The 113,665-nt window shown below is 71.3% G+C and carries 95 protein-coding genes and 1 pseudogene (1 of these 96 cut by a window edge); 49 read left to right on the top strand and 47 right to left on the bottom strand.

Translation table 11 applies throughout. From position 1 onward, the window contains the following. The 3 genes from ACIRL2_RS38775 to ACIRL2_RS38765 all read right to left on the bottom strand — a co-directional run. On the bottom strand, nucleotides 1–386 hold the 5' portion of the coding sequence (locus tag ACIRL2_RS38775; protein WP_402238675.1) for a DUF4365 domain-containing protein. It extends 157 nt beyond the left edge of the window; only the first 386 of its 543 coding nucleotides appear in the window; the start codon lies at nucleotides 384–386; its stop codon lies off the left edge, out of view. A 31-nt stretch (nucleotides 387–417) separates the two neighbouring features. Then, a complete protein-coding gene (locus ACIRL2_RS38770; protein WP_402238673.1) occupies nucleotides 418–741 on the bottom strand; it encodes a hypothetical protein in 324 nt (107 codons plus the stop codon). A 1,394-nt stretch (nucleotides 742–2,135) separates the two neighbouring features. Continuing rightward, a complete protein-coding gene (locus ACIRL2_RS38765) occupies nucleotides 2,136–2,558 on the bottom strand; it encodes a hypothetical protein (RefSeq protein WP_402238671.1) in 423 nt (140 codons plus the stop codon). On the opposite strand from ACIRL2_RS38765, the gene ACIRL2_RS38760 reads away from it, so the two are divergent. The 3 genes from ACIRL2_RS38760 to ACIRL2_RS38750 all read left to right on the top strand — a co-directional run bounded on the left by ACIRL2_RS38760 (nucleotide 2,558) and on the right by ACIRL2_RS38750 (nucleotide 6,000). Beyond that, nucleotides 2,558–3,001 (top strand): hypothetical protein, encoded by a 444-nt coding sequence (locus ACIRL2_RS38760; protein ID WP_395859577.1) that lies wholly within the window; start codon nucleotides 2,558–2,560, stop codon nucleotides 2,999–3,001. The genes ACIRL2_RS38765 and ACIRL2_RS38760 overlap by 1 nt on opposite strands. Before the next feature lie 1,172 nt (nucleotides 3,002–4,173). Further along, the gene (locus ACIRL2_RS38755; protein ID WP_402238668.1) at nucleotides 4,174–4,878 is read left to right on the top strand and encodes a hypothetical protein; all 705 of its coding nucleotides are present in this window, start codon (nucleotides 4,174–4,176) and stop codon (nucleotides 4,876–4,878) included. Between the two features lie 507 nt (nucleotides 4,879–5,385). After that, nucleotides 5,386–6,000, top strand: coding sequence for a zinc ribbon domain-containing protein (locus ACIRL2_RS38750; protein ID WP_402238665.1), 615 nt, complete (start codon nucleotides 5,386–5,388; stop codon nucleotides 5,998–6,000). Nucleotides 6,001–6,100: 100 nt separating this feature from the next. Here the strand turns inward: ACIRL2_RS38750 and ACIRL2_RS38745 are convergent, their stop codons facing one another. After that, nucleotides 6,101–6,970 carry an acyl-CoA thioesterase gene (locus tag ACIRL2_RS38745; protein ID WP_402238663.1) on the bottom strand — a complete coding sequence of 290 codons (870 nt, stop codon included), beginning with the start codon at nucleotides 6,968–6,970 and terminating at the stop codon, nucleotides 6,101–6,103. A 1,211-nt stretch (nucleotides 6,971–8,181) separates the two neighbouring features. Here ACIRL2_RS38745 and ACIRL2_RS38740 point away from each other — a divergent pair. From ACIRL2_RS38740 to ACIRL2_RS38730, 3 genes are all read left to right on the top strand, one after another. Beyond that, nucleotides 8,182–8,847, top strand: coding sequence for a hemerythrin domain-containing protein (locus ACIRL2_RS38740; protein ID WP_402238661.1), 666 nt, complete (start codon nucleotides 8,182–8,184; stop codon nucleotides 8,845–8,847). A gap of 595 nt (nucleotides 8,848–9,442) precedes the next feature. Beyond that, on the top strand, nucleotides 9,443–10,399 hold the full coding sequence (locus ACIRL2_RS38735) for a RimK family alpha-L-glutamate ligase (protein ID WP_402238658.1): 957 nt from the start codon (nucleotides 9,443–9,445) through the stop codon (nucleotides 10,397–10,399). 16 nt (nucleotides 10,400–10,415) lie between these two features. After that, nucleotides 10,416–11,282, top strand: a complete 867-nt coding sequence (locus tag ACIRL2_RS38730; RefSeq protein WP_395859570.1) for a RimK family alpha-L-glutamate ligase — start codon at nucleotides 10,416–10,418, stop codon at nucleotides 11,280–11,282. Nucleotides 11,283–11,513: 231 nt separating this feature from the next. Here ACIRL2_RS38730 and ACIRL2_RS38725 read toward each other — a convergent pair whose 3' ends face one another. Next, the gene (locus tag ACIRL2_RS38725; protein ID WP_402238692.1) at nucleotides 11,514–14,648 is read right to left on the bottom strand and encodes a BTAD domain-containing putative transcriptional regulator; all 3,135 of its coding nucleotides are present in this window, start codon (nucleotides 14,646–14,648) and stop codon (nucleotides 11,514–11,516) included. A gap of 343 nt (nucleotides 14,649–14,991) precedes the next feature. Here ACIRL2_RS38725 and ACIRL2_RS38720 point away from each other — a divergent pair, with 343 nt between their 5' ends. Both ACIRL2_RS38720 and ACIRL2_RS38715 read left to right on the top strand, forming a co-directional pair. Beyond that, nucleotides 14,992–16,215: a hypothetical protein gene (locus tag ACIRL2_RS38720; RefSeq protein WP_395859568.1), complete on the top strand. Its 1,224-nt coding sequence runs from the start codon at nucleotides 14,992–14,994 to the stop codon at nucleotides 16,213–16,215. Then, nucleotides 16,212–16,604: a hypothetical protein gene (locus ACIRL2_RS38715; protein WP_402238655.1), complete on the top strand. Its 393-nt coding sequence runs from the start codon at nucleotides 16,212–16,214 to the stop codon at nucleotides 16,602–16,604. Before ACIRL2_RS38720 ends, ACIRL2_RS38715 begins: the two co-directional genes overlap by 4 nt. Before the next feature lie 8 nt (nucleotides 16,605–16,612). Here the strand turns inward: ACIRL2_RS38715 and ACIRL2_RS38710 are convergent, their stop codons facing one another. From ACIRL2_RS38710 to ACIRL2_RS38690, 5 genes are all read right to left on the bottom strand, one after another. Then, nucleotides 16,613–18,829 carry an ATP-binding protein gene (locus tag ACIRL2_RS38710; protein ID WP_402238653.1) on the bottom strand — a complete coding sequence of 739 codons (2,217 nt, stop codon included), beginning with the start codon at nucleotides 18,827–18,829 and terminating at the stop codon, nucleotides 16,613–16,615. Between the two features lie 142 nt (nucleotides 18,830–18,971). After that, nucleotides 18,972–19,925 (bottom strand): ABC transporter substrate-binding protein, encoded by a 954-nt coding sequence (locus ACIRL2_RS38705; RefSeq protein ID WP_402238651.1) that lies wholly within the window; start codon nucleotides 19,923–19,925, stop codon nucleotides 18,972–18,974. A 108-nt stretch (nucleotides 19,926–20,033) separates the two neighbouring features. After that, a complete protein-coding gene (locus ACIRL2_RS38700; RefSeq protein ID WP_395859563.1) occupies nucleotides 20,034–20,831 on the bottom strand; it encodes an ABC transporter ATP-binding protein in 798 nt (265 codons plus the stop codon). Next, nucleotides 20,828–21,865 carry a FecCD family ABC transporter permease gene (locus ACIRL2_RS38695; RefSeq protein WP_395859562.1) on the bottom strand — a complete coding sequence of 346 codons (1,038 nt, stop codon included), beginning with the start codon at nucleotides 21,863–21,865 and terminating at the stop codon, nucleotides 20,828–20,830. The genes ACIRL2_RS38700 and ACIRL2_RS38695 overlap by 4 nt, the downstream gene beginning before the upstream one ends. After that, the gene (locus tag ACIRL2_RS38690; RefSeq protein WP_395859561.1) at nucleotides 21,862–22,884 is read right to left on the bottom strand and encodes a FecCD family ABC transporter permease; all 1,023 of its coding nucleotides are present in this window, start codon (nucleotides 22,882–22,884) and stop codon (nucleotides 21,862–21,864) included. Before ACIRL2_RS38690 ends, ACIRL2_RS38695 begins: the two co-directional genes overlap by 4 nt. Nucleotides 22,885–23,224: 340 nt before the next feature. Here ACIRL2_RS38690 and ACIRL2_RS38685 point away from each other — a divergent pair, with 340 nt between their 5' ends. Further along, the gene (locus ACIRL2_RS38685) at nucleotides 23,225–24,811 is read left to right on the top strand and encodes an amidohydrolase (RefSeq protein WP_402238648.1); all 1,587 of its coding nucleotides are present in this window, start codon (nucleotides 23,225–23,227) and stop codon (nucleotides 24,809–24,811) included. A 324-nt stretch (nucleotides 24,812–25,135) separates the two neighbouring features. On the opposite strand, the gene ACIRL2_RS38680 is transcribed toward ACIRL2_RS38685, so the two are convergent. After that, a complete protein-coding gene (locus tag ACIRL2_RS38680; protein ID WP_402238645.1) occupies nucleotides 25,136–25,642 on the bottom strand; it encodes a hypothetical protein in 507 nt (168 codons plus the stop codon). A 251-nt stretch (nucleotides 25,643–25,893) separates the two neighbouring features. Between ACIRL2_RS38680 and ACIRL2_RS38675 the strand changes: the two genes are divergently transcribed. Then, nucleotides 25,894–26,655, top strand: a complete 762-nt coding sequence (locus tag ACIRL2_RS38675) for a hypothetical protein (RefSeq protein WP_395859557.1) — start codon at nucleotides 25,894–25,896, stop codon at nucleotides 26,653–26,655. A 150-nt stretch (nucleotides 26,656–26,805) separates the two neighbouring features. Here the strand turns inward: ACIRL2_RS38675 and ACIRL2_RS38670 are convergent, their stop codons facing one another. The 6 genes from ACIRL2_RS38670 to ACIRL2_RS38645 form a co-directional block, all read right to left on the bottom strand. Further along, nucleotides 26,806–27,552, bottom strand: coding sequence for an ABC transporter permease subunit (locus tag ACIRL2_RS38670; protein ID WP_402238643.1), 747 nt, complete (start codon nucleotides 27,550–27,552; stop codon nucleotides 26,806–26,808). Continuing rightward, nucleotides 27,549–28,451 carry an ABC transporter ATP-binding protein gene (locus ACIRL2_RS38665; RefSeq protein ID WP_402238640.1) on the bottom strand — a complete coding sequence of 301 codons (903 nt, stop codon included), beginning with the start codon at nucleotides 28,449–28,451 and terminating at the stop codon, nucleotides 27,549–27,551. The genes ACIRL2_RS38670 and ACIRL2_RS38665 overlap by 4 nt, the downstream gene beginning before the upstream one ends. A gap of 121 nt (nucleotides 28,452–28,572) precedes the next feature. Further along, nucleotides 28,573–29,241, bottom strand: a complete 669-nt coding sequence (locus ACIRL2_RS38660) for a response regulator (protein ID WP_395859554.1) — start codon at nucleotides 29,239–29,241, stop codon at nucleotides 28,573–28,575. After that, entirely contained in the window at nucleotides 29,238–30,461 is a 1,224-nt protein-coding gene (locus ACIRL2_RS38655; protein ID WP_402238637.1) for a sensor histidine kinase, read from the bottom strand. The genes ACIRL2_RS38660 and ACIRL2_RS38655 overlap by 4 nt, the downstream gene beginning before the upstream one ends. Nucleotides 30,462–30,598: 137 nt before the next feature. Further along, on the bottom strand, nucleotides 30,599–31,129 hold the full coding sequence (locus tag ACIRL2_RS38650; RefSeq protein WP_395859551.1) for a hypothetical protein: 531 nt from the start codon (nucleotides 31,127–31,129) through the stop codon (nucleotides 30,599–30,601). Nucleotides 31,130–31,301: 172 nt separating this feature from the next. Continuing rightward, nucleotides 31,302–32,216 carry a winged helix-turn-helix transcriptional regulator gene (locus ACIRL2_RS38645; protein WP_402238634.1) on the bottom strand — a complete coding sequence of 305 codons (915 nt, stop codon included), beginning with the start codon at nucleotides 32,214–32,216 and terminating at the stop codon, nucleotides 31,302–31,304. A 166-nt stretch (nucleotides 32,217–32,382) separates the two neighbouring features. Between ACIRL2_RS38645 and ACIRL2_RS38640 the strand changes: the two genes are divergently transcribed. Genes ACIRL2_RS38640 through ACIRL2_RS38625 form a run of 4 tightly spaced genes read left to right on the top strand, consistent with a single transcriptional unit; the run spans nucleotide 32,383 to nucleotide 39,045 of the window. Next, on the top strand, nucleotides 32,383–33,840 hold the full coding sequence (locus ACIRL2_RS38640) for a carotenoid oxygenase family protein (RefSeq protein WP_402238631.1): 1,458 nt from the start codon (nucleotides 32,383–32,385) through the stop codon (nucleotides 33,838–33,840). After that, nucleotides 33,837–36,857 (top strand): acetyl-CoA acetyltransferase, encoded by a 3,021-nt coding sequence (locus tag ACIRL2_RS38635; RefSeq protein ID WP_402238629.1) that lies wholly within the window; start codon nucleotides 33,837–33,839, stop codon nucleotides 36,855–36,857. The genes ACIRL2_RS38640 and ACIRL2_RS38635 overlap by 4 nt, the downstream gene beginning before the upstream one ends. Continuing rightward, on the top strand, nucleotides 36,854–38,050 hold the full coding sequence (locus tag ACIRL2_RS38630) for an acetyl-CoA C-acyltransferase (protein ID WP_402238627.1): 1,197 nt from the start codon (nucleotides 36,854–36,856) through the stop codon (nucleotides 38,048–38,050). The genes ACIRL2_RS38635 and ACIRL2_RS38630 overlap by 4 nt, the downstream gene beginning before the upstream one ends. Then, entirely contained in the window at nucleotides 38,047–39,045 is a 999-nt protein-coding gene (locus ACIRL2_RS38625; protein WP_402238625.1) for an LLM class F420-dependent oxidoreductase, read from the top strand. Before ACIRL2_RS38630 ends, ACIRL2_RS38625 begins: the two co-directional genes overlap by 4 nt. 396 nt (nucleotides 39,046–39,441) lie before the next feature. Here ACIRL2_RS38625 and ACIRL2_RS38620 read toward each other — a convergent pair whose 3' ends face one another. The 4 genes from ACIRL2_RS38620 to ACIRL2_RS38605 all read right to left on the bottom strand — a co-directional run bounded on the left by ACIRL2_RS38620 (nucleotide 39,442) and on the right by ACIRL2_RS38605 (nucleotide 42,987). Beyond that, a complete protein-coding gene (locus ACIRL2_RS38620; RefSeq protein ID WP_402238622.1) occupies nucleotides 39,442–39,945 on the bottom strand; it encodes a tetratricopeptide repeat protein in 504 nt (167 codons plus the stop codon). Nucleotides 39,946–39,959: 14 nt separating this feature from the next. Beyond that, entirely contained in the window at nucleotides 39,960–41,447 is a 1,488-nt protein-coding gene (locus ACIRL2_RS38615) for an MFS transporter (protein ID WP_395859544.1), read from the bottom strand. Next, nucleotides 41,444–41,929 carry a nuclear transport factor 2 family protein gene (locus tag ACIRL2_RS38610; protein ID WP_395859543.1) on the bottom strand — a complete coding sequence of 162 codons (486 nt, stop codon included), beginning with the start codon at nucleotides 41,927–41,929 and terminating at the stop codon, nucleotides 41,444–41,446. The genes ACIRL2_RS38615 and ACIRL2_RS38610 overlap by 4 nt, the downstream gene beginning before the upstream one ends. A 218-nt stretch (nucleotides 41,930–42,147) precedes the next feature. Next, nucleotides 42,148–42,987 carry a spermidine synthase gene (locus ACIRL2_RS38605; RefSeq protein ID WP_402238619.1) on the bottom strand — a complete coding sequence of 280 codons (840 nt, stop codon included), beginning with the start codon at nucleotides 42,985–42,987 and terminating at the stop codon, nucleotides 42,148–42,150. A gap of 459 nt (nucleotides 42,988–43,446) precedes the next feature. Here ACIRL2_RS38605 and ACIRL2_RS38600 point away from each other — a divergent pair, with 459 nt between their 5' ends. From ACIRL2_RS38600 to ACIRL2_RS38575, 6 genes are all read left to right on the top strand, one after another. After that, nucleotides 43,447–45,003, top strand: a complete 1,557-nt coding sequence (locus ACIRL2_RS38600; RefSeq protein WP_395859541.1) for an ABC transporter substrate-binding protein — start codon at nucleotides 43,447–43,449, stop codon at nucleotides 45,001–45,003. A 251-nt stretch (nucleotides 45,004–45,254) separates the two neighbouring features. Then, nucleotides 45,255–47,483 carry an ABC transporter permease subunit gene (locus tag ACIRL2_RS38595; RefSeq protein ID WP_395859540.1) on the top strand — a complete coding sequence of 743 codons (2,229 nt, stop codon included), beginning with the start codon at nucleotides 45,255–45,257 and terminating at the stop codon, nucleotides 47,481–47,483. Continuing rightward, the gene (locus tag ACIRL2_RS38590) at nucleotides 47,473–48,234 is read left to right on the top strand and encodes an ABC transporter ATP-binding protein (RefSeq protein ID WP_395859539.1); all 762 of its coding nucleotides are present in this window, start codon (nucleotides 47,473–47,475) and stop codon (nucleotides 48,232–48,234) included. The genes ACIRL2_RS38595 and ACIRL2_RS38590 overlap by 11 nt, the downstream gene beginning before the upstream one ends. Further along, on the top strand, nucleotides 48,231–48,974 hold the full coding sequence (locus tag ACIRL2_RS38585) for an ABC transporter ATP-binding protein (protein WP_402238615.1): 744 nt from the start codon (nucleotides 48,231–48,233) through the stop codon (nucleotides 48,972–48,974). The genes ACIRL2_RS38590 and ACIRL2_RS38585 overlap by 4 nt, the downstream gene beginning before the upstream one ends. Nucleotides 48,975–49,032: 58 nt before the next feature. Beyond that, entirely contained in the window at nucleotides 49,033–49,557 is a 525-nt protein-coding gene (locus ACIRL2_RS38580; protein ID WP_395859537.1) for a hypothetical protein, read from the top strand. Nucleotides 49,558–49,653: 96 nt separating this feature from the next. Continuing rightward, on the top strand, nucleotides 49,654–49,797 hold the full coding sequence (locus tag ACIRL2_RS38575; protein ID WP_395859536.1) for a hypothetical protein: 144 nt from the start codon (nucleotides 49,654–49,656) through the stop codon (nucleotides 49,795–49,797). Between the two features lie 85 nt (nucleotides 49,798–49,882). Here the strand turns inward: ACIRL2_RS38575 and ACIRL2_RS38570 are convergent, their stop codons facing one another. Continuing rightward, complete coding sequence (locus tag ACIRL2_RS38570) at nucleotides 49,883–51,028, bottom strand: acyl-CoA dehydrogenase family protein (protein WP_402238612.1); 1,146 nt, start codon at nucleotides 51,026–51,028, stop codon at nucleotides 49,883–49,885. Then, nucleotides 51,025–52,266, bottom strand: a complete 1,242-nt coding sequence (locus ACIRL2_RS38565; RefSeq protein WP_395859534.1) for an acyl-CoA dehydrogenase family protein — start codon at nucleotides 52,264–52,266, stop codon at nucleotides 51,025–51,027. The genes ACIRL2_RS38570 and ACIRL2_RS38565 overlap by 4 nt, the downstream gene beginning before the upstream one ends. Nucleotides 52,267–52,518: 252 nt before the next feature. Here ACIRL2_RS38565 and ACIRL2_RS38560 point away from each other — a divergent pair, with 252 nt between their 5' ends. Beyond that, nucleotides 52,519–54,354 (top strand): AMP-binding protein, encoded by a 1,836-nt coding sequence (locus ACIRL2_RS38560; RefSeq protein ID WP_395859533.1) that lies wholly within the window; start codon nucleotides 52,519–52,521, stop codon nucleotides 54,352–54,354. 118 nt (nucleotides 54,355–54,472) lie between these two features. Further along, nucleotides 54,473–55,219, top strand: coding sequence for an HdeD family acid-resistance protein (locus ACIRL2_RS38555; RefSeq protein ID WP_395859532.1), 747 nt, complete (start codon nucleotides 54,473–54,475; stop codon nucleotides 55,217–55,219). Nucleotides 55,220–55,329: 110 nt separating this feature from the next. On the opposite strand, the gene ACIRL2_RS38550 is transcribed toward ACIRL2_RS38555, so the two are convergent. The 3 genes from ACIRL2_RS38550 to ACIRL2_RS38540 all read right to left on the bottom strand — a co-directional run bounded on the left by ACIRL2_RS38550 (nucleotide 55,330) and on the right by ACIRL2_RS38540 (nucleotide 58,930). Beyond that, nucleotides 55,330–56,841, bottom strand: a complete 1,512-nt coding sequence (locus ACIRL2_RS38550; RefSeq protein ID WP_402238609.1) for a DHA2 family efflux MFS transporter permease subunit — start codon at nucleotides 56,839–56,841, stop codon at nucleotides 55,330–55,332. A 52-nt stretch (nucleotides 56,842–56,893) separates the two neighbouring features. Beyond that, the gene (locus ACIRL2_RS38545) at nucleotides 56,894–57,499 is read right to left on the bottom strand and encodes an NADPH-dependent FMN reductase (protein WP_395859530.1); all 606 of its coding nucleotides are present in this window, start codon (nucleotides 57,497–57,499) and stop codon (nucleotides 56,894–56,896) included. 189 nt (nucleotides 57,500–57,688) lie between these two features. After that, complete coding sequence (locus tag ACIRL2_RS38540) at nucleotides 57,689–58,930, bottom strand: MFS transporter (protein ID WP_402238606.1); 1,242 nt, start codon at nucleotides 58,928–58,930, stop codon at nucleotides 57,689–57,691. Between the two features lie 338 nt (nucleotides 58,931–59,268). On the opposite strand from ACIRL2_RS38540, the gene lon reads away from it, so the two are divergent. The 3 genes from lon to ACIRL2_RS38525 all read left to right on the top strand — a co-directional run bounded on the left by lon (nucleotide 59,269) and on the right by ACIRL2_RS38525 (nucleotide 62,919). After that, on the top strand, nucleotides 59,269–61,686 hold the full coding sequence (lon, locus tag ACIRL2_RS38535; RefSeq protein ID WP_395859528.1) for an endopeptidase La: 2,418 nt from the start codon (nucleotides 59,269–59,271) through the stop codon (nucleotides 61,684–61,686). An 88-nt stretch (nucleotides 61,687–61,774) separates the two neighbouring features. After that, complete coding sequence (locus tag ACIRL2_RS38530; RefSeq protein ID WP_402238603.1) at nucleotides 61,775–62,512, top strand: hypothetical protein; 738 nt, start codon at nucleotides 61,775–61,777, stop codon at nucleotides 62,510–62,512. Between the two features lie 116 nt (nucleotides 62,513–62,628). Beyond that, nucleotides 62,629–62,919 (top strand): YiaA/YiaB family inner membrane protein, encoded by a 291-nt coding sequence (locus ACIRL2_RS38525; protein WP_395859526.1) that lies wholly within the window; start codon nucleotides 62,629–62,631, stop codon nucleotides 62,917–62,919. Nucleotides 62,920–62,955: 36 nt separating this feature from the next. On the opposite strand, the gene hrpA is transcribed toward ACIRL2_RS38525, so the two are convergent. Further along, on the bottom strand, nucleotides 62,956–66,912 hold the full coding sequence (hrpA, locus tag ACIRL2_RS38520) for an ATP-dependent RNA helicase HrpA (RefSeq protein WP_402238600.1): 3,957 nt from the start codon (nucleotides 66,910–66,912) through the stop codon (nucleotides 62,956–62,958). 126 nt (nucleotides 66,913–67,038) lie between these two features. Between hrpA and ACIRL2_RS38515 the strand changes: the two genes are divergently transcribed. After that, entirely contained in the window at nucleotides 67,039–67,827 is a 789-nt protein-coding gene (locus ACIRL2_RS38515) for a dioxygenase (protein WP_402238598.1), read from the top strand. A 108-nt stretch (nucleotides 67,828–67,935) separates the two neighbouring features. Beyond that, entirely contained in the window at nucleotides 67,936–68,445 is a 510-nt protein-coding gene (locus ACIRL2_RS38510) for a hypothetical protein (protein WP_395859523.1), read from the top strand. A gap of 86 nt (nucleotides 68,446–68,531) precedes the next feature. Here the strand turns inward: ACIRL2_RS38510 and ACIRL2_RS38505 are convergent, their stop codons facing one another. From ACIRL2_RS38505 to ACIRL2_RS38485, 5 genes are all read right to left on the bottom strand, one after another. Further along, complete coding sequence (locus ACIRL2_RS38505; RefSeq protein WP_395859522.1) at nucleotides 68,532–68,840, bottom strand: antibiotic biosynthesis monooxygenase family protein; 309 nt, start codon at nucleotides 68,838–68,840, stop codon at nucleotides 68,532–68,534. Nucleotides 68,841–69,012: 172 nt separating this feature from the next. After that, nucleotides 69,013–69,813 (bottom strand): peptidase, encoded by an 801-nt coding sequence (locus tag ACIRL2_RS38500; protein WP_395859521.1) that lies wholly within the window; start codon nucleotides 69,811–69,813, stop codon nucleotides 69,013–69,015. Further along, nucleotides 69,810–71,084: a VWA domain-containing protein gene (locus ACIRL2_RS38495; protein WP_395859520.1), complete on the bottom strand. Its 1,275-nt coding sequence runs from the start codon at nucleotides 71,082–71,084 to the stop codon at nucleotides 69,810–69,812. Before ACIRL2_RS38495 ends, ACIRL2_RS38500 begins: the two co-directional genes overlap by 4 nt. Nucleotides 71,085–71,151: 67 nt before the next feature. Continuing rightward, nucleotides 71,152–73,407, bottom strand: a complete 2,256-nt coding sequence (locus ACIRL2_RS38490; protein ID WP_402238593.1) for an ArnT family glycosyltransferase — start codon at nucleotides 73,405–73,407, stop codon at nucleotides 71,152–71,154. Next, a complete protein-coding gene (locus ACIRL2_RS38485; RefSeq protein ID WP_402238590.1) occupies nucleotides 73,404–74,888 on the bottom strand; it encodes a glycosyltransferase in 1,485 nt (494 codons plus the stop codon). The genes ACIRL2_RS38490 and ACIRL2_RS38485 overlap by 4 nt, the downstream gene beginning before the upstream one ends. 218 nt (nucleotides 74,889–75,106) lie before the next feature. Between ACIRL2_RS38485 and ACIRL2_RS38480 the strand changes: the two genes are divergently transcribed. The 3 genes and pseudogenes from ACIRL2_RS38480 to ACIRL2_RS38470 form a co-directional block, all read left to right on the top strand. Further along, a complete protein-coding gene (locus ACIRL2_RS38480; RefSeq protein ID WP_402238588.1) occupies nucleotides 75,107–76,006 on the top strand; it encodes an alpha/beta fold hydrolase in 900 nt (299 codons plus the stop codon). A gap of 66 nt (nucleotides 76,007–76,072) precedes the next feature. Then, the gene (locus ACIRL2_RS38475) at nucleotides 76,073–76,249 is read left to right on the top strand and encodes a hypothetical protein (protein WP_402238586.1); all 177 of its coding nucleotides are present in this window, start codon (nucleotides 76,073–76,075) and stop codon (nucleotides 76,247–76,249) included. 23 nt (nucleotides 76,250–76,272) lie between these two features. Further along, nucleotides 76,273–76,428: pseudogene (locus ACIRL2_RS38470) on the top strand (hotdog domain-containing protein); the annotation flags it as partial. 170 nt (nucleotides 76,429–76,598) lie between these two features. Here ACIRL2_RS38470 and ACIRL2_RS38465 read toward each other — a convergent pair. Together ACIRL2_RS38465 and ACIRL2_RS38460 are read right to left on the bottom strand one after the other, a co-directional pair. Next, nucleotides 76,599–77,993, bottom strand: a complete 1,395-nt coding sequence (locus ACIRL2_RS38465; protein ID WP_402238583.1) for a sensor histidine kinase — start codon at nucleotides 77,991–77,993, stop codon at nucleotides 76,599–76,601. Then, the gene (locus ACIRL2_RS38460) at nucleotides 77,993–78,718 is read right to left on the bottom strand and encodes a response regulator transcription factor (RefSeq protein ID WP_395859515.1); all 726 of its coding nucleotides are present in this window, start codon (nucleotides 78,716–78,718) and stop codon (nucleotides 77,993–77,995) included. The genes ACIRL2_RS38465 and ACIRL2_RS38460 overlap by 1 nt, the downstream gene beginning before the upstream one ends. A gap of 342 nt (nucleotides 78,719–79,060) precedes the next feature. On the opposite strand from ACIRL2_RS38460, the gene ACIRL2_RS38455 reads away from it, so the two are divergent. The 3 genes from ACIRL2_RS38455 (at nucleotide 79,061) to ACIRL2_RS38445 (ending at nucleotide 81,312) form a co-directional block, all read left to right on the top strand. After that, on the top strand, nucleotides 79,061–79,885 hold the full coding sequence (locus tag ACIRL2_RS38455) for an enoyl-CoA hydratase family protein (protein ID WP_395859514.1): 825 nt from the start codon (nucleotides 79,061–79,063) through the stop codon (nucleotides 79,883–79,885). A gap of 19 nt (nucleotides 79,886–79,904) precedes the next feature. After that, nucleotides 79,905–80,561: an alpha-ketoglutarate-dependent dioxygenase AlkB family protein gene (locus tag ACIRL2_RS38450; protein ID WP_395859513.1), complete on the top strand. Its 657-nt coding sequence runs from the start codon at nucleotides 79,905–79,907 to the stop codon at nucleotides 80,559–80,561. Between the two features lie 241 nt (nucleotides 80,562–80,802). Then, on the top strand, nucleotides 80,803–81,312 hold the full coding sequence (locus tag ACIRL2_RS38445) for a hypothetical protein (RefSeq protein WP_402238580.1): 510 nt from the start codon (nucleotides 80,803–80,805) through the stop codon (nucleotides 81,310–81,312). A gap of 104 nt (nucleotides 81,313–81,416) precedes the next feature. Here ACIRL2_RS38445 and ACIRL2_RS38440 read toward each other — a convergent pair whose 3' ends face one another. Continuing rightward, entirely contained in the window at nucleotides 81,417–81,977 is a 561-nt protein-coding gene (locus tag ACIRL2_RS38440) for a TetR/AcrR family transcriptional regulator (protein ID WP_395859511.1), read from the bottom strand. Between the two features lie 77 nt (nucleotides 81,978–82,054). Here ACIRL2_RS38440 and ACIRL2_RS38435 point away from each other — a divergent pair, with 77 nt between their 5' ends. From ACIRL2_RS38435 to ACIRL2_RS38420, 4 genes are all read left to right on the top strand, one after another. Then, nucleotides 82,055–83,659, top strand: a complete 1,605-nt coding sequence (locus ACIRL2_RS38435; protein ID WP_402238577.1) for a carboxyl transferase domain-containing protein — start codon at nucleotides 82,055–82,057, stop codon at nucleotides 83,657–83,659. Nucleotides 83,660–83,670: 11 nt separating this feature from the next. Beyond that, nucleotides 83,671–85,746 carry an acetyl/propionyl/methylcrotonyl-CoA carboxylase subunit alpha gene (locus ACIRL2_RS38430; RefSeq protein ID WP_402238576.1) on the top strand — a complete coding sequence of 692 codons (2,076 nt, stop codon included), beginning with the start codon at nucleotides 83,671–83,673 and terminating at the stop codon, nucleotides 85,744–85,746. Further along, a complete protein-coding gene (locus ACIRL2_RS38425) occupies nucleotides 85,746–86,738 on the top strand; it encodes a hydroxymethylglutaryl-CoA lyase (protein WP_395859508.1) in 993 nt (330 codons plus the stop codon). The genes ACIRL2_RS38430 and ACIRL2_RS38425 overlap by 1 nt, the downstream gene beginning before the upstream one ends. 142 nt (nucleotides 86,739–86,880) lie before the next feature. Next, complete coding sequence (locus ACIRL2_RS38420) at nucleotides 86,881–88,041, top strand: acyl-CoA dehydrogenase family protein (protein WP_395859903.1); 1,161 nt, start codon at nucleotides 86,881–86,883, stop codon at nucleotides 88,039–88,041. An 84-nt stretch (nucleotides 88,042–88,125) separates the two neighbouring features. Here ACIRL2_RS38420 and ACIRL2_RS38415 read toward each other — a convergent pair whose 3' ends face one another. Together ACIRL2_RS38415 and ACIRL2_RS38410 are read right to left on the bottom strand one after the other, a co-directional pair. After that, complete coding sequence (locus ACIRL2_RS38415; RefSeq protein WP_395859507.1) at nucleotides 88,126–88,374, bottom strand: hypothetical protein; 249 nt, start codon at nucleotides 88,372–88,374, stop codon at nucleotides 88,126–88,128. Continuing rightward, on the bottom strand, nucleotides 88,371–88,643 hold the full coding sequence (locus ACIRL2_RS38410; protein WP_395859506.1) for a hypothetical protein: 273 nt from the start codon (nucleotides 88,641–88,643) through the stop codon (nucleotides 88,371–88,373). The genes ACIRL2_RS38415 and ACIRL2_RS38410 overlap by 4 nt, the downstream gene beginning before the upstream one ends. A 294-nt stretch (nucleotides 88,644–88,937) precedes the next feature. On the opposite strand from ACIRL2_RS38410, the gene ACIRL2_RS38405 reads away from it, so the two are divergent. Then, complete coding sequence (locus ACIRL2_RS38405; protein WP_395859505.1) at nucleotides 88,938–89,729, top strand: SDR family NAD(P)-dependent oxidoreductase; 792 nt, start codon at nucleotides 88,938–88,940, stop codon at nucleotides 89,727–89,729. 96 nt (nucleotides 89,730–89,825) lie between these two features. Here the strand turns inward: ACIRL2_RS38405 and ACIRL2_RS38400 are convergent, their stop codons facing one another. Then, the gene (locus tag ACIRL2_RS38400; protein ID WP_402238572.1) at nucleotides 89,826–91,415 is read right to left on the bottom strand and encodes a PucR family transcriptional regulator; all 1,590 of its coding nucleotides are present in this window, start codon (nucleotides 91,413–91,415) and stop codon (nucleotides 89,826–89,828) included. A 259-nt stretch (nucleotides 91,416–91,674) separates the two neighbouring features. On the opposite strand from ACIRL2_RS38400, the gene pruA reads away from it, so the two are divergent. The 5 genes from pruA (at nucleotide 91,675) to ACIRL2_RS38375 (ending at nucleotide 95,760) form a co-directional block, all read left to right on the top strand. After that, on the top strand, nucleotides 91,675–93,303 hold the full coding sequence (gene pruA / locus ACIRL2_RS38395; protein ID WP_402238569.1) for an L-glutamate gamma-semialdehyde dehydrogenase: 1,629 nt from the start codon (nucleotides 91,675–91,677) through the stop codon (nucleotides 93,301–93,303). Between the two features lie 34 nt (nucleotides 93,304–93,337). Then, the gene (locus ACIRL2_RS38390) at nucleotides 93,338–94,267 is read left to right on the top strand and encodes a proline dehydrogenase family protein (protein WP_402238566.1); all 930 of its coding nucleotides are present in this window, start codon (nucleotides 93,338–93,340) and stop codon (nucleotides 94,265–94,267) included. 311 nt (nucleotides 94,268–94,578) lie between these two features. Continuing rightward, a complete protein-coding gene (locus ACIRL2_RS38385) occupies nucleotides 94,579–94,845 on the top strand; it encodes a DUF6247 family protein (RefSeq protein ID WP_395859501.1) in 267 nt (88 codons plus the stop codon). Then, entirely contained in the window at nucleotides 94,842–94,985 is a 144-nt protein-coding gene (locus tag ACIRL2_RS38380) for a hypothetical protein (protein ID WP_395859500.1), read from the top strand. The genes ACIRL2_RS38385 and ACIRL2_RS38380 overlap by 4 nt, the downstream gene beginning before the upstream one ends. Nucleotides 94,986–95,232: 247 nt before the next feature. Further along, entirely contained in the window at nucleotides 95,233–95,760 is a 528-nt protein-coding gene (locus ACIRL2_RS38375; protein WP_402238564.1) for a flavoprotein, read from the top strand. 164 nt (nucleotides 95,761–95,924) lie between these two features. On the opposite strand, the gene ACIRL2_RS38370 is transcribed toward ACIRL2_RS38375, so the two are convergent. Further along, a complete protein-coding gene (locus ACIRL2_RS38370; RefSeq protein ID WP_402238561.1) occupies nucleotides 95,925–96,296 on the bottom strand; it encodes a hypothetical protein in 372 nt (123 codons plus the stop codon). Between the two features lie 432 nt (nucleotides 96,297–96,728). Here ACIRL2_RS38370 and ACIRL2_RS38365 point away from each other — a divergent pair, with 432 nt between their 5' ends. Further along, nucleotides 96,729–96,932, top strand: a complete 204-nt coding sequence (locus tag ACIRL2_RS38365; RefSeq protein ID WP_395859497.1) for a type II toxin-antitoxin system HicA family toxin — start codon at nucleotides 96,729–96,731, stop codon at nucleotides 96,930–96,932. Continuing rightward, on the top strand, nucleotides 96,929–97,546 hold the full coding sequence (locus ACIRL2_RS38360) for a hypothetical protein (protein WP_402238558.1): 618 nt from the start codon (nucleotides 96,929–96,931) through the stop codon (nucleotides 97,544–97,546). The genes ACIRL2_RS38365 and ACIRL2_RS38360 overlap by 4 nt, the downstream gene beginning before the upstream one ends. A gap of 209 nt (nucleotides 97,547–97,755) precedes the next feature. On the opposite strand, the gene ACIRL2_RS38355 is transcribed toward ACIRL2_RS38360, so the two are convergent. The 3 genes from ACIRL2_RS38355 to ACIRL2_RS38345 form a co-directional block, all read right to left on the bottom strand. Beyond that, the gene (locus tag ACIRL2_RS38355; RefSeq protein WP_402238556.1) at nucleotides 97,756–97,962 is read right to left on the bottom strand and encodes a hypothetical protein; all 207 of its coding nucleotides are present in this window, start codon (nucleotides 97,960–97,962) and stop codon (nucleotides 97,756–97,758) included. Nucleotides 97,963–98,471: 509 nt separating this feature from the next. Next, the gene (locus ACIRL2_RS38350) at nucleotides 98,472–98,642 is read right to left on the bottom strand and encodes a hypothetical protein (RefSeq protein ID WP_395859493.1); all 171 of its coding nucleotides are present in this window, start codon (nucleotides 98,640–98,642) and stop codon (nucleotides 98,472–98,474) included. A gap of 99 nt (nucleotides 98,643–98,741) precedes the next feature. Further along, nucleotides 98,742–99,962, bottom strand: a complete 1,221-nt coding sequence (locus tag ACIRL2_RS38345; RefSeq protein ID WP_395859492.1) for a helix-turn-helix domain-containing protein — start codon at nucleotides 99,960–99,962, stop codon at nucleotides 98,742–98,744. Between the two features lie 370 nt (nucleotides 99,963–100,332). On the opposite strand from ACIRL2_RS38345, the gene ACIRL2_RS38340 reads away from it, so the two are divergent. Beyond that, nucleotides 100,333–100,596 (top strand): hypothetical protein, encoded by a 264-nt coding sequence (locus ACIRL2_RS38340; RefSeq protein WP_395859491.1) that lies wholly within the window; start codon nucleotides 100,333–100,335, stop codon nucleotides 100,594–100,596. 8 nt (nucleotides 100,597–100,604) lie between these two features. Next, nucleotides 100,605–100,838 carry a hypothetical protein gene (locus ACIRL2_RS38335; protein ID WP_395859490.1) on the top strand — a complete coding sequence of 78 codons (234 nt, stop codon included), beginning with the start codon at nucleotides 100,605–100,607 and terminating at the stop codon, nucleotides 100,836–100,838. Nucleotides 100,839–100,964: 126 nt separating this feature from the next. Here the strand turns inward: ACIRL2_RS38335 and ACIRL2_RS38330 are convergent, their stop codons facing one another. Further along, nucleotides 100,965–101,414 carry a hypothetical protein gene (locus ACIRL2_RS38330; protein WP_395859489.1) on the bottom strand — a complete coding sequence of 150 codons (450 nt, stop codon included), beginning with the start codon at nucleotides 101,412–101,414 and terminating at the stop codon, nucleotides 100,965–100,967. A gap of 73 nt (nucleotides 101,415–101,487) precedes the next feature. Continuing rightward, a complete protein-coding gene (locus ACIRL2_RS38325; RefSeq protein WP_402238552.1) occupies nucleotides 101,488–106,443 on the bottom strand; it encodes a tetratricopeptide repeat protein in 4,956 nt (1,651 codons plus the stop codon). 215 nt (nucleotides 106,444–106,658) lie between these two features. On the opposite strand from ACIRL2_RS38325, the gene ACIRL2_RS38320 reads away from it, so the two are divergent. Together ACIRL2_RS38320 and ACIRL2_RS38315 are read left to right on the top strand one after the other, a co-directional pair. Further along, the gene (locus ACIRL2_RS38320; RefSeq protein ID WP_395859487.1) at nucleotides 106,659–107,222 is read left to right on the top strand and encodes a hypothetical protein; all 564 of its coding nucleotides are present in this window, start codon (nucleotides 106,659–106,661) and stop codon (nucleotides 107,220–107,222) included. A gap of 332 nt (nucleotides 107,223–107,554) precedes the next feature. Beyond that, nucleotides 107,555–108,646: an alpha/beta hydrolase family protein gene (locus tag ACIRL2_RS38315; protein WP_402238549.1), complete on the top strand. Its 1,092-nt coding sequence runs from the start codon at nucleotides 107,555–107,557 to the stop codon at nucleotides 108,644–108,646. A 9-nt stretch (nucleotides 108,647–108,655) separates the two neighbouring features. Here ACIRL2_RS38315 and ACIRL2_RS38310 read toward each other — a convergent pair whose 3' ends face one another. From ACIRL2_RS38310 to ACIRL2_RS38300, 3 genes are all read right to left on the bottom strand, one after another. Beyond that, on the bottom strand, nucleotides 108,656–109,303 hold the full coding sequence (locus ACIRL2_RS38310) for a response regulator (protein ID WP_395859485.1): 648 nt from the start codon (nucleotides 109,301–109,303) through the stop codon (nucleotides 108,656–108,658). After that, nucleotides 109,300–110,535 (bottom strand): sensor histidine kinase, encoded by a 1,236-nt coding sequence (locus ACIRL2_RS38305; RefSeq protein ID WP_402238547.1) that lies wholly within the window; start codon nucleotides 110,533–110,535, stop codon nucleotides 109,300–109,302. Before ACIRL2_RS38305 ends, ACIRL2_RS38310 begins: the two co-directional genes overlap by 4 nt. A gap of 113 nt (nucleotides 110,536–110,648) precedes the next feature. Further along, nucleotides 110,649–113,174 (bottom strand): FtsX-like permease family protein, encoded by a 2,526-nt coding sequence (locus ACIRL2_RS38300; protein ID WP_395859483.1) that lies wholly within the window; start codon nucleotides 113,172–113,174, stop codon nucleotides 110,649–110,651. Nucleotides 113,175–113,665: the final 491 nt, after the last annotated feature.

The following is a 113,665-nucleotide window of genomic DNA, read 5'->3' as shown; positions in this document are numbered from 1 at the left end:
CAGGTCCAGTAAGCAGCTCGGTGCAGGGCCAGCCGCTCGTCCGACGCATCCATCCACGCGGCGGCGTCATCGGGCACCAAGACCACCACCAGGAAGGTGGGAAGCGCGAACTCGGATGCTGGCTTGGCAAGCTCGTTGTAGTACTTGGCCTTCAAGCCGTGGCTGACCGTCGAGGAGGTCATGCGTGCCTTGCGGCTGCACTTCACCTGCACACCGATCATTGGATTCTTCACCCGGCCGGCAAGCGGCCCAGGATGCCCGACGATGAAGTCCATCATGTAGTCGTCTTCGTGCAACTTTTGGGCCGTCATTCCAGCGGCGGTAACGATGGCTTGGAAGAACACCTCACCGTAACGGCCCTGATGGACCTCGCGGTTTAACGCCATCCAGAGTCAGCCCCGCCCGCCGTGGTCGTCTCTACCCGCACCGCATCTGCTTGCCGCACGGGTCTTGGTCGCCCGCGACCGACCGCCGCGCCTTCGCAGTGATCGTAGTGAACGAAGCGGTGTCGAGGAAGTCACGCTTCGAGTCGTCCACTGGGTTAGAACTGTCGTCCAAGACCTCCGCAAGGACCACACGGCGAGCCTCGACCAACTCCAACTCACCCTGAATGGCGGCCAGTTCACGGGCCAGCGAGTCGCACTTCCGGCGCAAGTCCGCCGCCTTGCGCGTGTAGGTCTCCACCACCGTCGACAGATCAAGCGACGTCGAGGACTCCTCATCCTGCCCGAATCGCGCCAACGTCCCTCCCACTGCCGAGCCCATACGGACCTGAACGAGCAACGGCCAGCCTAGAGATCGCAAGGGCCCCGAGACAGGGAAACGCCAAACAAACAAGGCTCGTTGACCCCTGGGATTCCGGTCGAGGTACCCCGACTGCTCGCTCTCGGCCCGGTTTCGGAGCAACTTGCCCAGGCAACTTGCCGGGCCAGACAATCGACGAATCTGTTACGGCAACTCAACGCGGACGAACCCTCTGCCCGAGCGGAAACCCGGTCGGTGGGGCAACGGTCAACACCGGCGATGCCACCACGCCAACTCCGAAGGCGCCATGGGGTCGTGGAGCGTACTGCCGAGCAGCACATCGTCCAGACGCTCGATCTGCACCCGGAGTTCGGAGGCGGCTCTCGGCGGCAGCGCGGACACTGCTTCTTGCAGCTTGTCCCGAGCCCAGCCCACGCCGCAGCAAGGACAGGTGAACTCGGCCTCCCACGGTCTCCACCGGCGTTTGGTGCCGTGAACGCGGACGGACCACACGCTCAGTGCGACGGAAACGATGCCCGGAACCAGGCGCTCCCGTTCGAGCACACGGACGGCCGCATTCGCCGTCCCCGAAAGCCCCGGGACGTCGCGATACCGCACCCAGGGACTTCTCCAGCCGCGTTCCCGCGGCCTGAGCGAAGCCGGTGTTCTACGCGGCACGGCCCCTTCGAATGCACATCATGGGCAGTATCCTCCCACAGCCCAAGTTCGGCCGGACGGAACCCGGGTCGCGCGCAGAGCCGGGACAAGCTCGCGTGCAGAGGCAGCCCGAAGTGGTCCGGGTCACTGGTCGGGCTGCTTGGTCCAGACCCTGGGGAACCCACGCGTGCGGGCGTCAGTTGATCGCTGGCGCGGGTAAGAATGCGGACATCTCACGCGGTGGTACGTCACTCGTCGCCCCGTGGAGTCAGCGGACAACGGGAAACGATCACCACAGGCCCGGGAAACCGCTTGCACGTTCGATATCTCTTTGCAGATCACACCCAACTCGTGAACGGCCCACACCTGGGGCCGTTCTTGAGATGGCCTGAGTTCGATTGACGAGATCCCGTTCAGCCCGTGAGGGTGGGCGGGATTTCGGCGTTCAGGGGCTTGTTGAGGGCTCCGAGACCGGCTGGGGCGGGTGCGCGTGGGTGCTGGCGGTGCTCGTGCCGCTGTCGCGGGCATGCGTGTGGGCCTCGGGGCTGGTTGCCGATGTGTGGTTCGCGGGGCGGATCAGTCGATGTGTGGCGGTGGTCTGCAGTCGGCGAGTGGGGCCCAGTCGGCTCGTCCCGTGTCCATCACATCGTGGTGGTGGTCGAGGTCCGTCGAATCGGTGTTCCGGTCGAGCCGGCGGCCGAGTGTGTCAAGGTTGGCGATCATCAGCAGGATCGCTACCAACAGGTGTTGGGCGACGCGTCCGCGCACGGGTCGGTGTTTCTTGTCCCGATGTCGATGCGGATGCCTTTGAGCCAGCCGTTCATGCCTTCCGCGTGGCTGCGGATCGGTTTGTAGGTGGCGTCCCAGGCCGGCGAGAGGGAGGGGAAGTCCTGCCGGTATTTCGGGATGGCGGCGTCCGCGTGGACCGTCATCGTGGTCTGCCGGCAGATCGCCGGCAGGCCCTCGACCGCGGGCGGCCTCGCGCCTTCGCCCTCGGGGAGGACCACGGTGGGGCGGGCGGCCGGGTGGGCCGCCCGTTGCCGTCGGTCGCTCAGGTCCAGGGCCGCCGACGGGCGAGAGCCCGGGTCGCGAACGGTGGGGTGCAGGCGCTCGCGGCGCCCGCAGTTGACCGTGGGCGAGGGCCCGCAGCGGGGCATTGAAGCCGGATCGCGCCTCGTTCGTCGGCTCCTTCCTTGCGGTGCAGGTAGGAGGGCTCGCACACGGCGATCGACGCCTGGAGCTCGTTGCTGCGGATCCGGATCTGTTTGTCCTTCAAACCAGTTGTGGCTTCGCGCAACGGTTCCGGCATTTGCGGGCAGGCCAGGCATCCATCGATCAGCGGTGCCCCGCGGAAGCTGCCCTGGCGGCCGCGTCCGCCTTCCTTGAAGTCCAGGGCGAGGCGGTAGCCCAGGCGCCTGACGGGCGTCTGAAACACCGTCGCTTTCTGGTCGGTGTAGGCGCGGTCGGCCGCGCATACCCGTGTGGGCAGGCCGAGTTCGGCCAAGGCATCGAGGAGGAGGACGGCGTCGGATCCGATACGTTGCTCAAGGATCGGCCTCTCCGCCCCCGCGACGAAGAGCCGCCGGAGACGACGAAATAGGCCACGCGGCCCCCAAGGCGAGAGTGTTTCCTCTAACCTCGAAGGCACGCGTGAGCCACTGATTGGGGACCACGTCGAAGGCACCGGCGAGGCGGCAATCCTCTAATCGGCGCCGCGGCCCCTCCCTCGGGAGGGGTCGACTTCATATGAGGGCGACTACGTCTGGCGACCCCCTCCTCGTCACGCCCCTGCCAGGCGATCCGGTAGAGCCCGGGCTCGACTTCCACGACCTCACCGCGTGACGCCAGGCGCTTGCATGTCGTTCGCATGGTCTCGCGGCGGGACCGCGTCTCCTCCCGCCCGAGCGCCTCGTTGAGTGCACGTGCCCGCATCGGGCGACCCGACCCCGCGAGCACCCGCAGGATTCCCTGGGTAAGCGAACCCCGCCATGTCGTGCGACGCACCGCCGAGACCTCGTCGGACTCCGAAACGCCCGCGTCATCGACAACAGTCGGCTCCTCGACTGCGTCATCGTTCACCCGGTCCTCGGGATCGATCGCTTGGTTGGTCGCGCGAGCATCCATGACTCTGGTCAGGTCCTCGGAAAGACGCTCGTGCACCTCCCACGCGCGGGACCGCTCGGCCTAGACCCGCTCGATCTCCGCCCGCAGGAACCCGAGCCGCTCGTCGAGTTCTTCGACTCGGTCGTAGTAGAAACCGACAGCCTTCCGGAGCATGGGAACCACGTCCGTGTCCTCCATGACGAACACCTCCAGCACCGCCGGTCACACGCGTCCCTGATGTGTCGCCAGTCATCGTCAACAGGGGGCACACATCCATCCGGGGAACGGCCAAGTTGCCTCGTATGCCGTTGCGACACAGCCGCGCACGGGCGAACTCGATGTCCGGACAGGGGAGTTGACCATAATGTGTGTGCCCCGCTTGAGAACGTGAGCGGCCGTCCACAAACGGGGCCGCAGGCAGTCCGACGCGCCTGGAACCGGCCCGCGTGACCGGCCAGTCGCCATCGAAAAGTGCATTGGCCGTGGAGAGTCGGCGGGACAACCGGCCGGCAACGGGAGGTGCACCGCCTGCGCGAGAAATCACTTGCGCGTTCGTTGATTCTTCGCAGGTCAAGCCCGGCTCGTGACGGGCCGTCGACCGCCTCCGCCGGCTGTCGCCGCGGCGATATACGATCTCCGGCGTTCTGACGATCACTCAGGAGAGGCCCCGTGCCCGAACACACAGACGCCCGTTCACGCGACTTTGGCGGTATTGCCGACATCATCTACGACGACTTCGACTACGGGGCCCACCGCGTCACGGGCTCGGCCTCCGAGGCCCTCGACTGGATCGGCCGATCGTCGTTGCCCGAGGAGGACAAGGCCGCGCTGCGCGTCTTCGTGGCCAGGTTCCCCGGGATCGTATTCCACCGCGACGAAGCGGCACTGCTCGATCATCTGGAGCGGCGCAACGCGGTCGTATTGCCCTCGTGGCTCCGCGAGGTCCGGCAAGTACTGTCCGGGCCGGGACCCGAAGTGCAGGTCCGCCTCGACTTCGACCGCCACAACCCGCCCGCGGACCATGACGGCAACGACTACGACGAGAGCGACAGCGACGACCTGTGGTACGAGGACAATTTCTTCGGTTATCGACAGGACGAGGAACGCGACCTGTTGAAGAACGGAGCCGAGTGCTACCCGATCCTGTCCGCGACGACCAGCGTGAACTACCTGCTGGCCGCCGACCTGGGAAATCCTGACAACCGCCACATCGTCGACGTGTGCGACGAGGATGTCATGGACGACCTTCACGACGGCAGGCCGGGCACGGATTCGGTCTCCTCGGCATTCGTGTCCTACGCGAGCATGCTTACGTATGTCATCGAGTGCCGCACAGAAGACGGCACGGTGGTCCGAGCCCTGGACCTTGCCTGACACTGCCCGCCACGACGGTGTCCCATCGAGTACCTCCAGACGCGGACACCTTGGGATCGACACCCGAGACGGGCACACGTCGCTCGTGCGGGGCCGGGCCGTGCGTCTTCAGCCACCACGCGAGAGGCCTCTCCCGGGAAACGATCATCCACTGCACGGGAAACCGAGCATGCGTTCGATGTCACTTTCCAGGTCAGCCCCCACTCGTGAACGCCCCACACCTTCAGTACATGCGGTTCGGTCTCCGAGCAGCACCGATCGGCACCCGTGCTTGGCTTCGGCCGAGACGGGTGTTTGTCGTTTCTCGGGTCTCGCTGTTGCTCATCACCTCCATGGGGTCGCAGAGCGGCGGGTGCCGACCGGCCGGCCGGTGCCGGTCGTCGAGCCGGCCTGGAACGCGAACTCGCCCCCTGCCGCCGGGGCTGCACCGGGTTCACCCGGCGCATCGGCTCGGAGGGTGCGGTATGGGAGCATCGGGCCGTTGCGTTGACAGCGGGGATTGGGAATATGCTCATTTGGGGTTTCAAGACCATATTCAAGACGCTTTCCGAGGGCGTTTTTCACTGTCCGAGGTGCGGGGGTGATCGGCAGTATCACCTGAAGTTGGCTCGGCGCTGGTTCACGCTGTTCTTCATTCCGATTTTCCCGTTCAAGGACCAGGGCACGCACGTCGAGTGTGCGACCTGTGGTGGTACGTACGAGGACACGGTGTTGCAGGGCGCGACCAGCGCGCAGATCTCCGAGCTGTTGGGCCAGGGGATGCGGGCGCTTGCGGTGACCATGCTGCGAGTTGCCGGTACGCCGTCCACGGCGGCGCGGACGGTGGCCACCGAAGCGGTGGTCGAGGCGGGCGTGTCCTGGTACTCGGTGGCCCAGTTGGATGCGGATCTCGCGGGTGCGGGCTTCGAGTTGCCTCCGGTGCTGGTGCCGCTCGGCGACCAACTCCAGCCGCAGGGGCGGGAATGGCTGCTCACCCGGGCGGCGTTGATCGCCGCCGCGGAGGGCGGGATCGGTTCGGCCGAGCGGGCGCTGCTCGATCAGGTCGGCGGCTTGCTGCAGATGACCCCGGCGCATGTCACTGGTGTCGTCGAGACGGCCCAGCGCAGCGTGCGGCGCGGCTGACACGTCGTGACGCGGGGCTGTAGGCCCCGCCGAGATCCCGCCCACCCGCAAGGGTGGGCGGGATCTCGGCGTTTCGACCGGAGCGACGCGGCCGCGACGGTCAGGAGCCGGCAGACGACGGAGCCACCGAGGCGGGCGAGGCGGGCGTGTCTGCGGGCGCGGAGTCGGGCAGGACCCGGCGGGCCTGGCGGCCGAGGGCGAGGAGGCGGCCGTCCGGCGTCCAGACCGCGCTGTCGTCCATGGCCCAGCCGCTGCCGGCGTGTTCGGTGCGGATCCGGACGAGGGCCCACCCGGGCGCCGGGCCTTCGTCCAAGGCGTCGCCGAAGTGCACCGTCAACTCCGCCGACGGGACCGGCCTGGGCCTGGTCCAGCGCGCGAACAGTGCCGGCGGCAGGGCATCGGCCAGTACGACCACGGCCGCCGCATCCAACGGCCTGCCGTCGGCGAACCGTATCCAAGCCGTCAATTCGGCGTCCGCGGCACCCGACAACGGCAGCGTCGCGGTCGCCGGCCGGATCTCCAAACGCCTTGCGAACGGCACGAGTTCGACCGGAAGCTCCAGCGGGGCGCAAGCCTCCACCGGCGCCACCGTCGGCGCCGGGCCGCCGTTCTGATCGGGACCGGGACGCCGGGCACCGAACACCGCCGAGCCCAGCAGCACCGGATCGCCGGCCTGTTCGGCACGGAACGAGGCCACCGAGGTACCTCGTCCGGCGTGTTCGACCGTGGTCGCCAGGACGAACGGCCGATCGTCGACCGGCCTGAGGAAGTGCGCGTTGACGGTCCGCACCGACCGCCCAGCGTCGGACCGCTCGAACAACGTGTCCCGCATCGCATCGAGCGCGAGCGCCGCGAGATGCCCACCATGTGCACCGGCCCACGCCCACCAGGACCGATCCACAGCAATCTCACGTACGGACTCGACCCGCCCTCGCCCCGCCCCCACCCGCACCACTCCCGCATGATCCATACCATCGCCTCCGCGAGTAAGTTGGAAAATCATACTTACTATAGTCGCGGTGAGGATGACCACCGTGAGGTGCGGCGCCTCGGTGATCTGGTGGCGCGGTGATCCGGTGGTGCGGTGATCCGATGTTGCGGTGAGGCGGTTGTGGTGCGGCGAGGCCCTGGCGCGACGGGCCGAGCCCGATGGGGCGGGGCGGTGGCGCGGCGCGTCGATCGGACCGTGCCCCGGGGTGCGCACCTCCCCCTGGCGTCGTTCCGGAGGTGGTGGGTCGGGAAGCCCCGCGAGGACCGCGATCAGCGCGGGTGTACGCGTGGACACCCGCGATGGGCGTGGCAACTGCACTGGGGTGCGGTCGAGTTGGGCGTGGTTCTGCGCGGACTGCCCAAGGTGGTCTGTTCGGCGTCGGGCGACACGGCGCGGCCCGGTGTCGAAAGGTGTTCAAGTGCCCGTTGATAAGGGCGATTCGGGGTGGTGAGGCGGGAAAATCGGGAATCGGCCGGCGGAATGAGGCGGTTGTTCGTCGGAGGTGGGGTTCGGCGCGTCCCGGTGGGTATCGAAGGAGCAGATAGTGCGCGGCGCGCGCACGACGGCGATTGTGCCGGTGACCGGAACGACCAGGAGGACGTGGCCATGACGCGGATCAGGATCGTCAAACGCCCCGTTTCCCCGCGGCCGCAGCCGCCGGCGGATTTGCGTACACCTTCCGGGCGCCCGTTGCCCTATTGATGTCGATGTGGAGTCGCCGAGGGCCGCCGGGGGCGGTGTCGGCCGCCTGTGCGGTGGTCGGCGGTTCGTCGGTGCCGTGTGCGGCGGGTCCGTGTGTCGTGGGTCGCGCGATCGCGGGGCCGCGAAGGTTGTGGTTCGTTCGTGATCGGCGGGCGGGCCCGGGGCGCCGCTTTGTGGTGGGGATCATGACTTGGTGGATGCCGAGGCGGCGGCCTTTGAGGACAGCCGCATGCTGCTGTCGGATGGCTTGACGAACCCGGCGCGCGCGGGGAGCCCGCACGCCGGGCCGCCGATCGACCGTCGCCCGACCGCCCGATCGGGGTGGGCCCGACTCGGCTCGCGCTTCCCGCACCCTGCGGACAGGCGTTGATCGAATGTGCATCGGACGTTGATTGACGCGCGTGACACTGACGCGTCCACGCGGCCTCGGCCGCGCCACGCGTTGGCCGGACGCCCGCGCCGTCGCCGTTCGCAAAAGGAACCGCCCCATGCCCGCCGCCACCCAGGCCGCCTCCTCCCCGCTCCTGCGCTTCACCGGGATCCGGCTCGTACACACCGCGCTGCGCCGCGACCTAGCTCCTATGGCGGGGCGGATCCGGGTGCCGCACACCGACGAGGGCGCGCCCGTCGCCGACGTCCTGGCCCAATGGCGGCTGCTCGCCCGGATCCTGATGGCCCATCACGAGTACGAGGACGCGTGCCTGTGGCCGGTGTTGCGGGTGGCCCGTCCGGAACTGCGATTGCTGCTCAACCGCTTGGAGGCGGATCACCACCGGATCGACCACGACCTGACCGTGGTCACCGCGATGATCGGCAGCCTGGCCCGTGACCCGGAGCGTGCGTGGATGGTGGCCGCCGCCGTCGAGGCCGTGGTGGAGACGATCGACGCGCACCTGCGAGTGGAGGAGGTGCAGGTACTGCCCGAACTGGCCGCGGTGGTCGCGGCCGGCGAGCACATCGGCACCCTCGGCGCCTCGCTCGCGGCGATCGACGCGGCCGAGGTGTTCGACGTCCCGGCGCCGGTGCGCGGCGCGCCGATCGACGCGATCACGTGGCTGCTGGATGGGATCGCCGGAATCACCGGCGTCGCCGGCGCGTCCGATCTCCCCGCCGGGCCGACCCCCGGCCGGCACCCGGGGCCACACTCGGCGTGAGCGGCCCGCTCCCGCTCCCGCTCCCGCTCCCGCTCCCGCTCCCGGTCACGGTCCCGGTCCTCGACGCGGGCTGTCTCCATCCCCCAGGCCCCGTCCCGCCCTCGTCCCGTCCTCGTTCCGTCCCCGGTACGGCCGTCGCCGTTCGTCCACGGGGCACGGCCGCCGCCGTCGCGCACCCGCTTACCCCGCCCCCGCTTTGACCCCGCCCACGTCGCGCCCACCCGGCCCCGCGCACGCCCCGTCACCTGGTACGCCCCGCCCCGCCTCGCCCCGCCTCGCCCCGTCTCGCCCGTGCCGCGCCCGCCCGACCCACCCCGCCTGCCCCCGACCCACCCCCGCGTCCCCCGATCCACTCCCCGTACCCCGCGCCGCACCTCCGCGTACGCCTTGACCTGCTCTATGCCGGGCGTCCGAGCGGAGCACCCGATTCCTCTCTACTCTTGACTGATGACGAATCACCCCCCAAATGGCCCATGATGGTGGTCACCCGTGGAGTTTGGTGGGGTGTGTGCCGGTCGTCCACGGCGCGCGTGGCATGCTGTGCCGTCAATGTTCTGCCGGATGGGGGAACGGCGGCCGTCCCGGGGGGATATCGATGAAACTGGCATTCCTCGTTGAGGAGCACTACCGCCACGACGGCATGCCGCTCGACGTGGTCCGACAGCTCGACGCGTGGGGGCATCACGTCGACATCGTGCGGCCCGGCAGTTCGTTGATCGAGTTGTCCGACCTGATCCGGGCCGGTTCGCACGACGCGTGGGTGCTCAAGACGGTTTCCGGCGGTCCGGGGCTGAGCATGTTGGAGGCCGCGGCGGCGCTCGGGCTGACCACGATCAACGACGCGCGCGCGATTCGATCGGTGCGCGACAAGGCGGTGGCCGCGGTGATCGCGCGTGCCCACGGGTTGCCGATGCCGGTCACCTATTTCGCCGCCGTTCCCGAGTTGCTCTCCTCGATTCCCGCCGATCGCTACCCGCTCGTGGTCAAGCCGGTCGGCGGCAGTTCCGGGCGTTCGGTGCACCTGGTGTCCACGCCCGCGGAACTGGCCCGGTTGGGCGGCGAACTCGTCGATGAAGGGCCGTTGTTGGCTCAAGCGTACGTGCGCAATTCGGGCCAGGACCTGAAGGTGTACTCGATTTCGGGGGAACTCCACGCGACCGTGCGGCGCTCACCGCTGCATCCGGAGCATCCCGTCCGCGAGAGTCGGGTACCGCTACCGAGCGGAACGGCCGCGCTCATGCACCGAATCGGCGCGGCCTTCGGGCTCGACCTGTTCGGCGTGGACATCATCGAGGGGCCGGACGGGCCGATGGTGGTGGACATCAACGACTTCCCGAGCTTCCGCTGCGTGCCCGACGGGGTGGCCCGGGTGGCCCGCGCGGTGCTCGACCTCGCGAGCGGCGCCGGCGCCGGCATCGGTGCCGCGGTCGGTACGAGTGTCGCCGCGAACGGCGTCACCCGCACGCCGCTGCGCGCCAGGCCCGTGATCACCCCCGCCCGCGCCGGTACCACTCCGATCGTCGACGCCGCGCCGCCCGCGTACGTCGGCTGACGGGGCGCGTGCACACGTGCGGATCTGCCTTGTCACCGATCGGCCCGACCACCCCCTCCTGGCGGAAGCCCGCGCCCTGCTGACACCTCGTCACGAGGTGGTCGCGCTCGATCCGGACACCGTCACCGACCGACACCCGATCACCGCCGACGTCTACCTGCTCAAGGCCCGTACCGCGAAGGCGCTCGCCTTCGCGGAGCGGGCCGAGCGGCACGGCGCCCGGGTGCTCAACTCCGCGGCGGCCACGCGGGCGTGCCAGGACCGGGTACGCATGGCCGAACTCGCCTGGGCGGCCCGGCTGCCGTTCCCGGATACCACGGCGTTCGTCTCTCCCGCCGGGCTGCTCGCGACCGGCCCGGCGTTCCCGCTCATGGTCAAGAGCCGGCACAGCCGCCGACACGACCTGGTCGCCCGGGTCGACGACCCGGACGCACTGGGCGCGCTCGCCCGGGAGTGGCCCGACGAGCCGATCGTGGCCCAGGAGTTCGTCGACAACGGCGGCTGGGACCACAAGCTGTGGGTGGTCGACGGCCACGTCTTCGCCGGCCTGCGTCGTACCGCCCTCGACGGCCCCGCCGAAACCAAGCCGATCGCGCCCGAGGACCTCCCCACCGGCTGGTCCACACTCGCCCGTCGGGTCGGCATCGCCTTCGGGCTGGACGTGTACGGCGTCGACATCCTGGAGGTCGACGGCTCCCCGTCGATCATCGACGTCAACGCCTTCCCCGGCATGCGCGAGATGCGCGGAGCACCCGAGGCGCTGGCCGAATTGGTGGATCCGCCCGAAAGGGCGGATCGGGCGGAAAGAATAAGCCGGGCGCAGGTATCCGCGACCTCCTCGATCGGCATCAATCGAGGCAATCGTACAAAACCGATACGTTGATCGAGGCCTTCGGGAAACGTGTCGAAGAACCATGATCACCGAACGTGGTGACGGGGATGCGGAGAACGCAATTTCCCTGCTACGGTTCTGCTGCCGACCGAATTAATTGTCGGCCTTAATCGCACGTTGAAAGGTTCGAACCAATCATGCTCGAGAGCCTCTACTTTTTGCCTGCCACTTTCATGATGGGCGCGGCCGACCTCTGGTCGACGTTCGCGTTCTGGGTCTGAGTCAGCCCGCCGCGTCGTCGATGCGGCCCAGTGCGGTGCGTGCCTCGTCCGCCTCGGCGGCGCCCAGACGCTCATAGCAGGCCAGCGCGGACGACCAGTACGGACGGGCGGCGAGCGCGCCGTCGATTGCCTCGGTCGTCCGTGCCCAACCGGCCAGTGCGTGCGCTTCCTCGAGTTCGATGCCCATTCGACGGGCCAGTTCCGCGCTCGTCCGATATTCCGTACGGGCGCCGATGAGGTCGCCCAAGTCGCGGCGGGCCCGGGCGAAGCCGGCGGCGGCCCGCTGCCGGTGCAGGTCGTCGTCGATGCGCTCGGCGATCTCGCGGCCCCGGGCGAAGTGTTCGAGGGCCTCGTCCGGAGCGTTCATCGCCAAGTGCGCGAGGCCGACGTTGATCCGGGTGTCCGCCTCGCAGCGCAGGTCGTTGATCTGTGCGTAGACGCGGAGCGCCTGCGCGTAGCGCGCCAAGGCGCCGGTCGGATTACCGCGCGCGAGATCGACCTGACCCAGATTGTTCATCAGTACCGCGTATTCGGCCCGAGCATTGCTTCGCCGGACCACGTCGAGCGATTCCAGGTAGTAGCGCTCGGCGTTGTCGAAATCATCCTGGAGAAAATAGAGCTCGCCGATGTTGTTGAGGATCTTCGCCAGTTCGCGCCATTCGCCGAGCGATTCATAGATGTCTCGCGCGGCGAATAAGTGGGCGGCCGCCCGATCGAATTTCCGCAGATGGCCGAACGTCACGGCGAGGTGCAGCAGAATTCCGGCCCGTCCGTGTGGATTGTCCATACCGCCGTGCATCGCCAACGCCCGTTCCAGATGTTCCCGGGCGGCCGTGAGCCGACCCGCGCGCACGTGGGTCGCGCCGATCTCGGCGAGGGCCTCGACCCGGCCGCGCAGGTCCTTCGCGTCCTCGGCGAGCGCGAGTGCCTCGGCGGCGTCGCGGAACGCGGCGTCGTGCGCGCCCAGGCGCCACTGGATCGAAGCGCGCTCGATCAGCAAGTGCGCTTGTGCCCGGGGATTCGGCGTGCCGTCGCGGCGCCACGCTTCGAGCGAGGCGCTGTACAGGTCGCGGGCAACCTCCCACGAGCCCCATTTCAACAAGGACCGGGCCAGCACCTCGGGCAGGAAGCGAATGTGCTCGGGCGACTCGACGCCCGCCGACCGCGTCGCGGCCACCAGATTGAGCCGTTCACCGCCGAGCCATTCCTCCGCCTCCTCGGCCGTCGCGAACGGCGGAGTCGTCCGACGCGCCGGCACCGGCACCAGGCCCGAGCGCCGCCCGTGCGGGTAGGCCAGCCGATCGGCCTGATCGGCCAGGTCCAGGTACAGATCCAGTAGCCGTCCCAGCGCGTCCGCGCGCTCTCGATCCGGCTCCTCGTGGTGGGCCGAGTGGATCGCGAAGTCGTGCACCAGGTCGTGGAAGCGATAGCGGTCGTGGGCGGGCTCGTCCAGCAGGTGGGTCTCCACCAACTCGTCGATGGCCCGCCGGGTTTCGTCCGGTCCGACGCCGCACAGCGCCACCGCCGCCGGCCACGCGAGGTCGGGACCGGGGTGCAGGGCGAGGCGGCGGAAAACCGATTGCGCGGCGGGGCCCAGTTCCGCGTAGGAGAGGTCGAACGCCATCGAGATTCCCGGGGGAGCGTCGATCACGTCCAGTCGCCGGGTCGCCTGGGCCAGGCGTGCGGCCAGATCGCGGACCCGCCAGGCGCGGTGTCGAAAGCGATTCGCCGTCAGTTGCACCGCCAACGGGTGGTTGCCGCACCGATTCACGATCTCGTCGACCAGCGCGCGGTCCGCGTCGTCCAGCTTCCGGGACTCTTCCGCGATCCGGGTGAACAGGGCCGCCGCGTCCGCCGTGTCGGGCACCTCCAAGGAGAGCGAACCGGCGCCTTCGAGATCGGTGAGTCGCCGCCTGCTGGTCACCAGGACCCGGCAACTGGGGCTCCCCGGCAGCAATAATCGCACCTGCGCGGCGTCTCGCACGTCGTCCAGCACGATCAGCGCGCGCCGGTCGGACATCTCCCGTCGCCACTGGGCCGCGCGCAGATCGAGTGTGGGGGCCAAGTGTTGTGCCGGCGTGCCCGTCGAGATCAGCAGCGACCCCAGTGCTTCGGTCGGCTCCACGGGCGCCTCGTGCGGGTCGTGCGCGTGCAGGTTCAGATACAGCCGGCCGTCCGGATAGCTCGCCCGCATGCGGTGCGCGGCGTGGATCGCCAGGCAGGTCTTGCCGACCCCGGCCAGGCCGGAGATCACCGTGATCGGCAGCGCGTTCCCGACATCGTCCTTGCGCAACAGCGCGGCCACCTCGGCGCGTCGGCCGATGAAGTGCCGGGTGTCCCGCAGCAGCGTGTCGGGCGCCGTTACGGCCGGTTCGGCGGACAACGCCCGCACCGGCGGCTCCGTGCGCAACCGGGCGGGCACCGACAGGGCCGGATCCCGATGCAGCAGCCGGGTATGCAGCCGTTCCAGGTCCGGTCCGGGATCCGCGCCCAGTTCGGAGTTCAGCCGGGCGCGGGTCCGCCGGTAGGTCTCCAACGCCTCGCTGTATCGCCCGCAGCGGTACAGCGCGAGCATCAAATCGGCCACCACCGGTTCGGCGACGGGGTGGCGCGCGGCCAGATCCCGTAACTCGCCCACGACCTCCGCGTGTCGACCCAGGACGAGCTCCAGGTGGATGCGACGTTCGCGGATCTGCCGGCGCTGTTCCTTGAGCTTGTCCCGCATGGACTCCACCCACAGCCCGGGCAGCCCGGCGAACGGCTGTCCGCGCCACAGTTGTTCGGCCGTGCGCAGGAGTTCGGCGGCCGAGGCCGGATCCTCGGTGGCGTTGGCCTGTTCGTGCAGTCGGCGAAAGCGACGGAAGTCGACCGACTCGGGATCCACGAGCAGTCGGTACGTTCGCGAATCCGAGGACAATCGCGCGGCGTCGCCCGTGGCGCGCAGCCGGTTGCGCAGTCGGGATATGTAGCTGCGCAGCGTCTCGACCGAGGTGATCGGCGGCTCGTCGTCCCACACCCGACTGATCACCGAGTCCGTGGAGACCGCGGCTCCTTCGGCACCCAGGAGAACGGCCAGCACGCACCGCTCCTTCAGCGATCCCAACGGCTGCCGCGTACCGTCCACCCACAATTCCATCGGTCCCAGCACGTGGATCGATAGCACCGCGTTATCCCCCCGCCCCAGTCCTCCCTGGCCAACGCGCCCGGTGCCGAGGTGTCGTCCAACCACTGTGGCACGTCCCGCCACAGCGCCACCAGAACGCCGGCACCCGCAATCGACCGGAAATCGCCTATGCGTGACGGCGCGTTCCGGTTGGCCGCGTTCCTGCAGGCGCATTGCAGGCGACCTGCAATGAATTCATCCGCTTCATCGGGGATGTCCGAGTCGGCGGCAGTGCTTCGCCGCAACGACCGAACCGACCGCCCGGCCACGGGGGAACGGGGCCCGTCCGGTGGTGACGACGCTCATGGAGGCATGGATGACGATCATGGCGAACAACGATTGGAGACCCGTACCCGTCCGACCGGACGCGGCACGGTGGACGACCCGATCGGCGGTGCGGGGGGTGCTCGTCGTGGTGCACAACGTCACGTCGGGGCAGCGCCTGATCGACGCCGTTCGGCTCCTGGAGGGGGATCTGCGAGTACACGTGTTCTTCACCATGGCGCCCACGGTCTTCGCCTCGGGGGTCGCGGAATTCCTGGATCGGCTCGGTGCCACCACGCTGCCGTGGCAGCGCGCGGTCGACATGCGCTTCGACCTCGCGTTGGCGGCCGGGCACGAGGGACTGCACGAACTGGACGCGCCGGTGCTCGTGATGGCACACGGTGCCGGGCACAACAAGCTGGTGTCCGCTCCGCGCGGCGGCCGCATGGTGGCCCCGCGCGGAACCTACGGACTGGCCGCGCAATGGCTGATCAGGGACGGGCGGTTGGTGCCGGCCGGCATCCTGCTCGCGCACGCCGAGGAGTTGGCCCGGCTCGGTGTCGCCTGCCCGGAGGCGGTATCGGCGGCAGTGGTCGCCGGCGACCCCAACTACGACTGCCTGGTGGCGAGTCGCCCCGATCGCGCGCGCTATCGCGACGCACTGCGCATCGGCGCCCGACAACGACACGTCGTGGTCACCTCGACCTGGGGTGGCAACTCGCTGCTCGGCCGAACACCCGAGTTGCTGCATCGAATGACCACGGAACTGCCGCGCGACGCCTACCGGGTGACCGCGTTGATGCACCCGAACGTGTGGAGCGGGCACGGCGCCTGGCAGGTGCGGTCCTGGCTGGCCGAGTCGCTGCGCGAGGGCCTGGTGCTGATCCCGCCGGAGGACGACTGGCGTGGCGTGCTGGTCTCGGCGGACTGTGTGGTCGGTGATCACGGCTCGCTCAGCCTGTACGGCACCGCCACCGGGGCTCCGGTGGCGCTGGCGACCTACCCGGAACAGGACATCGATCCCGCGTCCCCGCTGGGCGATCTGGCGGCCTTCGCGCCGCGGATCCGCCATCGCCGGTCGATGGTGGGGCAACTGTCCCGGATCCCGACGGAATTCCGACAGTCGGACTACGCCCGGGTGGCCGCGCGGATCACCTCCGAACCCGGCAGGTTCGCCCGCAACACCCGCGCCCTGATGTACCGGCACCTCAAACTGAAGGTGCCCCCGGGGCGACCGTTCGTCCGGGTCGCGGACCTGCCGGGACCGATCCGATGACGGGGGCTCGGGCCTGCCCGAACTCGGGACCGACCGATCGCGGCGCCGTCTCGGTCGCCGTGCTGATCCGCTCCGAGGACGGGCGGGTCGTCGTCGACCGGCATCTGCGCGCGGAACTGTGCTGCGATCAAGCGGAGTTGGCTGATGTCCTGGTGGTGGACGAGCCCGGCCTGCCGTCGTGGTCCCGGGTCGGGGCTCGCGACCGCGAGTTGGCCACGAGCCATCCCGGCGCTCTCGTCACGATGATCGTCTGCGGACCGACGCTGGCCCTGGTCCGCATCGGCGGTGCGACGGCCGGCCCGGCGCGGCGGTCGAGCGGTGATCCCTCGTGGCCGGTGTACGCCTCGATCCTGCACGCGCTGGCCGTCCGGGAGGCCGCGTCGCGCTGAGTCGCGGATCACCCCGGCGGCCCGAGGTCGCGCAGCCGCGCGCGAACATCCTCGGCCGCCGGGGCCCGAGCGGCGTCGTACAGGTCCAGCGCCTCGGTGTACAACTGCCGCGCGTGCTCGGGACGACCCTGGAGCGCGGCCGTTTCGCCGAGCGCGGTGAGCACATGCGCGACCTCCACCCGCGCGTTGTGGTCTCTGAGCACATCCAGTGCCGCGGCCAGATGTGCCTCGGCCTGATCGTGCCGGGCCGAGGCCGACAACGCGCGGCCGATCAGGGCCCGGGCACGGGCGGCGTTGTACTCGTCGCCCACCCGGGCCAGTTCGGCCCGGGCCGCCTCGGCGTGTTCGAGAGCCCGGTCCAGCCGGCCCGAACGCAGCGCCACATCGGCCCGATTGAAGCGGGCCAGCGCAGCCGGACGATCGTCACCCAACGCCCGACACCGGATCTCGGCCTCGCGAAACGCCTCGGCCGCCTCGTCCAGTCGACCCAGGCGAAGCAGCGCCAGACCGGTGTAGTTGCGAGCCCGAGCGGCGCCGACCGCGTCTGCGGAATCCACACACACCCGGATCGCGTCGGTGAACATCCGCAGCGCCTCGGCATGGCCGCCCGCGCTCGACTCGCACAACCCGCCCGAGGTCAACATCCGTGACTCCGCCGCCGAATCGGCGCAGGCGCGTGCCGCGCGCAATCCGATCACGTGGGCGGTACGCGCGTCCGCCAGATATTTGCCGCGCAGGAACAGCGGCCACAGCGCGTCGGTCAACTGCCACGCCACGGAGTGGAGTCCGGCTTCGTCGGCGGTGCGAACCGCGGCCACCAGGGTGACCCGGTGCGCCTCCAGCCAGGCCAGCGCTTCCTTCTCGTCGGCGAACTCCACATACGGGACGCCGTCGTCGGCGTAGTCGCGGGCCAATGAGCGATGTTGGGGTTCGAGGATCTCCTCGGCCCGGGTCGCCGTGGCCAGGTAGTGGTCGAGCATCGCGCGCACCGCGTCGTCTTGTTCCTGGCTCGGGCGATCGGACAATTTGGCCACCGCGTGGAGTCGGATCAGGTCGTGGAACCGGTAGCGGCCATCCGTCGCCTCGGTGATCAGGTTCCGATCCAGGAGGGATTCGAGAACGGATCGTGCCGCCTCCTCGGGGTCCGGGACCGCACGGGCGCCGAGCACGGCTGCCCCGACGATCGGCCCGAAGTCGGGCCCCGGATGCACGCCGAGACTGCGATAGAGCAGGGCCGAGAGCTCGGGCAGGTCGCGATAGGAGACGTCCAGCGCGGCTCGTACGGTGTGGTCGCCGTCGAGCGCGAGCGCGTTCAGGCGGCCGCGCTCGTCGGCCATCGCGCGCACCATCGTGGTGATGGGCCGGGTGGGTCGCGCCGCCAGTCGTGCCGCGGCCACCTGCACCGCCAGCGGGAGGCGTGCGCACAGGTCGACCAACTCGCCCGCCTGTACCGGCTCTTCGTCGACTCTCCGGTCGTTCATGGTGGCCGCGAGCAGGTCCACCGCGGCCTGCCGATCCAGCGGTTCGAGGTGGATCGGCACGCCGCCGTCGACCAGCAGCCCGGAGAGTCTGCTGCGGCTGGTCACCACCGTGACGTTGGGACCGGCCGGCAGCAGCGGTCTGACCTGGGCAGCGGTGGCCGCGTCGTCGAGCAGCACGGCCAACCGGCGACGCGCGGTCAACGACCGGTACAGGCCCAGCTGTTCGGCGGGCGCGTGTGGCACCTGATCGGCCGGCACACCGAACGCGCGCAGGAAGCCTCCGACGATCTCACTCGCCAGGGCCGGCCGGTCACCGCCGTGCCCGCGCAGGTCTGCGTACAACCGGCCGTCGGGGAACGCCTCGCCCAACTCGCGCAGCCAGGCCAGGGCGAGCGTCGTCTTGCCCACCCCGGGTAACCCGCTGAGCAGCGCGATCGTGCCGTTGTCGTGGCGCAGCCGGCTCAGCGCGTCCAGTTCGCGATGCCGGTTGACCATCGGCGGGCCCGGTGGCAACTGCCACGGCACGACGGTGTTGTCCGCCTGCCGCATCGAGAAGTGGATGCCGCCGTGCACGGTCCCCGCCTGCACGCTGGGGCCGTGTACGGTGCCGCCGAGTTCGTTGCGGCTCGCGGCGGGCCCGTCGGCGCGCTCGTGGTCGACCCCCGACACGTGCCGCCCCCGTTCGTCGCGGTCGAAGCTGCCCTCGCGCGTGGCCGAACCCGGCCCGGTGGGCGGGAAGGGCATTCTGGATGTTTGTCGCTTGGACGGCTCGCGAAACCTTTCCGGCCATATCGCCCGGCACCGGGTATCGGGCATCGGTGCCCGCCTCGGGGGCGGAGACGGGTCGACGCCGGATTCGCTGGCCGGGGACCGCGGATTCCGCCGCTCAGACCCGCTTCGGCAGGTACCGTTCCAGGTCGGTGAGCACGTGGCCGGCGGCGGAGTAGCCGGTGCCGACCATCCAGTACTCGTCGTCGACCTCGTGGGCCCGGTCGGCCCGGACCGCCTTCAGGGTCTTCCACAGCGGCCCGCCGAAGACCTTGTCGTGGTCGGTCTTGTCCTTGGGACCGTACGTGGCCACGAAGATCACGTCGCCGTCGGCCTTCTCGATCTGCTCCGCGCCGACCTCGACCATGAAGGTGTCGACGTTCTGCACTGCGGGGCGGCCGAGGCCGACCTCGGACAGGATGCTGCCGACGAAGGTGTCCTTGCCGTACAGGCGGTTCTGGCCCGCGACGAAGCGCAACACGCTGACCTTCACCGCGGCCGGATCGCTCTGGGCGGCGCCCAGAGCCTTCGCCCGCGCGGTGAACTCGGCCACCACCCGATCACCTTCCGCCTTCTTGTTCAGCGCGTCGGCGGCCGACAGGAAGTTCTGCCGCCACCGGGTGCCGGCCTGCTCGGAGAAGACCACCGGGGCGATCCTGCTCAACGCGTCGTATCGGTCGGCGTCGCGCACCAGGTTGCCCAGGATCAGGTCCGGCCGGAGCGCCTCGATCGTCTCCAGGTTGGGCGCGCCGATCGCGCCGACGTCCTTGATCCCCGCCGTCTTGTCGCCGTGGTACTTGGGGAATCCGGCGCCGGGGCTGCCCACGACCGACCCCACCGGCTTGACGCCCAGGGTCAGCGCGGTGTCCAACTCGCCCAGGTCGAGGGTGACCACACGTTTGGGCGCGACCGGAACCTTGACCGGGCCCTTGGCGGTACGCACCTCGCGGGTGTCCGCGGACGCCTTGGTGTCCTTGTCCCCATCGGCGCCCTCGGCGGAGCACCCGGTCAGGCCGAGGGCGAGGGCCACACCGAGGGCGGCCGTGACGCGGAGCAGGGACACGGAAGGCATGGAGGCTCCTTGCGGAAGGTGACGGGAACGTCGCCAACGGGAACGAGACGGGCCGAAGCGGCAGCACGGATGCGCGACGGCACCGTGGTTGCCACCCGCCCAGTGTGCCTACCCCGCCTTGCGCGGCTGTCCCGGCACCACCATCGGCGCGCCCGTGACCGGGCACGGGATGACCACGCAGTCGAGTCCGAAGACGTCGCGCACCAGGTCGGCCGTGACGATCCCGGCGGGCGTGCCCTGCGCGACGATCGAGCCGTCGCGCATCGCGATCAGGTGGTCCGCGTAGCGGCACGCCTGGTTGAGGTCGTGCAGCACCGCGACCACGGTGCGTTCCCGGGTGGCGTTCAACTCGCGCACCAGGTCGAGCACTTCGACCTGGTGCGCGATGTCCAGGAAGGTGGTCGGCTCGTCCAGGAGCAGGATGCCGGTGCCCTGGGCGAGCGCCATCGCGATCCACACCCGCTGTCGCTGGCCGCCGGAGAGTTCGTCCACGTAGCGGTCGGCGAGTTCGAGCACGTCGGTGCGTCGCATCGCGTCCGCCACCACGTCCTCGTCCTCGTCGGACCACTGCTGCCACCAGCGCTGGTACGGCTGCCGGCCGCGCGCGATCAGGTCGGCGACGGTGATGCCCTCGGGCGGCACCGGGCTCTGCGGCAACACGCCGATCCGCCGGGCGATCTCGCGGGTGGGCAGGTCGCGCAGCGCCGCGCCGTCGAGCAGCACGCTGCCGGAGACCGGCTTGAGCAGCCGGCCCAGCGACCGCAACAGGGTGGACTTGCCGCACGCGTTCGGGCCGACCACGACGGTGACCTTCCCGGCCGGCACGTCCAGATCGAGGTCGCGCACCACGATCCGGTCCTCGTAACCGAGCGTCAGATCGCGCGCGCCGAGCTGATGGGTGGTCATGAGGCGCCTCCGGCACGGGAACGGGTCAACATCCACAACAGGTACGGGCCGCCGACGGCGGCGGTGAGCACACCCACCGGCAACTCGGCGTCGGGGATCAGCATCCGCGCGCCGATGTCCGCGAGGACCACGATCAGCGCGCCGAGCAGCGCCGAACACACCAGCGGCACCTGTGGGGTTCGGGTCAGCCGGCGGGCCAGTTGGGGCGCCACCAGGGCGACGAAGTCCACCGGACCGGCGGCCCCCGTGGCCACCGACGCGAGCAACACGCCGACCACGACCAGGCCGAGCCGGATCCGGCCGAGCCGCACGCCCAGGGCGATCGCGGTGTCGTCGTCGAAACCGGCCGAGCGGGACGCCCGCGCCGCCCACACGATCGCCGGCGTGAGCGCGACCAGTACCCAGAACAGCGGCTCGGCCTGGGACCAGCCACGCCCGTTCAGGCTGCCCGACATCCACACCTTGGCCTGCTGGGCCAAGGTGATGTCGGCCTTGGTGAGCAGCAGGTTGGTGACCGAGTACAGCGCCACCGAGATGCCGACGCCGATCAGCACGAAGCGCTGCGCGTTCAGACCACGGCGCCAGGCCAGCAGGTAGACCAGGAAGGCCGCGACGGTGCCGCCCGCGACCGCGGTGAGCGGGGTCGCGGTGGGCCCGCCGAAACCGAAGACCAGGCCGAACACCACGGCCGCCGCCGCTCCGTGCGAGACACCGATGACGTCGGGACTGGCCAGCGGGTTGCGCGCCACGGTCTGGATCAGCGCGCCGGCGATGCCGAAGGACAGGCCGACCAACAGCCCGGCCGTCGTGCGCGGCAGCCGCAGCGTCTCGACGACGATACTGTCGTCGACGCCGAACACCACCTTGAGCACGTCGCCGGGCAGGATGAACCGCACCCCCACGCACAGGCTGAGCAGGAACGCGGCCGCGAGCAGCACGGCCAGCACGCTCGCGACCATCGTGGAGCGGCGGTGCAGCAGGAACGACAAGCGCGGGCGACGGACCAGGACATGGCCGTACGGGCGGTAGCTCATCCGGCCACCACCGGCTTGCGGCGCACCAGCGCGACCAGGATCGGTACGCCGATCAGCGCGGTCATCGCCCCCACCTCGACTTCTGCGGGCGGGAAGATGATCCGGCCGAGCACGTCGGCGACCAGCAACAGGATCGGCGCGAGCAGCGCCGACATGGTCAGCACCCAGCGGTGGTCGGTACCCACCAGGGCCCGCGCGGCATGCGGGACGGCCAACCCGACGAACGAGATCGGGCCGGTCGCGGCCACCGCGACGCCGGTCAGCACGGTCGCGCCCAGGCCACCGACGATCCGGATGCGGTTCACCTTGTGGCCCAGCCCCTTGGCCACGTCGTCACCCAGCGCGAGCGCGTCCAGGCCCCGGGCGACCGAGGCCATCAAGAGCAGGCCCGCGGCGACGAACGGCAACATCTGCCAGGCCACGTCGTCGGTGCGCCCGGACAGCGAGCCGACCAGCCAGAACCGGTACTGGTCCAGCGTGCCCTGGTCGGTGGTCAGCACCAGGGTGATCACCGCGCCGAGGGTGGCCGCCAGGGCCTGCCCGGACAGCGCGAGCTTGACCGGGGTGGCGCCGCCGCGCCCACGCGCGGCGACCGCGTACACCAGCACCCCCGTGCACAGCGCGCCGGCGAAGCCGAACCACACGTATCCGGTCAGGCTGGTCACGCCGAACACCGCGATCGCGGTCACCACGCCGGTGGCCGCGCCGGTGCTGATGCCCAGGATGCCGGGCTCGGCGATCGGGTTGCGGGTCAGCCCCTGCATGCAGGCGCCGGCGATGCCGAGCGAAGCGCCGACCAGGAGCGCGACCACGGTACGCGGCACGCGCATCGAGTTGACCACGATCGCGTCCGTGGAGTCGCCGCCGTGCACGAGCGCGTCCAGGACGACACTCGGTGCGATGGCTCGACTGCCCACGGCGAGGCTGAGCAGACAGGCGGCGGCCAGCACGAACAGGACCGAGACCAGGTAGAGGACTCGGCGCTTGGTCGCACGACCCCGCGTCGGGAGGACATTCACTGGAGAAGGCTAGGCTTACCTGATATGTCCGAGTGGGCCGGGGGCCCGAGTTCACGCAGGGTCGCCGGACGATTTCGCCGGCTGTGCCCGCAGCTCGCGCACGATCGCCTCCGGGGCGACCGAGCTCGCGCACGAGCGCGTCCGGGTCGACCGTGAACGCCGCCTCGGCACCGATCGCCTTGCCGACGGCCCCGTTCTCCGACCCTTCGACCTTCGATACTTGGTCCCTCGACTCCTCGACAGAGACGGTCGAGCGGATCCGATCCGTGCAGTGGTGGGATCCGTATCGGCCGAGACACCCGAGCGGAACCGAATCACCTTGATCTATGGAGTGAGCACCATGACCACCACCCTGTTCCGGGGCGCCGTGCGCACCGGCGCGGGCGACACCGACGCGCTCGCCGTACGCGACGGCCGGGTCGTCGCGCTCGGGGCGGCCGCGCTCGCGCTCGACGCGGACGAGGTCGTCGAACTGGGTGCGGGCCTGCTGCTGCCGGCCTTCGGTGACGGACACGCCCACCCCCTGTTCGGCGGTCTCGAACACTTCGGGCCGCAGGTCAAGGGTCTGAGCAGCGTCGAGGCCATCGCCACCGAGGTCGGGCGCTGGGCGGCCGAACATCCGGACGAGGAATGGATCGTCGGTGCGAGCTACGACCCGACCCTGGTCCCGGACGGCGAGTTCGACGCCCGCTGGCTCGACGCGGCGGTGGCCGACCGACCCGTGGTGTTGCGGGCGTACGACTATCACACCGTGTGGTGCAACACCGAGGCGCTGCGCCGGGCCGGGGTCACCGCCGCCACCCCCGACCCTCGGCTCGGCTGGATCGTCCGCCGCCCGGACGGTTCGGCGCTGGGCACGCTGCGCGAATGGCACGCGTGCGATCTGGTGCTGGACCGGGTGCCGGGACGACCGCTGGACGAACTGGTCGACGCGTTGCGGGTGGCCGGTGCGGCGTACGCGAGCGCGGGGCTGACCTGGGTTCAGGATGCCTGGGTGGAGCCGGAGATGGTGCCGGCGTACGTCGAGGCGGCGCGGCGCGGGGCGTTGGCCTTCCGGGCCAATCTGGCCTTCCGCGCCGACCCGGACCGGTGGCGGGAGCAGCGTGCCGAGTTCGTCGCCGCGCGGGCGTCGGTGGCGGCCGAGGGCGGGCCGTTGTTGTCCGCGCGGACGGTGAAGTTCTTCGCGGACGGCGTGATCGAGGGCGGTACGGCCGCGATGCTCGAACCCTATTGCGACGCGCCGCACAGCTGTGGGATGCCGGTATGGCCGCCGGCCGCGCTGGCCGAGGCGGTCACCGCGTTCGACGCGGACGGGTTCCAGGTGCACATCCACGCGATCGGCGACGCGGGGGTACGGACCGCGCTGGACGCGATCGAGGCCGCCGCGTCGGCCAACCCGACATGGGATCGGCGGCCGGTGATCGCGCACGTGCAAATCGTCGACCCGGCCGACCTGGATCGTTTCGCACGGCTCGGGGTGATCGCCAACTTCGAGCCGCTGTGGGCCCAACTCGACCCGCTCCAGACCGAGTTGTCGATTCCCCGGGTGGGCCCGGAGCGGGCTGACCGGCAGTACCCGATGCGCGGTCTGGTCGACTCGGGCGCGCCGGTGTCGTTCGGCAGCGATTGGCCGGTGAGTTCGCATCAGCCGTTGGAGGGCATACAAGTCGCGGTCACCCGAAGGACGTTCGAGGGCACGCCGAGTCGGGGCTGGACGCCGCGCGAGCGGTTGACGGTGGATCAGGCGTTGGACGCGTACACGGGTGGGGTCGCCCATCAGGCATTCGCGGACGACCGGCGGGTGTTGGAGGTGGGCGGTGCGGCCGATCTGGTGTGGCTGAGCGCGGATCCGCGCGTGGTCGACCCGATGAGGCTGCGGCGGATCGCGGTGCTGGGGACGTGGTTGGCGGGGACACGCACGCACTGAATCGATGGGCGGGGCAGGGCGACGCGGGGCCGGCGACGCGGGGCAAGTGCCTCGCTCGGCGTGCGGGGCTGCCGCGCGAGAGCAGTCTTCGAGCTTGCCGACCGATTGTTGGGCAAATCAGCCGTGGGTGGCCACATTTTCCAGCCCTATGACCCTTACGAGTGAATCTGAAGGTTATTCGGGCTAAAGCTGACGGTTGTGCCGGAAGATCGATCCCATGAGCGCATGGGGTCGGGCGCGCCGGTGGGGGTGCGTGGTCGGGGCGGGGGCCTTGTTGGCTGCTCCGGCAGGTGTGGCGTGGGCGGGGTCGGGTACCGGGAGTGGTCATGCGCCGGGCACGAACGTGGATGTGTGTGTCTCGATCGGCCGTTCGCCCGGAGCGGTGGTCAAAGTCGATGTGACCGCGGCGACCGGGCCGCCGACCCATGGGATCGGGCTCACCGTCGACTTCCGGTTGGTGCGGGACGGCTCGTGTCGGCCGACGCCCAAACCGTCGCCGACACCCACGAAGCCCAAGCCCACGCCGCCACCGAAGCCCACGCCGGTGCGGACCACTCCGCCGCCCGAGGCGCGACCCACGCCGGTGGCGATCGTCGTGCCCAAACCGACTCCGGCGCGGCCGACCCCACCGGCCTCGAAGCCCCCCAGCCCACCGCCCACTCCGCCGCCCACCACTCCTCCGGCGGTGACACCGCCGCCGCTGCAACCGATCGCGGTCCGGCGGCCGGTGCTCCGGCCTCCTGCGGCGCCGCCGCCGGCGCGTGGGACGTCGATCGTCACGACGACGCTGCTGATCACCGCGCCGGCGATCCTGGCCGGCGCCGCGCTCAAGCCCCGAGGGCGAGCGGGCGTGCGTGGGTCGAGCGGTGGATCCGGCTGAGCCGACTCGTTTCGCCCGGGACGACCGGGCCGCGCCGGCCGTACCCGATTCCGCCTGCTGCGACGGACGTTCCGAACCCGTCGTGTGGACCGCCGTTCCGGCTTCCCGCCGGGCGGCGGCCGGCCTCCTCGGGGGCCTTCCACCCGTGTCCCTCGCTCCACTCCACCCGACTCCATCGGACTCTTCGATCCGGAGGTCACCCATGACGCATTGGGTTGTACTGGCACTCGCGATGGTCGCGGTGTGCACGGTCGTCCTGGCGGTCGTCGTGCTCAAGCAGCGCCGGTTGCCGGACGACGACGACCCGTCGGCCACCCCGGACGTGCTCGAATACATGACGATGATGATCGGCGTCGTCTACGCGATCGTGCTCGGTCTCGCGATCGCCGGCGTGTGGGAGGGGCGGGGCGCGGCCGAGGACGAGGTCCGGCGCGAGGCACAGGCGTTGCACGAGGTCAGTGAGCGGGTTCGGGTCTATCCGGAGCCGGTGCGCGATCGCCTGCGGGCGGACGTCGACGCCTACGTGAAGTACGTGGTCCGGAAGGAATGGTCCTATATGGCCGACCATGGCGAACTGTCCGACCGGGGCTCGAAGTTGTTCGAAACGATTCGGCACGGCGCCACCGACTACGTGCCGCAGGGCGACCAGGAAATGCAGATGTACCAACCGATCCTGGACCAGGTCGCGATCGCGGACGACGCGCGGCAGGCACGAGGCGGACAGGCCGGCTCGTCGATGCCGGGACTGGTGTGGTTCGGCCTGATCATCGGGGCCATGGTCACAGTGGGCATGATCTTCACGCTGCAGATCCGCAGATCGGCGCCGGAGTTGATCGTGGCCGGGTTGTTCAGCGCGTTGATCGCCTTTCTGTTGTTCCTGATCTGGGATCTGGACGCCCCTTTCGGGCGGGGGATGACGGCGGCGTCGGACGCCTTCGTCACGCTGTTCCCCGGCTCCGGATAGCGGCCCGGGAATGCCGGAGCAGTGGATCACTGATAACGGGCCTTGGAGGCAACACACCGACAACACCGCGCAATCGCATCGGGTCGGCATGCCCGGCGGGTAGCGGGACACGGTCCGGGCACGCCGACCCGGAGCAGGTGGTGCGGGGGGTCAGTGCACCTCCGTGCGGATGACCCGAATCGTGCCGATCAACAGCGGAAGTACCAACCAGATGGCCATCGCGGTGCCGAGTCTGGCCCACTCGGTACCGGTGATGCCGGTGGTGTAGAGCGGTTCCAGGACCGAACCCGGGTTGATCCAGCGGTTGGTGGATTCCATGGCGGAGACGAGGCCGGAGAGGATGCCCAACAGGCTCGGGATCATGAAATAGGCCACGATGGCGAGCGGCGCGTTCAACAACACCGTGCCGAATGCCAGGCCGATGGTGATGGCGAGGACCGCGGCGAGCAATGTCGACGCGATCACCGAGGGCGGTATGGACCAGGTGCCCGCGCTGCGATCGGTGACCGTGGCGACCAGGTGCCCGAGCGTCGCGCACACCAGGCCCACCACGAGCCCGATCACGCACAACACTCCTCCCGCCGCGACCTTCGCGGTCAGCACCCGGCGGCGGTCCGGTACGAGGGCGAAGGTGGTCAGCGCGGTGCGCTGGGACCATTCGCCGGTCACCGCGAGGATGCCGATCACCGGGAAGAGCACGGCGACGCCCGCCTGGGAGGAACTGAGGAAGTCCTGCACGGTGCGGTCCTCGCGCGGTGCGGCGGTCAGGTTCACGATCACCAGGGCCACGGCGGCGAGCCCGACCACGCCCAGCAGCCATCTGCCCGCGCGAGTGTCGGTCATCTTGCGCAGTTCGACCTCGGTCAGTCGGCCGAGCGTGGGGGCGGCGACCGTCATGACCCGATCTCCTGGGGCACGGAGTTGATCAGGCTCAGGAACATCTCTTCGAGTCCTTCGTGTTCGGCGGGCCGCAGGTCCACCAGGACCACCCCCGCGTGCGCGGCGGCTCGTCCGACCGCCTCGGCCGGGGCATCCACCAGGTAGGCGCCGGCCGGGTCGGCCGGGCGATGCGGCAGCGCTGCCGCGACCAGGGCGGTACGCAGGGCGACCGGGTCGAGGCCGACGACGCGAGTGCCGCCGGATGTGGTGAGCAGGTCACCCTTCGCGCCGTCGGCCACGACGCGGCCCTTGGCGATCATCACGATCCGGTCGGCCACCGCCTCGATCTCGCGCAGTTGGTGCGACGACAACAGCACGGTGCCGCCCCGGTCGGCGAAGTCGCGCAGGAGCGTGCGCATTTGGTAGACCCCTTCGGGGTCGAGGCCGCTGGTGGGCTCGTCCAGGATCAGCACGGCGGGATCGCCGAGCAGCGCCTGCGCGACGCCCAGCCGTTGGCGCATCCCGAACGAGTAGCCGCCGACGCGACGCTTGGCCGCCGGGTCGGACAGGCCGACCAGGGTCAGGAGTTCCTCGACCCGGGCCCGGTCCACGTCGAGCACGCGGGCACACAGCGCCAACGTCTCGCGCCCACTGCGGCCCGCGTGCTGGGCGGCGGCGTCGAGCAGCACGCCGACGTGGCGCCCGGGGTTGCCCAGTTGCCGGTAGGGCACGCCCTGGATCGCGGAGCTGCCGCGGGTGGATGGGGTGAGGCCGCAGATCATCCGCATCGTGGTGGACTTGCCCGCGCCGTTGGGCCCGAGGAAACCGGTGACGGTGCCTGGCTCGCAGCGGAACGAGACGTCGTCGACGGCGACGTGCTCCCCGTAGCGCTTGGTCAGGTGCTCGACTGTGATCATGGCTCCAGCGTGGCCGCGCCGGGTGCTCGTGCGCAGCGGCCGAGGGGCCAGGATCCGCGGCCTTGGTCTATATCCGCCGCGACCAAGGACTGGGGACCGACGATCGACAGTCGCGGGTGGCTCAGGAATCGCACGCGTCGTGGACCAGCAGGGCGATCTGCACTCGGTTGTTGAGGTCGAGTTTGGTCAGCAACCGGGAGACGTACGCCTTGACGGTCGCGATGCTGATGGACAGTTCCCTGCCGATCTCGGCGTTGGTGCGGCCCTTGCCGACGAGTGCGGCCACCGCGCGTTCACCCTCGCTGAGTCGGTCGAGGGCGGCCCGGGCCCGGGTTCGGCGCGGATCGACACCGGCTGCCGCGACGTAGGACATCATCCGGCGCATCACGTCGGGGGAGAGCATCGGTTCGCCGCCCGCGACCCGGCGGATGGCGTCGATGATGTCCGGCGGCGGGGTGTGTTTGAGCAGGAAGCCGCTCGCGCCCGCGCGCATCGCCTTGAGGATGTGGTCGTCGGTGTCGAAGGTGGTCATCACGATCACCTCCGGGGCCTCGGGCCTGGCCCGCAACGTCGCGGTGGCGGCCAGTCCGTCCACCCGGGGCATCCGGATGTCCATCAGCACCACGTCCGGGCGGTGCTCGTCGACCGCGACCAGGACGTCGGCACCGTCGGACACCTCCGCCACCACGCGCACGTCGGGCAGTCCGGAGAGCATCATCGAGAGTCCGGCGCGGACGAGAGCGTCGTCGTCGACGACCAGGACCCGTACGCAGCCGTCGGCAGTAGTCACTTGGCCAACGGTAGCCAGACCCGGAGCCGGAAGTCACCGTCACCGGTGCGACCGTGCTCGAGTCGGCCGCCGATCAGCGCCACCCGTTCGCGCAGCCCGATCAGCCCGGCCCCCGCGCCGGGGATGCCGCTGCCGGCGCGACCGCGCGGCAGCCGGTTGACCACCTCGATCGCGAGGCCGTCCTCGGGAGCGGGCGCGACCAGCACGCGTACGTGTGCGCCGGGGGCGTGCTTGCGGGCGTTGGTCAGGCCCTCCTGGACGATCCGGTAGGCGTGCCGCCCGGTGCGCCCCGACACCGACGGCAGTTCGGCCAGGTCGAGGTGCACGGTCGCGCCCGCCTGCCGGGACTCCTCGATCAGCGCCGGCAGGTCGCCGAGCACCGGTTGCGGGCGCTCGGGTTCGTCGCCGTCGCCGTCGGTCTCGTCGGGATGGGCGCGCAGTACGCCGATGACCTCGCGCAGGTCTTCCAGGGCCTCGAACGCGCACTGGCGGATGACCTCGGCGGCGCGGGCCTCCTGCGGTGACGCGCCGGCCCGGTATTCCAGGGCGCCGGCGTGGATCGCCAGCAACGAGATCCGGTGCGCGAGCACGTCGTGCATCTCCCGGGCGAGTCGCTCGCGTTCGAGGTGGCGGGCCTCCTCCACGCGCAGCCGCTGGCCCTCCTCGGCCTGCCGGGCGCGCTCGCGCCAGCTCGCGGTCAGCTGCCGCTGGGATCGGATGAGCATGCCGGTGACCACGGAGGTGGTGATCAGCAGGAACATGGCCAGGAGCGAGGTCCAGTAGCTGCGTGCGGAGTCGGCGCCGACCCAGAACGTGCCCGCGATCAGCGCGACCTGGAACGCGGCGACCGAGACGCTGGTCCGCCAGGGTCGGTGGATCGCCAGGTTGAGCAGGACGACCGGGGCCGAGCCGGTGACGGCGGCCGAGAAGAAGCCGACGGTCACCCACACCACGGCGAGTCGGGTGGGCCGGGCCCGGCGGAACAGCAGCATGCCCGCGAACATGATGCCGCCGAGGACGGCCTCGACCCATACGTTCGGCGGCTTGTCGTCCTCCTGGAGCGCGGTGACGAGGATCATCGAGCCGAGCACGAACGCGCTCAGGGCGTAACCGAGATCGGCGGCCCATTCGCGGTGGGTCCGGGCGCGGCGGGTCACGGCCGGCGCGGGGGTGGTCGGCTCCTGTGCCTGGTCGGTGCGACGGGCTCGGGTCTTGATCACATCTCAGCGTAGGCAGCGGTTCGGCGGGTCCGGCAGTGGTCGTGGGTCGACGCGGGCATCGACTTTGGTCGACGTATCGCGGCCGGGCGGCGGCCGTTCCCGGCCCGATGCGCACATCGAGCCGGGTCCACCGGGGTTCAGCCGATCTCGGAGAGGCAGTACGTGCTGCCGTAGGTCGGGACTCCGTTGCGGGTCCAGTAGCTGGAGTACGTGTAGTCCGCGCCGCTCACGTTGTCGCACGGGCGACCGGACATCGTGTACGGGAACACGCGCAGGACCTTGAAGTTGGCCTTGGGGTCGGAGCAGCGGACCGAGGTCAGCTCCTCCTGGCTGCCGCCCGTGGTGATGCTGCCGCTGAGGCACTCGCCCTTGTCGTACGCGGTCTTCGTGCTCTCCGGCGTCGCCGAGGTCTCGGCGGTCCGCGTGCTCCGGCTCGTGGCGGACGGCGACTGGCCCGTCGTGCCGCGGGTCGAGACGGGGTACGTGGCCGGTGCCGTGCGCGGCGTGAACATCGAGGACGCGGAGGGCGTTCCCGTGCTCGAGGTGCCGACGTGCGCCGTCTTCTTGTCGTTCCCGTCGCAGGCTCCCACCAGCAGGAACGTGGCCGACACGGCCGCGATCACCGCGAATGGCGTGCGTGCGCCGAACGACCCGATCCGATTGGTCATGAGGATGCCCCTTTTCCGTACCGCGTCGTTTACCGGCGGCACCGGTAAACCATGACGGTCCCCATTCCGCTCGGGCAACCGAAATCCGGGCAATCAAGGGGACTCCCTCAGCCCACCACCCGCCAGGCGCGTCGACTGTGCGGCGCATGCGTGGCGGAGCGGGGTCGAGAGGTCAGGAGGTGCCCGGGTCGACCGATTCGGCGGAAAGTTCGGCGTTGCACGCGTTGCAGGTCCAGCGGGGGCGGAGCGGGTCGCCGCAGGTGACGTGGGTGATCCGGACGCCGGCCAGGCCGTCGGCGCTGAAGCGTTGTTCGGACCAGGCGATCAGGAAGGCGAAGGTGGGGAAGAAGTCGTGGCCCTTGGGGGTCAGCCGGTAGCCGGTGCGGCGTGCGCCCTCCTGGAGCGGTACCCGGGTCAGGATGCCCTCGTCGGTGAGTAGGCCCAATCGGGTGGTCAGGGTGTGCGGGGCGGTGTCGTGCATGAGGCGTTGGAAGTCGCCGAAGCGGTGCACGCCCAGGAACGCGGCGGCCAGGATCGCGGTGGAGGTGCGATCGGCCAGGACGGCGGCCGCGGCGATCGGGGAGTGCTCGCCGGTCGCCGCGGCCGAGCGGTGGTAGCGCCGCCTGGGGTTGGCGGCCTCGGCCGGGACGGCGGGGTCGCGGACCGCGGCGGTGTCGCGCGCGCTCACGCCGATCGCCCCGCACGCGCCGCAGCCGAAGATCGGATCGAAGCCGTGTCCGCAGGTCAGGTGTCGGGGGCGGGCCCGGATCCGAAGCGGTGAGGTGGGTGCCCAGCGCCGGTCCCACGCGTTGATCGCCACGAACGCCGGCCACAGGTCCCGGCCCGCGTCGGTCAGCCGGTACTCCTGGCGCGGTCCGGTCGCGGCCAGTACGCCGTCGGCCAGCAGGTCGCGCAGTCGCCGGGTGAGGACCGGGTCGGAGATGGTCAGCGCCGACTTGAGGTCGCCGTATCGCACCGGACCGGCCAGTGCGGCCCGCACGATCAGCAGGTTCCACAGGTCGCCCATCACCAGCAGGCCGTGCCCCAGTGAGGTGTGGGCGGGGGTCGGGGCGGGGGCAGTCTCCATGGGCGAAGTATTCCTTCGGTCGTTCCCCCGGTCGTGGCGAGCCCTCCATACGAGTGGGAAGTGCCTGATCCGGTTACTTCCACTCTAGAAGTATTCGACGCCTCGGGTTAGCCTCCCGGCATACCTGGTTCCCTGCCGGCGAGTCTCCATCGACCTCGGAGTGGCCATGAACGACGTAGCCCACGTAGTGCTCAAGCCGGTCGAAGACGGAGAGGAGAATCCCTATCTGCTCGGCGTGTACGCGCCGGTCGTGGATGAGATCTCCGCAGACGATCTGGAAGTAATCGGCTCCATTCCGGCCGATCTCAACGGGGTGTACGTGCGCAACGGCCCGAACCGCCGGTTCCCGGCGACCGGCCGGCACCACTGGTTCGACGGCGACGGCATGGTGCACGCGGTGCACTTCGAGAACGGCCGGGCGCGGTACGCGAACCGCTGGGTGCGCACCGAGGCGTTCGAGGCGGAGAGCCGGGCCGGACGCGGGTTGTGGACGGGCGTGATGGAGGATCCCAAGGGCAATCCGTTCGGCAACGGACACGGCCTGGGCCTGAAGGACTCCGCGAACACCGACGTCACGTTCTTCGCCGGCAGGCTGCTGGCGAGTTGGTATCTGTGCGGTACGCCGCGCGCACTGGACCCGCTGTCGCTGGCGACGCTGGGTCCCGAGACCTTCCTGGGCACCCTCACCGGCGACTTCATGGCGCACCCCAAGGTGGACGAGGCCACCGGTGAACTGTTCTGGTTCGACTACGGACCCGAACCGCCCTACCTGCGCTACGGCGTGGTGGGCGCGGACGGAAGGGTCGCGCACACCACGCACGTCGACCTGCCCGGCCCGCGCCTGCCGCACGACATGGCGATCACCGAGAACCACGCGATCCTGATGGACCTGCCGCTGATCCAGGACCAGGAGGCGCGTCGACAGGGCCGGTACAAGCTGCACTTCGAGCGATCGTTGCCGTCCCGGTTCGCGGTCCTGCCCCGATACGGCGACGGTTCGCGGGTGCGCTGGTTCGAGGCCGCGCCCGGGTACATCTACCACGTCGTCAATTCCTGGGAGGAGGACGGCGAGATCGTGCTGGACGTGTGCCGGGTCAAGGACCCGCAGCACCAGCCGAGGATCTCCCACCCGCTCGCCCGGATGCTCGCCTACCTGCGCCTGGATGCCCAACTGTGGCGCTACCGCTTCGACTTGACCACCGGACGCACCGTCGAGGGGCCGCGCGACGAGGACAACACCGAGTTCCCCTCCATCGACTCGCGCATGGTGGGCCGGCGCAACCGTTTCGCCTACAACGTGCACATCGCGCGCGAGGACACCCTGCTCTTCGACGGCATCGTGCGCTACGACCTGCACACCGGCGAACGCCAGGACCATCGCTTCGGTGCCGGGCGTTGGGGGTCCGAGGCGCCGTTCGCCCCGCGCGACGGGGGCACCGGCGAGGACGACGGCTACCTGGTGTCGTTCGTGACCGACGAACGCGAGAACCGCTCGGAGGTGGTGGTTCTGCACGCCGCCGACCTGGCGGCCGGGCCGGTGTGCCGGATCCTGCTTCCGGTGCGGGTGCCGGTCGGCTTCCACGCCACATGGGTGCGCGCCGATCAGCTCGGAGGCCGAGGATGAGACTGCACACCGCCGAGCGGGCCGCGCGCTACGCGCCGTGGTGGGGCGGCCCGACCTGGGACCGGATGTTCCGCGATCGGGTGGCCGAACACCCGGACCGCACCGCGATCGTCGACCCGCCCAACCGCATCGCGTCGATGGACGGTCCGCCCAAGCGGCTGACCTGGTCCGAACTCGACTTCTACGTGGATACGTTGGCCGCGGTACTGCTCGATCACGGGGTGGTGCGCGACACCGTGGTGGGCGTGCTCCTGCCCAACTCGGTCGAACTCGCCGCCGTCTACCTGGCGATCACCCGGCTCGGCGCGATCGCGACGCCGTTCCCGGTGCAGTACCGCGAGTACGAACTGACGGAGTTGGCAGGGTTGGCCGACGTCCGGGTGTTCGTGACCGCCACCCGGGCGGCCTCGTGGCCCGCGGCGCGGGTGATCGCGGGACTGCCGCTCTCCGGCACGCGTGCGGTACTGGCCTTCGGCGACGACGTCCCCGAGGGCGTCACCGCGCTCGACGCCGCGTGCGCCAGGGTCTCGACACTGCCGCTCGGCCGCTACCTGGCGGGTCTGGAGAGCGACTCCGGCGACTGTGTGACGATCTGCTGGACGTCGGGAACCGAGGCCATGCCCAAGGGGGTTCCGCGCTGCGCCGACGACTGGACGCCGATGGCGCTGGGCAGTGTCGACGCCGCCTCGCTGACCGGCGCGGACGTGCTGCTCAATCCGTTCCCGATGGTCAACATGGCGGGCATCGCCGGGATGTTCCTGCCGTGGTTGATCACCGGTGCCGTCCTGGTGCAGCACCACCCGTTCGACGCGGGCGTGTTCCTCGGCCAACTGGCCGCCGAGCGGGTCACCTACACGGTGGTGCCGCCCGCGCTGTTGGCGATGCTGTTGCGCCAGGACGCCCTGCCGGACGGGGTTCTCGCGTCGCTGCGCGTGGTGGGTTCGGGATCGGCGCCGCTGACCGAGGAGATGACGGTCGGCTGGGCCGAGCGGTTCGGCATCGAGGTGATCAACTACTTCGGCTCCAACGAGGGCGCGAGCCTGGCGGCGGATCCGAGCAGCGTGCCCGACCACCGCGACCGCGCGCACTACTTCCCGCGTTTCGGCTCGCCCGACCACACCTGGTCCAACCGTGCCTCGCACGGCCTGCGCAGCCGGTTGGTGGATCCGGCCACCGAGGTCGAGATCACCGAGGTGGGTGTACCGGGGGAGTTGCGGCTCCAGGGACCGGGGGTGTTCGCCGGGTATGTCACGCGCGATCCGCGGGCGCGGCGGGAAGCGTTCGACGACGACGGCTGGTTTCGGACCGGGGACATGTTCGCGTACGCGGCCGACGCGTCGGGGGATCCGTGCCGGCTGCGCTACGTCGACCGGGCCAAGGACATCGTGGTGCGCGGTGGGATGAACATCTCCGCGGCCGAGGTGGAGAACCATCTGGGCGCGCATCCGGCGGTCGCCGAGGTCGCGATCGTCGCGGTGCCCGACCCGGTGATGGGCGAACGGGCCTGCGCGGTCGTGGTGGTCGCGCCGGGTGAGCGCGCACCGTCCCTGACCGAACTGGGCGCGTTCCTGAGGGAACGTCACATCGCGGTGTACAAGCTGCCCGAGCGGCTCGAACTGGTCGAGGAACTGCCGCGCAACCCGGTCGGCAAGGTGCGCAAGGCCGAACTGCGCACCCGCTTGGTGGACTTCGGGGCCGGTTCGGCGTCGGCGGCGGGCGCCGGTTCGGTATCGGGGCCCGGCTGGTCCGTGGCTCCCGGTGGAGGACCATCCGGAAGGAGCCGACTCGTGACCTTGACCCCCCTCTACATCCTCGGCGGCGCGCAGACCGACTTCGCCCGCAACTGGACCAAGGAGGGCCTGGGCCTGGTCGACCCGATGCGTGAGGTCGCCCTGGCCGCGGCGGCGGACGCGAAGGTGGATTTGGACGCGATCGAGGTCGTGCACGTGGGCAACCTGGCGGGCGAACTGTTCGCCGGGCAGGCGCACCTGGGCGGCCTGATGGTGACCGCTGTACCGGAGCTGGCGGGCCGGCCGAGCATGCGGCACGAGGCGGCGTGCGCGTCCGGGAGTTGCGCGGTGCTCGCGGCCGGCGCCGATCTCGGGGCGGGGTACTACGACCTCGCGCTCGTGGTCGGCGTCGAACTGATGCGCAATGTGCCCGCGGACGAGGGTGCGGCCCATCTGGGCACGGCCGCGTGGGCCGGACACGAGGCGTCGCACGCGCGGTTCCCGTGGCCGGCGCTGTTCGCCGAGATAGCCGACGCCTACGACGCCCGATACGGCCTGGACCCCGCACACCTGGGCGCGTTCGCGGCGGGCGCGTTCGCGAACGCCGCGCGCAACCCGCTCGCGCAGGCTCGGGACTGGGACTTCCCGGCTGCGGCCTTCACCGCCGACGACACGGCCAATCCGCCGGTCGCCGGGCGACTGCGGCGTACCGACTGCGGCCGGATCACCGACGGCGCCGCCGCACTGGTCCTGGCCTCTCCCGCCTGGGTCGCCGAACATGGACTCGACCCGGCGGAGTTGGCCTGCGTACGCGGCTTCGGGCATCGCACCGACACGTTGTCCCTGGCCGCCAAGCTGAGTCGGGATGAAGAGGCGGTGATGTTCCCGCACTTGGCCGGCGCGGTTGCGGACGCCTACCGGCGGGCCGGGTTGCGCGGGGCCACCGAGGTGCACGTGGCCGAACTGCACGACTGCTTCACTATCACCGGCCTGGTGGCTCTCGAACACCTGGGTTTGTGCGGTCCGGGTGAGGCGGGTCGTCTGGTTGCCGACGGGGTGTTCGGGCCGGGCGGGCGACTGCCGGTCAATCCCGGCGGTGGACTGCTGGGCCTGGGGCATCCGGTGGGCGCGACCGGTGTGCGGATGGTGCTCGACGCGGCGCGGCAGGTGACCGGTCGGGCCGGGCCGATCCAGGTCGAGGACGCGCGTACGGCGTTGACGGTCAACGTGGGCGGTTCCTTCACGACGATCGTGACCACGGTCGTGGGCCGGGGGGCGGACGCGTGAGCGGCGATGTGTACATCCTCGACTCGGTGCGCACGCCGCGCGGGAAGGCCTCGCCGCGCGGCGGGCTGGCCGGGCTGCCCGCGCGGGCTCTGGTCGAGCACGTGCCGGCGGCGCTGGTGGCGCGTACCGGAGTGGATCCGGCGCGGGTGGACGACGTGGTGCTGGGCTGCGCGGGGCAGGTGGACGAGCAGGGCGCCAACCCGGCGCGTACGGCCGTGCTCACGCTGGGCTGGCCGGACAACGTTCCGGGCCAGATGATCAACCGGTTCTGCGCGTCCGGGATCGACGCGGTCGCCTCGGCCGCGGCGCTGGTCCGGGCCGGACAGGCCGACCTGGTGATCGCGGGCGGGGTCGAATCCTCATCCCGGGTACCGATGTTCGCGGATCGGGGGCCGCTGTGGACCGACGCGGCGGTGATCGAGCGGGTGGGCGGTGTGCACATGGGCATCGCGGCGGACGTGGTGGCGACCGAGGAGGGGTACGACCGGGCCGAGTTGGACGCGTACGGGGCGCACACCCAGGAACGCGCCGCGTGGGCCTGGGCCCAGGGCCGGTTCGCCGACGCGGTGGCGGCGCTGCCGGGCGGGTTGGCGCACGACGAACACGTGCGTCCCGGCACGCGTGTGGAGGAACTCGCGGAACTGGAACCGGCGTTCGCCGAGTTGGGCGCGAGTGGTCAGGACGCGCTCGCGCTTCGGCATCTGCCGCATCTGCGCGAGGTCCGACACCTGCACACTCGGGGAACCTCGCCGTCGGTGGCCGACGGGGCGTGCGTACTGCTGCTGGGCACGCTCGGCTGGGCCGAGCGGCTGGGATTGTCACCGGTGGCGCGGGTGGTGTCCTCGGCCTCGGCGGGTGTGGATCCGGTCCGGATGTTGACGGCCGGTCAGCGGGCCGTCGGGAAGGCGCTGGCCCGGGCCGGGATCGGACCGGGGGATGTGGACGTGGTCGAGTTCGCCGAGGCGTTCGCCGCGCTGTGTCTGAAGATCCGGCGCGAACTGGGCTTCGGTGACGACCGGTTCAACGTGAATGGCGGCACGATCGCGATGGGACACGCGTTCGGTGCCACCGGGGCGATCCTGACCGGTGCGTGTGCGAACGAACTCGCGCGCTCGGGAGGTCGGTTCGGCGTGGCCGCGGTGAGTGGGGCGGCGGGACTGGGGACGGCAGTGGTGTTGGAGAGGATGCCGTGAGCGAGGACGTGCGATCCCGCGGGTCGAGGCTGTCGGTCTCGCTCGGGTTGTGGCAGGACCGGCCGGCGGAGGAGGCGCTGACGACGGCGCGGCTGGCGGACGAACTCGGCTACGCCGAACTGTGGATCGGCGAGATGGCCACCTATGACGCGTTCGCGCTGGCCACCGCGGTGGCCGGGGGCACCGAGCGGATCCCGCTGACCGTGGGGCCGTTGGCGGTGACCGTGCGTGATCCGGCGACGATCGCGATGGGGGCGGCCTCGGTTCGGGCACTGACCGGGCGGCGGGTGACGGTGGCGCTGGGCACCTCCTCGACGGTCGTGGTGGAGGGATGGCATGGGCGCTCGCGGGCCCGTGCGGGCGTCGCGCTGGCCGAATCGGCGCGGCAGACGAGGGAGTTGCTGGACGGGGCTCGGTCGGATGGGCACGGGGAGGTGGTCCGTTCCGAGGGCTACCGGCTGCGGTTGCCGGCACCGGGCGGGTCGGGGCTGACCGTGGCCGCGTTCGGGCCGGCGGCGATCCGGACGGCGGCGCGGTACGCGGATCGGCTGGTGTTGAACCTGGTCGCGCCGGAGACCGCGGTGGAGCTGATCGTCTCCCTGTCGCGAGCGGCGAAGGAGGCCGGGCGGCCTCGGCCTCGGGTCGCCGCGTGGGTGTGCGCGGCGGTGGGGGCGGGCGCGGTCGAGGGGGCGGAGCAACTGCGGCGCGGGCTGGTGGGGTATCTGGCCGCACCCGGGTATGGCGAGATGTTCGCGCGTGCGGGCTTCGGGGAGTTGGTCGCGTACGCGCGGACGGGGCCGCATCCGCGGGAATTGCTGGCGGCGATTCCGGAGGCGGCGGTGTCGGTGGTGGGGTTGGTGGGGTCGGTGGCGCACGCGCGCTCGCGGATCGCGGCGTATCGGGCGGCGGGGGTGGACGAGGTCGTCCTTGTGCCTTCGGCTACCGCTGGGGATCCGGGTGGCTCTGCGACGTTGTCGGCGTTGGTGGGTTGTTGACGCTGTTGTCCTCGAGCGCCGGACGGGCTGGAATCGGCCTGGTCCCGCCTTGTCCTCAAACGCCGGACGGGCTGGCGGGGGTTGGCTCGGTGGGTCGGCGGGCTGGGGTGGGCCCGGTCCCGCTTTGTCCTCAAGCGCCGGACGGGCTGAGGGGGTCGGTTTCGGTCGACGGGCCGAGGTGGGCCTGGTTCGGCGTTGTCCTCAAGCGCCGGACGGGCTGAGGGGGTCGGTTTCGGTCGACGGGCCGAGGTGGGCCTGGTCCGGCTTTGTCCTCAAGCGCCGGACGGGCTGGCGGGGGTTGGCTCGGTGGGTCGGCGGGCTGGGGTGGGCCCGACCTCGCTTTGTCCTCGAGCGCCGGACGGGTTGCGGGGGAGTTGGCTTGGGGCGGCGGGTTGTTCAGGGGTGGGTGGCGTCCAGGTCGGTTGCGTAGAGGGTCAGGGCTTTGCGGTAGGGGGTCAGGTGGGGGTGGGTGCTGGTGGTGGCGATGACGTGGAGGAGGGATTCGACCGCGGTTTTGGGGTCACCGGCGTTGTAGAGCGCCATGGCCAGGAACGTGGTCAGGCCCGGGTCGTCGGGGAATTCGGTGAGACCTCGTTGCAGGATCGCCACCGCCTTGTCGTGCGCGCCGAACGCGCGGTATGTGCTGCCCAGGCCCAGGAACGCGCCCAGGCGGTCCTCGGCCGGCAGCCCGTCCCCGATCAGGGCCCATTCGTAGAACGGCACGGCCTCGCGTTCCAGGCCGAGCACGTCGTGTGCCCAGGCTGCCTGATAGGCGACCTGCGCGTCGCCCGGATACCGCTCGACCAGCGGCACCAGCCGCGCCCGCGCCTCCTCCACCGAGCCCGCCTCGCGCAGCGCGATGGCCTCGGCCAGGGCCGTGTCCCGTTCGTTGTCGATCATCCGGGCAGTGTTCCCTATCGGGCGGCCCGCACACGGTCGGGCTCGGGAACCACCCGAACCGGCCGCCCGGTTCGGTGCGTGGCCGGGATCGACCACGCGAGCAGCGCCGCGAGCAGGCAGCCGGTGCCCAGCATGCCGAAGCAGATCAGGTAGCCGGTCAGCTCCGGTGCCTGGGCCACGCCCGCCGCCCGCGCGGTGCCCGAGTCGACCAGGGTCGCGCTCAGGATCGCGCCCAGCACGGCCGTACCGGTCGCCCCGCCCACCGTGCGCAGCACCGCGTTCATCCCGTTGGCCACGCCGGTCATGTCCGCGGGCACGTTGTCGTTGATCAGCGCGGGCATCGCGGAGAACGCGAGCCCGAGGCCGAAGCCGAACAGCACGCCGACCATCGAGAACGCCCACCAGTGCCCGTGCAGCGGCAGCAGCAGGGCGAACGCCGCGCCGCTGAGCAGCGGTCCGAGCACCAGGGCGGGCTTGGGGCCGTACCGATTGGTCATCCGGGCCGCCACCGGCGCCGCCACCAGGTTGCCGATCGTGCCCGGGAGCATGATCAGGCCCGCGATCAGCACCGACTTGCCGAAGCCGTAGCCGAGCGCGGACGGCGCCTGGATGAACGGCGGGAACAGCAGCGAGGAGCCGTACATCGCCATGCCGGTGAATACCCCGGACAGGTTGGCCAGCAGTACCGGCCGGCGGGCCATCACCCGCAGGTCGACCAGGGGTTCGGGGTGGTGCAGCGCCCAGGCGATCCACGCGGCGAACATCAGCGCGGCCAGGATCAGCCCGCCGAGCACCAGCGGATCGCCCCATCCGGACCGGCTGCCCATGCTCACCGCGGCCAGCAGCGCGGCCAGCCACGCGGACAGGGTCAGCGCGCCGATCAGGTCGACGTGCCCCTGGCGCCGTTCGGCGGTGTCCGGCACCACCCGCCACACCATCAGCATGGACAGCGCCGCCACCAGCGCGGAGAGCCAGAACAGCAGGTGGTAGTCCCAGCGGTCGGCGATCAGGCCGGTCATCACCGAGCCGAACGTGGCGCCGACGCTGATCGTGGCGCCGATGGTGGCGATGCTGCCCGCCGAGCGCTCCTTGGGGAACTCGTCGCGCACCACGCTCAGCGCGAGGGGGACCACGCCGCCGCCCATGCCCTGGAGCACCCGGCCGGCGATCAGCATCACGTAGGACGTGGTGCACGCGGCCAGCACCGAGCCGACCGCGACCGCCGCGAGCGCGAGCAGCAGGAAACGTTTACGACCGCGCAGGTCTCCGAGCCTGCCCAGCAGCGGGGTGGCCACCGCGGCGGCGAGCAGGTTGCCGGTGAGCACCCACGCGATGGCCGAGCTGGAGACGCCGAGACGGTTCTGTAGTTGCGGCAGGATCGGCGAGACCACGGTCTGCATGACCGCCATCGTGGTCGCGGCGAAGGACAGGGCGACCAGGATCATCGTCGGGCCGTGGCGCTTGGTCGGTGTGCGCGCGGCCCCCTTGGTGCCCGTGCTCATGCCGTCAGCGGCCGGTCCTCGACCCAGTCGCAGTGCAGCGTGCGGGTCTCGATGCGCCAGCCCTCGTCGGTGCGCGCGAACGTGTCGAGGTAGCGGATCGACATCACCCGGTCGCGGCGTACTCCGCACGACTCGTAGATGTGGTGCGCCATGCAGTACGTCTCGGCGTTCGCCCGATCGCCGCCCGGCTCGAAGGCGACGAGCTGATTGGCGATCAGGTGGGTGGTGGCCAGGTATCGGTCCAGGCTCGTCAGCGCCTTGGCGATCTCGGCCCGGCCGGTGCGTACCGCCGGCGGCTCGGTGGATCCGGGGTCGCGGTGGATCACCAGGCGGCCCTCGGGGGTGAACATCGAGGCGACGAGGTCGGGCTTGCGGCGATCCGCGCCGTGTGCGTAGGTCTGCGCCACGTCCCGGATCTCGCTGCGATCGCGCAGTTCCCCCGAATCGTGCAGAGCGGGCGAATCCGCCTCGTCGTCGTGCATGTCCACCCTTTCACCAGCCGTCGATCGCATGCTGACAGCAGTTGGATGACACACGCAAGTTTCTCTGACGTCGCGTCAGTTACATCTTCCGCGCAACGAACCACCTGTTCGGGAGGTCCGAACCGGGCGCCCGGGGTCGACCCGACCGGGCGCCCGGGTCGGTGCGTACGAAGCGCCCGAGTCCCGGTCGCGGCCGACCCGTGCCGCCGGCCGGCCGGCTACCCCCGCGCCACGAACACCACGTCCGGTTCCCCGCGCGGCACCGGCACCTGATGCACGGTCACCTGTGCGAACCGGGCCCGCAGTCGGTCCGCGAAGGCCGGACTCGCGGTCGCGCTCCACACCGTCAGCACTCCGCCCGGCAACAACCTGGCCCGCAGCGCGGCCAGTCCCGCGTCGTCGTACAGCGACGCGTTGCCGTCGGTGACCGTCCAATCCGGCCCGTTGTCGATGTCCAGGCACAACGCGTGAAAGCGCTCGTCCGACCCCTCGCGCGACACGTGGGGGCGCTCGTCCGACCCCTTGCCCGACCGGGCCGCCGCCTCGCGGTCCGCCCGCTCCGACACCCCGTCGGCGGGCGCGATGGAAGGGGAGCGCACCCAGGCCACCAGATCCGATGTGATCACCCTCACCCGCGAATCCGCCAGCGCGTGCCCCGAGAAGGGGGCGAGCGGCCCTCGACCCCACCGCACCACGGCGGGTTCACGTTCGACCACGGTCACCTGCCCGACCCGGGGATCGGTCAGTGCCTCGCGCAGGGTGAAGCCGACACCCAGTCCGCCGACCAGGATTCGCAGCCCTCCGGCGACGCCGAGCGTCTCGGGTGCGTCGGGTGCCTCGGGAGTGGCGAGCGCGCCGCGCGCGTCGACCCCCTCCAGCGCGTCCAACGCCGTGCGTACCAGCAGCCGCTCCGACGCGCCCGCGCGCGTGTCCATCAGGAAGCAGCCGTTGCTGATGATCTCGTAGTGCTCGCCCACTTGCCGCAGGACGAGTTCGCCGTCCGCCGCCGGGACGCGTTCGATCTCGTGTGCGTCGGTGGTCGGATCGATCGTGTACATCGGTTCACTGACTCCTTGTCGCTTTATGGAGAACGGGTGTCGCCGTGTCGCCTTCTCGCCTCCCGGGCGCCTTCACATGCCGTGTGCGGCGGATCGCGAGCACCTCATAACAGTGCCATCACGAAGCCGGGGAAGTCCGATCCCGAGGGGCCGAACGGTGACACGTGTGCAGTGCTGCGCCCCACCTCGCACAGGGCCGGGCATGGGCTGCCGGCCAGCGGTTTTCGCCGGTTCGGTGACTCTTGCACCCTGTAGGACACCCCGTTAAGGTCCCGGCCATTGCTTCATGGCCCATTGACTGATGGCATGTCAGATCCAGTCGCAGGGACGCCTCGCAGGCGGAGCCCGGGGCAGGGCAAGCACAAGACGAGAACGACGCGAGCACAGCGCAGGAGAAGTACGTGAGAGCGCACCGGGCACATCGGCCCGGCCCGCGGAAACGAAGTGTCGGGAGGGCTGATGGCATCAACTTCCGCCGGGCGGCGTGGGACGCGCCGCCGAGCGGCGGCCGGCTTGCTGGTCGTGCCGCTCCTGTTGGCGGTCGGCTGTAGCCGCTCGGGTGACGACGCGGTGGCCAAGGGTCCGGGATCGGGGGGCTCCGGCACCGCGGGATCCCAGAACCCGAAGGCTCCCGTCGGTACCGGCGCGCCCGGTGACTTCGGCACGCTCAAGGACGTCTGCGGCAAGGGCGACGGCAAGCCGCTCACCAAGAAGGCCGACCGAGGCGTCACCGAGAAGCAGATCTCGGTCAGCGTGACCGGCGACCCCGGTGCCCCCGCGCAACCGGGCCTGGGCAAAGAGTTCTTCGAGATGGCCGACGGCTTCACCAAGTGGTGCAACGGCCTCGGCGGGATCAACGGCCGCACGATCAAGCTGACCCAGCGCGACGCCGCGCTCAGCAACGTCGGCACCGTGATGACGGCTGCCTGCCAGAGCGACTTCATGGTGGTCGGCGGCGGCAACCCGTTCGACAACGACGGCGTCAAGGCGCGTACCGGGTGCAAGCTCGGCGCCTTCCCGGCCTACGTGGTCGGCGAGGAATCGGCCAAGGCCGACCTCCAGGACCTCGCGGTCGGCCTGCCGGTGTCCACCACGGTCGTGGGCGCGTACAAGGCGGTCTTCGCCGCGCACCCCGAGGTCAAGGCCAAGGTCGGCCTGCTCGGCCAGAACATGGCCTCGCTGCGGCCCTCGATGGCCCGCTACAAGGCGGGTGTGGAGGCGGCCGGCGGCACGATCGTCTACAAGGAGGACGTCCCCGTCATGCCGCCCCCCGGGCGCACGACGCTGGAGAAGATGAAGAACGCCGGGGTCGAGATGCTGATCACCACGTGGCTCGCGGTGGACTCGTCGTCGATGTTCCGCGAGATGGACGCGATGAACTGGCACCCCAAGGTCATCGTCAGCGACGCCTCGGCCTACAACCGCTACACCCTCGCCGCCGCCAAGAACTCCAAGATCCCCGACACCTACATCTACCCGACGTTCGTGCCGCAGTCGCTCGGCGACAAGAACCCGGCCGTGCAGAAGGCGCTGGAGATCCTGCACCTGGCCGAGCCGAGCAAGGACCTGGAGTTCTTCCACATGTCCGGGATCAACTCCTGGCTGCTGTGGGCGAGCGCGGTCAAGGAGTGCGGTACGGAGCTCACCACGGAGTGCGTGCTCGCCAAGGGCAAGCGCGCCAACTGGGACGCGGGCGGCCTGTTCGCGCCCGGTCCGATCGTGGAGACCAAGGACGTGCGCGCCGCCGACTGCTTCACCATGGTCAAGGCGACCGCCAAGGGCTTCGAGTACGACGCCGCGCTGACCAAGCCGAACAAGGCCGAGTTCTTCAACTGCGACCCGGCCAACGTGGTGGCGGTCGCGCCAGGTGCGCCGAGCGCGCCGCCGGCCTCGACGCCGCCGACCACTCCGGGAGCCGGTACGCCGCCACCCGCGGAGACTTCCGGTGGGGGCAGCCCGCCGCCCGCCGACTCGGGCGAGCCGCCGCCGGCCGCGCCGCCGGAGGAGAACGCCTGAGTCGCCCGCACACCCGAGCGACACCGCACCACCCGCGACACCGCACCACCAGGCAACCGCACGACCCGCACCACCGCTGCACCCGTCGGCCGCTCACTCCGGTCGGTCCGACCCAGCGACACCCGTCGCCCTCTCGCCCCGCACCGGGCGGGAGGGCGGCCCAGCGGCCCTGACGACCTGTCAGGAGCCGTGCCGCACCAGTCTCCGAGACCGATCGCCCCGCGACACGGCCCGGCCCGAACGGAGGGCGCGTGCACGAGTTCATCATCCTCACCATCAGCGGCCTGGTCACCGGCGGCATCTATGCCATCACCGCCGGCGGCCTGACCCTGACCTACACCACCACGGGCATCTTCAACTTCGCCCACGGTGTCACCGGCGCGCTCGCCGCCTTCACCTACTGGCAGTTGCACTTCGACTGGGGCTGGCCGGTATGGCTGTCCATCGTCGTGGTGCTGGGCATCCTGGCCCCCGCGTTCGGGGTCTTCCTGCACTTCGCCATCATGCGACGGCTGGAGGGCACGTCGGAGACGACGCGCCTGATGGTCACCGTCGCGGTGCTGCTGAGCCTGCTCGCCGCGGTGATGTGGATCTGGGATCCGCAGACCCCGCGCAACGTGGTCAACTTCTTCCCCGGCGAGTCCGTGGACATCGGCGGCACGCGCGTGTCCTACCACGACCTGATCACCCTGGCCGTGGCGCTGATCGTGGCGATCGGCCTGTGGGTGTTGCTGCGCTCGACCCGCGCGGGCGTGGCCATGCGCGCCACCGTCGACGACCGCAACCTCGCGGTGCTCAACGGCTCGCGCCCCGAGGTGCCCGGCATGCTGGCCTGGGCGACCGGCACCATGCTGGCCGCGGTCGCCGGCATCCTGATCGCGCCCAAGCTCTCCTTCGCCGCGCTGCCGCTGACCCTGTTGATCGTCAACGCCTACGCCGCGGCGGTGATCGGCCGGCTCAAGAGCCTGCCGTGGACCTTCGTCGGCGCGATGATCATCGGGTTGGTCACCGAGTACGGCAAGGGCTACCTCACCGAGACCAGGTTCCCCACCGCGGGCCCCTACCTGTCCGGCCTCACCGACTCGATGCCCGTGCTGGTGCTGTTCGTGGCGATCCTGCTGCTGCCCACCTCCCGGCTGCGCGGCCACGCCTCCTCCCGCACCCGCGAGATCGCGCACCGCCCGACCTGGACCGGCTCGCTCGTCTTCGCCGGCCTGGTGATCGCGGGCGCGGTGGTCGCCGCCAACACCCTCGGTGCCGCCGACCTGTTCGCCAGCACCAAGATGTGGGGCTTCGCGATCATCGGCCTGTCGGTGATTCCGCTGGTCGGCTACGCCGGGAAGATGTCGCTGGCCCAACTGGGCTTCGCGGGCATCGGCGCGATCTGCGTGTCGCACCTGGGCTCCGGCGGCAACCCGCTGGGCCTGCTGTGGGCCGCGCTGATCTGCGCGGGCATCGGCGTACTGGTCGCGCTGCCCGCACTGCGCCTGTCCGGGATCTACCTGGCCCTGGCCACCGCCGCGTTCGCGGTCATGCTGGACCGCTGGATCTTCCAACTGCCCGCGTTCACCTGGGGCGACACGAAGATCGACCTGTTCAACAGCGGCACGCTCAACTTCGAGCGCTTCGACTGGCCGGGCATCGACATCTCCTCCGACCGGGCCTACTTCATCTTCGGCGCGGTCTTCTTCGCGCTGTCCTCGCTGGTGGTGGTGTGGATCCGGCGCGGCGAGTTCGGCCGCAGGCTGCTGGCGATGAAGGACAGCCCGGCGGCGTGCGCGACGATCGGGATGAACCACAAGCTGACCACGCTCACCGTCTTCGGCCTGTCCGCCGCGATGGCGGGCGTCGGTGGCGGCATCATGGGCGGCGCGCTGGGCACCCTGTCGCCGGTCAACTTCGACTTCACCGCCGGGCTTTCGGTGCTGATGCTGATGGTGATCGCCGGTCTGACCTCGCCGGGCGCGGCGCTGTTCGCGGGCATCTTCCTGGGCACCCCGCTGATGACCAACCTCTTCCCCGACTACGCCCAGCTCACCACCATCCTGATCGGCCTCAACGGCATCGCGCTGGGCAAGAACCCGAACGGCTTCATCGCCGCCAAGATTCGCCCGGAATGGGAGCCCGCACTGCGCCGGCCGGTCATCCTGGCCGCCAGCGCGGCGGCGCAACTGGCGCTGGTCGTACTGCGGTTCACCGACGTGATCGGGAACTGGGTCTTCGTCATCGGGATCCTGCTCGCGGTGATCGGCATCCCCGCCGCGGTCAAGGCCGAACTGATGCTCAAGGCACCGCGCACCGAACAGGAGCTGCCGCCGGGCCTGTCCGAGCAGCCCGAGGGGCTGGGCCTGAACGGCGCCCGGTTCGCGGCCGCCGACATCGAGGCCCTGGACAAGCTGATCGCGATGCCCTCGCTGCCGACGGTCGCGATGGCCGACACACCGTCACCCACCCTGCCTGGAGCGCGTCATGGGGCTTGAGGTCGAGGGCGTCACGGTCCGCTTCGGCGGCCACACCGCCCTGAACAACGTCAACATCTGGGCCCACGAGGGCAAGGTCACCGGCCTGATCGGACCCAACGGCGCGGGCAAGACCACGATCTTCAACGTGATCACCGGTCTCCAACCGCCGTCGTCGGGCCGGGTCAGGATGGACGGGCGCGACGTCAGCAAGCTCGCGCCCTACCGCCGGGCCCGCCTGGGCATGGCCCGTACCTTCCAACGCCTGGAGCTGTTCGGCTCGTTGACGGTCCGGGAGAACATCCAGGTCGCCGCCGCGCAGTACCGCCGGCTGCACCGGGGCACCAAGGAGACCCCGCAGGACACCTCCGCGCGCCTGCTGCACCGCCTGAACCTGACCGAGATCGCGCATATACGCGCCGACCAACTGCCCACCGGACAGGGCCGCGTGGTCGAGCTCGCGCGTTCGCTGGCGTCCCGGCCCAAGATCCTGCTCCTGGACGAGCCCGCCTCCGGCCAGGACGACGAGGAGACCCGGGGCTTCGGACAGTTGTTGCGCGAGATCGCCGACGACGGGGTCGCGGTGCTCCTGGTCGAGCACGACATGGATCTGGTGATGAACACCTGCGACGAACTGCACGTGCTTGACTTCGGCAAAAAAATCGCCAACGGTACGTGCGACGAGATCCGCGCCAACACCGCCGTACAGGCGGCATACCTGGGCACCGCCGACGCCGCGGAGGCCGCCGAAGTCCTGCAGGAGACCGTATGACGCTGAACGTGGCCGACGCGCCGCCGGCCGGCCCGCGCGGCATCCCGCCACTGCTCGAACTGCGCGGCATCAGCGCCGCGTACGAGCAGGTCGAGGTGCTGCACAAGGTGGACCTCGCGGTGCCCACCGGCAAGGTGATGGCGGTCCTGGGGCCCAACGGCGCCGGCAAGACCACGATGCTCAAGGTGATCACCGGGCTGCACGAGCCCACCGGCGGGGACATCCACCTCGCCGGGCGGTGCGTCACCGGGGCGGCGCCGGTGGACCTGGCCCGGATCGGCCTGTGCAGCATCCCGGAAGGCCGCGGCGTCTTCCCCAATCTCACCGTGTCCGAGAACCTGTGGATGGCGACCTACCGAGGGGTCTCCCGCAAGGAGATCGAGGAGAAGGTCTTCCCGATCTTCCCCCGCCTCAAGGAGCGCCGGACGCAGGCCGCGGGCACGATGTCGGGCGGCGAACAGCAGATGCTGGCCGTCGCCCGGGCGATCGCCACCAACCCGGCCATCATCCTGCTCGACGAGCTCTCGATGGGCCTCGCGCCCCTCGTCGTCGATCAGTTGTACGACGTGGTCGGCAAGATCGCCGAGACCGGTGTCACCGTGCTCCTGGTCGAGCAGTTCGCGCGCACGGCCCTGGCCGTCGCCGACCTCGCCGCGGTCATGAGCGGTGGCCGGATCCTTCAGGTCGGCACCCCGGACGAGATCGCCGGCGACCTGCACAGCGCGTACCTGGGCGGCTGATCGCACATGGCCGTCGGGTACGTACCAACCTCACGGCGACCCACGAGGTGAGCACTTTATGAGTATGAACAGCGTGAACGCCGACGGGCACCCCGCACCCGCGAGGCCCGGCGGCGAGCCGCCGACGGTTCCGCAGGGGGTGCCGACGGCCGGACCACCACCGGCGTTCGCCCCGCGCCACGCGGCGATCCCGGCGGCCACTCAGGATCGGACCCGGCAGTTCACCGCCGACGTCGGTGCCCTCAAACTGCGCGCGCCCAAGACCATGCTCGACACCCAGTTGATGTGGCTGGGCGTCGGTCTCATGGTGCTCGGGATCGGCATGGGCATCGGCGCCTACTTCATGTCGCACGGCACGACGCTGATCCTGACCCAGAACGACGCGATCACGTTGGGTCTCGCGGCGATCCCGGTCTCGCTCCTCGGGTTCGCCCTCTTCATCCGCTATTCGTTGTCCACGTATCTGCGGTTCTGGCTGGCCCGGCTGATCGCCGCCCAGCAGACGCCGCAGGCCGCCCCGGCGGTCGCCGGGCCGGGCACGGACGCCACGGCGGTGCTGCCCGCCACCCCTGCGGGGCACTGAGCGACATTCGGGGGAGGACTCCTCAACGGGCCGCGCGCGGTGTCATCCTGAACGGGACGGACGCCGCGCGCAGCACCCGTGGAGGGCAGCGAGGACATGAGCGACAACCCGCAACCGGCGGACCCCGGTCCGACCGACACCCCCGCCCGGGACGGAAAGCGCCTCCGGCTGGTCACGGTGGTGTGGGCCGTGCTGATGACGGTCGCGGTCGTGATGATCATCCTGATGTTGCGCAGCTAGGCGTGCCCGTTTCGCACAGCGCGCTCGTGACCCGGCTGTGGCCGGCCTCCGCACGGAGGCCGGCCACAGCCGCGTCGACGCCCGTTCAGATCGCGGGCGGCAGGTCCACCAGCGTGCCCAACGTGGCCCGATGCCGGTCCGAGGTGCCCAGCAGCAGCGAGGACGCCATCGCCCGCTTGAGGTACAGGTGCGCCGGGTGCTCCCAGGTGAAGCCGATCCCGCCGTGCATCTGCACACACTCCTCCGCGGCGCGCACCGCCACGTCGCCGCAGTACGCCTGGGCCAGTGCGGTGGCCACCGCCGCGTCCGCCGAGTCCTCGGCCAGACACGCCGCCGCGTAGCGCGCCGCGGCCCGGGCGGCGGCGATGTCCGACCACAGATCGGCCGCGCGGTGCCGCAACGCCTGGAAGGAGCCGATCGGCCGGCCGAACTGGTGCCGCACCTTCAGGTACGCCACCGCCTCGGCCAACGCCTGCTCGGCCACCCCCAGTTGCTCCGACGCCAGCAGCGCCGCGCCGTACCGCAGCGCGTGCCCGAACGCCGCCTCGGCGTGCTCGGGCCCGGCCAGCACCCGGCCGTGCACCTGATCCAACGTCAACTCGCCCACCGGGCGGGTCGCGTCCAGCGAGGTCACCGCGCGCCGGGTCAGGTTCGCCGCGTCGCCCGCCACCAGGGCCAGGTGCGGCTCGCCGGCCACGATCACCGGGACCACCAACAACTCGGCCCGATCCGCGGCCAACACCCCGGTCACCGCACCGGTCAGCGACAACCCCGGCCCGTCCGGCGCACCGGTCACCGACAGCGGGAAGGCGGCCCCCGGCCAGGTGCTCGCGGTCACCGCGAGCGTGCCGGTGCGGGTGCCGTCCGCGAGCACGCGCAGCGCGCCGTCGCGCGCATCGCCGGCCGGACAGGCCAGCAGCGCCGAGCCGGCCAGCACCGCGCTGGCCAGGAACGGCACCGGCGCCACCGCGCGCCCCAGCTCCTCCAGCGCCACCGCGACCTCCCGAGGCCCCGCGCCGGCCCCGCCGAACTCCTCCGGGATCAACAGCCCGGCCAGGCCCAGCTCGGCCGCGACCGCCTTCCACAGCCCGTCGTCGTACGCCTCGTCGGTGTCGATCCGCGCCAGCACGTCGTGCCACCCGCAGCGATCCCGCAACAACTCGCGCAACGTCGCGCGCAGATCCTCCTCGACCTCGCCGTACAGCAGCGACGGCATGCCGGACTCGCTCACCGGGGCATCTCCTTCCACGGCACCCTGGTGTCCGTCCGCGGCTCGCGCGGCAGGTCCAGGATCCGGTCGGCGATCACGTTGCGCAGCACCTCGGACGTGCCGCCCTCGATCGAATTGCCCTTGGCCCGCAGGTAGTAGTAACCCGGCGCGCGCGCACCGAGCGTGGCCTGGCCCAGCTCGCTGCGGCGCATCGCCCAGTCGTCGTAGCCGAGCCCCTCCTCGCCGGTCAGCTCCAGCCACAACCGGGTCACGTCCTGGTTCAGCCGGGCGTAGGCGATCTTGGCCGCCGACCCCTCGGGGCCGGGCGCGCCGGCCGCCAACTGCTGGCGGATGCGCTCGTTGCCCAGCCGGGCCACCTCGCACTCCACCCAGGCCCGCAGCAGCCGGTCGTGCAGCCCGGGCGTACGCAGCTCCGGCCGATCCCGCCACATCCGCGCGACCGCGCCGATCGCGTCCGCCTCGCGCGGGGCCGCCGCGCCGCCGATGGCCACCCGCTCGTTCATCAGCGTCGTGTTCGACACCGTCCAGCCCTGGCCCACCTCGCCCGCCCGGTGCGCGTCCGGGATCCGCACGTCGGTCAGGAACACCTCGTTGAACTCGGCCTGTCCGGTGGCCTGGCGCAGCGGACGCACCTCGACCCCCGGCGACGTCATGTCCAGGAAGAAGTAGGTCAATCCCTGATGCTTGGGCAGGTCCGGATCGGTCCGGGCGAGCAGCATCGCCCAGCGCGCCTTGTGCGCGAGCGAGGTCCACACCTTCTGACCGTTGACGATCCAGTCGCCGTCACCCTCGCGCACCGCCCGGGTGGCCAGACCCGCCAGGTCCGAGCCCGCGCCGGGTTCGCTGAAGAGCTGGCACCAGATCTCCTCGCCGGTCCACAGCGGGCGCAACAACCGGGCCCGCAACTCCGGGCCCGCGTGCGCGACGATGGTGGGCGCGCCCATCCCCAGGCCGATCGGATTGCGGTACCCACCGGCCGCCTTCGCGCCCGCCGCGGTCAACGCGCTCTCGAGCACCTGCTGCAACGCCCGCGAGGCACCCAGGCCGCCGCAGCCGATCGGGAAGTGCACCCAGGCCAGGCCCGCGTCGAAGCGATGGCCCAGGAACTCGGCCGAGGGCATCGTGGTCGGATCGTGTGCCGCGACCAGTTCGGCCACTCTGCGCCGCACCTGGGCCGCGTCGACGGCACCGGCATCCGGTCCGCCGCCGGCAGGGTCGTCCGGTTCTCGGTCGCTCACGCCGTCCCGCTCTCCCACAACCGGTGCCTCCGTCCGTCGTCATGACGCCCTGTTCATCGACACCGACGCACCGTCGACAACCGGGCCACCTGGATGCTAGGCGCTGAACTCACCGGTAGGAAGCCCGCGCCCGGGCCCCCAAGCGATGCACTCAGGCGATATGTTCGTCTCCCCGTGTGATCGAGCTACCCGCACGGACTTCAGCCGGGACCTTCCGGGATGCCGCGCGTCGCAGGGGGTGCTGTACCAGTCATGACCGCCGAAGAACTCGAGGCGGGTCTCGCCGCCGAACTCGCCGCGGACGGGGAGTCGGTCACCGAAGCACTGGACAAGTGGTCGGTGCGCACCCCGATGCGGGTCTTCATCCACTACGGCGAACACGGCCTGGACCTGAGCTACGCCGAGGCCAAGCGGGCCACCGACACGATCGCCGGCAACCTGGCCCGGGCGGGCATCCGGCGCGGCGACCGGGTGGCGGTGCACTGCCGCAGCGCGTACGCCGCCGCGCTGTGGATGTTCGGCATCTGGAAGGCCGGCGCGGTGTACTGCCCGCTGGACGCGGACGCGATCGGCGATCTGCTGGTCGAGCAACTGGAGGCCACCCAGCCGCTGCTGGTGGTCACCGAACGCGCGCTGGTGCACACGCTGGAGACGGTACGGCCGCATCTGAACCGGCTGCCGAGGCTGACCGTGCACGACGCGGTGGGCCCCAGGCCGCCGCACGGCTACCCCGAGATCGCCTACGCCAACTTCCTGGCCCGCGCGGTGCCGCCGGCGGTGACGATCGACCCGGGCGACATCGGGATGATCGTGCACACCGCAGGGGTGACCGGGCGGCCCAAGGCCGCCCTGCTGGCGCACCGTTGGCTGGCCTCGTACACGCTGCTGCTGCGCCGGCTCACCACGCCGGAGGACGTGGTGCACGTGGACCTGCCGCTGCATTCGGTCCAGGGCGCGTTCGCGGGACTGGCCCGGGCCGCGTGGGCGGGCGCGGGCGTTTCGCTGTGGGACCGGTTCCATCCGGTCGACTTCTGGCGGCGCGTGGCCTCGGCGGGGGCCACCGGCGCGGTGTTGACCGAGACGATGGTGGGCTGGCTCGCGGGCGCGCCGGAGCGGCGCGGCGAGCGGAACAACCCGCTGAGCACGGTGCTGATGCAGCCGCTGCCGCCGACCCACCACGCGTTCGCGCGCCGGTTCGGGATCGACACCGTGGTGGCCGGCTACGGGCAGGTCGAGACGGGCCTGCCGATCGCGGCCGTCCTGGTCGGGCTCGACCCGAGCGAGGTCACCCCGGCGCCGCTGCGGCGCGGGCTGGCGCCGGCGGCGGTCGCGAAGGTGTGCTCCCGGTTGGGCGTACCGGTGGTCGACGGGGCGCGGATCGTGCGCAAGGGTTGTCTGGGCGCGCCGTTGCCGTTCGCCCGGGTGGCGATCCTGGACGAGCACGACCGTCCGGTGCCGCGCGGCGTGGTCGGCCACCTCGCGGTCCGCCCGCATCTGCCGGGCCTGTTGGTGCAGGAGTACGTGGACGATCCGCTGAGCATCGCGGAGGCCACCCGCAACCTGTGGTTCCACACCGGCGACGCGGCGGTGCTCGACGAGGAGGACGGGCTGCTGCACTTCGTCGACCGGGTCGTGGACCGGATCCGGATCCGCGGCGAGAACGTGTCGGCCTACCACATCGAGGACCTGGTCAACCAGCATCCCGACATCGCGGTGGGCGCGGTGTTCGGGGTGCCCGCCGACCGGGACGACGAGGACGAGGTGGTCCTGTACGCCGAGCCCGAGCCGGGTCGTCCGCTCGACCCGGACGAGCTACGCGCGTGGTGCGCGCAGTCGTTGCCCGCGTACATGCGGCCGGAGCACGTGCGGATCGTCGCGCGCATGCCGCGGACGCCGAACGGGCGGGTGGAGAAGTACCGCCTGCGCCGGCACTTTTTGGGTCTGGCCGATCGTCCGGGCCCGGCGGTGCGCGGTGTCGCGGTGTCGGCGGCGACGCCGATGCCCGCGGCGCGGCCGGCGCTCGCACCCGCGCTGTCCCCGGTGCGGTCCGCGCTGCCGCCGTCGTTGCCGCCGGGAACGCGGCGCTGACCTCGTTCGCCGCTCTCGGTCATGCGGATAGCTGATCGTGCGGATATGTCGCTTTCCAATGGGAAGGCGTAACACGCACGCGACTTTGCGGGCGTGGCAGATCCGAGGAGCGGCACCCATGGACAGCACGAACGGCGTCACGGGACCGACCGCCGAGTCCGGCGCGGGGCGGCATCGGCGCAGCGGCAAGGGATTCGGGTTCGGCCTGCTGGTCGTGCTCGGCACGGTGTTGGTGCTCGGCGGGATCGTCGGTCTGGTCTACACGGGCGTGGCCACGCTGACCACGATGGTGTTGTTCGGCTGGTTGCTGCTGATCGGCGGCGTGGTCGGGTTCGTCCAGGCCATCCAGGCGCGCAAGGAGAACGCGTTCTGGCTCGTGGTCGCGGTCTCCGCGCTCAACATCGCGGCGGGCGTGGTGTTGTTGCGCCGGCCCGAGGTGGCGGCCGAGGCGCTCACCCTGTTCGTGGCCCTGTTGTTGCTGGGCGCGGGCATGTTCCGGATCGTGGGCGGCGTCGCGAGCATGTCCGCCAAGATGATCTGGACCGTCCTGGTCGGCGTGGTCGACCTGGTCCTGGGCCTGCTGGTGCTGGCCGAATGGCCGAGCAGCAGCCGCTACGCGATCGGTACGTTCATCTCGCTGGCCCTGCTCTTCGACGGACTGAGCCTGGTCAGCCTCGGCCTGACGGGCCGTCGGATCGTCGGCATGGTCCGCGAGGCGGAGGTCCCGGAGGCGGGGTCGCCCGCGGCGGACGAGGTCTCCGGCGACCCGGCCTCCGCCGAGTGGAAGGCCGAACGGGACGGCACCAGGGAAGGCACCTTCAAGGGCCCGGACACGATGACGAAACGACGCGACGACGAGGTGTAGGCCGGACGCCATCGAACGCCGGACGGGCTGGTCGCAGCCCGTCCGGCGTTCGATGATGTCCCGCCCCGGCAGGGGCCCATGGTGCGTCGGCGGCCGGCGAAGCGGCGGACCTACCTCGCCTCGACGTGCGCCGCGGGTGTGCGCCGGCTCATCAGCAGCGCCGGCAGGAACGCCAGTGCCATGAAGCTCACGGCCCACCAGTACGTCCCCTGGAAGGCGTCCGCCAACCGCGGCCCGATCTCGGTGACCACCGCCGGCGACAACGAGTGCAACTCGCCGAGCCCACCGGCCCCCTGCCCGGCCGGCAGGCCGTCCCGCATCGCGCCGGCCAGCAGCACCGACATCAGCGCCCCGCCGACCGCGGCCGAGACCTGCTGGATGATGGTCAAGGTGGTACCGGCGACCGCGACCTGCTCGTGCGACATGGCGCGCAGCGCGGAGGCGGTGGTCGGCATCAGCGTCATGCCCACCCCGACGCCCATCACCGACAGGCAGGACATCAGCACCCAGTAGGGGGTGTCCGCGGCGACCTGCGTGGTGAAGGCGAGGAACCCGGAGGCGGCGACCACGATCCCGACCAGCACGATCCGTCCCGGCGCGACCCGGTCGCTGAGCCTGCTGGCGACCTGCATCGACAGCGCGGTGGCCAGCGCCTGCGGTGCGCCCAGCAGGCCGGAGGCGGTGGCGCTCTCGCCGCGCACCAGTTGGTAGTACAGCGGGGCCAGCATCATCGAGCCGAAGTACGCGCAGACGAACAGCACCATGGTGCCCGCGGCGGCCACGAACGGGCGGCTGCGGAACAATCGCAGGTCGATCAGCGCGTGTTCGATCCGCAGGGCCCGGACCACGAAGCCGACCACCAGGAGCGCGCCGAGCACGGCGGGCACCAGCGCCCCGGTGGAGCCGAAGTCGCCCTTGTCGCCGCCGGTGGCCAGGCCGTAGATGAGTAGCGCCAGACCGGGGGAGAGCATCAGCAGCCCGGGCACGTCCAGCGGTTTGGTCGGCTGCGGGGTGTCCCGCGGGAAGACCCTGGCGGCCAGCCCCAGGGCGATCGCGCCGATCGGCACGTTGATGAAGAAGATCCAGCGCCAGGACACGTCGTCCACGAGCCAGCCGCCCAGGATCGGGCCGGCGAGCGGGCCGATCAGGACCGGGATGCCCAGGATGGCCATCGTGCGGCCCATCCGGGCGGGATCCGAGGCCCGGGCCAGGATGGTCATCCCGACCGGCATGATCAGGCCGCCGCCGAGCCCCTGGAGGACCCGGAAGGCGATCAGCGATTCGGCCGACCAGGCCAGTCCGGCCAGCACGGATCCGGCCGCGAAGGTGCCGATCGAGAACATGTACAGGCGTTTGGTGCCGAACCGGCCCATCGCCCACGCGGCCACCGGGATGACCGTGGCCAGGGCCAGTGTGTATCCCGTCGCCACCCATTGGATGGTGGCGAGCGGGGCGTCGAAGTCCTGCGCGAGGTGGTTGAGCGCGACGTTGACGACGGTGACATCGAGTACGGACATCACCGAGCCGAGGACGACCACGAGGGCGATCGCCGCGATGCTTCGGGAAGGGGTGGGGACGTCGGCCGCGGGCGCACTCGCGGTCGGGGCGGTGGTCGTTGCCATCACGGGCTCCTGGCGTTCGGCGGAGGAATGGCGGCGGCTTCCCGGACGGTTCTCAGACGCCGTACGGGCGGCGCGCGCGCATCGACCGGGAGGCGTCGGTCCACCACGCGAGCTGATCGAGCATCACCTTGGCCGCGGCGTCGGTGCCCGCGACGTCGACCGGCTGCCCGTCCGCGTCGAACTTCTCCCAGGCCATCGGGAACGCCAGCCCGTCCCGGGTGGTGACCATGTGCTGCTCCGCGAAGACCAGGCGCAGTTGCTCGACGGCGCGCAGGCCGCCGGAGATGCCGCCGTAGGACACGAAGCCGACCGGCTTGCCCTGCCACTCGCCGCGGAACAGGTCGATCATGTTCTTCAACCCGGCCGGGAAGCTGTGGTTGTACTCGGGCGTGACCACCACGAACGCGTCGGCGGCGTCGAGCCGGGCACCGACCGCGGTGACCACGGCGGCGGGTTCGCTGCCCATCGGGGCCCACACGTCCGGCAGCCGGTCGTGCGCCAGGTCGATGATGTCCACCTCGAAGTCCCCGTGCTGCTCGGCCTTGCCGGCGAACCAGGTGGACACGACCGGAGCGAAGCGACCCTCGCGGGTGCTCCCGACGATGACGGCCAGCCGGAAGGTCTTCGGAGTGGTGGTGGTCTGCGTGTCGGTGCTCATGGGATCCCCCAAGGAGATGAAGAGAAGTGCGAACGAGTCCTGTGCGGGCCCGGAATCGTTGCCGTCCGAGCGCCTGGTGAAGACGTTAGAAGTTGAAGTTAACTTCAGGTCAAGCCCGGATCCGCACTTCTCTTCCCGAGTCGTCACCCGGACCCGGCCCGGGGGTTGCCGGTGCCGAGGGGGAATCGTTCAAGCGCGCTTCGCGTCCGTAGCCGTCGGGGACGCCTCGTCCGGGCCGCCGAGGGCGGTCAGGACGGCGATCGTGGCCAGGGCCACGGCACCGGCGCACACCATGACCGTCGAGGGGGAGGAGGCGTCGACGACGGCGCCGCCGGCGAGCGCGCCGGTTGCCAGGGTGAGCTGGAACGACGACGTGAACACGACCGTGGCGGCCTCCTGGGCGTGCGGCGCGGAGCGGGCGAACCAGGTCTGCGAGCAGGCCGGGATGGCGCCGTACGCCAGGCCCCACACCACGAGCAGGCCGATCGCGCCCGCGCCCCGGCGGCCGAGGAGGGGGAACAGCAGCGTGGCGACGGCGATCAGCGCCGCGCACGTGAGGAACGTCGCGCGCAGGTTGCGGACCATCGTCACGCCCGCGACGAAGTTGCCGACGATGCCGGCCACGCCGAAGGTCAACAGGTAGACGCCGATCAGCCCCCGGTCCACCCGGGTGACCTGCTCCAGGAACGGCGTCACGTACGTGTAGGCGCCGAAGTGCGCGATCACGATCAGGCAGGTCGCGGCGAGGCCGATCCGGATGCCGGTGCCGCGCAGCAGATCGCGCAACACCCGGGCCCGGGTGACCTCGAGCGCGGGCAGCGGCGGCAACAGCACGGCGAGCGCGATCGCCACGCCCAGCGCGAGCACGCCCATGACCACGAACGAGGCGCGCCAGCCGATGTGTTCGCCGAGCTGTGTACCGGCGGGCAGACCCAGCACGGAGCCGGCCGGAACGGCCGCGAAAATCACGGCGGTTGCCGTACCCACCCGCTGCGCACGCACCAACCGAGGCGCCAGTCCGGCCCCGATCGACCAGAACCCGCCGATGGTGACCCCCACCAGCGCCCGCGCCACCAACACCACCCAGAACGCGGGCGCGACGGCCGCGAGGAAGTTCGCCGCCGCCAACAACACGATCAGCGCGACCAACATCGTGCGCCGATCCAGCCGCCCGGTGCACACCGTCACCACCGGCGCGCAGACCGCCGCCAACAGGCCCGGTACGACCATCAACCACCCGGCAGTGCCGTCCGAGACGCCGAAGTCGTCCCCGATCGGCGTCAACAACCCGATCGGCAGAATCTCGCTCGTCACGATCGCGAAGATCCCGACCGACAGACACACCACGCCCGGCCAGTACCGGCGCGGCTGCCCCGCGTCCGATCCGGGTGCGTCGGCGGTGTGCGAGTCGGCTCCGGCAATGACGGACATGACGTCCCTTTCGGCAGGGCGGGGGAGGGGATCCCCGACAACGGGGAGTCCCAGTACAACCGCCCCCGCCGCCCCGGGTCTGGCGGTATCCCGCCCTCAACGTCACCCCGTCCTCGACATCACGAGCCCGTCGCCCCCCGACCTGCCGACGTCCTGCCCCCGATCTCCCGGCCCCCGACCTGCCGCCCCCGACGTCCGACCCCCGCCCCCGCCTGCCGGCCGAAGCGCTTCGCTGTGGGCGAACAGGGATCGGAAGGGTGGGGGAACAAAGAGGGGCTCTTGTTTCTTGAGTCAGTGCAGCGCAACTTTTTCGACTGTGGCTACCTGAGGGGCATGACATGAGCGAGACCATCGGGACACTGACCCTGCCGGTTCTTCCGCTGGACGACGTGGTCGTCCTCCCCGGCATGGTGGTCCCGCTCGAACTCGACGACGCGGAGACCCGTGCCGCCGTGGATGCCGCGCGGGCCGCCGCGGGGCGGTCCGCCGGACCCGGCATCCGTAGTGAGAGCAAGGCGCGGGTGCTGCTTGTTCCGCGTGACGACGGGCAATACCCGGCGGTGGGCACGCTCGGGGTGATCGAGCAGGTCGGTCGGCTGCCCGGGGGTGAGTCGGTCGTGGTGGTGCGCGGCGAGAGCCGGGTGCGGATCGGCACCGGAACCACCGGTCCCGGCGCGGCGCTGTGGGTCGAGGCGACCCGGGTGACGGACGTCGAGGCGGACGAGCACACCCACGAGCTGGCCCGCGAGTACAAGGCCCTGGTCACCACCGTGCTGGGCAAGCGCGGCGCGTGGCAGGTGGTCGACCACGTACAGGCGCTGGAGGACCCGAGCGACCTGGCGGACAACTCCGGCTACGCCCCGTACCTGACGCTTCAGCAAAAGATCGAGGTCCTGCAGACTGTCGACGTCCAGGAGCGGCTGACCAAGGTCGTCGGCTGGACCCGGGACCACCTCGCCGAGCTGGACGTGGCCGAGACGATCCGCAAGGACGTCCAGGAGGGCATGGACAAGCAGCAGCGCGAATTCCTGCTCAAGCAGCAGCTCGCCGCGGTGCGCAAGGAGCTCAACGAGCTCAACGGCACCCCGGACAGCGAGGAGGAGGACTACCGCGCCCGGGTCGAGGCGGCGAACCTGCCGGAGAAGGTGCTGGCCGCCGCGCTCAAGGAGGTCGACAAGCTGGAGCACGCCTCCGACGCGTCGCCCGAGGGCGGCTGGATCCGCACCTGGCTGGACACCGTGCTGGAAATGCCGTGGAACGAGCGCAGCGAGGACGCGTACGACATCGCCGAGGCGCGCGCGATCCTGGACGCGGACCACTCCGGCCTGGTGGACGTCAAGGAGCGCATCGTCGAATACCTCGCGGTGCGCAAGCGCCGCGAGGAGCGCGGGCTGGGCGTGGTCGGCGGCCGGCGGTCCGGCGCGGTACTGGCCCTGGTCGGCCCGCCCGGTGTCGGCAAGACCTCGCTGGGCGAGTCGGTGGCCCGCGCGATGGGTCGCTCGTTCGTCCGGGTCGCGCTCGGCGGCGTGCGCGACGAGGCCGAGATCCGCGGCCACCGGCGCACCTACGTCGGCGCCCTGCCCGGTCGCATCGTCCGGGCGATCAAGGAGGCGGGCAGCATGAACCCCGTCGTCCTGCTCGACGAGATCGACAAGGTCGGCTCGGACTACCGCGGCGACCCGACCGCGGCCCTGCTGGAGGTGCTCGACCCGGCCCAGAACCACACCTTCCGCGACCACTACCTCGAGGTCGAACTCGACCTCTCCGACGTGGTGTTCCTGGCCACGGCCAACGTCCTGGAGACCATCCCCGAGCCGCTGCTCGACCGGATGGAACTGGTCCGGCTCGATGGCTACACCGAGGACGAGAAGGTCGTCATCGCCCGGGACCACCTGATCAAGCGTCAGTTGGACAAGGCGGGTCTGGACGACACCGAGGTGTCCTTCACCGAAGACGCGCTGCGGCTGCTGGCGGGCGAGTACACCCGGGAGGCGGGCGTGCGCACCCTGGAGCGCTCGATCGCCCGCGTGCTGCGCAAGGTCGCGGCCCGACAGGCGCTGGACGCCGACGCGCACCCGCTGCCGATCACGGTGGACGCCGGCGACCTGCGCGACTACCTCGGGCGGCCCCGGCACACCCCGGAGTCGCTGCTGAGCAAGGCCGAGCAGCGCACCGCGGTGCCGGGTGTGGCCACCGGGCTCGCGGTCACCGGCGCGGGTGGCGACGTGCTCTACATCGAGGCGTCGCTCGCGGACGCCGAGACGGGCGGTACGGGACTGACCCTGACCGGCCAACTCGGCGACGTGATGAAGGAGTCGGCGCAGATCGCGCTGTCCTACCTGCGCTCGCGCGGGGCGGAGCTGGAGGTACCGGTGGGCGACCTCAAGGACCGAGGCGTGCACATCCACGTCCCGGCCGGCGCGGTCCCCAAGGACGGCCCGAGCGCCGGTGTCACGATGACCACCGCGCTGGTGTCGCTGCTCACCGGGCGGCCGGTCCGCTCGGACGTGGCAATGACCGGTGAGGTCTCGCTCACCGGCCGGGTACTGCCGATCGGCGGCGTGAAGCAGAAGCTGCTCGCCGCGGAGCGGGCAGGTGTGACCACCGTGCTGATCCCCAAGCGCAACGAGGCCGACCTGGACGACGTGCCCGAGGAGATCCTGAGCCGACTCACCGTGCACGCGGTCGCCGACGTGCGCGAGGTGCTGGAACTGGCCCTGGAGCCGGCCAACGCCAAGCACACCATCGCCGCCTGATCCTGCGTCGACCTGCGAAAACCCTGCTGCGCGAGTCGCCTTCCGGGCGGCTCGCGCAGCATCTTTCGGCCAAGATCGGACAAGCCGGTTGGCGGTGAATCTCGATTCGGTCACGCGCCGGATAGTTCGGTTGGTTGCTGTCAGTATTCGCGGCATGTCATATGGAACGGGTGGGGGCCCGGGTTGGGGAGACGGTTCGTCCGCTTCGCCACCGCCTGGGTTTCCGCCGCAACCTCAGCCACAACGTCCCTGGTACCAACGCACCTTGTGGATCGTCGTCCTGCTCGTCGTGTTCGCGCCGGTGGGCATCTTCCTGATGTGGAAGTACACCGACTGGCAGCGCCCGCTGAAGATCGGCGTCGCGATCGTCGCGGGCGTGGTCTTCCTGGTCGCCTTCGCGAACGCGGTGTCCGATGGGAAGGACGACTCCGGAAAGGACAAGGTGACGCCGGCCTCGACGTCGACGCCGGTCCCCTCGGGTGCGGCAACGACGCCCGCGCCCGCCGCCACCACGGCGGCGCCGACGAGCGCGCCGCCGGTGAGCAGCACAGCGCCGCCGCCCGCGACCACGGCTCCCGCCGAACCGCCACCGGCGGCACCGGCGCAGGACGAAGCGAACGTGCCGAAGGCCGATCCACCGAAGGCCGATCCGCCCAAGGTGGACCCGCCGAAGGCAGACCCGCCCAAGGCCGATCCGCCGCCGGCTGATGCGGGCGTGAAGGTCAGAGGCCAGTTCTGTTCGCAGCTCGGCGCCACGGCGGTGAACAACAAGGGTGAACCGCTGGTGTGCGCCAACAGCACCAACGGCACCAAGCGCTGGACGTAGCACCGACCGACATCCACATCGCCGACCTGTACGGCCCCCGGCCTTCCGCCGGGGGCCGTCCCACTTGAGTACACCTACTCATGCGCGCAACACCCGGTCGGCCCAACACTGTTGCCATGACAACGCCGCTGCGTACCAACAACACCCAGGGCTTCTTCGTTCAGGCCGCGCTGTCCTTCGGCGTATCCGTGAGCGCGGTCCTGATCGGGATCGTCTACCTCCCGGTGGACCGCTGGATCCGGGCCTTCCTCGGCCTCGGCGTGCTCTACGTCGTGACGTCGAGCATCACCATCGCCAAGGTGGTCCGCGACCGCCAGGAGAGCGAGGCCGTGGTCAGCCGGGTCGACCAGGCGCGCCTGGAGAAGCTGTTGACCGACCACGACCTGTTCCGCAACGACGGGATCTGAGCCCGAAGGGGCGGTGCTCGACGCGCCGCCCCCGGCCTACTGGCCCAATTCCTCGATCGTCTTCAGGATCCGCTTGTCGGACACCGGCTGCGGTGTGCCGAGCGACTGGGCGAAGTAGCTCACCCGCAGTTCCTCGATCTGCCAGCGCACCGCCGCGACCTCCGCCGGGATCGGTCCGCCCTTGGTTTGACGGTCCATCAGGTCCCGGTAGGCCGCCTGGATCTGATGGACCTTCAACATGCGCTCGCGATCTCGGACCGGGTCCGCCTCCAGACGCTGCAACCGGCGCTCCATCGCCTGGAGATAGCGATGCACGTCCGGCAGCCGGCGCCAACCCGCCTCGGTCACGAAGCCCTTGTGCACCAGCGCCGTGTACTGCGCCTTCAAGTCGGCGAGCGCCGGTGCCAGCGCGGGACTCCGGGTGGCCTTCAGCCGCCCGGCCACGTTGTGCGACGCACCCAGGACGCGCTCGACCTTGACCACGGTGTCCTCGGTCAGCCGAGGCAGCCCGGCCTTGACCCGATCACGCAGCCGCGCGAAGCCGGCCTCGTCCCACACCGGGCCGCCCGCGTCCTGGATCAGCATGTCCGCCGCGCACGCGAGGATGTCCTCGAAGAGCGCGTCGATGCCGCCGTGCGGGTTGTGGCTGAGCGTCAACTTGGCCATGTTGGGCAGCCGGCCCTGGATCTGCTTGACCGGCGACTGCACGTTCAGCAGCACCAGACGCCGCGTTCCGCGCCGCATCGCGCGCGACTGCTCGGGTTCGCTGTCGAACAGCCGGACCGCCACGGACGCGCCCTCGTCGACCAGCGCCGGATACGCCTTGACCACCAGCGGCCCGCGTCGCTGTTCGACCACACGCGGCAGTTCGCCGATGCTCCAGGCGCTGACGCCCGTGCGCTCGATGTCCAGCGTGCTCGCCGCCTCGGACACCGCGGCCCGCATCCGGTCGCGCAGCTTGAGCTTGAGCGCCTCCAGGTCCTTGCCCTCGGCGAGCGTGCGCCGGTCGTCGTCGAGCACCCGGAAGGTCATCCGCAGGTGCTCGGGCACCTTCGTCAGGTCCCACGTCTCGCGCTTGACCGGCATGCCGGCCATCCGGCTCAACTCGCGCTCCAGCACGTCCACCAAAGATCCCCGGCGAGCCGGGATCCGGGCCAGGATCGCGCGCGCGTAGTCCGGCGCCGGCACGAAGCCGCGGCGGATGCCCTTGGGCAGCGCACGGATGTACGAGGTCACCAATTCCTCGCGCAGGCCCGGGATCTGCCAGTCGAAGCCCTCGCCGGTGAGCTGGTTGAGCACCGCGACCGGGATGTGCGCGGTGACCCCGTCCGCGTTCGAGCCGGGCTCGAACTGATAGGTCAGCTTGAGCTCCAAGCCCTCCTCGACCCACGTGTTCGGGTAGTCCTCCTCGGTGATCGCGCCCGCCTTGGCGTTGATCAGCATGGACTTCTCGAAGCTCAGCAGATCCGGCTCGGCCCGGTGGGCCTTCTTCCACCACGCGTCGAAGTGCCGTCCGGAGACCACATCGGCCGGGATGCGTTCGTCGTAGAAGTCGAACAGGGTCTCGTCGTCGACCATGATGTCCCGGCGGCGGGCCCGGTGTTCGAGTTCCTCGACGTCCGCGAGCAGGCGCCGGTTGGCCGCGAAGAACTTGTGGTGCGTACGCCAGTCGCCCTCCACCAGGGCGTGCCGGATGAACAGTTCGCGGGACAGCTCCGGGTCGACCTTGCCGTAGCCGACCTTGCGCGCGGCCACGATCGGCACGCCGTACAGCGTGACCTTCTCGTAGGCCATCACCGCGGCCATCTTCTGTTCCCAGTGCGGCTCGCTGTAGGTGCGCTTGATCAGGTGCCCGGCCAGCGGCTCGATCCACTCGGGCTCGATCCGCCCGGCGATCCGCGCCCACAGGCGGGACGTCTCGACGAGTTCGGCCGCCATCACCCACCGCGGCGGCTTCTTGAACAGCGCCGAGCCGGGGAAGACCGAGAAGCGGGTGCCGCGCGCGCCGCCGTACTCGCGCTTGGCAGGGTCCATCAGGCCGATGTGCGAGAGCAGTCCGGACAGGATCGCGGTGTGGATGTGCTGCGTGTTCGGCTCCTGCGGTTCGCCGACGGCCTCGATCCCGAGCGACTTGGCGGCCGAGCGCAACTGGCTGTGCAGATCCTGCCATTCACGTATGCGCAGGTAGTGCAGGAACTCGCTCTTGCACAACTTGCGGAACCGGCTCGAGGACAGCTCGTCGCGCTGTTCCTTGATGTAGTTCCACAGGTTGAGATATGCCAGGAAGTCGGATTCCTTGTCCGCGAACCGCGCGTGCAACTGATCGGCGTGCTGCTGGTGTTCCGCGGGGCGCTCGCGCGGATCCTGGATGGACAGCGCGGAGGCGATGATCAGCACCTCGCGCACCACGCCGTTGCGGTCCGCCTCCAGGATCATCCGGGCCAGACGCGGGTCGACCGGCAACTGGGACAACTTGCGGCCGACCGGGGTCAGCCGCTTGCGTACGTCCGGCTCGTCCGGGTCCAGCGCGCCCAGTTCCTGAAGGAGTTGGACGCCGTCCTTGATGTTGCGCCGGTCCGGCGGCTCCACGAACGGGAACGCGGCGATGTCGCCGAGGCCCAGCGCGGTCATCTGGAGGATGACCGAGGCCAGGTTGGTGCGCAGGATCTCCGGGTCGGTGAACTCGGGCCGCGACTCGAAGTCCTCCTGTGAGTACAGCCGGATGCAGATGCCGTCCGAGGTGCGCCCGCTGCGGCCCTTGCGCTGGTTGGCGGAGGCCTGCGAGACGGCCTCGATCGGCAGCCGCTGCACCTTGGTGCGCAGGCTGTACCGGGAGATCCGGGCGGTGCCGGGGTCGATCACGTACTTGATGCCCGGCACGGTCAGCGAGGTCTCGGCGACGTTGGTCGCGAGCACGATGCGTCGCCCGGTGTGTTGCTGGAAGACCCGATGTTGTTCGGCGGCGGACAGGCGCGCGTACAGGGGCAGTACCTCGGTGTTGCGCAGCTGTCGTTTGTTCAGCGCCTCGGCGGTGTCCCGGATCTCGCGCTCACCGCTGAGGAAGACCAGGATGTCGCCGGACGCCTCGCCGAGCAGTTCGTCCACCGCGTCGCTGATCGCCTGTACCTGATCACGATCGTCGGCGCGGCGTTTGCCCCCGCTCTCCTCGTCGTCGTCCTCGTCCTCGTCGATCTCCGCGACGAGCGGGCGATAGCGCACCTCGACGGGATACGTACGGCCGGAGACCTCGATGATCGGCGCGTCGTCGAAGTGCTGCGAGAAGCGCTCCGGGTCGATCGTGGCCGAGGTGATGATCACCTTGAGGTCGGGACGGCGCGGCAACAACTGTTTGAGGTAGCCGAGCAGGAAGTCGATGTTGAGGCTGCGTTCGTGCGCCTCGTCGATGATCAGCGTGTCGTACTGGCGCAGCAGCCGATCGTTTTGCACCTCGGCGAGCAGGATGCCGTCGGTCATCAGCTTGACCAGCGTGTTGTCACTGGACTGGTCGTTGAAGCGGACCTTGTAGCCGACCACGTCGCCCAGTTGTCCGCCCAGCTCCTCGGCGATGCGGTCGCCGACCGTACGCGCGGCGATCCGGCGCGGCTGGGTGTGCCCGATCAGGCCCTGCACCCCGCGACCCAGCTCCAGGCAGATCTTCGGGATCTGGGTGGTCTTTCCGGAGCCGGTCTCGCCCGCGACGATCACGACCTGGTGGTCGCGGATCGCGGCCAGGATGTCGTCCTTCTTTTGGCTGACCGGCAGCGCTTCGGGGTAGCCGATCGTGGGCACGGCGGCGCGCCGGTTCGCGACCCGCGTCTCGGCGGCGTCGAACGCGGTGATCAGGCTCTCGGTCTCGGCGACCTGCTGCGGACCCTTGCGGTTCTTGCGGGTCCGGTCGAGACGACGGCGCAGACGGTCCTGATCCCGAAGCATCAGGTGGGGCAGGCGCGCCTGGAGGTCGGCGAGCTGAGATGTGGCTACTGGCGTTCCCATTACGGGGTCAAGGATAAGTGGCACCCCGGGGGCGCAGGCCAGCGGATTACTCCCGACGGCGATCCCCCGGCAGATCCTCCTGTCATGTCAATTGTTGAACGTAGAACTACTTGGTATCCTGGGCGCATGGACATCACCTCGCCCCGGGGCGCCGCGCGCATGCCCGTCGTCTACCTCGGTCACGGCGCACCGCCGCTCGCGGACGACGCGCTGTGGACCGGCCAGCTCGCCACCTGGTCCGCCGAGCTGCCCAGGCCCACGGCGATCCTGATGGTGTCCGCGCACTGGGAGGACGCCCCGATCGCGCTCGGCGCGACCCGCACGATTCCGCTCGTGTACGACTTCGGTGGCTTCCCGGAGCACTACTACCGGGTCAGGTATCCGGCGCCGGGCGCCCCCGACCTCGCGGCGCGGGTGCGGGCGCTGCTCGGACCCGACGTGCAGGATGTGCCGGAGCGCGGCCTCGACCACGGCGCGTACGTACCGCTGGTCGAGATGTACCCGGATGCCGACGTGCCGGTGCTCCAGATGTCGCTGCCCACGCTGGACCCGGTGCGGCTGTACGAGGTCGGCCGACGGCTCGCGCCGCTGCGCGAGGAGGGTGTGCTGATCGTGGGCAGCGGTTTCTTCACGCACAACCTGCGTGGCCTGGATCCCCGGGCGGACGCGCCGGCGCCGGGGTGGTCGAGCGAGTTCGACCACTGGGGCGACGAGGCGTTCCGCGCCGGCGACGTGGACGCGCTGCTCGACTTCACCCACAAGGCGCCCGCCGCGCGCCTGGCACACCCCAGGACCGAGCACCTCGCGCCGCTGTTCGTCTCGCTCGGCGCCGGCCACGAGGACCTGGACCGGCTGAGCCAGGTGATCGACGGCTTCTGGTTCGGGCTCTCCAAGCGATCCATCCAACTGGGCTGACGCGGCGGAGCCGGATGGCGCGGCGGAGCCGGATGGTCCGAATAAGGCCAATGTCGTAAATAAACGGAACTGCGCCACGGCGCGCCACCGGAGCCGTAACGTAGCCGCATGGCTGCCAGAACCCTGCCGCAGAGCTGCGTGGGAGTCGGCTGCATGCTCGTGCGTGAGCACCTGAACACCGAACAGCGTTTCTGGGCGGCGAGGTTCTTCCCGTCCGGCGGCGTACGGGAGGACAGCGGGCTGCTCGTCGCGCTGCTGATGGCGTCGGCGCTGCACCGCGTCGCGCGCGGCCTGGGCATGTCGGACGCCGACCCGGACGCCGTGATGCGAGTTCCCGTGGTGCCGACGCACGCGCTCCTGCGCACCGACCACGACGCGATCGAGGCGGCTCGGACCTTCACCAATCCGGCCGAACTCGACGAGTTTCACACCCGCCTGACCCGCCTGTGCCCGGGCCGCGACGCGGTCTGGCCCTCGGTCCGCTGGACCGCCGAGGACCTCCTGCTGGTCTACGCGCACGCGGCGGCGACCCACCGGGTGCTCCCCACCCTGGACCCGACCCGGGCCCTGGCAGACATCGACCCGGGCCTGACCGTGGCCGGGTTGTGGGAGGAGTGAGCCCGGGCGGGCCCCGGGGTCGGTACACGCGAAGGTCCCCCGCCCCGTCTCGGGCGAGGGACCTCGGTATCGACGCGTTCCGCGCCTCAGGCCTCGTCGGCCGGGGTCAGGCCGCTCTCGTAGTGCACGATCGTCGGCGGGACCGCGAAGAACTCGCCGACGATGGCCCGCCACTGCGGAAACAGGTCCGACTCGCGGAAGCCGACCGTGTGCGCCTCCAGGGTCTCCCAGCCGATCAGCAGCAGGTACGACGTGGGCGACTCGACCTGGCGGATCAGGCGCGCCCAGCGGAAGCCGTCGGACTTGGCGACGACCTCGCGGCCCCGCAGGAACGCGGCCTCGAATTCGGCCTCGCGACCTTCCGCGACGGTGATGTCCGCGTGCTCGATGATCATGACAGGCTCCCTGCTCGGTCGGATCGGCTGCCGGGCTCGGATCGGGTGAACGATCCGGGTCCGGGCGACAGGAGGATCATGGCGAACCGCCCCGGCGCGGATCGCGCCGGGGCGGTTCGCCACGCCGACGACCGGGCGTCGGCCCGGCCCACGGACCGTCGGCCGGGCGGTGTCAGCCGAACCAGCTCCGCTTCTTCCGGGTCAGCTGGTAGCCCAGGATGCCGAACACCACGGCGACGAAGGTCGCCATCGCGGTCCAGAACCACCGCGCGTTCGGACCGTCCATCCAGTCCCACTGGTACCAGTGGTCCTCTTCCTGGTCCCAGGCCACCGACCGGGTATCCGCCGTCTGGCCGCTCTTGAGCACCGAGCCGGCCTTGGTGATCGGCACCAGGGGGTCGGACAGCCGCCGGTCCGAGGTCGGTACCTGGTCGTCGCCGTCCTTGGTGTCCACCCGCACCGTCACCTTGGTCGCGGCGCCCGCGTCCAGGTCGGGCACGTCCATCGCGGCGATCCGGACGAAGTACATCCCGGGCAGCGGGTCGGTGGACCACGGCTCGGCCCAGTCGCGGACCGTACGAGGGGTGCAGGTCAGGCCGAGCTTGGTGTCGGTCTTCTGCGCCGTGGCGACCTGCTTGCCCTCCACGCACGGCTGGCGCCGACGCAGGCCGTCGTAGATCTCGATCCGGTAGGTCACCGGGCCGCTGCGCGCGTTGCCGGAGGCCAACTCCAGATCCACCTTGGCGTGGATCTCCTTGCCCGCCTTGGCCGGGAACTGCCAGTACAGATATTCGCCTTGGGACGCCGACCAGCGCGCGTCCTGGCCGAGCGCGAGCGTGCCCGCGCCCAGGAACGACGTCCCCGGCGGCACGTCCTGATCGGCCATCGCCGGCGCCGCGAACAGCGTCACGCCCACGAACGCCGCGGCGACCGTCGCCAACGCCCGCTTGATTCCACGGATCGCGCTCGTCATGACATCGCCTTCCCGAGAGCCTTGAACGCCCGGCGCAGCCAGCCGGCCAACAACCCGGCAATCAGGCCGAACCCGGCGAGTACGCCCAGGAACACCCAACCGCGGCCCAGGCCGTGCACGTTCGCGGCCTTGCTGTCGGTGGCCTGGACCAGGTCCACCGTCAACTCCAGTGGCAGGCCCGGCTTGGTGGCCACGTTCGGCTGCGCGGCGAACGCGTTGGTGACGACCAGGCAGATCGTCCTGGTCTTCGCGTTGTCACTGTCGGTCTTGTACGGGTAGCGCAGACCGGCGGACTGCACGTCCGTGCGGCCGTTGCCCGCCCCCGCGTTGCCGACCAGTTCACGGCCGTCCTCGCTGAACGCGGTGACCGTCACGTCGTAGTCGCGCGCGACCTTGCGGTCGGAACCCACCGTCGCGGTGGCCCGCAACTCCTGGTTCGGCTTGACCGGGACCTTGTACCAGAGGTGCTGGCTGAACTCCTCGCGGTCGCTGTAGACACCGGGCGCCAGCAACGGCGCGTCCTGGCAGCCGTTCGGGCTGCCCTTGACCGACGCGGGCGTCTCGTCCGCCTCGCGCACCGCGCGCTTGACGATCTGCTGGACCTTCTGCGACAACTCGTCCGCGTTGAGCACCGAGGTGTAGGTGCCGCCGGTGGCCTCCGCGATGCAGGAGAGCTGACGACGGGTGTTCTCGTCCGGGACCAGGCCCAGCGTGTCCACGATCAGGTTGAGTCCGGACGCGGCCAACTCGCGGGCCACGTCGCACGGGTCGGGCGGCGCGCAGGTCTCCTCGCCGTCGGTGATCAGGACGATCCGACGGCTGCCGGTGCCGGTGCCGAGGTCCTTGGCGGCCTCGCGCAACGACAGCGCGATCGGGGTCCAGCCGGTCGGGGCCAGCTTGGCGATCTCGTTCTTGATCACGACCTTGTTGGGCCTGCCGACCGGGGCCAACTGCTGGGTGTCCACGCACCCCTTGGCCTTGTCGTTGCCCGGGTAGGTGGCACCCAGCACCCGCACGCCGAAGTCGGCGGGCTCCGGGACGCTGTCCACGACCTCGTTGAAGGCCTTCTTCGCGGCGTCCATGCGGGTCATCCCGCCGGCGTCGTTGGCCTTCATCGATCCGCTCACGTCGAGTACCAGCTCGACTTTCGGCGGAGGCCCGGTCGGATTCGTCTCGTCGGCCATCGCGGACGGTGCGGAACCGCCCACGACAGCCAAGGTCGTCAGCAGGCCGATCAAGCCGGCCCCGACCTTTCGCATCTTGATCGTCACGGGGGAGGATCCTACGGATCAAAACGGCCCGCCGTTTGCCGTCTGCCGTAGGCCGATTGACAACCCGTCAGGCGGTTGATGACGATTCGTCGGAAACATTCCCGGCGGGCGCGGTCAGGTCGTACAACGTCACCCCGCCCACGGTGGTCGCGGTGAACGTCTGCGCGACCCAGGTCGCGATGGCCTGGGAGGCGTTGCTGCCGCCCATGCTGCGCATTCCGCCGCCCATGCCGTCACCGCCCGCGCCGCCGCCCATGCCGCCAACTCCGCCGCCGATGAAGTAGTGGATCCGACCGTCCGTGACCAACTTTTGGAACTCGGCCAGGGTCGGCGAGGGGTCGCTGCCGTTGAATCCGCCGATCGGCATGACCGGCTTGCCGGTCGCCAGTTGATAGCCCGAGGCGCTGTTGGAGCCGACCGAGGCGGCCACCCACGTGTACGCGTCGCTGTCGCGCTTCAGCGTGTCGACGACCTCCTTGCCGGGTGTGCTGCCGTTGAGCAGTCCGCCCATCCCGCCGCCGCCCATGCCGCCGCCCATGCCGCCGCCCATGCCGCCGCCCTGACGGGACGTCATCCCGCCGTTGCCCTGCGGAGCGCCGCCGTTGCCCGGCGTGGGGCGCTGCCCTCGCGTGCCGCCGGTGCCGTCGGGGGCCTGGCCGTTCTGCCCCGGGGTGCCCGGGAACGCCTGGCCGCCCTGGCCCGGTTGGCCGCCCTGGGCCGGTCCCGGCGGGCCGCCCTGGAACGACCGGGGTCCGCCCGCCATGCCACCGGGTCCACCGGGCCCGCCGCGCCCGAAGCCCATTCCGGCCGGCCCCGCCGACGGGATCGACCCGCCCTTGGCGGTCGAGACGGTGTCCCACGTGTACGCCGCAGGTCCCGCGAGCAGCGCGGCCACCGAGACCGCGGCGGCCACCGGCGCGAGCCCGCGCAGCGCGGTCAGCGCGGCGCCGAACAGGCCCAGTCCGCCGAAGACTCCGCCGATCAGCACGACGTGGCGCAACCACGGATGCCAGTCCGGCGTCCGGTCGAGCAGGTGGTACGACCACCACGCGCCGACCATCACGGTCAGCGCCGTGACCGCCGCCGCGCGCACGACCCGGCGCCGTTCCCACAGCAGCGCGGCGCCCATCGCCACCACCGCGGCGATCGCCGGCGCCAACGCGATGTTGTAGTAGGCGTGGAAGATGCCCGCCATGTAACTGAAGACCAACGCCGTGATCAACAGCCAGCCGCCCCACAGCACGATCGCCGCGCGGGCGGGATCGGTGCGCGGTGCGCGTCGGGTCAGCCACAGGCCCACCGCGAGCAGGATCAGCGCGGAGGGCAACAACCAGGAGATCTGGCCGCCCATCTCGGCGTTGAACAACCGGTCCCACCCGGTGGCACCCCAGTTGCCGCCACCGCCGCCGCGCGGTCCGCCGCCTCCGCCGCCCACGCTGCCGGTCTCGTTGCCGTTGAGCCGACCGAGCCCGTTGTAGCCCAGCGTGAGTTCCAGGATCGAGTTGTGTTGCGAGCCGCCGATGTAGGGGCGGGAGGATTCCGGCCACAGTTCGACGATGGCGATCCACCATCCGCCCGCGATCAGCAACGCGAGACCGGACCACAGCAGTTGCACCACCCGGCGCCAGAACCCGACCGGCGCGCACACCAGGTACACCAGCGCGAAGGCCGGCACGATCAGGAACGCCTGGAGCATCTTGGCCAGGAAGCCGAAGCCCACACACGCGCCGGCCAGCACCAACCAGCGGGTACTCGCGCTCTCCTGGGCACGCAACACCGCGTACGCGGCGACGGTGAGCAGCAGTACCAGCAGCGCGTCCGGGTTGTTGAACCGGAACATCAGCGCCGCGACCGGCGTGAGCGCGAGCAGCGCGCCGGCCAACAGACCCGCCCAGGCCGGGAACCGGCGCCGTACCGCGAGGTAGAGCACGCCGACCGTGGCGACGCCCTCCAGGGCCTGCGGGACCAGGATGCTCCACGCGTTGACGCCGAAGACCCGTGCGGACAGGCCCATCACCCACAACGACGCGGGGGTCTTGTCGACGGTGATCGAGTTGCCCGCGTCCGAGGAGCCGAAGAAGAACGCCTTCCAACTCTCGGTCCCGGCCTGGACCGCGGCCGAATAGAAGGAGTTGGCCCAGCCGGAGGCGCCCAGGCCCCAGATGTACAGCAGGCCGGTGCCCACCAGCAGGGCGAGGAACGCGGGACGCACCCAGGGCGCGTCCGCCTCGCGCCCGCGAACCGGCCGGGCGTACCAGGGTTTGCCGGTCGCGCTGCCGGCGTCGGGACGCGGTATGGGGAGCGGAGCCACTACGGCGGTCATGCGTCCTCACCTGCCGAGCCGGTCGAACCGGCGGAGTCGATGCCGGTCGGACCGGCGGAGTCGATGCCGGTCGAACCAGCGGATTCGGTCGCGCCGGCGGACCGGTGCGAGGGGGCCGAGGAGATCCGTGTGGCCGGGACGGTCCGGGCGGTCGAAGCCGCCGAAGGGGTCGAGCCGCCGGCCGCGTCGGACGTGATCGAAGTCACCGAGGCGATCGCCCGGCCCGGGCCTGTCGCGGTCGCCGAAGCCCCCGGATCCGCCGCGGACGTCGGGTCCGAGGGATCGAACGGACCCACCGAGGCGGCGACTCGCGCGGTCCGGAACACCCACACCCGCAGCAGCAGGAAGCGCACGACGGTGGCGACCACGCCCGCGCCCACCAGCGCACCCACCTCGACCGTGCGCGAGGGCCGGGCGGTCGCGGCGTGCAGCGCGGCCAGCGTCGCGCTGCTCAGGCCCAGGCCGACGACGAAGGCCAGGCCGCCCTGGGCCTGATGGCGCCAGGCCCCGGCCCGGCCGCGGATCCCGAAGGTGAATCGGCGGTTGGCCGCGGTGTTCGCGATCGTGGTGACGGTCAGGGCCAGCGCGTTGGCCGCGAGCGCGCCCATGCCGTCGCGCAGCAGGACGTACAGCAGCAGGTGTGCCAGCGTGCTCAGCACCCCGATCAGCGCGAAGCGCGGCAACTGCGCGCGCATGCCGCGCGGCAGCCGCGCCTCGCGTACCCGGGGCGGGACCGAGACTCGGAAGGTGCCCGCCGCGATCCGCCGGGCCACCCGCGCCATGCCGCGCAGATCGTCCAGCGCGGTGCGCAGCACGTCGACCCGGCTGTCCGGATCATCGACCCAGTCCACCGGGACCTCGTGGATCCGCAGCCCGTTGCGCTCGGCCAGCAACAGCAGTTCGGTGTCGAAGAACCACTCCTCGTCGTGGACGTGCGGCAACAGCGCCTGCGCGACCACCGTGCGCACCGCCTTGAAGCCGCACTGGGCGTCCGAGAAGCGCGCCGCGAACACCCCGCGCAGCAGCAGGTTGTAGGACCGCGACACCACCTCCCGGCGGGGACCGCGGACCACCGCCGCCGAACGGGCCAGCCGGGTGCCGATGGCGAGATCGCTGTGACCGCTGACCAACGGCGCGACCAGCGGGAGGAAGGCGTCCAGGTCGGTGGACAGATCGACGTCCATGTAGGCGACCACGTCCGCGTCGGACTCGGTCCACACCTTGCGCAGCGCCCGGCCGCGGCCCTTGCGGTCCAGGTGCACGGCGCGTACGTGCGGCAGTTCGCGCGCCAGGTCGCGGGCCACCTGCCAGGTCCGGTCGGTGCTGGCGTTGTCCGCGATGACGATGCGGAAGGCGTAGGGGAATCCGCCGAGCAGATAGGCGTGCAGACGGCGCACGCTGGCGGCCAGGACGTGCGCCTCGTTGTACACGGGCACCACCACGTCCACGATCCGGGTGCGAATCGGTGTCGTCAGGCTCATGCCGGTGACGTTGTCGAGCGGGCCTGGGAGCCGTCTGAGGCGTTTCTTAAGGTGGGATGAGAATCGTCGCGGCGGCCGGAAACCGGGGGTGTCCCGGGCACGGAGACGGACGGGGGGTGGCGCGGGACGGTGGTGGGATGCGAATCTCGCGGTCCGAGACGCGCCTATGCTGCCGATCGCAGGACCGGTACGGCGCGACACAGCGATCCGGAGGTCGGATGAATACCTCGGCGGGTAGATCAGTCGGTGCGGACTCCGCGCAACCGTTCGTGGAGGCCGTGGAGATCCCGGCGGGCGGATGGAATTTCAACGCCCGCGTGGCCGGACCGGCGGCCGGCCGGCCGGTGTTGTTCCTGCACGGCTTCCCGCAGACGTCCGCGTCCTGGACGGCGCAACTCCTGGGACTGGCGCGGGCCGGCTACCGGGCCATCGCGTTCGACCAGCGCGGCTATTCGCCGGGAGCCCGCCCTCCCCAGGAATCGGCCTACGGGCGCGACGAGTTGGTCGGCGACGTGATCGCCGTGCTGGACGCGCTCGGATCGACCCGGGTGGACCTGGTCGGCCACGACTGGGGCGGTGCGCTCGCCTGGCAGGTGGCGGGCCTGCACCCGGAACGGCTGCGCACCCTGACGGTGGTGTCCACGCCGCATCCGCTCGCACTCACCGCGGCGGTCCGCGACGACTCCACCGGACAGCGGGAACAGTCCTCGTACATTCGGCTGTTCCGCACCCGCGGGGTGGCCGAGGAGAAGCTGTTGGGGGACGACGCGGCCTACCTGCGCGCGGCGTTCGCCTCGCTGCCCACCGAGTTCACCGAGCGCTACCTCGCCGTCCTGCGCGAACCGGGCGCGCTCACCGGCGCGTTGAACTGGTACCGGGCGATCGACCCGAAGGCGCTGCGCGACATCGGCGACATCGCCACCCCCACGCTCTACGTCTGGAGCGACCGCGACCCCGCCTTCGGCCGTGCCGCGGCCGAGGCCACCGCGGACTCGGTCACCGGCCCGTACCGCTTCGAGGTGCTCGCCGACGTCGACCACTGGGTCCCGGAGAACGGCGCGGAAGCCCTGACGGGCCTGCTGCTGGAGCACCTGGCCGCTTTCGCCGACCAGGGCTGACGCCCGAGGGCCGCCTTCCACCCCGGGCGGCCCAGGGGCGTCGGTGGGTTCGTGTTCACTGGGGCCATGGAGCCGGGTGGGCAACGCGGGCAGGGGCCGTTCTGGGACGTGGTGGCGGGCAGGGTCGCGCCGCCGCCCGCGGCGGCGTTGCTCGGGTGGAAGCTGGTCGACGTCGATCCGGAGCGGGGCACCATCGAGGTGGCGTTCGAGATCGACGATCGTTCCTCAACCCCGTGGGTGTGATCCAAGGCGGATTCCTGGCCGCGATGTTGGACGACACGCTGGGGCCGGCGCTGGTCGCGACGTTGCCGGCGGACGGGTTCGCGCCGACGCTCGACCTGCACGTGCAGTTTCTGCGGCTCGCTCGTCCGGGACGATTGGTCGGCCGGGGACGGGTCGTGCGGCGGGGCCGGGACATCGCGTTCCTGGCCGGCGAACTCATCGGTCCCGACGGCGAACCCGTGGCGGTGGCGACGGCGACCGCCCGCATCCGGACCCTTCGCCAGCGCGGTTGCCGCGCGGGCTTGCCACGCTTTTGGCACCCGGTCCGCCTCGCTTCGGCCGACCCGATGTTCCGCCCGGGGCGATCCGGTCAGCTCGATGTGCCCGGGAGGCGGAGGCGGGCGATCGTGCCGGGCCCGTCCTCGGCGGGCTCGAGGGCCACCGTGCCGCCCGCCTCGGCGGTGGTGCGGGCCACGATGGCCAGACCGAGACCGGAACCGGGCAGGCCGCGCGCCGCGGGCGCGCGCCAGAAGCGTTCGAACACATACGGCACGTCCGCCTCGGCGATGCCGGGGCCGTGGTCGCGCACGGTGAGTTCGCCGTCCTCGAGCCGGACCTCGACGCTCGCCTCCCCCTCGGCGCCGCCGAACTTGAGCGCGTTGTCCAGCAGGTTGACCACCGCCCGTTCCAGCGAAGCGGGTTCGCCGCGCACGAACCAGGGACTGATGTCCACCTCGATCCGCGCGTCCGGTGCACGCAACCTGGCCCGCCCCACCGCGCGTTCGATCGCGGTGTGCAGCGCGGCGGTGCTGGTCGGCGGTGCGTTGGGCACCTGCTCCGGCCGGGCCAGCAGCAGCAGATCGCCGACCAGGTCGGAGAGTTCGACCAGTTGTGCCTTGACGTTGTGCAGCAGGCGCTCCTTGTCGGCGGTCGGGATCGGCCGCCCGGTCTGCTCGCTGCGCAGCAGCAGGTCGGTATTGGTGCGCAACGACGTGAGCGGTGTGCGCAGTTCGTGCCCCGCGTCGGCGATCAACCGCTGCTGACGCAGCCGGGACGCCTTGAGCGACGCGGTCATCGCGTTGAACGAGCGGCCCAGGCGCGCGATCTCGTCCTTGCCCGCGATCGGGATCACGGTGTCCAGGTCCTCGGTGCGGGCCACGTGTTCGGCCGCCTCGGTGAGCCGGTCCACCGGCCTGAGCGCGGCCCGGGCGACCAACAGGCCCAGGGTCGCGGCGCCCACGATGCCGATCGCGCTCACCACCACCAGCCACATGGCGAGGCTGTCCAACGAGCTCTCGATCTCGCCGAGCGGCCGGGACACCGACACCGCCGTGTCCCGGCTCACCCGCTGGGTCATCACCCGGACGTGCCTGCCGTCCTTGGCGGTCGCGTCGTGGAACGTCACCTCCTTGCCGCCCGCCGCGACCGCCTTGTCGTCATCGCTCACCGGGACCGGGGCCACCGGGTCGGTGCTGGTGCCCAGTTGAGTGCAGGACCACCCGTCCGCCCTGATCACCTGGTAGGTCAACAGGCCGCGCTGGAACGGCGGAGCGGGCCGGCCGCAGATGTCCGCGATGGTGGAGCTGGGCCCACCGCGCGGATTCAGGAACGGTGTGCCGGTGGTGGCCAGCGTGCGGTCCATCTGCTCGCGCAGTTGATTGCGCGTCAGCACCCAGCAGGTCACCGCCGCCGCCGCGACGGCGAGCGCGACGGCGAGCGCGGTGAGCAGCGCCAGGCGGGCGCGCAGTGGCAGGTGACGGTGCATCAGGCCGGCGTTTCCGCCACGCGCAGCACGTAGCCGACACCGCGCACCGTGTGCACCAGCCGGGGCAGGCCGCCCGCCTCGGTCTTGCGGCGCAGGTACATCACGTACACGTCGAGCGAGTTGGACGCGGGTTCGAAGTCGAACCCCCAGACGTTGCGCAGGATCTGCTCCCGGGTCAGCACCTGGCGCGGATGGGTGAGCAACAGCTCCAGCAGGGTGTACTCCGTTCGGGTCAGGTCGATCGGCTTGCCCGCCCGGGATACCTCGCGCGAGGCGGTGTCCATCCGCAGGTCGGCGAAGGAGAGCGTGTCGTCGGCCGATTCGCTCGGCCCGGACATCGCGCTGCGGCGCAGCAGCGCCCGTACCCGGGCCAGCAGTTCGTCCAGCTCGAACGGCTTCACCAGGTAGTCGTCCGCGCCCGCGTCGAGCCCGGTGACCCGGTCCCCGACCGCGTCGCGCGCGGTGAGCATCAGCACCGGGAGCGTGTCGCCGCGCGCGCGTAGTCGCCGGCACGCGGTGAGGCCGTCCATGCGCGGCATCAGCACGTCCAACAGGACCAGGTCGGGTGCGTCGCCGGAGATCGCGGTGAGCGCGGCCACCCCCTCGTCGGCGAGGGTGACCCGGTAGCCCTCGAAGCGCAGGCTGGACTCGAGTGCCTCGCGAACGGCGGGTTCGTCGTCGACGACGAGGATGTGCGGCGTTCCGGTGTCGGCGGCGGGCGTCATGGCGGCGACTCCTTGATTCGGCGGATCCGGGGGACCGGTTACTGCGGGTCGCCCCACGGTCGCACGCGGACACCCTCCGTGTGGACTCGGCACAAAGCGTGTCGTACCAATGTGCGCGCCGGACATGAAAGGAACATGAAAGCGACGCCGTTCGGTCGCGGATGACCCGCTCATGTGAGGATCTGGGGCGTGTCTTCAGTCCTCCGACGGGGGTTTGAAGACAGGCCCCAGGGCCACGGGACCGGTATCGCGACGGCAACCATGCCCACCGCGGCGCCGGCCCCGCGCGGCACGGGTGACCCCCGATCGTCGCGCCGACCGCCCCCAACCCGGAGGAGAACCGTGGACGCCGAGCCGGTACGCAGCAACCCGGACGCCGAGCCGACGCACCCGCCCACCACCGACGACCCGGTGCGGATGAGCCTGGACGACGGAATCGCCACCATCACGCTGGATTCGCCGGCCAACCGCAACGCGCTGTCCGCGCGCCTGGTGGCCCGGCTGCGCCACCACCTCGCCGAGGCGGGCGTGGACGAGCGGGTGCGCGCGGTGGTGCTCACCCACACCGGGCCGACCTTCTGTTCGGGCATGGACCTGCGTGAGGCCGCCGCGGGCGGCATGGCGCACGGCGCCGAGCAACTGCTCGCGCTGCTGCGGCTGGTGGTCGAGGTACCGGTGCCGGTGGTCGCGCACCTGCGGGGCAACGCGCGCGCGGGCGGGATCGGTCTGGTCGGCGCGGCGGACCTGGCGATCGCGCCCGGGCAGGCCACCTTCGCGTTCACCGAGGCGCGGCTGGGGCTCAGCCCGGCGGTGATCTCGTTGACCACGGCGCCGCGGATGGACCCGCGCTCGGTGTCGCGATACTTCCTTACCGGCGACGTGTTCGACGGCGTGGAGGCCGAGCGGATCGGGCTGCTCACCCGGGCGGTGGACGGCGTCGGCGGCGCGGACGACGCGGTCGCCGCGCTGGTCGCCTCGTTCCGCCTGTGCTCGCGACAGGGCCTGATCGAGTCCAAGAAGCTCACCACCGGCGCGGTACGGGCGGGCTTCGACCGCGACGGCCAAGCCCTCGCGCGGCGTTCCGCCGAGTTGTTCGCCTCGCCCGACGCGACCGAGGGCATGGCGGCCTTCCGGGAAAAGCGCAAGCCGAAGTGGGTGACCGGATGAGCGGGAGGCGGCGCGCGGAGTGAACGGCGAACTGTTCCCGCTGCCCCGGGAGCGGGTCGAGATCGCGCCGGGAGCATGGCACGTACCGGACTGGCTCTCGCTCGACGAGCAGCGCGAACTGGTGGTGGCGGCGCGGTCGTGGGCCGCGCCGCCGGCCGGCATGCGGCACGTGGTGATGCCGTCGGGCGGCGTGATGAGCGTGCGCAGCGTGAGCCTGGGACTGCATTGGGAGCCGTACCGCTACACCGAGCGACTGCCGACCGGTGAGCGGGTCAAGCCCTTCCCGCCACTGCTCGGCGACGCGGCCCGGCGGGCGGTGGCCGAGGTGTACGGCTCGATCCCGGCCGACCCGTACGACATCGGTCTGGTCAACTTCTACGACGCGGACGCGAGGATGGGTCTGCATCGGGACGCGGACGAGGAGTCGCCGGCCCCGGTGGTGTCGCTGAGCATCGGCGACACGTGCGTCTTTCGGTTCGGCAACACCGAGACCCGCACCCGCCCGTGGACGGACGTGGAACTGCGCGGCGGCGACCTGGTGGTGTTCGGCGGCCCGTCCCGCCTCGCGTACCACGGCGTGCCCAGGATCCGCCCGGGCACCGGCGATCCGAGCACCGGGTTGGCCGCCGGGCGGCTCAACATCACCATCCGGGCGTCGGGCCGACCCGGCGGGTGAGGGCCGCGCTCCCGGGGCGCGGCCCTCACCCGGCCGCGACCCCGGGGCACCCCCGAGTCCGACGCCGGGTGTCTCTTCCCTCGGGACGGGGTTGACGGATCACGCCCGGAAGGGAACGCTCGTACGAGTCACCGAGCGGAGTCGGTCGATCACCCATCGGATTCCTCGGGAGTCCCGGGTCCACCGCGCGGCATCGCCGTCGGCCCGAATCGGACCGGCCACACGAGCCATTGGGAGCGCCATGTCACCGCGACGCCGCCGGGTCGGTCCGCTTCTCGCCGTGGGCGCGTCGGTCCTGGTCGCGTGCGGCGGGCCGGCGCACTACCGGGCGGTGGTGTCCGCGTCGCCGGCGCACGGGAGCGGCCCGTGCGGGGCCGCCGTCGACCATGGCGAGTTACCCGAGTGGGCGCGGGTGGGCCTCGCGCCCGGTGCCGCGCCCCCGCATGTGTTCGGCGCGCGCGGCGAGATCGTCGCGATCCTGCTCGGGTATCCGTACACGGCCCCGGCCCGGCCCGGCCGGCCGAGCAAGATCCTGTGGGCGGTGCGCCCGCGGCCCGACGGCGTGGAGCGGCCGAGTGGGACGCTGCGGATCGAGGCGACCCTGGTCGGCGGCAGCGACATCGTCACGCGCGAGGTGATCGGCGGCCCCGGCCCGTCCAACATCGACCTGCCCGCGCCGGGATGCTGGCATCTCGACCTGGCCTGGTCCGGCCGCACCGACGCGGTGGACATCCCGTACGGATCCGCGTAGCCGAACGCGAAGCGCGCGTCGGTACCCACGCCCCCGGGCGGCCGGGGACCGAAGACACGCCCGATGCGCCGGGAGCCGAAGACCCGCCCCGGGTCGGCCCCGGGCTATCCCGCCGCCGCGGCCAATGCGGCCAGGGCCATCCGCCGCAACATCGGCGCCAGCACGCGCTGCGGCGTGCGCAGGGTGTGCGGGGTCGAGTTGATCAGGCCGAAGGCGGCGTGCACCGCGGCGCGCGCCTCGCGGTCGTCGAGGCGGTCCGGGTGGGCCTTGAGCGCGACCTCGACCCAGATCTCCACGTACGCGCGCTGCACCCGGCGGATCCGGTGCCGCTCGGCCGTGGGCACCTGGTTGAGCGCGTGGTCGTGCAGCGTGATCAGGTCCGGGTGACGCAGCGCGAACTCGACCTGACCCTCGATCAGCGCGTCCAGAGCCCGCGCCGGGTCCTCGATCGCGGCCCGCTCCAGCCCTCTGGCCAGGAGCTGCTCGCTGATGCCCACCAGCAATTCGGTCAGCATCGCCTCCTTGCCCCGGAAGTGCTTGTACAGCGCGGGGCCGCTGATCCCGACCGCCGCGCCGATGTCGTCCATGCCCACGCCCTGATAGCCGCGCTCGGCGAAAAGCCGGGCGGCCACCTGCAGGATCTGGTCTCGGCGGCTCACGGTCATGTGTCCATGCTAGACACTCGGATTAACCGTGGTTAACCTCGGGGGCAGGTGAACGAAGGTTAACTTGAGGCGGTGTCATGGAGAGCGTGCTCGGCACAGCCGCCGACCCGGGGGCGAAGACGTACCGGGCCAACGCGGAAGCACACGAACGCGCGGTCGGCGAACTGCGCGACCGGCTGGCGACCACCGCCCTGGGCGGCGGCGAACGCGCCCGGGAGCGGCACACCGCGCGCGGCAAACTGCTGCCGCGCGACCGGGTGGAGGCGCTGCTCGACCCGGGCACGCCGTTCCTGGAGATCGCGCCGCTGGCCGCCGACGGGATGTACGGCGGCGACGCGCCGGCGGCGGGAATCATCGCGGGCGTCGGCCGGGTGGCCGGACGCGAGTGTGTGATCGCGGCCAACGACGCGACCGTCAAGGGCGGCACGTACTACCCGATGACGGTCAAGAAGCACCTGCGCGCGCAGGAGATCGCGCTGGAGAACCGGCTGCCATGCCTGTACCTGGTCGACTCCGGCGGCGCGTTCCTGCCGATGCAGGACGAGGTCTTCCCGGACCGGGACCACTTCGGCCGGATCTTCTTCAACCAGGCGCAGATGAGCGCCAAGGGCATCCCGCAGATCTCCGCCGTGCTCGGCTCGTGCACCGCCGGCGGCGCGTACGTGCCGGCGATGAGCGACGAGACGGTGATCGTGCGCGACCAGGGCACGATCTTCCTCGGCGGCCCGCCGCTGGTGAAGGCCGCCACGGGTGAGGTGGTCAGCGCCGAGGAGTTGGGCGGCGGCGACGTGCACGCCCGGATCTCCGGTGTGGTCGACCACCTCGCGGCCGACGACAAGGACGCGCTACGGATCGTCCGCGACATCGTCGGCACGCTCGGCGCCCGGCCGCGACTGCCCTGGGACGTACGCGAGATCGAGCCCCCGGCGGTCGATCCGGCCGGGCTCTACGGGGTGGTGCCGCCGGACGCGCGCACGCCCTACGACGTGCGCGAGGTGATCGCCCGGATCGTCGACGGCTCGCGCTTTCACGAGTTCAAGGGCGAGTACGGCACCACGCTGGTCACCGGCTTCGCCCGAATCCACGGCCACCCGGTGGGCATCGTCGCCAACAACGGCATCCTGTTCGCCGAATCCGCGGTCAAGGGCGCGCACTTCATCGAACTGTGCGACCAGCGCGGGGTGCCGCTGGTGTTCCTGCAGAACATCACCGGCTTCATGGTCGGCAAGGACTACGAACACGGCGGCATCGCCAAGCACGGCGCCAAGATGGTGACCGCCGTGGCCACCACGCGCGTGCCCAAGCTGACCGTGGTGATCGGCGGCTCGCACGGGGCGGGCAACTACTCGATGTGCGGCCGCGCGTACAGTCCGCGCTTTCTGTGGATGTGGCCCACCGCCAAGATCTCGGTGATGGGCGGCGAGCAGGCCGCGACCGTGCTCGCCACGGTCAAGCGCGACCAGATCGAGGCGCGCGGCGAGAGCTGGTCCGGCGAGGAGGAGTTCAAGCAGCCGATCCGCGACCAGTACGAGCGCCAGGGCAACGCCTACTACGCGACCGCGCGGCTGTGGGACGACGGGATCATCGACCCGCTCGACACTCGCACCGTACTGGGGCTGGCGCTGACGGCGTGTGGAAACGCGCCGCTGGCCGAGCCGCGGTTCGGTCTGTTCCGGATGTGAGGGGTCACGACGTGTTCGAGGCTGTACTGGTCGCCAACCGAGGCGAGATCGCGGTCCGGGTGATTCGCACGCTGCGCCGACTGGGCGTGCGCGCGATCACCGTGTACGCGCCGGACGACGCGGACGCGCGGCACGTGCGCGAGGCCGATGTGGCGGTCGAGGTGCCCGGCTACCTCGACGGCGACGCCGTGGTCGCCGCGGCGCTGCGATCCGGTGCCCGGGCGATTCACCCGGGCTACGGATTCCTGTCCGAGAACGCCGCGTTCGCCGCCGCCGTCGAGCGGGCGGGGCTGGTCTTCGTCGGACCGCCGGCGGCGGTGATCGAGCTGATGGGCGACAAGATCCGGGCCAAGGAGACGGTCGCGGCCTACGGCGTCCCGGTGGTGCCGGGCGGTGGCGCGGCCGGCATGTCCGACGGCGAACTCGCGGACATCGCCCGGGAGATCGGCTTCCCGGTGTTGATCAAGCCGTCGGCGGGCGGCGGCGGCAAGGGCATGCGCCTGGTGCACGACGGCGCGCTGCTCGCGGACGAGATCGCGGCGGCCCGCCGGCAGGCCAAGGGCGCGTTCGGCGACGACACGCTGCTGATCGAGCGCTGGATCGAGCGCCCCCGGCATATCGAGATCCAGGTGCTCGCGGACACCCACGGCAGCGTCGTGCACCTGGGCGAACGCGAGTGCAGCCTGCAACGCCGGCACCAGAAGATCATCGAGGAGGCCCCGTCCGCGCTGCTGGATCCGGACACCCGGGCCGAGATGGGCGCCGCCGCCGTGCGCGCCGCCAAGGCCTGCGGCTACGTGGGCGCGGGCACCATCGAGTTCATCGTGCCGGCCGAGAATCCCGACTCGTTCTACTTCATGGAGATGAACACCCGCCTCCAGGTCGAGCACCCGGTGACCGAACTGGTCACCCGGGTCGACCTGGTGGAGAGCCAACTGCGGGTCGCCGCCGGTGCCGCGATCGGCAAGTCCGACGTGTCGATGCACGGCCACGCGGTCGAGGCACGGATCTACGCCGAAGACCCCGACCGGGGCTTTCTGCCCACCGGTGGACGGGTGTTGACGGTGTGTGAGCCGGACCTGGAGGGCGTCCGGGTGGACTCCGGGCTGCGCGAGGGCGGCGAGGTCGGCAGCTCCTACGACCCGATGCTGGCGAAGGTGATCGCGTACGGCGACGACCGCGCGACGGCGATCAGCCGACTGCGGGCGGCCCTCGCGCAGACCCGGGTGTTGGGCGTGACCACCAACCTGGGCTTCCTGTACCGCCTGTTGGGCGACCCGGCGGTGCTCGCGGGCGACCTGGACACCGGCTTGGTCGAGGCCAGGACGGACAACCTGATCGGCCGGCCGGCGCCGCCCGAGGTGGCGGTCGCGGCGGCGCTGGCGGCGCGCGCCGAGCGGATCACCGGCACCGGCTGGGTGGACCCGTTCTCGGCGCAGACCGGGTGGCGGGTCGGCGGGCCGGCCTGGGACACGCACGTGTTGCGGATCGGGCCGGGCGAGCCGATCGAGGTTCGGGTGCGCGACGGCGAGGTCTCGGTGGACGGCGGCCCACCGGTCGCCGCGTCGGTGCGGGTCGTGCCGGGCGGGCTCGTGGTCGGCCACGACGGGCTGACCAAGCGCTTCGACTACGCCGCCGAGTCGGCCGGGGTGCGCTGGCTCGCGTACGGCCCGGACACCTGGCGGGTGAGCGAGGTGGACACCGTACGGGCCGAGGCGGCCGGCGGCGCGGCGGCCAGTGGCGCGCTGACCTCGCCGATGCCCGGCACGGTCACCGTGGTCAAGGCCGCGGTCGGCGACCGGGTCACCCGCGGCCAGACCGTGGTCGTGGTGGAGGCGATGAAGATGGAGCACGCGCTGACCGCGCCCTTCGACGGCGTGGTCACCGAGATCGGTGTATCGGCCGGCGCGTCGGTGGCGATGGACCAGACGCTGGCGCTGGTGGTGGCCGAGGCGCCGGCGGTGGTGGTGGCGGAGACGCCGGCCGCACCGCTCGACGGGGCGCTCGACGAGCCGATCGGCGGGTCGCCGGCCGTGCCGCTCGACGGGTTGCCCGAGGCACCGCTCGACCGGGAGGCGAAGACCTGATGACACGACAGCTGCCGGACACCCACCGTGAATCCGGGCTTCCGGAACGGGTGTTCATCCACGAGGTGGGCGCGCGCGACGGACTCCAGAACGAGTCGGGCGTGGTGCCCACCGAGGCCAAGGTGGAGTTCGTCCGCCGGCTGGCCCGGGCCGGCCTGGGCACGATCGAGGTGACCAGCTTCGTCTCGCCCAAGTGGGTGCCCCAACTCGCTGATGCCGCAGAGGTGTTCGCGGCCGTCGTCGCGGACGACGAGATCGCGACGGTCGATCGCCGGCTGCCGGTCCTGGTGCCCAACGAACGCGGCTTCGACCGCGCGCTGGAGCTGGGCGCGCGACGGATCGCGGTGTTCGGCAGCGCCACCGAGACGTTCGCCCGACGCAACCTCAACCGCACGGTGGCCGAATCGCTGGATATGTTCCGCCCGGTGGTCGAACGGGCCGGTGCCGCCGGCATCGACACCCGCGGCTACCTGTCCATGTGCTGGGGCGACCCGTGGGAGGGCCCGGTCCCGCTCGACCAGGTGGTCCGGGTCGGCAAGGCCCTCGTCGAGATGGGCTGTTCGCAGCTCAGCCTGGGCGACACGATCGGCGTCGCCACGCCCGGACACGTCACCGCGCTGCTGACCGCCTTCGCCGAGGCCGGCGTCCCGGCCGAGCGGATCGCCGTGCACTTCCACGACAGCTACGGCCAGGCGCTGGCCAACACGCTCGCGGCGCTGCGCTTCGGGGTGACCACGGTGGACGCCTCGGCGGGCGGCCTGGGTGGTTGCCCGTACGCGGAGAGCGCCACCGGCAACCTGGCCACCGAGGACCTGGTCTGGATGTTGCACGGCCTGGGCATCGACACCGGCGTCGACCTGGGCGCACTGGTGGCCACCAGCGTGTGGATGGCCGAACTGCTCGGCCGCCCCAGCCCCTCGCGCGCGGTCCAGGCACTCGCCGGCAAGCGGGTGGACGCCCACGGCCTGGCACTGACCGACCCGACCTCCTAGAGCGGGACTTCAACCCCCTGCCGGACCGTCGAAGACCCACCCCGGCGACCGCCCACCCGCAGCCCACCGACCCACCCACGGACCGGTGTCGCCACGAGCGCGCCGACCCGCCCCGCCACCGAATCCGGGAGCCTGCCCCATGTTGGACCACCGCCTCGACGACGAGTACGAGCAACTGCGGCGCACCGTCGCCGAGTTCGCCAAGGATGTGATCGCACCCGCGATCGGCGAGCTGTACGAGAAGCACGAATTCCCGTACACGATCGTGCGCGAGATGGGCCGGATGGGTCTGTTCGGGCTGCCGTTCCCGGAGGAGTACGGCGGCATGGGCGGCGACTACCTCGCGCTGGGCCTGGTGCTCGAAGAGCTGGCCCGGGTCGACTCCTCGGTCGCGATCACGCTGGAGGCGGCCGTCTCGCTGGGCGCGATGCCGATCCACCGGTTCGGCACCAAGGAGCAGAAGGAGACCTGGCTGCCCAAGCTGACCAGCGGCGAGATGCTCGGCGCCTTCGGCCTGACCGAGCCCGGCGGCGGCTCGGACGCCGGCGCCACGCGCACCACCGCGCGCCTGGACGAGGCGACGGGGGAGTGGGTGATCAACGGCGGCAAGTGCTTCATCACCAACTCCGGCACCGACATCACCGGCTTCGTCACGGTCACCGCGGTCACCGGCACGAAGGCCGGCGGCGGCAAGGAGATCAGCACGATCATCGTGCCCGCCGGCACCAAGGGCTTCACCGTCGCGCCGCCGTACTCCAAGGTCGGCTGGAACTGCTCGGACACCCGGGAGCTGTCCTTCGACGACGTGCGCGTCCCGGCCGAGAATCTGCTCGGCGAACGCGGCCGGGGCTACGCCCAGTTCCTGTCCATCCTGGACGAGGGCCGGGTGGCCATCGCGGCGCTGGCCACCGGGTTGGCGCAGGGCTGCGTGGACGAGTCGGTGCGCTACGCCGGCGAACGCGAGGCATTCGGCCGCCCGATCGGCGCCAACCAGGCGATCGCCTTCAAGCTCGCGGACATGGAACTGCGCGCGCACAACTCCCGGTTGGCCTGGCGGCACGCCGCCTCGCTGCTGGTGCACGGCGAGCGGTTCAAGAAGGAGGCCGCGCTGGCCAAGCTCTACAGCTCGGAGAGCGCGGTGGACAACGCCCGCGACGCCACCCAGATCCACGGCGGCTACGGCTTCATGAACGAGTACCCGGTGGCCCGCTTCTGGCGCGACGCCAAGATCCTGGAGATCGGCGAGGGCACCAGCGAGGTCCAGCGCATGCTGATCGCCCGCGAGCTGGGGCTGCCGCGCTGATCGCGGCGGGACACCGGGGCCGGCCTTCCGGGACGCACGTCGTCCCGGTGGGTCGGCGTCGGTGTCCTGGGCGGATGGGCGGTTTCACAGCGAGACGGCGCGGGTGACGCTCACGACCAACACGCTGTTGCTGACCATGTACCGGATGAACACGCCCGTAACCGTGGCCTCGCGGCGGTCCCGGTCGGACCCCACCTGACTGGAACCGTGCCCGTAGGGGTCGTTGCCCACGGTTGATTCGACGGTCGATTTGAAGGCGCGGATCTGCGAGGCCGACAGGGGCTTGAGGCCATCCTCGGCCCGGTCGGAGTACTGCACGTAGTAGCGGCTCATCGAGGCACCGCGTTTCCGTCGCCGTCCGTCCACTGGGCAAAGCTGAAATCCCCGGCCTTGATGCGGCGGGCATCTTCTTCGTCCTCCTCCTGAGCCTCCGGAGGAAGCGCCCAGTGCAGGATGGCGTCGCGTTCGAGCCGATCGAGCGGGGTCTCGTACATGACCTTGTCGAACTCCTCGCGACGGTCCTCGGGGAGCGCGGCCCGGATCTCGGCGAGCGTATTCGGCAGCTCGATCCGCTCACCACGGACGACGGTGGTTCTGGGCATGGCGGCCTCCTGCTCGCGATGGGCCTTCCAGAATGGCATCGCGCGGTCCCCGCCCGACAGCCGGCGCGCACGAGGGCACCACACACGACCCCGGCGCGCGCCCCCGCGAGAATGCGGGGGCGCCGACGTATCTCCCCCGAGTTGCCGACGATCGTCCAAGCCACGGCGACCGGGCGGACGCCGGTCGAGCCTGGGATTCCGGAAGGTGGGATTTCGCGTTCTGATGGTTGACCTAGTCCACTGTTGTGAGGATGGTGGCGGGCAGGCAGTTGTCCGGGACCAGGGAGGGACGCCGTGGCCAAGCGGTTCGAGGGACGTAGAGCTTTGATCACCGGGGCCAGCAGGGGAATCGGGGCGGCGTTGGCGGTGCGGCTCGCGGCCGAGGGAGCCGACGTGGCGGTGACCGCGCGTACGTTGCGACAGGGCAACCTGGCCGGGTCGTTGGAGCGGACCGAGACGCTGATCGCCCGGCACGGGCGGCGCAGCGCGGTGGTGGTGGCCGACCTGTCCGACGAGGGGCAGCGGGCCAGGATCGTCCCGGCCGCCGAGGAGGGGCTCGGCGGGCCGATCGACATCCTGGTCAACAACGCGGCGATGGCCTCGTACGCGTCGTTGCGGGTGTATCCGCAACGACGGGCGCGGCTGCACTTCGAGGTCAACGTGCTCGCGCCGATGGAGTTGTGTCAGGCCGTGGTGCCCGCGATGGCCACGCGCGGCGAGGGCTGGATCGTGAACGTGACCAGCGGCACCGCGCGGCCGTGGGCGGGGCCGCCGTTCGAACTGGGCGTGTTGGGCACCAAGACCGCGGTGTACGGGGCGTCCAAGGCCGCGTTGAACCGGATCACCAACGCGCTGGCCGCGGAGCTGTACGGGACCGGGATCCGGGTGAACACGATCGAGCCGCGGGCCGCGGTGCTCAGTGAGGGCGCGGAGGAGTTGGTAGGCGGGCAGTTGCGCCCCGATCAGATCGAGACCATGGACCAGATGGTCTCCGCGACCCTGGAACTGTGCGACGGCCCGGCTTCGCGCACCGGCGGCGAGTACGTGAGCCTGGACCTGCTGGCCGAACTGGGCATCAGGGTCTGAGCACCGCGCCGGCGAACCGACCGCGAGGCGCGGCTCACGCGGCGCACCGACCGCCGGGCGCGGCGCCCCCGGCGGGCCGACCGCGATCCGCGTGCCTCACTCCGGCAACCGCAGCAGCAGCGCGGCGAGCAGCCGGGTCTTGGGGTCGGCCCAGTCCAGCCCGGTCAGTTCGCCGGCCCGGCGGATCCGATAGCGCAGCGTGTTGGGATGGATGTGCAGGTCCGCCGCCGCGGCCCGCACGTCGCCCAGCGCGTCCAGCCAGGCCAGCACCGAGCCGGTGTACTCGGTGCCGTGCTCGGCGTCGTGCGCGCGCAGCGCGTTCAGCCGGGGGTCGCGGATGTGTCGCCGGTCGGTCAGCAGCGCCTGGACCTCGCCGTACAGCACCGCCGGGCGGACCTCGGACAGGGCCGCGACCTCGGCCGACACACCGCCCGCCGCCATCGCGTCCAGGACCCGGTCGACCGATTCCCGGGCCGCCACCGTGCGGGCCAGGCTCGGCGCCGGGTCGCCGACGGCGCCGCGTACCGCCAGGTCCAGGTGGCCGTGCGCCGCCTCGGCGATCTCGTGCGCCCAACCGAGCACCACCGACTCGGCCGGCGGTGCGGACAGCAGTACGTACAGCCGCGCGCCCAGCGGCGCGACGTGCGCGTGGCTGTGCCGGGCCGCCGCGTATACCGAGACCAGGTTGGCCAGTTCGGTCCTGGCCAACTCCTGGGACGGCTCGTCCGGCCTGCTCGCGCGCACGGTGAAGCCCAGGACCTGCACCGGCCGCACCGGATCCAGGCCCAACTGGGTGCCCGCGGTCCGGGCCGCGACGGCGCCGGTGAGCAGGCCCGCGACGTTCTCCCGGGTCACGCCGGCCTCGGCGGGCAGCCGGGTGCGCCGCCGGACCAGGTGCAGTGTGGCCACTCGCGCCGCGCCGAGCAGCACCTCGGCGGCCCGTTCGGCGAGCGGCTGCCGGCCCTCCTGTACCCAGATCGTGCCCAGCCAGCGCCCACCCGCGTGCACGCCGACCGCCAGTCGGCGGCGGATGCCCAGATCGGGGCGCTCCTCGACGGCGACCACCTCGGCCGTGGTGCGCAGCCGGTGGAAGACGCCCCAGTCGCGCAGCCGGGCCATGTACTCCTCCGGCCCCTGCCAGCCCAGGATGGACAACCGGCGCAGTTCGTCCGCCTCGTCCGGCCCGGTCGCGCGCGAGTAGGCGAGCACCCGGTTGGCGCTGTCCTCGATGCTGACCCCGCCGCCGGTGAGCATCGCGGTGGTCTGGGCGAGCGAGAACAGGTCGCCGCCGTCCGGTGGTTCGGCGTCCGGGCGTTCGTCCAACGCGGCGTGCGCGAGCGCGGCCACCTGCTCCCAGCGGGCCTCCGGGCGTACCGAGAGCAACACCACGCCCGCCGTGTCGGCGACCTCGCGCAGCGCCGCGTGTTCACCCTTGACCGCGACCGCCGTCGCACCGGCCACGCCCGCCGCGCGCACCGTGCCCGCCGCCGCCCGGCCGCGCAGGCCGACCGCCAGGAGCAGGTCGCCCGGCATCGTGTGCGGCTCCTCCTCCGGGTCGAGGATCGACACGTGTCGGACCAGGCCCTCCAGGCCGCCGGCCGCCGCCGCGACCCGGACCGGGCCGTCGCCGACCGGGCCACCCAGAGCGGCCAGCAGTTCACGCAGCGGGACGCCGGTTTCGGCCACTTTCGACCCCTTCGGGAATGTTGGCCGATGAGCCAAGTTGGGTGTTTCGAGTTTAACCGATCGGATAAACACCCGAGGCCGAGTCCGGCCTAGCGTTGGGGTCGAGAGCCATGCCCGTCTCGGCGCGGATCAGGCGTCCGGCGAAGCACCGCTCACCCGGACCGCCGAACGCCGAGACCGCCCAGATCACCGAACACGTCGATCATCCGAACATTCGGATCGATCACCGAACATCGGATCACCGAAGAGGAGCGCCGTTTTGGACGCTGTGACCCAGGTCCCCGCCCCGGTCAACGAGCCGGCACACGACTACGCCCCCGGCACGCCCGCGCGGGCCCGCCTCGAAGCGAAGCTCAAGGAACTGGCCGCGGCCCCGATCGACCTCCCGATGACCATCGGCGGCGAGCGCCGGATGGGCTCCGGTGAGCGCACGGACGTGGTGCAACCGCACAACCACGGCGCGCGCCTGGGCACCTTCGCGAACGCCGGCACCCAGGACGCCCGAGACGCGATCGACGCGGCCCTGGCCGCCGCGCCCGCGTGGCGCGACCTGTCCTTCGACGACCGCGCGGCGATCTTCCTCAAGGCCGCCGACCTGCTCGCCGGCCCGTGGCGCGAGACGATCGCCGCCGCGACCATGCTGGGCCAGGGCAAGAACGCGCAGCAGGCCGAGGTCGACTCCTCCTGTGAGCTGATCGACTTCTGGCGCTTCAACGTGCAGTTCGCCCGCCGAGTGCTGGCCGAGCAGCCGATCAGCAGCCCGGGCGTGTGGAACCGCACGGACCACCGGCCGCTGGAGGGCTTCGTCTACGCGATCACCCCGTTCAACTTCACCGCGATCGCGGGCAACCTGCCCACCGCGCCGGCGCTGATGGGCAACGTGGTGCTCTGGAAGCCCTCGCCCACCCAGACCTTCTCGGCCGTATTGCTGATGCGCCTGCTCGAGGAGGCCGGACTCCCGGCCGGTGTGATCAACCTGGTCACCGGCGACGGCATCGCGGTCTCCGAGGTCGCGCTCGCGCACCCCGCGCTCGCGGCCATCCACTTCACCGGGTCCACCGCGACCTTCCAGCACCTGTGGCGCACGGTCGGCGAGAACATCGCCGGCTACCGCACCTACCCGCGGATCGTCGGCGAGACCGGCGGCAAGGACTTCGTGGTCGCGCACCCCAGCGCCGACCACGACGTGCTGCGCACGGCGCTGGTACGCGGCGCGTTCGAGTACCAGGGCCAGAAGTGCTCGGCCGCCTCGCGCGCCTACATCCCGCGCTCGATCTGGGAATCCGGCTTCAAGGACGACTTCCTGGCCACCGTCGACGGGCTGTCGATGGGCGACGTCACCGATCTGAGCCACTTCCTGGGCGCGGTCATCGACGAGCGCGCGTTCGCCAAGAACAAGGCCGCGATCGACCGCGCGCACGCCGACGACACGGTCGAGGTCGCCGCGGGCGGCAGCTACGACGACAGCGTCGGCTGGTTCGTCCGACCCACCGTGCTGGTCTCGGCGAACGCCGACCACGACATCTTCAAGGACGAGTACTTCGGCCCGATCCTGGCCGTGCACGTCTACGAGGACGACGCCTACGACACGATGCTCGCCCAGATGGAGTCGGTGTCCGCGTACGGCCTCACCGGCGCGGTGATCGCGCAGGACCGCGAGGCGATCGCGCACACCGCGCACGTGCTGCGGTTCGCGGCGGGCAACTTCTACATCAACGACCGCCCCACCGGTGCGGTGGTGGGTCAGCAGCCGTTCGGCGGCGGGCGCGCGTCCGGCACCAACGACAAAGCCGGCGCGATGCAGAACCTGATGCGCTGGACCAGCTCGCGCTCGATCAAGGAGACGTTCGTCCCGGCGACGGACCACCGCTACCCGCACATGGGCTGACCCACCTCACCCCACCGGTATTTCGGGAGAAGAAATGCTCCGCAGCCCCATCCTCGCGGCGGCCCGCTCGCCGCGGACCCGCTCGCTGGTCGAGCACCTGCCGCCGACCCGGGCGATCGTGGACCGCTTCGTGGCGGGCGACGTGCTCGCGGACGCGATCCGGGTCACGCGCGAACTCGTCGAGTCCGGGCGCAAGGTGACGCTCGATCACCTCGGCGAGGACACCGCCGACCGGGCCCAGGCCGACGCGACGGTGGACGCGTACGAGTCGCTGCTCGGCACGCTCGGCGAGACCGGCCTCGCGCGCAGCGCCGAGGTGTCGGTCAAGCTCTCCGCCGTCGGACAGTTCCTGCCCGGCGACGGCGAGCAGATCGCGCTGGACAACGCCCGGCGGATCTGCGCGGCCGCCGCGCGGGTGGGCACCACGGTCACCCTGGACATGGAGGACCACACCACGACCGACTCGACCCTGGGCATCCTGCGCGATCTGCGCAAGGACTTCCCGTGGGTGGGCGCGGTGCTTCAGGCTTATCTGCGACGTACCGAGCAGGACTGCCGGGACTTGGCCCACGAAGGCTCACGGGTGCGGCTGTGCAAGGGCGCCTACCAGGAGCCGGAGTCGGTCGCGTTCCAGGACAAGGGCGACGTGGACCGGTCGTACGTGCGGTGCCTGCGGATCCTGATGGGGGGCGCGGGCTACCCGATGGTGGCCTCGCACGACCCGCGCCTGATCGCCATCGCGCGACACCTCGCGGACCTGGCCGGGCGGGCGCCGGGCAGCTTCGAGTTCCAGATGTTGTACGGCATCCGGCCCGAGGAGCAGGCCCGGATCGTCGAGCGCGGCGACCTGATGCGCATCTACCTCCCGTACGGCGCCGAGTGGTACGGCTACTTCATGCGCCGGCTCGCGGAGCGCCCGGCGAACCTGACCTTCTTCCTGCGCGCGATGGCCACCAAGGGGTAGACGGGGCGACGTGGAAGCGCCGGACGGGCCGACGTCGGCCCGTCCGGCGCTTGCCCGTTCGGGGCGGCGACGCGGGTCGGCTCCCGGCCCGCCGTCGGCGCACATCGGCACGGTCAGGTCCGTCGGCACAGGCCGGGGTCGTCCTCGATCCGGATCGGGGAGGCTCGACGCCACAGGGCGCACATCGGGTCGCGCGCACTCCGCCATGTGCGCCGGCGATCGACCAGGGCCTGCGCGATGCCACGCTGTGGATATGGACGAGCAGATCCGAGACCCGCGCGAACCCGACGTCACCCCATACGGGTGGCGCCATGTGGCCCGCGCCCGGCGAGATCCGCGCCCAACTCCCCGACGACGCCCGCGCCGAGTTCGAACAGGAATACGCCCACGCCCTCCAGGTCGCGGCGGACCTCGGCGACCTCGCCCAACTCGCCAACATCCTCGGCCCCTGGCAGCGGCGCCTCCAATATCACCGCGCCGGGACCTACGACGACGTTCTCGACCGTGCCCGCGCCATCCGAGCCGGCGAAGACGTCGGCGCCATTCCGCTCGCAAGGCTCCGGAAGGCGGACCGGTGAGCTATTCCATCGAATACCACCCGAAGGCCGACCTCGTCAGGCGCACCCTGCCCCGCGACGCCCTCAACGCGCTCGATGTCCTCGAACGCCGGCTCCAACAGGACCTTGGAGCGCCGGGAGCCGCATGGCCGGTGGCCTGAAGGACACCTTGGAAGCGCCGTTCGGCCGCTACGGCTTCGCCGCTTAAATGGTCCAGGACCGGCGCGTCACGGTCAGCGTCATCAGCCTCATCTGGACCGGTTGACCACGACCCGCTCACCTCATGGACGGCGAGTGCCCAACCCGTTTCCCTTCGGGCATGGAAACCCCCGATCGGATTCCCGTCGTAGTCACGCTCGCCGCCCCGGGGCGCGTCCGGTCCCGTGACCGCCTCCTATGCTCCGACGCATGAGCGAATCCCGGGTGTTGTACATCGTCGCGGGCGCGGCGCCGCCCGTCCTCGACATCGCCACGCTCCTCGCCGAGGTGCGAGCGCGAGGGTGGGATCCCTGCCCGATCCTCACGCCGACGGCGGCCGACTGGCTGTCGAACGGCCTCGACACCCTCACCGCCGTGGCCGGTCGGCGGCCACGCACCCGCGACCGCCGACCGGGTGAGGAACGTCCCTTCCCCGCACCCGATGCCCTGCTCGCGTGCCCGCTCACCTTCAACTCGCTCAACAAATGGACGCTGGGCCTGGCTGACAACGTCGCCCTGGGCACCCTCGCGGTATGGCTGAGCACGCACCTCCCGACCGTGGCCGTCCCGTGGTTCAACGACACCCTCGCCGCGCACCCGGCCTACGCCGACAGCATCCGGACGTTGTCCTCGTACGGCGTCACGATCCACCTGGACCCGAACGGCCGGCCACACAGCGGTGATGCCTCGGTGGACTGGTCGGCGATCGCGAACCTCCTACCGGCGAATCCGGGCTGAACCCATCGCCGGTCGCCGGGGGGCGCCACGAAAGCAGCCCGTCCCGCACTTGCGCGTTGTGGAGCGGCCCGCTTCCGAACACCGAAGGCAGGGCGGCTTCGGGATGTTCGGGGCCTGGGCAGTGGGCGGTGGATGTGCGGCGGGTCGCCGTGGTGAGGGAACTACTACCCGTCGAGTCGCCATCCTCCAGGCTTGCCCGGTAGATAGAGGGTCTGCCGGGTGCCGTCGATGCGCAATTGAAGGTCGTGCGGGGCGGATCCGGCGGCCTGCCACTCCCGGTGGATCGCATTGATGGCGTCCCACAAGCGTCGGGGGCCGCCTTGGGCCACCGTGCCGGTTGCGTGCTCGAAGGTGGCCCAACTTCCGTCCGGGTGGCCGAGGTTGGTGCTGCGCCGGCCGGCCTCGTTACTGGTGAAGCGGCTGCATCCGGGCACGGCGAGGCCGAGGATGAACCGCGTGTCGGCCCCGTCGAGGGCGGCCGGGGGTGTTTCGGGTGCCCGCGTGGCGCCGTCGCGTCCCTCCGTACGGCGGCCCATGCCGCTCGGATGTCGGGCGATTGCGGTCGGGAGATCATGAACGACGCGGTTGGGTCGGACAGGATCGGCCCGTCGGCCTGTCCCGAGCCGGTGACGGTCGGGCGGACCAGGGCGTAGGCGTCGAGCGGACCGGCCAGGGTGAGCAGCAGGACACCGCCGATGCGGGTGGCGTCGACCCATGCCGAGGGGACGCGGCGGACGCTGAAGGTCGCGATGAGTCGGTCGTATCGATCACGTGCGTCGCCGACCGCCACGACGGGTGGCATCGCGCGTTCGAGTGAACGATGCCCTTCTTCGGCAGACATGTGGGTGATCTGCTTTGCTCACCTATCGTGAACTTCTCGCCACCGGGAACTCGCACGATCACCCACGGCCCCCTCATCTCATGGACGGCGAGTGCCCAATCCATTCCCTTCGCTCAAGGCTGCGCAAATGCTGAAGGTCCTCCTTGGTCTCGGCTATGTCGTGGTTCGGCAAAACGGCTCGCACCGTAGATTCAAGGCGGAAGGAATATTTCCGCTTACGTTCGCGTTCCGCGACGGCGAGAGTTTGGCGCCCGGCGTTGTCCGCGACATCCTGGTGAAGCAGGTAGGTCTGAGCAAGGACGATGCGCTGAAGGCGATGGGCGTGAAATGAGCGAACTCTTTCACCTGATCATTCGGGATACCCAGACCGGTTTCTATGCGACGTCACCGCAGGCACCCGGCTTTATGCTGGGCCGACCGACCGTCGACGAACTGCGCGCGGACCTGCTCGACGCCTTGGCCTTCCACTTCGAGGAGGCGCGCACGCTCGAAATCGTGGAGCACCACGAACGCCTTCACGACCTCGAAGCCGGCGAGCTCGTCACGCGATTGGCGGCGGACATGCATCACGACGAGCGGTTGGAGGTCTACACCCGCATCGCCACCGCTCTCGATGTCCCCGAGCAGGTCCCCGAGCTGCTGGGCGGGATCCGTAACGGGGTGGGCGAGGTTGTCTATGTCTGCGCTGTTCCTTCGGACACGCTCGGCTGGCTGTTCACCCAACTGGATGAGCAGGGTGACGCGTTCTCCGTCGCGCTGGCCATCTCGGAATTGTTTCTGATGACCTTTCCCCTCACCGTTGGACCGGAAGACGGGCCGGACAGCTCCGGGGAGTGCGTCACCATCGGATCTCGTGGCTACACCAAGGACACGACATTGGCCGAGGTCATGAAGTGCACGGCCATTGTGAGCCCGGTGAAATCCGTGGCCAGGGTGGCTTGCTGAGCGAATGCGCACCACGAATGCCCCTGCCGCCGGTCGGTGGCAGGGGCATTCGATGTTTACGAGACATCCGAAGCGCTCTGCGCGAGCGATGCCGGCACGCTCGACGCATCGAGTCGGCCGAGCGGATCGCCGAGAACTTGCCGAAGGCAGGCACGCGCGGTTCGCTGCGCTACGTCACGGGTGAGCCGACGCGGGTTTGTGGCCGTCGGTCAGACCGGTCGGGCGATGGGTCCTGCCTTGTACATCTCGGTGGCGGGCGCGGTGGCGGTTTCCCGGGTGCGGACGCCGTGTTCGTATTCGACCATCCATCGGGTGCCGTCGTGCCAGATGCGGGTGATGGTGCCGAGGTGGTGGTTGCGGGGGCCGAGCTTGCGCCAGAGGTGGTCGCGGATCGACCACGGGGGTGAGGCGGACATGATCTCTCCACGGAGGCGGAAGGGGGCGGTCGGGGCGGTCTGCGTCCTGTACCGGCTGGGCGCGGGGGTGTGTTCGCGGTGCAGGATCATCCGTACGTAGCCGGGAGAGAAACCGGCGATACGGGCGATGGTTTCGGTGGGGATGCCGGCGTGGTGGGCGTCGGCGACTGCGGCGCGGAGTGCGGCGCCGGCGGTGCGGCACTGTTGGTGGTGGGCTTGCCGTTGGTGGTGTGGCGTTGTCGCGGGGTTCGGTCGTCGGCCCTGGAGTCGGGTGCGGTCGGCGGCGGTTGCGGCGAGGTGAGCGAGGGCGGCTTGGCGGCCGTGGGGCGGTGGGTGCACGACCCTCCTTCCGGGCTGTGGGTCGATGGCCTTGCCCGGCCGGGCGTGCGGGGGTCTTCAGGCACCCGACCGGGCAAGGGATGAGGGGCCGGTCCCGCAGCCGCGCCGGTGACTGCGGGACCGGGTGCCGCCCGCCGGTGTGTGGTCGGGCGCGGGCGGCGACAGGGGACTCAGCCGCCGACCGGCGGGGCTGGGAACGTTCGCATCAGGTGCAGCCGCGACTCGTGTACCAAAGCCGTCAGTTCGGCGCGCGTCACGTCGAGGGGATCGCGGTCCGGGGCGATGATCCGGATCGGGCGGTCCGGGTCTCCGGACGGTTGGACGGCTACGGACTTTGACATGAAAACGGCCCCTCGCGCGTTGGAAACCTGCTGGTCAACACCGCTAGGGGCCGTCCAGTGACGGAGAGGCTACAGTTTGTATCCCTTCCGGGGCTTGCGTCAGGCCACCCCGACGCGCCTCGCGAACTCCATTCGACGCCCACTCCTGCGGTACTTCGCTGTCATCAGGCGCACGTTCTCCCGCACTGCGGGATGCATCCTCGCGTGCTGCGGCGCCAGGCGCTCCGCGTACTCGAACGCGTCCCATGCCGAGTCGTGGTCGCCGGCCAGGTAGTGCGCGCGGCCGGCGTCGATGTGGAAGTGGCTGCGGCGCTCCCTGCTGTAGTCCTGCGGCAAGACGATCCGCTCCAACCGGCGCACCGCGTCTCGCCCTCGGCCCAGTTCGACCGGCAGCGACACGCCCCAGATCGCCACATTGGTCGGGCCGAAGACCAACTCGAAGTCGTTGCGGTCCCCGCCTAGTTCGGTCGCCGACTTCTCGGCCTTCGCCCAGTGCGCCCATGCGGCGGCGTCGTCGTAGGCGCGTGCCGAGTTGAGGGATGCCTTCAGGTGGTAGGCGCCCGCGAGCGACAGAGACAATGGGTCGTCGCGGTGCTGCGGCTTGGACAACTCGGCCAAGCCGTCGTCGAGGATGGTCGCGGCCTCGTCGTGCTCGCCGATGCCGATGTACTCGCCCGACTCGTACCAGCGCGCGGCCAACATCCGTAGCGGATCCTCCGTACGCTCGGCAGCCCACAGGACCCGCTCGGTCGCAAGCGTCGCATCGCTGACCAGGCCCATTTTGTACAGGTACTGCATCGCCGCCTCGTAGGCCGAGCACAGCAGTCCGTACGCCTCGCGTCGGTCGTCCGATTCCAGGATGTGCGTTGCGATGCGGGTGTCGAGCAGCAGGTCTGGCAACACCTCGCCGGTTCGCGTCATCGCTGCGGCCTGCCGCCAGGCGTTTGCCTCGGCCACACGAGCGCGCAGTTCGGCGAGATCGACCTCGCGGGCCTGTGCCTCCGTCAGGCGGGGCGCTCGGTTGTAGCGGAGAAGTTCACGTTTGATCGCGGACACGGCTCCGTCATCCGATCCGGGCGCGTAGTAGGGCGCCCCGGTGATGTCCGTGGGGTGGCACTTCAAGGCGCGCGCCAGGCTCAGGATGTTCGCGGGGCGGTCCAGGGATCTAGCGCCGCGTTCGTATGCCTTGATGGCGGCGAGGCTGAAGTTCGTCTCCATCGCGAGGCGGCTCTGCGTCCAGCCTCGGGCGGCACGCGCGGCGGCGAGTCTCGTGCCGTTGTGCGGTGCGAACGTCGGTGTTTCATCGTGGTCCGTTGGCATGGCCTGGATTCCCTCCGAGCAGGTCCACCCGAGCCGATGTGTGCGCCGTCGCGCCGGTGCTGCCCTGCAGCCGGTGACGGCGCCGCCCCGTACTCCGGCGGGATAATCAGGTACCGCCAGCGTACGCCGACGCACAACGCCGGCAGGTGAGTCTGCTCCGCTGCCATCCGTGGGAGCGGGGCGAAGTCATCTCCGGGCGCAAACCTGTTCGTGCTGCTCATGCTTCACCGGCTGCGGGCGTTGTGACCTGCGGCGACTCCGGCAGTCTCAGGGGCGCACGCCAGTTCGCGTGCTCCGCTCGTGTGCGCCGGCTATCGGTCGTCAACGGAGCGATGCCATTCTGGAAAGCCATCGCGAGCAGGAGGCCGCCATGCCCAGAACCACCGTCGTCCGTGGTGAGCGGATCGAGCTGCCGAATACGCTCGCCGAGATCCGGGCCGCGCTCCCCGAGGACCGTCGCGAGGAGTTCGACAAGGTCATGTACGAGACCCCGCTCGATCGGCTCGAACGCGACGCCATCCTGCACTGGGCGCTTCCTCCGGAGGCCCAGGAGGACGACGAGGCCGTGCACGAGCGCCTCAAGGCCGGCGACTTCGGCGACTGCGTGGACCGAGACGGGAACGCGATCACATGAGCTATCGCGTGCAATACACGAATGAGGCCGAAGACGGCCTCAAACCCCTGTCCTCCGGGCAGGTCCGGGCCTTCAAGAACGCCGTGGACTCGTCCATCGGCCGCGACCCCTACGGGTCCGGCTCCGTGCAGGTCGGCAGCGACCGAGACCGCCGGGAAACCACGATCTCCGGGGTGTTCGTCCGCTACACGATCAGCGCCGGAGTCCTCGTCGTCACCATCACCCGCACCGTCTCGCTGTGAAACCGCCCATCTGCCCAGGGCACTGACGCCGACCCGCCGGGACGACGTGCGTCTCGGAAGACCGGCCCCGATGTCCCGCCGGGCGAGGTCGGGTTTCGCCTTGGCGTCGCCGAGGTGTGGACTTGGTCAGTGTGGGATGTCCACCGGGGGCAGGACCTCGGCTGTGGGGGAGAAGCGGGTGGGGACGGCGAAGGTGCCCTTGGTGGGCGGTGGCTCTTGGTGGTCGGCGGCGGATTCGGCTCGGCGCAGGACGACCAGGGCGGCGATCGGCGGAGCCGGCGCCTCGGGGGCCAGGAAGGGCTCGTCGGCGACACCCGCGAAGGCCTCGCGGGCGGTGCTCGCCGGGTCGGGCGCGGCGTACTCCAGGATGTCGGCGCCCAGCCGGCGGCCGGTGTTGCGCAAATGCAGGTACGCGGTCGTGCAGACCTCGCGTGCGGCGGTGCCGTCCGCCTCGGCCAGCGCCCGTTCGTAGGCGGCGTGCACCTCGGGCGGGGTGGCCGCCGGGGTGATCCCGAGGACGTCGTAGGGCGATCGCTCCGCTGCGGGCATGATCCGTGCTCCGGGGTCGAGGTCCATGGTCCGTGGTTCGTGGTCCGAGATGTGGGCGGTCGGGTGGGCGGCGGGGTGCGGCCGGTCGGTCGACGCTCGGTCAGTAGTAGCCGTGGATCCGGGCCCGGATCTCGTCCAGGATCTCCCGGGTGCCGTCCGTGGGGTGGTACTCGTTCGCGCGTTCCAGGTGCACGAGCGCCGTGTGGTTGTGTCCCATGTTCGCCTGCCGCACCCCCTCGTTGTGCAACGCCAGCGCCAGCAGCACGGTGTTCTCCGGGGTCAACGGGATCGCCTCCAGCACCCGGATCGCGTCCTGATAGCGCTCCTCGCCCAGATACACCGCCACCAACGCGTCCCGCAGCCTCGGCTCCTCGTGCTCGGCGAGGGCCCGACCGAGCACCTCGATCGCCTCGTACGCGCGACCCTTGGCGAGCAGGTCGTAGCCGCGGTCCACCACCACCACGATCCACGCCTCGCGCAGCGGCTCGATCTCCAGGCCGTCGGCGATCTCGCGGCGCAACAACTCCTCGGCGACCTCGTAGTGCCGCGCGTAGTAGTGGTTGAACGCCAACGCGCGGCGCGTGGGCGGGTCGTCGCCGTAGTGCAGGGCCTCTTCGAGCAGGGTGATCGCCCGCTCGAAGTCCTCCTCGCCTTCGCTCGTCCGCGCCGCCTCCACCAACAGCGCGGCCACCCGACGGCGCGCCTCGGCGGCCGGCGACTCGTTTTCGCCACCGGTGTCCGCGAGTTCGAGTGCCTCGCGCATCGCCGCCACCGCCTGCTCGCGCGCGCCACCGCGCAGCGCGAGTCGCTCGGCGCTCAGGAACAGCGCGTTGGTCAACCCGATCCGACCCGCCTCGCCGGGATCGAGCGCGAACGCCTCGCGCATCGTCGCGACCGCCTCCTCGACCGCCGCGTCGGTGCCGGTCGCCAACAACTCCATCACCAGCCCGCGCAGCGCGCCGGCCGCCAACGACCGCACGGCCGCGTCGTCCGGGGTCAGCTCCAACGCCCGGCGAACCAGCGCGATCGCGTCGCGGTACAGCTTGCGTTCGTGCGCCTGCCGGGCGAGTTGCGCGTACGCCCCGGCCAACGCCGCGCGCAGACCCGGCCCGTCCGGGGCCAGCGCCCACGCACGGGACAACAATCGGGCCGCCTCCGCGTGTTCGTCCGGATCGGCGGCCAACACCGCCTGCGCGGCCTGGATTCCGACCCGGGCGGCGAACTCCATCGCGTCCGCCGGCAGCGGCGCCGCCTGCTCCAGACACCCCAACGCCGGCGCCCACTCGCCGCGTTCGCCCAGATCCCGGGCCTGGGCCAGGTGCGCCCGGGCCAGCAGCGCGGCCACCCCCGGCGTCGCGGCGGGCCCGGCCAACCCGGCCAGCGCGGTCAGCCCGGAGACCGCCTCGTCGAACCGGCCCGCGTCGATCAGATGGTGGTACAGGCCCAACGGGCCGAGCAGATCGGCGGTGTGCGCGTCCACCGCGCCCCGGACCGCGGCGGCCAGTTCGCGGCCCGCCGGCGACCCGTGCTCGGGGTCGGCGACCCGCTCCAGGAACATCGGCCCGCACACGATCGAGGCGGGTGCCGGCTCGGTATGCGCGACACGTTCGGTCGCGGCCACCTCCAACGCCCAGCGCTGTGCCAACTCGCGGTACAGCGCGGCCACCGCGCCCTCGCTCTGCCCGGCCCGCTCACGCAACTCGCGGTGCACCCGTTCGATCTGCTCGGTGCGCGCGATCCGGATCCGCTCCTCGGAGATCTCCCGCCCGGTGCGCGCCTCCAGATCGATCCAGAACCTCGGGCTGTACAGCACCGCGGCCCAGGTTCCGCACACCAGTTGCCACATCGCGGTGGTGTGACCCGCGTCGTCGGCCAACCCGGCGCGCAGCGCGGACAGCGCCAGACACTGGAGGTTGCGCACATCGGTGGGCGCCGCCCGCTCCAGTTCGAGCCGAATCGCGATCGAGGCGTCGTGCCGATCCGCCCGGGCGTGCGCGAGCGCCTGCCACGAGCGCAACAGCGGCCGGGCCCGACGCACCTGCGGCAACTCCGGCACCAGGTCCGCCGCGCGCTCCACGTCCGCCGACGCGGCGACCAGGTCGGCGCTGTGCGCGGCGGCCCGGCGCACGTACACCCGAGCCGCGATCAACCTGCCCGCGTCGCTCGCCCCGGGGCCGGCCAACAACTGCTCCAGACCCGCCAACGCCGCGTCGTGATCGCCGCGCTGGGCACGCAGCAGGGCCAACAGGTGGTGTGCCGAGGTACGCCCACTGCCGCTCGCCCACCGGGTCAGCTCGGCCTCCGCCGCCGCACCCGTGCCGGCCTGGTGCGCGCACGCGGTCAGCGCGGCCGACATCGCGTCCGCGCAGCCCCCGCAGCGGGCCGGCAGGTCGCCGCCGAGCACGCCGTGGTCGGCGCAATAGGCCCGCCCGCACTGGCCGCATACGGCCCGCGCCGACGCGACGCACCCGGCCGACTCGCACACCGCCGTGTGCGGCTGCGGCTCCACCGGCCCGGGAACCACCAGCGCCTGCCGGTACGCCTGGGCCGCATCGCCCCACCGGCGGGCCCGCGCGGCGTGCATCCCGCGCACCGCCCACGCGGCCGGTTCGGCCTCGGCCAGCGCGCCCAGCGGAACGGTGCCCGCGCCGAGCGCGAGTCGGGCCAGCGGCGCCAGATGCCCCACGCGCGGATCGGCCACCGGATCGAGCGCGGCCGACAACCGCACCGCGACCGCCGGTTCACCCGCGTACAGCGCCGCGATCGCCAGGTGCACCCGGATCCGCCGATCGCCCGGCACCAACGCGACCGCCGCGTCGAGCCGATCCCGTGCGGCCGTCAGCGGCGCGCCCCGGTCGCGGCCGAACCGCAACAACTCGGCGCCCTCGCGAAACAGGGTCTCGGCCAGCGCGACCCGATAGCCCTCGTGGTCGGGAAACGCGTCCCGACACGCCTGCCAGTGCTCACGCGCGAGCGCGTGGTCGCCGGCCGTGAGCGCGGCCCTGGCCAGCAGATCGCGCGCGGTGGCCACGTTGTGCGCGCGGATCGCGTCGTTGACCCCGCCCGGCGCCGCCCACAACTCGTCCGCCCGATCCACCCGACCCAGTCGGGCGTACCCCAGGCCCAGATGGAAGCGCGCCGCGCCGGTGGGCTCGGTACGCACCGGCCCCAGCACCTCGATGCCGTCCGTGATGCGCCCCGCCGCGATCCGGGCCGCGCCGAGTCGGACCACGCCCGGCGTCCAGTCCGGGCGGGCCGCCAACCCGCTCTCGTACGCCTGCGCCGCGCCCGCGTGGTCGCCCGCGTGCTCGCGGACCAGGCCCAGCCCGAAGCGGGCCGGCGCGTACTGCGGATCCAGCCGGGCGGTGGTCTCGAACTCGCGCCGGGCCAGCGTCCACTCGTCCTCCAGCACCGCGAGCTGCCCGCGCGCGTAGTGGGCCCGCGCGTCGCCGGGCGCGGCGGCCACCGCGGCGTCCGCGTCGGCCCGCGCCGCGCCCAGATCGCCCTCGTCCCGATAGGCGATGCCACGGAAGAGCAATGCCTCGGCCGCCAACGGCGAATCGTCGTCCACCCGGTCCAACACCCGCCAGAACGACGCGATCGCGTCCTGACGTCGCTCGCGCCGCAGCCGTACGCACGCCTGCCGGTGGTGCGCGAGCGCGCTGTCGTCGCCCGCCTCGATCGCCGCCGAGAACGAGGCGTCGGCCGCCTCCAGTTCACCGGTCGCGCTGTAGGCGCGGGCCAACAGGTGGTGCTGCGCCGCGTCGCGCTCGCGGATCTCGGCCAGATGCACCACCGCGCGCTCCGCGGCACCGAGTTCGAACAGCGCCCGGCCCAGCCCGAAGCGGGCCCGCGCGTGCCTGGGCTCGGCCGCCACCACCCGCTCGAAACAGGGTGCCGCCGCCGCGAAGTCGCCGTCCTCGTCGTGCAGCGTGCCCAGCGTCAGGTTGGCCGCGACGTGACCGGGCTGCGCCGCGAGGACGCGCCGCAACACCGGGAAGGCCGCCACGCGGTCCCCCCGGGCCAGCGTGAGCGTGACGAACTCCAATTGCACGTCCGCATGTTCGGGCAGCAGGTCGGCCGCCCGGCGGAGCGGCTCCAGGGCCGCCGCGTCCCGGCCCAGCGCGTGCTGCGCGCGGCCCAGGCCGAGCCAGGCCTGGGCGTGCGTGGGGGCCAGTGTGCAGGTGCGGGTGAGCAGGGCCACGGCGGCTTCGAGCGCCGCGGCTCGCGACATCTTGTCGGCGGGCTTGCGGCGCAGATGGGTCAGCGCCATCGCGTACAGCACCTCGGGCCGCTCCGGCTCGATGGTCAACGAGCGCTCGAACGCGGCGAGCGCGTCGTCCGGGCGACCCGCGTCGCGGTACAGCCTGCCCAGTTCGTAGCACGTGGACGCGCGCGGCACGAGCCGGTCGGCGCGCTCGAACGCGGCGGTCGCCTCGGCCGCCCGACCGAGGTCGCGCAGCGCGCACGCGCGGCCGTACACCGCCCACTCGGTCCGCGGCGCGCCCGCCTCGATCCGGCCCGCGAGTTCCGCCACCGCGAGCAGTTCGGCCCTGGGCAGGCCGGGCGCGACCACGCACCGGGCCTCCAGGAAGTCGTACGCGGCGTGATCGGGATCGGTGTCGGTGCGGGTGACCAGGTCCACACAGATCGCGATGTCCAGCGCGCCGGGGCCGGCCCGCCGGGTCGCGTCGGCGGCGGTCAGCTCCAGCGCGGCGGCGGGCAGCGCGGTCAGCGCGAACGCGGTCCGGAACGCGGTGATCGCGTCCGCCGAGCGGCCCTGTCGGCTCGCCACCTCGCCCAGGCCCACCAGCGCCCGCCCCCGGGTCTCGGCGTGCGCGTCGGCGATGCCGGGCTTGACCAACGCGTCCGCGATGCGGCGATAGCCGCGCTCGGCCGCGGCCAGTCGGCCCGCCCGGTGCGCGGCCTCGGCCTGGGCCAACAACGTCTCGGCACGCGCCGCGATCGACGCGGGTCTGCGCCGGAATCCGAACCACATCACAGCGGCCACCAAAGCGAGGAGGGCCGCGATGGCGGCGAGAAGCGGGACCGTCATCGGGCGGCCCGCGGGGTATGCCGAACTACGTCGATCAACGGGTCCCCCGACCGTTCAACCCAACAAACACCGTTCATCCCAGCATCGAGCGCTCATGCTAGAACACGCGTCATCCGACTTTCAGGTGCTTGGCGGCCCCGGCTTGGGCAAAATCGCGCCGCGTGTGAACATGGCGACACCGGCGCGCCGACCGCCGCCGACTACGCTCGGTGGCCATGAGCAGCACACCGCCCCCGGATCGACCGACCGAGCAGGATTTCCACCGGCTGCTGGAGCGTACCGGTGCCGAGATTGCCCCGGGCCTGACCGAGGACGAGTTCGAATCGGTGGAAAAGGAGTTCGGATTCCGGTTCGCCGCCGATCACCGTCTGTTGTTGTCGGCCGGCCTGCCGGTCGGGAAGAGCTGGCCGAAGTGGCGTGACGGCAACGCGCGGAGCCTGAAGGCGCAGCTGGGCTGGCCGAGTGAGGGTGTGCTGTTCGACGTCGAGCACAACGCTTTTTGGCCCTCGACGTGGGGCGCGCGTCCGGCACAGCTCAAGCACGCGCTCAAGTCGGCGCGATATCACCTGGCGCGGGTGCCGACGATGGTGCCGGTGTACGGCCACCGCTACCTGCCCGGCACCGAGGGCCAGTGGGGTCACCCGGTGTTGTCCATGATGCAGACCGACATCGTGGTGTACGGCGCGAACCTGGCCAACTACCTCGCGGCGGAGTTCGCCGGCGGGACGATCGAGCAGGCGCCGGTGACGGTGCCGTTCTGGCGCGACCTGGTCTCGTGAGCGGGTACGTCCGGCGCGCCGACGTCTCGTGACCCGGGTGTCGCCCGAGCCCGGGGTGTCGCCCGAGCCCCGGGTGTCGCCCGGCCGCCGCCCGGGCCCGGGCGCAGTGCCGCGGCGCGGCCGCCGCGACGAACGCGAACCCGGCCGAGGTCCGAGCCCAGGCCGCTCACCACGGCCGACAACCTTCGGTTGTCGGTGCGGGTAATCGGTTGTTGGCCCTGGAGACACCCGCCGATGTCTGCTGGATCCCGGCGGGTGCACCGGCGCACCCGAGCGGTGGACCCGGGCACGCGGACACCGCAACGCCAGGACCGACCCGGGAGCAGACCGCGATGCAGGCGCCGACACCGACCGGACCGGCGGACCCGTCCGCCATCACCACCATTTTCGATGCGCCCGGATTCCTCCCGCAGTTCATCGCCGGCAATCGTTCCAGGGCGCTCGTCTGCGGACTGGATCCGTACGAGTACGACCGGGTCACCGCCGACCTCGACACGCTCCGCGACTGGTTGCCCGCCTTCCGGCGGGTCGGCGAGAGGTACCGCCACGCGGGCGAGACGTACGCGGCGGACGGGCGCGTGGTGTCCGCGGGCGACGCGCTGCGCACCGCCGCGCGCTGGCTGCACTGTGCGACGTTCCCGCCGCTCGCCGAACACGAGCGCACGATCGCGGCGGCGCGCGAGGCGGACGCGGTGATGGCACGGGCGTTCGCGTACCTGGACCCGGGTGCGGTGCGGATCGAGGGGGAGGGGTTCGCGGGATGGCTGCGCCGGCCTCCCGGCTGGGTCCGGCCGAACCGGGTGGTGGTCGTGGCTCCCGGCCTCAACTCCGGCAAGGAGGAGTTCCACGCGGTCGACGAGGCGCTGCTGCGACGCGGCGTCGCGAGCTTCTCCTTCGACGGCCCCGGCCAGGGCGTCCTGGTCGACACCGCGCCGCGAGCCGACTACCACCGCGTGGTCGGCCGGGTGATCGACGCCCTGGAGACCCGTACCGACCTGGACACCGGCGCCGGCGTCGGCCTGGTCGGGATGAGCCTGGGCGGCTTCTACGCGACCCTGACCGCCGCGCACGAACCACGCGTGGCCGCAACCGTCGCGGTCAGCGGCCCGTACCGGCTCGACTGGGCCGAACTCCCGCTGTTCGTGCGGGAGACGCTCACCGTGCGCACCGGGAGCGCGGGCGCCGCCCAGGAGTTCGCGCGCGGCGTCGATCTCGCCGGGATCGCGACGGGCATCGGCACGCCGCTGCGGGTGGTCGAAGGCGGCGAGGACATCACGCCCGGCGTACTCCCCGCCGAACGTGCCGCTCACCAGGCGCCTTCGGGCGAACTGCTCGTGGTCCCGTACGGCGACCACCTGCTGTGCAACGCGCAGTCCGCGTGGCTCCCCGACACCGCCGACTGGCTGGTGGACCGACTCGGGTAGCCGACGGCGTCAGCGAGTCAGGCCCGCGTCGTGGGCGATCAGACCGGCCTGGGTGCGATTGGCGCAGTCGAGTTTGGTCAGGGTGCGCGAGACGTACGCCTTGACGGTGGCCTCGGTCAGGTGCAGGCGGGCCGCGATCTGGGAGTTGGACAGGCCCTCGCCCAGACAGCCCAGGATCTCGGTCTCCCGGTCGCTGAGTTCGCGAATCGTGTGGAGGGCCGCACGGCGCGCGGTGTCGCGGGCCGCGCTCGCGCCGATCAGATTGCGGGCGGCGGCCGGCGACAACACGGTATTGCCGTCGGCGGCCACCCGCAGCAGGGCGATCAGGTCCTCGGGCGGGGTGTCCTTGAGCAGGAAGCCGACCGCGCCGGTGTGCAGCGCGCGCAGCACGTGGTCGTCGGTGTCGATCGTGGTCAGCACGACGACCTTGGGCGGCGTGTCGAGCCGGACCATCCGGCGCAGCGCGGACAGCCCGTCCACGCCGGGCATGTGCAGATCCAGCAGGACCAGGTCCGGGCGATGCCGGACCACCTGTTCCAGCGCCTCGGCGCCGTCGTACGCCTCGCCGACGATGTCGAGATCCGGGGCACCGCCGAGGATCGTGCGCAGGTGCGCGCACACCATGCGCTCGTCGTCCACCAGCAGGAGTCGGATCATGCGGCACCTTCGTCGAGATCTCGGTGGGGCAGGAGGGATACGGAGGGGATCGGGACGAACGCGTCCAGCACGAAGCCCCCGGTGTCGTCGGGTCCGGCACGCAGGCGCCCGCCCAGGAGTTCGACGCGTTCGCGCAGGCCGAGCAGGCCGGTGCCGCCGGTGCCCAGGTCGACGTCCGGGGCCCGGGCCGCCTCGGTGTTGGCGACGGTGACGCCGATGCCCGAGGGCTCGTGCCGGATCGACACCCGCACCCGGGCGCCGGGCGCGTGCTTGTGCACGTTGGTCAGCGCCTCCTGCACCACGCGCCGCACGGTCCGCGCGGCGGCCGGCGCGTCCCCGGCGGCCGGTACGCCGGTCACCGTCGACTCGATCGTCACGCCGGCGGCGCGCGAGTCGGCGATCAGGTCGGATACGTCCGGCCCGTTCGGCGTGCCGACCGACGACGGATCGTCGGGGGCCTTCGATCCCGCGATCGGTTGGGCCGGGGCACCCGGCCCCGGGATCGGTTCGTCGGGGGCGCGCAGCACCGCGACCAGTTCGCGCAGCTCGGCCAGGGCCTGACAACCGGTCAGGCGTAGCTCCTCGGCCGCCGAGCGCACGTCGTCCTGCTTGGCGATCGTGCGCAGCGCGCCCGCCTGAAGCACCATCAGCGAGACCCGGTGGGTGATCATGTCGTGCATCTCGCCCGCCAACCGGCGCCGTTCCTCGGCCCGTGCCCGTCGATCGCGTTCGGCCTGCTCACGCTCGACCCGTTCGGCGCGCTCGGTCAGCGCGAGCAGCAGGCTGCGGCGCGAGGCCAGGTACATCCCGAGCAGCAGCGGGGTGCCGATGGCGAGGAACTCGACGAAGACGTCCGAACCCGGTTGGGCCCGCCACGGTTCGCACATGGTCACCGCGAGCCCGGCGGCGAGCAGCCACTTGGCGGGCCGGTGCGCGGCGTACGCGCCGAGCGCGTAGGCCGCGAACGGTTCGGCCAGAACCGGACCGCCGATCGACAGCGCGAAGACGATCGCGGCCGAACCGAGCGGCCGGCGGCGACGCGGGATCAGCGCGGCGCCGGCGGCCACCTGGATGAATACTCCCCACCACGGCACGTTCTGCGGCGTCTGCCATCCGCCGTTCTCGAACGAGTCCAGCGCGCGCAGCAGTCCCGCCAGGGCGGCGACCGACATCGCCAGCACGACGTCGAAGACGAGGGCGCGCGGGATCGACCCGGGCGGCGGACGGTACACGTCGGCCAACCTATCGGGAGGGGTCCGGGCGTTCGGCCACGCACCGCGCACGTCCGCGATCGGGCCACGCGGGGTCCGTGGGATCCGCGCGATCGGCCCCCGGTTCCTGCGGTTCATTCGGTCCCGAGCGCGCCGAGCACCGACATGCGCGCCGCCCGACGGGCAGGCCACGCCGCCGCGAGCACGCCGACGCCGATCGCGCCGAGGACGAACAGGACGATGCGCGGCCACGGGATCGTGGCGCCCAGGGGGACGTTGCCCAGGTCGATGCCGCGCACCGCCAGAACGCCCACCGCGACGCCCAGGACGACTCCGAGCAGGGCGCCGAAGAGCGAGATCAGCGCCGCCTCCAGGCGGATCAGGTCGCGCACCCTGCGGGCGTCCAGGCCGATCGCGCGCAACAGGCCGATCTCGCGGGTGCGTTCGAGCACCGACATCGCGAGGGTGTTGACGATGCCGATGACCGCGATCAGGACGGCCATGCCGAGCAGGCCGTAGACGATGTTCAGGAGCAGATCGATGCCGGCCGCCAGACCCTTGCGCAGCTCGTCCTTGGATTGCACGCGCAGCGCGGGGTCGGCGCCGAACGCCTCGTCCAGGGTGGCGTGGAGGGCCTTGGCCTCGCCCGACACGGCGCGGACGAACACCTGGCGGCCGAGCGGGCGTTCCAGGTGCGGGTCGAGTGTGTGGGTGGAGACCAGGTAGGGCGCCACGATCGGGTTGGCGCGGTAGATGCCGCCGACGCGCAGTGTTCCCGGGACGCCGTCGGGGAAGGTCACGGGCACGGTCATGCCGACCTCGAGCCCGCGCGAGTCCGCTTCGATCCGCTCGACGAGCAGGTCTGTGCCGAGTGCCTCGGGTCCACCCGCGACGAAGTCGAGACGCATCACCCGGGGGCCGGCGACCGCGTCCATGGCGGCGAGTTCGCGCTCGCCGCCGGCGATCCTCGCGGCGCTCGTCCGGTACACACTCGCGGCGGCGACGTGCGGGAGACGGCCGATCCGCTCCATGGTCTCGGGAGCCATCGGGTCGCGCAACGTGGTGGACACCGCGTAGTCGGCGGTCAGCCCGCGCGCCGCCGCGTGGTCGAGGCTGTCCCGCAACGACGCGCCGATCACGGTCAGTCCGGTGACCAGGAACAGGCCGATCATCAGCGCCGAGGCCGTTGCGGCGGTACGGCGCGGATCGCGCAGCGCGTTGCGGCTCGCGAGCCGGCCGGTCACCCCGAACACCCGGGTGAGCGGGCGGGCGAGGAGGCCGATGACGGCCACCGACAACAGCGGGATCAGCATCAGCACGCCGGTCACCGCGACCACCCCGCACACCACGATCAGCATGGGCTTGCCATCACCGCCCGGCGCGACGCGCGTGGTCACGTACGCGCCGGTGACGCCTACGACGAGCAGGAGCAGGCCGAGCAGATTGCGGCGGAGCAACCCCGTGGGGTTGGGCGGGCTCGCCCGGAGCGCGGCCATCGGGGGGATTCGGGCCACCTTGCGGGTGGGTAGCCACGCGGCGGCGACGGTGACGCCGACGCCCACGACGAGGGACCACAGGATCGTGGCGGGCCGTACCACGAGTGGGCCGCGCGGCGGTTCGGCGTCGGTGCCGCGCAGCAGGGCGAGCAGTCCGGCGGCGAGGGCGATGCCCAGGAGCAGGCCGAGCAGCGCGCCGACCAGGCCGGTGGCCAACGCCTCGAAGCGCACCGAGCGGGTGACCTGGCGGCGGGTGGCGCCCACCGCACGCAGCAGCGCGAGTTCGCGGGTGCGCCGGCCGATCAGCATGGTGAAGGTGTTGGTGATGATGAACGTGCCGACGAACAGCGCGATACCGGCGAATACGAGCAGCCCGGTGGCCAATCCGACGGTGCCGGCCGCGGCCAGGTCGCGGCGTTCGGCGGTGAGCGTGGCGCCGGTGACCACCTCGGCACCGGCGGGGACCAGGGCACGGACGGCGTCTATCACTGCGGCGTCGGTGGTGCCGGAGTGGGTGGAGGCGGTGATCAGGTCGTACGTGCCCGGGGCGGTGAACAGGCCCTGCGCGGTGGAGGTGTCGAACAGGGTGAGGGTGGCGCCGAGGCGGATTCGGGCGTCGTCGGCGTGCACGGTGCCGACGAGCGTGGCGTCCAGCGTGCCGCCGCCGGCGACCACGCGCAGCCGGTCGCCGACCCGGTAGCCGGCCGAGCGGGCACCCGCGTCGTCCAGGGCGATTTCGCCCGAGGCGGTGGGTGCGCGACCCGAGGTCACCCGGTACAGCGGATCGGAACCGTCGGGCCCGGGCGCGTGGTTGGTGCCCACCGCCTCCTCGACCCGGCCGACCAGATGCCCTTTGCGGTCGACGACCACGGCGGGCCCGGAAACGGAACCGCGCACGGACTCGACGCCGGGCAACGCGCGCAGCCGATCCACCAGGTGTGCGTCCAGCACGGGTCGGTCGGGCGTGTCCTGGTCGGGATCGATGCGGACGCCGACGGCGACCCCCGCGAAGTCGTCGGCGGCGGCCGACGCGGACGCCTCGGTGATGCTGTCCTTGAGGGTGAGCACACCGGAGACGAACGCGACGCCGAAGACGATCGCGAGCACCGTCAGAGCCAGGCGCGCCCGCTGCGCGGCAAGGGTACGAAGGGCGTTCCTGAGCATGGGCGACGTCCTGAACACGATGGGATTCCGGCCGAAGTCGGCAAGACCCCACCACCCTCACGCGGGCCCATATCCCTTCGATACGTCCACGGGAGGGCCTCGGTATCCACCATCGCCACCCCAGTGGTCCGATCGGACCACCCGAACCAACAAAGGACGCACCGCCGTTGCGAGACGGACGCCTCACCTCACCGCGTAACGCCGGTCGTGTTCCGCTGACTTCGCATGCGGTGGGCTCTTCCGGCCATGGTTCGAGTTTCGAGCCCTGTCCCAGCCGTCCTCGCGTTCGTCCGCCGTAAGCGTGTTGTTACAGAGTCTGCTCGTTCTCGGGTCGACCGAGCGTCCAACCTGTTGCCGGGGTATCCGGTGCGCCCCGGCGGAACCCGCCCGGCGTGTGGGCCGTTGCGGGCGTCCGGGGCGTGCCGGGATGTCCGCTGTTCCCTCTCGTGACCATGTCACCGGTCTGCGACAGCGGCGTCGTGGACCGTCGA

This window comes from Embleya sp. NPDC127516 (genome assembly GCF_044765325.1).
Classification (GTDB): Bacteria; Actinomycetota; Actinomycetes; order Streptomycetales; family Streptomycetaceae; genus Embleya.
The sequence above is the reverse complement of the archived record's forward strand: the minus strand, read 5'-3'. Positions and strand labels throughout refer to the sequence as shown.

What these genes read in the sequence shown, in the direction of transcription:
- ACIRL2_RS38665 (WP_402238640.1), bottom strand. Translation starts at nt 28,451, where the DNA reads ATGATCACAGTCGAGCACCTGACCAAGCGCTACGGGGAGCACGTCGCC.
- lon (WP_395859528.1), top strand. Translation starts at nt 59,269, where the DNA reads ATGAGCGAGACCATCGGGACACTGACCCTGCCGGTTCTTCCGCTGGAC.
- ACIRL2_RS38590 (WP_395859539.1), top strand. Translation starts at nt 47,473, where the DNA reads ATGGGGCTTGAGGTCGAGGGCGTCACGGTCCGCTTCGGCGGCCACACC.
- ACIRL2_RS38360 (WP_402238558.1), top strand. Translation starts at nt 96,929, where the DNA reads ATGAGCGAACTCTTTCACCTGATCATTCGGGATACCCAGACCGGTTTC.
- ACIRL2_RS38610 (WP_395859543.1), bottom strand. Translation starts at nt 41,929, where the DNA reads ATGCACGACGACGAGGCGGATTCGCCCGCTCTGCACGATTCGGGGGAA.
- ACIRL2_RS38725 (WP_402238692.1), bottom strand. Translation starts at nt 14,648, where the DNA reads ATGGAATTGTGGGTGGACGGTACGCGGCAGCCGTTGGGATCGCTGAAG.
- ACIRL2_RS38445 (WP_402238580.1), top strand. Translation starts at nt 80,803, where the DNA reads ATGTCACCGCGACGCCGCCGGGTCGGTCCGCTTCTCGCCGTGGGCGCG.
- ACIRL2_RS38750 (WP_402238665.1), top strand. Translation starts at nt 5,386, where the DNA reads ATGCTCATTTGGGGTTTCAAGACCATATTCAAGACGCTTTCCGAGGGC.
- ACIRL2_RS38345 (WP_395859492.1), bottom strand. Translation starts at nt 99,962, where the DNA reads ATGCCAACGGACCACGATGAAACACCGACGTTCGCACCGCACAACGGC.
- ACIRL2_RS38330 (WP_395859489.1), bottom strand. Translation starts at nt 101,414, where the DNA reads ATGGACCTCGACCCCGGAGCACGGATCATGCCCGCAGCGGAGCGATCG.
- ACIRL2_RS38645 (WP_402238634.1), bottom strand. Translation starts at nt 32,216, where the DNA reads ATGGAGACTGCCCCCGCCCCGACCCCCGCCCACACCTCACTGGGGCAC.
- ACIRL2_RS38735 (WP_402238658.1), top strand. Translation starts at nt 9,443, where the DNA reads ATGAAACTGGCATTCCTCGTTGAGGAGCACTACCGCCACGACGGCATG.
- ACIRL2_RS38675 (WP_395859557.1), top strand. Translation starts at nt 25,894, where the DNA reads ATGACGCATTGGGTTGTACTGGCACTCGCGATGGTCGCGGTGTGCACG.
- ACIRL2_RS38620 (WP_402238622.1), bottom strand. Translation starts at nt 39,945, where the DNA reads ATGATCGACAACGAACGGGACACGGCCCTGGCCGAGGCCATCGCGCTG.
- ACIRL2_RS38325 (WP_402238552.1), bottom strand. Translation starts at nt 106,443, where the DNA reads ATGACGGTCCCGCTTCTCGCCGCCATCGCGGCCCTCCTCGCTTTGGTG.
- ACIRL2_RS38745 (WP_402238663.1), bottom strand. Translation starts at nt 6,970, where the DNA reads ATGGATCATGCGGGAGTGGTGCGGGTGGGGGCGGGGCGAGGGCGGGTC.
- ACIRL2_RS38440 (WP_395859511.1), bottom strand. Translation starts at nt 81,977, where the DNA reads ATGACCGTGAGCCGCCGAGACCAGATCCTGCAGGTGGCCGCCCGGCTT.
- ACIRL2_RS38510 (WP_395859523.1), top strand. Translation starts at nt 67,936, where the DNA reads ATGGCTGCCAGAACCCTGCCGCAGAGCTGCGTGGGAGTCGGCTGCATG.
- ACIRL2_RS38600 (WP_395859541.1), top strand. Translation starts at nt 43,447, where the DNA reads ATGGCATCAACTTCCGCCGGGCGGCGTGGGACGCGCCGCCGAGCGGCG.
- ACIRL2_RS38500 (WP_395859521.1), bottom strand. Translation starts at nt 69,813, where the DNA reads ATGACGAGCGCGATCCGTGGAATCAAGCGGGCGTTGGCGACGGTCGCC.
- ACIRL2_RS38300 (WP_395859483.1), bottom strand. Translation starts at nt 113,174, where the DNA reads ATGCTCAGGAACGCCCTTCGTACCCTTGCCGCGCAGCGGGCGCGCCTG.
- ACIRL2_RS38460 (WP_395859515.1), bottom strand. Translation starts at nt 78,718, where the DNA reads ATGACGCCCGCCGCCGACACCGGAACGCCGCACATCCTCGTCGTCGAC.
- ACIRL2_RS38340 (WP_395859491.1), top strand. Translation starts at nt 100,333, where the DNA reads ATGCCCAGAACCACCGTCGTCCGTGGTGAGCGGATCGAGCTGCCGAAT.
- ACIRL2_RS38425 (WP_395859508.1), top strand. Translation starts at nt 85,746, where the DNA reads ATGACACGACAGCTGCCGGACACCCACCGTGAATCCGGGCTTCCGGAA.
- hrpA (WP_402238600.1), bottom strand. Translation starts at nt 66,912, where the DNA reads ATGGGAACGCCAGTAGCCACATCTCAGCTCGCCGACCTCCAGGCGCGC.
- ACIRL2_RS38640 (WP_402238631.1), top strand. Translation starts at nt 32,383, where the DNA reads ATGAACGACGTAGCCCACGTAGTGCTCAAGCCGGTCGAAGACGGAGAG.
- ACIRL2_RS38580 (WP_395859537.1), top strand. Translation starts at nt 49,033, where the DNA reads ATGAGTATGAACAGCGTGAACGCCGACGGGCACCCCGCACCCGCGAGG.
- ACIRL2_RS38390 (WP_402238566.1), top strand. Translation starts at nt 93,338, where the DNA reads ATGCTCCGCAGCCCCATCCTCGCGGCGGCCCGCTCGCCGCGGACCCGC.
- ACIRL2_RS38350 (WP_395859493.1), bottom strand. Translation starts at nt 98,642, where the DNA reads ATGTCAAAGTCCGTAGCCGTCCAACCGTCCGGAGACCCGGACCGCCCG.
- ACIRL2_RS38550 (WP_402238609.1), bottom strand. Translation starts at nt 56,841, where the DNA reads ATGGCAACGACCACCGCCCCGACCGCGAGTGCGCCCGCGGCCGACGTC.
- ACIRL2_RS38585 (WP_402238615.1), top strand. Translation starts at nt 48,231, where the DNA reads ATGACGCTGAACGTGGCCGACGCGCCGCCGGCCGGCCCGCGCGGCATC.
- ACIRL2_RS38695 (WP_395859562.1), bottom strand. Translation starts at nt 21,865, where the DNA reads ATGAGCTACCGCCCGTACGGCCATGTCCTGGTCCGTCGCCCGCGCTTG.
- ACIRL2_RS38740 (WP_402238661.1), top strand. Translation starts at nt 8,182, where the DNA reads ATGCCCGCCGCCACCCAGGCCGCCTCCTCCCCGCTCCTGCGCTTCACC.
- ACIRL2_RS38560 (WP_395859533.1), top strand. Translation starts at nt 52,519, where the DNA reads ATGACCGCCGAAGAACTCGAGGCGGGTCTCGCCGCCGAACTCGCCGCG.
- ACIRL2_RS38465 (WP_402238583.1), bottom strand. Translation starts at nt 77,993, where the DNA reads ATGCACCGTCACCTGCCACTGCGCGCCCGCCTGGCGCTGCTCACCGCG.
- ACIRL2_RS38705 (WP_402238651.1), bottom strand. Translation starts at nt 19,925, where the DNA reads ATGCCTTCCGTGTCCCTGCTCCGCGTCACGGCCGCCCTCGGTGTGGCC.
- ACIRL2_RS38375 (WP_402238564.1), top strand. Translation starts at nt 95,233, where the DNA reads ATGAGCGAATCCCGGGTGTTGTACATCGTCGCGGGCGCGGCGCCGCCC.
- ACIRL2_RS38710 (WP_402238653.1), bottom strand. Translation starts at nt 18,829, where the DNA reads ATGCCCTTCCCGCCCACCGGGCCGGGTTCGGCCACGCGCGAGGGCAGC.
- ACIRL2_RS38310 (WP_395859485.1), bottom strand. Translation starts at nt 109,303, where the DNA reads ATGATCCGACTCCTGCTGGTGGACGACGAGCGCATGGTGTGCGCGCAC.
- ACIRL2_RS38670 (WP_402238643.1), bottom strand. Translation starts at nt 27,552, where the DNA reads ATGACGGTCGCCGCCCCCACGCTCGGCCGACTGACCGAGGTCGAACTG.
- ACIRL2_RS38555 (WP_395859532.1), top strand. Translation starts at nt 54,473, where the DNA reads ATGGACAGCACGAACGGCGTCACGGGACCGACCGCCGAGTCCGGCGCG.
- ACIRL2_RS38415 (WP_395859507.1), bottom strand. Translation starts at nt 88,374, where the DNA reads ATGAGCCGCTACTACGTGCAGTACTCCGACCGGGCCGAGGATGGCCTC.
- ACIRL2_RS38575 (WP_395859536.1), top strand. Translation starts at nt 49,654, where the DNA reads ATGAGCGACAACCCGCAACCGGCGGACCCCGGTCCGACCGACACCCCC.
- ACIRL2_RS38715 (WP_402238655.1), top strand. Translation starts at nt 16,212, where the DNA reads ATGACGGGGGCTCGGGCCTGCCCGAACTCGGGACCGACCGATCGCGGC.
- ACIRL2_RS38635 (WP_402238629.1), top strand. Translation starts at nt 33,837, where the DNA reads ATGAGACTGCACACCGCCGAGCGGGCCGCGCGCTACGCGCCGTGGTGG.
- ACIRL2_RS38320 (WP_395859487.1), top strand. Translation starts at nt 106,659, where the DNA reads ATGAGCAGCACACCGCCCCCGGATCGACCGACCGAGCAGGATTTCCAC.
- ACIRL2_RS38545 (WP_395859530.1), bottom strand. Translation starts at nt 57,499, where the DNA reads ATGAGCACCGACACGCAGACCACCACCACTCCGAAGACCTTCCGGCTG.
- ACIRL2_RS38435 (WP_402238577.1), top strand. Translation starts at nt 82,055, where the DNA reads ATGGAGAGCGTGCTCGGCACAGCCGCCGACCCGGGGGCGAAGACGTAC.
- ACIRL2_RS38480 (WP_402238588.1), top strand. Translation starts at nt 75,107, where the DNA reads ATGAATACCTCGGCGGGTAGATCAGTCGGTGCGGACTCCGCGCAACCG.
- ACIRL2_RS38540 (WP_402238606.1), bottom strand. Translation starts at nt 58,930, where the DNA reads ATGTCCGTCATTGCCGGAGCCGACTCGCACACCGCCGACGCACCCGGA.
- ACIRL2_RS38615 (WP_395859544.1), bottom strand. Translation starts at nt 41,447, where the DNA reads ATGAGCACGGGCACCAAGGGGGCCGCGCGCACACCGACCAAGCGCCAC.
- ACIRL2_RS38315 (WP_402238549.1), top strand. Translation starts at nt 107,555, where the DNA reads ATGCAGGCGCCGACACCGACCGGACCGGCGGACCCGTCCGCCATCACC.
- ACIRL2_RS38525 (WP_395859526.1), top strand. Translation starts at nt 62,629, where the DNA reads ATGACAACGCCGCTGCGTACCAACAACACCCAGGGCTTCTTCGTTCAG.
- ACIRL2_RS38385 (WP_395859501.1), top strand. Translation starts at nt 94,579, where the DNA reads ATGTGGCCCGCGCCCGGCGAGATCCGCGCCCAACTCCCCGACGACGCC.
- ACIRL2_RS38485 (WP_402238590.1), bottom strand. Translation starts at nt 74,888, where the DNA reads ATGAGCCTGACGACACCGATTCGCACCCGGATCGTGGACGTGGTGGTG.
- ACIRL2_RS38490 (WP_402238593.1), bottom strand. Translation starts at nt 73,407, where the DNA reads ATGACCGCCGTAGTGGCTCCGCTCCCCATACCGCGTCCCGACGCCGGC.
- ACIRL2_RS38475 (WP_402238586.1), top strand. Translation starts at nt 76,073, where the DNA reads ATGGAGCCGGGTGGGCAACGCGGGCAGGGGCCGTTCTGGGACGTGGTG.
- ACIRL2_RS38700 (WP_395859563.1), bottom strand. Translation starts at nt 20,831, where the DNA reads ATGACCACCCATCAGCTCGGCGCGCGCGATCTGACGCTCGGTTACGAG.
- ACIRL2_RS38720 (WP_395859568.1), top strand. Translation starts at nt 14,992, where the DNA reads ATGACGATCATGGCGAACAACGATTGGAGACCCGTACCCGTCCGACCG.
- ACIRL2_RS38370 (WP_402238561.1), bottom strand. Translation starts at nt 96,296, where the DNA reads ATGGGCCGCCGTACGGAGGGACGCGACGGCGCCACGCGGGCACCCGAA.
- ACIRL2_RS38410 (WP_395859506.1), bottom strand. Translation starts at nt 88,643, where the DNA reads ATGCCCAGAACCACCGTCGTCCGTGGTGAGCGGATCGAGCTGCCGAAT.
- ACIRL2_RS38765 (WP_402238671.1), bottom strand. Translation starts at nt 2,558, where the DNA reads ATGCCCCGCTGCGGGCCCTCGCCCACGGTCAACTGCGGGCGCCGCGAG.
- ACIRL2_RS38515 (WP_402238598.1), top strand. Translation starts at nt 67,039, where the DNA reads ATGGACATCACCTCGCCCCGGGGCGCCGCGCGCATGCCCGTCGTCTAC.
- ACIRL2_RS38685 (WP_402238648.1), top strand. Translation starts at nt 23,225, where the DNA reads ATGACCACCACCCTGTTCCGGGGCGCCGTGCGCACCGGCGCGGGCGAC.
- ACIRL2_RS38355 (WP_402238556.1), bottom strand. Translation starts at nt 97,962, where the DNA reads ATGTCCGCCTCACCCCCGTGGTCGATCCGCGACCACCTCTGGCGCAAG.
- ACIRL2_RS38605 (WP_402238619.1), bottom strand. Translation starts at nt 42,987, where the DNA reads ATGTACACGATCGATCCGACCACCGACGCACACGAGATCGAACGCGTC.
- ACIRL2_RS38650 (WP_395859551.1), bottom strand. Translation starts at nt 31,129, where the DNA reads ATGACCAATCGGATCGGGTCGTTCGGCGCACGCACGCCATTCGCGGTG.
- ACIRL2_RS38505 (WP_395859522.1), bottom strand. Translation starts at nt 68,840, where the DNA reads ATGATCATCGAGCACGCGGACATCACCGTCGCGGAAGGTCGCGAGGCC.
- ACIRL2_RS38365 (WP_395859497.1), top strand. Translation starts at nt 96,729, where the DNA reads ATGCTGAAGGTCCTCCTTGGTCTCGGCTATGTCGTGGTTCGGCAAAAC.